The organism is Pseudomonas sp. PDM21 (genome assembly GCF_014852505.2).
In the GTDB taxonomy this organism is placed as follows: Bacteria; Pseudomonadota; Gammaproteobacteria; order Pseudomonadales; family Pseudomonadaceae; genus Pseudomonas.
The window spans coordinates 2,653,693-2,769,035 of sequence record NZ_CM181223.1 but is presented as its reverse complement, the minus strand read 5'-3'; the positions used below and the strand labels follow the sequence as shown (position 1 = coordinate 2,769,035).

General features: G+C 66.7%; 97 protein-coding genes (2 of these 97 only partly in view). 48 read left to right on the top strand and 49 right to left on the bottom strand.

The annotated features are described in order from the left end of the window. The 4 genes from IB275_RS13015 to IB275_RS13000 form a co-directional block, all read right to left on the bottom strand. Positions 1-997 carry the 5' portion of an aldehyde dehydrogenase gene (locus tag IB275_RS13015; RefSeq protein ID WP_081518401.1) on the bottom strand. The gene continues 455 nt to the left of window position 1, outside the view, so the window shows 997 of its 1,452 coding nt (coding positions 1-997); it begins with the start codon at positions 995-997; the stop codon falls past the left edge of the window. Positions 998-1,053: 56 nt separating this feature from the next. Continuing rightward, positions 1,054-1,884, bottom strand: coding sequence for a p-hydroxycinnamoyl CoA hydratase/lyase (locus IB275_RS13010; RefSeq protein ID WP_081518402.1), 831 nt, complete (start codon positions 1,882-1,884; stop codon positions 1,054-1,056). Positions 1,885-1,950: 66 nt separating this feature from the next. Beyond that, positions 1,951-2,382 (bottom strand): acyl-CoA thioesterase, encoded by a 432-nt coding sequence (locus IB275_RS13005; protein ID WP_081518403.1) that lies wholly within the window; start codon positions 2,380-2,382, stop codon positions 1,951-1,953. 78 nt (positions 2,383-2,460) lie between these two features. Further along, the gene (locus tag IB275_RS13000) at positions 2,461-3,063 is read right to left on the bottom strand and encodes a TetR/AcrR family transcriptional regulator (RefSeq protein ID WP_081518404.1); all 603 of its coding nucleotides are present in this window, start codon (positions 3,061-3,063) and stop codon (positions 2,461-2,463) included. A 153-nt stretch (positions 3,064-3,216) separates the two neighbouring features. Between IB275_RS13000 and IB275_RS12995 the strand changes: the two genes are divergently transcribed. The 9 genes from IB275_RS12995 to IB275_RS12955 all read left to right on the top strand — a co-directional run bounded on the left by IB275_RS12995 (position 3,217) and on the right by IB275_RS12955 (position 13,868). Further along, positions 3,217-4,449 (top strand): serine hydrolase domain-containing protein, encoded by a 1,233-nt coding sequence (locus tag IB275_RS12995; protein WP_192295312.1) that lies wholly within the window; start codon positions 3,217-3,219, stop codon positions 4,447-4,449. 44 nt (positions 4,450-4,493) lie between these two features. Beyond that, on the top strand, positions 4,494-5,609 hold the full coding sequence (locus tag IB275_RS12990) for an extracellular solute-binding protein (RefSeq protein WP_168190515.1): 1,116 nt from the start codon (positions 4,494-4,496) through the stop codon (positions 5,607-5,609). Continuing rightward, the gene (locus tag IB275_RS12985) at positions 5,602-6,078 is read left to right on the top strand and encodes a DUF3237 domain-containing protein (protein WP_081518407.1); all 477 of its coding nucleotides are present in this window, start codon (positions 5,602-5,604) and stop codon (positions 6,076-6,078) included. Before IB275_RS12990 ends, IB275_RS12985 begins: the two co-directional genes overlap by 8 nt. Before the next feature lie 242 nt (positions 6,079-6,320). After that, a complete protein-coding gene (locus IB275_RS12980; RefSeq protein WP_081518408.1) occupies positions 6,321-7,145 on the top strand; it encodes a TorF family putative porin in 825 nt (274 codons plus the stop codon). Between the two features lie 61 nt (positions 7,146-7,206). Further along, positions 7,207-9,078: a CocE/NonD family hydrolase gene (locus IB275_RS12975; protein WP_192295311.1), complete on the top strand. Its 1,872-nt coding sequence runs from the start codon at positions 7,207-7,209 to the stop codon at positions 9,076-9,078. A 58-nt stretch (positions 9,079-9,136) separates the two neighbouring features. Further along, positions 9,137-9,718, top strand: coding sequence for a DUF3237 domain-containing protein (locus IB275_RS12970; protein ID WP_081518410.1), 582 nt, complete (start codon positions 9,137-9,139; stop codon positions 9,716-9,718). A gap of 257 nt (positions 9,719-9,975) precedes the next feature. Continuing rightward, entirely contained in the window at positions 9,976-10,488 is a 513-nt protein-coding gene (locus IB275_RS12965; protein WP_081518411.1) for an RNA polymerase sigma factor, read from the top strand. Continuing rightward, a complete protein-coding gene (locus IB275_RS12960) occupies positions 10,485-11,399 on the top strand; it encodes a FecR family protein (protein WP_081518412.1) in 915 nt (304 codons plus the stop codon). Before IB275_RS12965 ends, IB275_RS12960 begins: the two co-directional genes overlap by 4 nt. 75 nt (positions 11,400-11,474) lie before the next feature. Continuing rightward, a complete protein-coding gene (locus IB275_RS12955) occupies positions 11,475-13,868 on the top strand; it encodes a TonB-dependent siderophore receptor (RefSeq protein ID WP_192295310.1) in 2,394 nt (797 codons plus the stop codon). Here IB275_RS12955 and IB275_RS12950 read toward each other — a convergent pair. The 3 genes from IB275_RS12950 to IB275_RS12940 form a co-directional block, all read right to left on the bottom strand. Further along, positions 13,862-14,995: a M14 family metallopeptidase gene (locus IB275_RS12950; protein WP_192295309.1), complete on the bottom strand. Its 1,134-nt coding sequence runs from the start codon at positions 14,993-14,995 to the stop codon at positions 13,862-13,864. The genes IB275_RS12955 and IB275_RS12950 overlap by 7 nt on opposite strands. Positions 14,996-15,093: 98 nt before the next feature. Next, positions 15,094-15,987 carry a LysR family transcriptional regulator gene (locus IB275_RS12945; RefSeq protein ID WP_192295308.1) on the bottom strand — a complete coding sequence of 298 codons (894 nt, stop codon included), beginning with the start codon at positions 15,985-15,987 and terminating at the stop codon, positions 15,094-15,096. Between the two features lie 99 nt (positions 15,988-16,086). Next, positions 16,087-17,466, bottom strand: coding sequence for an APC family permease (locus tag IB275_RS12940; protein ID WP_192295307.1), 1,380 nt, complete (start codon positions 17,464-17,466; stop codon positions 16,087-16,089). Positions 17,467-18,186: 720 nt separating this feature from the next. On the opposite strand from IB275_RS12940, the gene IB275_RS12935 reads away from it, so the two are divergent. Next, positions 18,187-19,164 carry an alpha/beta fold hydrolase gene (locus IB275_RS12935; RefSeq protein ID WP_192295306.1) on the top strand — a complete coding sequence of 326 codons (978 nt, stop codon included), beginning with the start codon at positions 18,187-18,189 and terminating at the stop codon, positions 19,162-19,164. Between the two features lie 51 nt (positions 19,165-19,215). On the opposite strand, the gene IB275_RS12930 is transcribed toward IB275_RS12935, so the two are convergent. The 4 genes from IB275_RS12930 to IB275_RS12915 all read right to left on the bottom strand — a co-directional run bounded on the left by IB275_RS12930 (position 19,216) and on the right by IB275_RS12915 (position 26,685). Beyond that, positions 19,216-19,965 carry an SDR family NAD(P)-dependent oxidoreductase gene (locus tag IB275_RS12930; RefSeq protein WP_192295305.1) on the bottom strand — a complete coding sequence of 250 codons (750 nt, stop codon included), beginning with the start codon at positions 19,963-19,965 and terminating at the stop codon, positions 19,216-19,218. Next, positions 19,965-20,387, bottom strand: a complete 423-nt coding sequence (locus IB275_RS12925; protein WP_192295304.1) for a MerR family transcriptional regulator — start codon at positions 20,385-20,387, stop codon at positions 19,965-19,967. The genes IB275_RS12930 and IB275_RS12925 overlap by 1 nt, the downstream gene beginning before the upstream one ends. Before the next feature lie 70 nt (positions 20,388-20,457). Beyond that, positions 20,458-25,953, bottom strand: a complete 5,496-nt coding sequence (locus tag IB275_RS12920; protein WP_192295303.1) for a trifunctional serine/threonine-protein kinase/ATP-binding protein/sensor histidine kinase — start codon at positions 25,951-25,953, stop codon at positions 20,458-20,460. A 69-nt stretch (positions 25,954-26,022) separates the two neighbouring features. Further along, the gene (locus IB275_RS12915) at positions 26,023-26,685 is read right to left on the bottom strand and encodes a response regulator transcription factor (RefSeq protein ID WP_151187517.1); all 663 of its coding nucleotides are present in this window, start codon (positions 26,683-26,685) and stop codon (positions 26,023-26,025) included. A 272-nt stretch (positions 26,686-26,957) separates the two neighbouring features. Here IB275_RS12915 and IB275_RS12910 point away from each other — a divergent pair, with 272 nt between their 5' ends. Next, positions 26,958-27,971: a GlxA family transcriptional regulator gene (locus IB275_RS12910; RefSeq protein WP_192295302.1), complete on the top strand. Its 1,014-nt coding sequence runs from the start codon at positions 26,958-26,960 to the stop codon at positions 27,969-27,971. A gap of 11 nt (positions 27,972-27,982) precedes the next feature. Here IB275_RS12910 and IB275_RS12905 read toward each other — a convergent pair whose 3' ends face one another. Next, a complete protein-coding gene (locus tag IB275_RS12905; protein WP_192295301.1) occupies positions 27,983-28,918 on the bottom strand; it encodes a LysR family transcriptional regulator in 936 nt (311 codons plus the stop codon). 327 nt (positions 28,919-29,245) lie between these two features. Here IB275_RS12905 and IB275_RS12900 point away from each other — a divergent pair, with 327 nt between their 5' ends. The 3 genes from IB275_RS12900 to IB275_RS12890 all read left to right on the top strand — a co-directional run bounded on the left by IB275_RS12900 (position 29,246) and on the right by IB275_RS12890 (position 32,145). Beyond that, positions 29,246-29,635: a response regulator transcription factor gene (locus IB275_RS12900; RefSeq protein WP_225607841.1), complete on the top strand. Its 390-nt coding sequence runs from the start codon at positions 29,246-29,248 to the stop codon at positions 29,633-29,635. Between the two features lie 299 nt (positions 29,636-29,934). Next, positions 29,935-31,137, top strand: coding sequence for an NAD(P)/FAD-dependent oxidoreductase (locus IB275_RS12895; protein WP_192295300.1), 1,203 nt, complete (start codon positions 29,935-29,937; stop codon positions 31,135-31,137). Positions 31,138-31,221: 84 nt separating this feature from the next. Continuing rightward, positions 31,222-32,145 carry an MBL fold metallo-hydrolase gene (locus tag IB275_RS12890; protein WP_192295299.1) on the top strand — a complete coding sequence of 308 codons (924 nt, stop codon included), beginning with the start codon at positions 31,222-31,224 and terminating at the stop codon, positions 32,143-32,145. 65 nt (positions 32,146-32,210) lie between these two features. Here the strand turns inward: IB275_RS12890 and IB275_RS12885 are convergent, their stop codons facing one another. After that, positions 32,211-33,239: an SDR family oxidoreductase gene (locus tag IB275_RS12885; RefSeq protein ID WP_192295298.1), complete on the bottom strand. Its 1,029-nt coding sequence runs from the start codon at positions 33,237-33,239 to the stop codon at positions 32,211-32,213. A gap of 193 nt (positions 33,240-33,432) precedes the next feature. On the opposite strand from IB275_RS12885, the gene IB275_RS12880 reads away from it, so the two are divergent. Further along, complete coding sequence (locus IB275_RS12880) at positions 33,433-34,380, top strand: AraC family transcriptional regulator (protein ID WP_192295297.1); 948 nt, start codon at positions 33,433-33,435, stop codon at positions 34,378-34,380. 96 nt (positions 34,381-34,476) lie between these two features. Further along, positions 34,477-35,220 carry a class I SAM-dependent DNA methyltransferase gene (locus IB275_RS12875; RefSeq protein WP_192295296.1) on the top strand — a complete coding sequence of 248 codons (744 nt, stop codon included), beginning with the start codon at positions 34,477-34,479 and terminating at the stop codon, positions 35,218-35,220. Positions 35,221-35,247: 27 nt separating this feature from the next. Here IB275_RS12875 and IB275_RS12870 read toward each other — a convergent pair whose 3' ends face one another. Continuing rightward, positions 35,248-36,300, bottom strand: coding sequence for a T6SS phospholipase effector Tle1-like catalytic domain-containing protein (locus IB275_RS12870; RefSeq protein ID WP_192295295.1), 1,053 nt, complete (start codon positions 36,298-36,300; stop codon positions 35,248-35,250). 300 nt (positions 36,301-36,600) lie between these two features. Between IB275_RS12870 and IB275_RS12865 the strand changes: the two genes are divergently transcribed. Continuing rightward, a complete protein-coding gene (locus IB275_RS12865; protein WP_192295294.1) occupies positions 36,601-37,761 on the top strand; it encodes a GGDEF domain-containing protein in 1,161 nt (386 codons plus the stop codon). Positions 37,762-37,773: 12 nt separating this feature from the next. Here the strand turns inward: IB275_RS12865 and IB275_RS12860 are convergent, their stop codons facing one another. From IB275_RS12860 to IB275_RS12830, 7 genes are all read right to left on the bottom strand, one after another. Beyond that, positions 37,774-38,259 carry a DUF2165 family protein gene (locus IB275_RS12860; RefSeq protein WP_192295293.1) on the bottom strand — a complete coding sequence of 162 codons (486 nt, stop codon included), beginning with the start codon at positions 38,257-38,259 and terminating at the stop codon, positions 37,774-37,776. 139 nt (positions 38,260-38,398) lie between these two features. After that, a complete protein-coding gene (locus IB275_RS12855; protein WP_192295292.1) occupies positions 38,399-40,897 on the bottom strand; it encodes a TonB-dependent siderophore receptor in 2,499 nt (832 codons plus the stop codon). A gap of 134 nt (positions 40,898-41,031) precedes the next feature. Then, positions 41,032-42,018 carry a FecR domain-containing protein gene (locus IB275_RS12850; protein ID WP_225610450.1) on the bottom strand — a complete coding sequence of 329 codons (987 nt, stop codon included), beginning with the start codon at positions 42,016-42,018 and terminating at the stop codon, positions 41,032-41,034. A gap of 5 nt (positions 42,019-42,023) precedes the next feature. Next, positions 42,024-42,533, bottom strand: coding sequence for a sigma-70 family RNA polymerase sigma factor (locus IB275_RS12845; protein WP_192295290.1), 510 nt, complete (start codon positions 42,531-42,533; stop codon positions 42,024-42,026). Positions 42,534-42,663: 130 nt separating this feature from the next. Next, a complete protein-coding gene (locus IB275_RS12840; protein WP_081518434.1) occupies positions 42,664-43,758 on the bottom strand; it encodes an NAD(P)-dependent alcohol dehydrogenase in 1,095 nt (364 codons plus the stop codon). A gap of 245 nt (positions 43,759-44,003) precedes the next feature. Beyond that, on the bottom strand, positions 44,004-44,672 hold the full coding sequence (locus tag IB275_RS12835) for a response regulator (protein ID WP_192295289.1): 669 nt from the start codon (positions 44,670-44,672) through the stop codon (positions 44,004-44,006). Then, the gene (locus tag IB275_RS12830) at positions 44,669-46,063 is read right to left on the bottom strand and encodes an ATP-binding protein (protein ID WP_192295288.1); all 1,395 of its coding nucleotides are present in this window, start codon (positions 46,061-46,063) and stop codon (positions 44,669-44,671) included. The genes IB275_RS12835 and IB275_RS12830 overlap by 4 nt, the downstream gene beginning before the upstream one ends. Before the next feature lie 154 nt (positions 46,064-46,217). Between IB275_RS12830 and IB275_RS12825 the strand changes: the two genes are divergently transcribed. The 9 genes from IB275_RS12825 (at position 46,218) to IB275_RS12785 (ending at position 57,088) form a co-directional block, all read left to right on the top strand. Continuing rightward, a complete protein-coding gene (locus IB275_RS12825; protein WP_192319072.1) occupies positions 46,218-47,414 on the top strand; it encodes an efflux RND transporter periplasmic adaptor subunit in 1,197 nt (398 codons plus the stop codon). Between the two features lie 10 nt (positions 47,415-47,424). Then, positions 47,425-50,559 carry an efflux RND transporter permease subunit gene (locus tag IB275_RS12820; protein ID WP_192295286.1) on the top strand — a complete coding sequence of 1,045 codons (3,135 nt, stop codon included), beginning with the start codon at positions 47,425-47,427 and terminating at the stop codon, positions 50,557-50,559. Then, positions 50,559-51,938 (top strand): efflux transporter outer membrane subunit, encoded by a 1,380-nt coding sequence (locus IB275_RS12815; protein ID WP_192295285.1) that lies wholly within the window; start codon positions 50,559-50,561, stop codon positions 51,936-51,938. The genes IB275_RS12820 and IB275_RS12815 overlap by 1 nt, the downstream gene beginning before the upstream one ends. 77 nt (positions 51,939-52,015) lie before the next feature. Next, positions 52,016-52,705, top strand: a complete 690-nt coding sequence (locus IB275_RS12810; RefSeq protein ID WP_192295284.1) for a GNAT family N-acetyltransferase — start codon at positions 52,016-52,018, stop codon at positions 52,703-52,705. A gap of 105 nt (positions 52,706-52,810) precedes the next feature. After that, complete coding sequence (locus tag IB275_RS12805) at positions 52,811-53,197, top strand: GFA family protein (protein ID WP_192295283.1); 387 nt, start codon at positions 52,811-52,813, stop codon at positions 53,195-53,197. A 125-nt stretch (positions 53,198-53,322) separates the two neighbouring features. Continuing rightward, the gene (locus IB275_RS12800) at positions 53,323-53,757 is read left to right on the top strand and encodes a hypothetical protein (protein WP_192295282.1); all 435 of its coding nucleotides are present in this window, start codon (positions 53,323-53,325) and stop codon (positions 53,755-53,757) included. Between the two features lie 683 nt (positions 53,758-54,440). After that, positions 54,441-54,926 carry a BRO-N domain-containing protein gene (locus IB275_RS12795; protein ID WP_192295281.1) on the top strand — a complete coding sequence of 162 codons (486 nt, stop codon included), beginning with the start codon at positions 54,441-54,443 and terminating at the stop codon, positions 54,924-54,926. 105 nt (positions 54,927-55,031) lie between these two features. Continuing rightward, entirely contained in the window at positions 55,032-56,021 is a 990-nt protein-coding gene (locus IB275_RS12790; protein WP_192295280.1) for a D-2-hydroxyacid dehydrogenase family protein, read from the top strand. A gap of 182 nt (positions 56,022-56,203) precedes the next feature. Continuing rightward, a complete protein-coding gene (locus IB275_RS12785) occupies positions 56,204-57,088 on the top strand; it encodes a DMT family transporter (protein WP_192295279.1) in 885 nt (294 codons plus the stop codon). On the opposite strand, the gene IB275_RS12780 is transcribed toward IB275_RS12785, so the two are convergent. The 3 genes from IB275_RS12780 to IB275_RS12770 all read right to left on the bottom strand — a co-directional run bounded on the left by IB275_RS12780 (position 57,085) and on the right by IB275_RS12770 (position 61,474). After that, the gene (locus IB275_RS12780; protein ID WP_192295278.1) at positions 57,085-58,419 is read right to left on the bottom strand and encodes an MFS transporter; all 1,335 of its coding nucleotides are present in this window, start codon (positions 58,417-58,419) and stop codon (positions 57,085-57,087) included. The genes IB275_RS12785 and IB275_RS12780 overlap by 4 nt on opposite strands. Before the next feature lie 180 nt (positions 58,420-58,599). Further along, positions 58,600-59,679, bottom strand: coding sequence for a C45 family autoproteolytic acyltransferase/hydrolase (locus IB275_RS12775; RefSeq protein WP_192295277.1), 1,080 nt, complete (start codon positions 59,677-59,679; stop codon positions 58,600-58,602). A gap of 58 nt (positions 59,680-59,737) precedes the next feature. After that, a complete protein-coding gene (locus IB275_RS12770) occupies positions 59,738-61,474 on the bottom strand; it encodes an amidohydrolase (RefSeq protein ID WP_192295276.1) in 1,737 nt (578 codons plus the stop codon). A gap of 119 nt (positions 61,475-61,593) precedes the next feature. Between IB275_RS12770 and IB275_RS12765 the strand changes: the two genes are divergently transcribed. Continuing rightward, positions 61,594-62,508, top strand: a complete 915-nt coding sequence (locus IB275_RS12765) for a LysR family transcriptional regulator (protein WP_192295275.1) — start codon at positions 61,594-61,596, stop codon at positions 62,506-62,508. Between the two features lie 169 nt (positions 62,509-62,677). Here IB275_RS12765 and IB275_RS12760 read toward each other — a convergent pair whose 3' ends face one another. Continuing rightward, a complete protein-coding gene (locus tag IB275_RS12760) occupies positions 62,678-64,150 on the bottom strand; it encodes an aldehyde dehydrogenase family protein (protein WP_192295274.1) in 1,473 nt (490 codons plus the stop codon). Positions 64,151-64,373: 223 nt separating this feature from the next. Continuing rightward, on the bottom strand, positions 64,374-65,114 hold the full coding sequence (locus IB275_RS12755; protein ID WP_225607850.1) for a nuclear transport factor 2 family protein: 741 nt from the start codon (positions 65,112-65,114) through the stop codon (positions 64,374-64,376). Positions 65,115-65,368: 254 nt separating this feature from the next. On the opposite strand from IB275_RS12755, the gene IB275_RS12750 reads away from it, so the two are divergent. From IB275_RS12750 to IB275_RS12740, 3 genes are all read left to right on the top strand, one after another. Then, positions 65,369-66,754: an NAD(P)/FAD-dependent oxidoreductase gene (locus tag IB275_RS12750; protein WP_192295272.1), complete on the top strand. Its 1,386-nt coding sequence runs from the start codon at positions 65,369-65,371 to the stop codon at positions 66,752-66,754. Between the two features lie 11 nt (positions 66,755-66,765). Then, positions 66,766-67,125, top strand: coding sequence for a cupin domain-containing protein (locus tag IB275_RS12745; RefSeq protein ID WP_192295271.1), 360 nt, complete (start codon positions 66,766-66,768; stop codon positions 67,123-67,125). 287 nt (positions 67,126-67,412) lie between these two features. Further along, a complete protein-coding gene (locus tag IB275_RS12740; protein ID WP_192295270.1) occupies positions 67,413-68,237 on the top strand; it encodes a lytic transglycosylase domain-containing protein in 825 nt (274 codons plus the stop codon). A 256-nt stretch (positions 68,238-68,493) separates the two neighbouring features. Here IB275_RS12740 and IB275_RS12735 read toward each other — a convergent pair whose 3' ends face one another. The 6 genes from IB275_RS12735 to IB275_RS12710 all read right to left on the bottom strand — a co-directional run bounded on the left by IB275_RS12735 (position 68,494) and on the right by IB275_RS12710 (position 74,951). Next, entirely contained in the window at positions 68,494-69,588 is a 1,095-nt protein-coding gene (locus IB275_RS12735; protein WP_192295269.1) for an arginase family protein, read from the bottom strand. A 175-nt stretch (positions 69,589-69,763) separates the two neighbouring features. Further along, positions 69,764-70,915: a M24 family metallopeptidase gene (locus IB275_RS12730; RefSeq protein ID WP_192295268.1), complete on the bottom strand. Its 1,152-nt coding sequence runs from the start codon at positions 70,913-70,915 to the stop codon at positions 69,764-69,766. 88 nt (positions 70,916-71,003) lie between these two features. Continuing rightward, positions 71,004-71,840 (bottom strand): ABC transporter permease, encoded by an 837-nt coding sequence (locus IB275_RS12725; protein WP_318652562.1) that lies wholly within the window; start codon positions 71,838-71,840, stop codon positions 71,004-71,006. Then, positions 71,837-72,688, bottom strand: a complete 852-nt coding sequence (locus IB275_RS12720; protein WP_192295267.1) for an ABC transporter permease — start codon at positions 72,686-72,688, stop codon at positions 71,837-71,839. The genes IB275_RS12725 and IB275_RS12720 overlap by 4 nt, the downstream gene beginning before the upstream one ends. Position 72,689: 1 nt before the next feature. Next, on the bottom strand, positions 72,690-73,823 hold the full coding sequence (locus IB275_RS12715) for an ABC transporter substrate-binding protein (RefSeq protein WP_192295266.1): 1,134 nt from the start codon (positions 73,821-73,823) through the stop codon (positions 72,690-72,692). 39 nt (positions 73,824-73,862) lie between these two features. After that, positions 73,863-74,951, bottom strand: coding sequence for an ABC transporter ATP-binding protein (locus tag IB275_RS12710; protein ID WP_192295265.1), 1,089 nt, complete (start codon positions 74,949-74,951; stop codon positions 73,863-73,865). A 153-nt stretch (positions 74,952-75,104) separates the two neighbouring features. On the opposite strand from IB275_RS12710, the gene IB275_RS12705 reads away from it, so the two are divergent. Then, positions 75,105-75,998: a LysR substrate-binding domain-containing protein gene (locus IB275_RS12705; protein WP_081516854.1), complete on the top strand. Its 894-nt coding sequence runs from the start codon at positions 75,105-75,107 to the stop codon at positions 75,996-75,998. A 270-nt stretch (positions 75,999-76,268) separates the two neighbouring features. On the opposite strand, the gene IB275_RS12700 is transcribed toward IB275_RS12705, so the two are convergent. The 5 genes from IB275_RS12700 to IB275_RS12680 all read right to left on the bottom strand — a co-directional run bounded on the left by IB275_RS12700 (position 76,269) and on the right by IB275_RS12680 (position 83,861). Continuing rightward, complete coding sequence (locus IB275_RS12700; RefSeq protein ID WP_192295264.1) at positions 76,269-78,704, bottom strand: efflux RND transporter permease subunit; 2,436 nt, start codon at positions 78,702-78,704, stop codon at positions 76,269-76,271. A 59-nt stretch (positions 78,705-78,763) separates the two neighbouring features. Then, entirely contained in the window at positions 78,764-79,840 is a 1,077-nt protein-coding gene (locus IB275_RS12695; protein ID WP_192295263.1) for a WD40/YVTN/BNR-like repeat-containing protein, read from the bottom strand. Positions 79,841-79,941: 101 nt separating this feature from the next. Further along, a complete protein-coding gene (locus IB275_RS12690; protein WP_151186768.1) occupies positions 79,942-81,300 on the bottom strand; it encodes a DUF1329 domain-containing protein in 1,359 nt (452 codons plus the stop codon). A gap of 41 nt (positions 81,301-81,341) precedes the next feature. Continuing rightward, entirely contained in the window at positions 81,342-83,180 is a 1,839-nt protein-coding gene (locus IB275_RS12685) for a DUF1302 domain-containing protein (protein ID WP_192295262.1), read from the bottom strand. A 147-nt stretch (positions 83,181-83,327) separates the two neighbouring features. Further along, positions 83,328-83,861, bottom strand: coding sequence for an RBBP9/YdeN family alpha/beta hydrolase (locus tag IB275_RS12680; RefSeq protein WP_225601687.1), 534 nt, complete (start codon positions 83,859-83,861; stop codon positions 83,328-83,330). A 375-nt stretch (positions 83,862-84,236) separates the two neighbouring features. Between IB275_RS12680 and IB275_RS12675 the strand changes: the two genes are divergently transcribed. Then, complete coding sequence (locus tag IB275_RS12675; protein WP_081516849.1) at positions 84,237-85,241, top strand: AraC family transcriptional regulator; 1,005 nt, start codon at positions 84,237-84,239, stop codon at positions 85,239-85,241. 329 nt (positions 85,242-85,570) lie between these two features. On the opposite strand, the gene IB275_RS12670 is transcribed toward IB275_RS12675, so the two are convergent. The 10 genes from IB275_RS12670 to IB275_RS12625 form a co-directional block, all read right to left on the bottom strand. After that, positions 85,571-86,581: a YeiH family protein gene (locus tag IB275_RS12670; RefSeq protein ID WP_192295261.1), complete on the bottom strand. Its 1,011-nt coding sequence runs from the start codon at positions 86,579-86,581 to the stop codon at positions 85,571-85,573. After that, a complete protein-coding gene (locus IB275_RS12665) occupies positions 86,578-86,904 on the bottom strand; it encodes a Rieske (2Fe-2S) protein (protein WP_192295260.1) in 327 nt (108 codons plus the stop codon). The genes IB275_RS12670 and IB275_RS12665 overlap by 4 nt, the downstream gene beginning before the upstream one ends. Further along, entirely contained in the window at positions 86,901-87,566 is a 666-nt protein-coding gene (locus IB275_RS12660) for a DsbA family protein (RefSeq protein WP_192295259.1), read from the bottom strand. Before IB275_RS12660 ends, IB275_RS12665 begins: the two co-directional genes overlap by 4 nt. Beyond that, positions 87,566-88,855, bottom strand: coding sequence for an MFS transporter (locus tag IB275_RS12655; RefSeq protein WP_192295258.1), 1,290 nt, complete (start codon positions 88,853-88,855; stop codon positions 87,566-87,568). The genes IB275_RS12660 and IB275_RS12655 overlap by 1 nt, the downstream gene beginning before the upstream one ends. A gap of 90 nt (positions 88,856-88,945) precedes the next feature. Further along, positions 88,946-89,998, bottom strand: a complete 1,053-nt coding sequence (locus tag IB275_RS12650; RefSeq protein WP_081516844.1) for a beta-keto acid cleavage family enzyme — start codon at positions 89,996-89,998, stop codon at positions 88,946-88,948. A gap of 45 nt (positions 89,999-90,043) precedes the next feature. Then, positions 90,044-90,892: a TauD/TfdA dioxygenase family protein gene (locus IB275_RS12645; RefSeq protein WP_192295257.1), complete on the bottom strand. Its 849-nt coding sequence runs from the start codon at positions 90,890-90,892 to the stop codon at positions 90,044-90,046. A 10-nt stretch (positions 90,893-90,902) separates the two neighbouring features. After that, complete coding sequence (locus IB275_RS12640) at positions 90,903-91,883, bottom strand: quinone oxidoreductase family protein (RefSeq protein ID WP_081516842.1); 981 nt, start codon at positions 91,881-91,883, stop codon at positions 90,903-90,905. Positions 91,884-92,114: 231 nt separating this feature from the next. Then, positions 92,115-92,786, bottom strand: coding sequence for a DUF3313 domain-containing protein (locus tag IB275_RS12635; protein WP_192295256.1), 672 nt, complete (start codon positions 92,784-92,786; stop codon positions 92,115-92,117). A gap of 135 nt (positions 92,787-92,921) precedes the next feature. Beyond that, on the bottom strand, positions 92,922-93,881 hold the full coding sequence (locus IB275_RS12630; protein WP_192295255.1) for an HlyD family secretion protein: 960 nt from the start codon (positions 93,879-93,881) through the stop codon (positions 92,922-92,924). Positions 93,882-93,884: 3 nt separating this feature from the next. Further along, positions 93,885-94,253, bottom strand: a complete 369-nt coding sequence (locus IB275_RS12625; protein WP_192295254.1) for a DUF3302 domain-containing protein — start codon at positions 94,251-94,253, stop codon at positions 93,885-93,887. A gap of 223 nt (positions 94,254-94,476) precedes the next feature. Here IB275_RS12625 and IB275_RS12620 point away from each other — a divergent pair, with 223 nt between their 5' ends. Further along, positions 94,477-94,662 carry a hypothetical protein gene (locus IB275_RS12620; protein WP_192223150.1) on the top strand — a complete coding sequence of 62 codons (186 nt, stop codon included), beginning with the start codon at positions 94,477-94,479 and terminating at the stop codon, positions 94,660-94,662. Between the two features lie 27 nt (positions 94,663-94,689). Here the strand turns inward: IB275_RS12620 and IB275_RS12615 are convergent, their stop codons facing one another. Continuing rightward, positions 94,690-94,920, bottom strand: a complete 231-nt coding sequence (locus IB275_RS12615; protein WP_192295253.1) for a hypothetical protein — start codon at positions 94,918-94,920, stop codon at positions 94,690-94,692. A gap of 168 nt (positions 94,921-95,088) precedes the next feature. On the opposite strand from IB275_RS12615, the gene IB275_RS12610 reads away from it, so the two are divergent. The 6 genes from IB275_RS12610 to IB275_RS12585 all read left to right on the top strand — a co-directional run bounded on the left by IB275_RS12610 (position 95,089) and on the right by IB275_RS12585 (position 102,071). Further along, positions 95,089-96,090, top strand: coding sequence for an HlyD family secretion protein (locus IB275_RS12610; protein WP_192295252.1), 1,002 nt, complete (start codon positions 95,089-95,091; stop codon positions 96,088-96,090). Continuing rightward, on the top strand, positions 96,090-97,907 hold the full coding sequence (locus tag IB275_RS12605; protein ID WP_192295251.1) for an ATP-binding cassette domain-containing protein: 1,818 nt from the start codon (positions 96,090-96,092) through the stop codon (positions 97,905-97,907). The genes IB275_RS12610 and IB275_RS12605 overlap by 1 nt, the downstream gene beginning before the upstream one ends. Next, the gene (locus tag IB275_RS12600) at positions 97,904-99,046 is read left to right on the top strand and encodes an ABC transporter permease (RefSeq protein WP_192295250.1); all 1,143 of its coding nucleotides are present in this window, start codon (positions 97,904-97,906) and stop codon (positions 99,044-99,046) included. Before IB275_RS12605 ends, IB275_RS12600 begins: the two co-directional genes overlap by 4 nt. A gap of 5 nt (positions 99,047-99,051) precedes the next feature. Further along, complete coding sequence (locus tag IB275_RS12595) at positions 99,052-100,155, top strand: ABC transporter permease (RefSeq protein WP_192295249.1); 1,104 nt, start codon at positions 99,052-99,054, stop codon at positions 100,153-100,155. 68 nt (positions 100,156-100,223) lie between these two features. Further along, positions 100,224-100,532, top strand: a complete 309-nt coding sequence (locus IB275_RS12590; protein ID WP_192295248.1) for a hypothetical protein — start codon at positions 100,224-100,226, stop codon at positions 100,530-100,532. Between the two features lie 45 nt (positions 100,533-100,577). After that, positions 100,578-102,071 carry an efflux transporter outer membrane subunit gene (locus tag IB275_RS12585; protein ID WP_192295247.1) on the top strand — a complete coding sequence of 498 codons (1,494 nt, stop codon included), beginning with the start codon at positions 100,578-100,580 and terminating at the stop codon, positions 102,069-102,071. Positions 102,072-102,073: 2 nt separating this feature from the next. Here IB275_RS12585 and IB275_RS12580 read toward each other — a convergent pair whose 3' ends face one another. Next, positions 102,074-102,694: an eCIS core domain-containing protein gene (locus IB275_RS12580; protein ID WP_192295246.1), complete on the bottom strand. Its 621-nt coding sequence runs from the start codon at positions 102,692-102,694 to the stop codon at positions 102,074-102,076. A 271-nt stretch (positions 102,695-102,965) separates the two neighbouring features. Between IB275_RS12580 and IB275_RS12575 the strand changes: the two genes are divergently transcribed. From IB275_RS12575 to IB275_RS12535, 9 genes are all read left to right on the top strand, one after another. Continuing rightward, entirely contained in the window at positions 102,966-103,382 is a 417-nt protein-coding gene (locus IB275_RS12575; RefSeq protein ID WP_192295245.1) for a YybH family protein, read from the top strand. Next, entirely contained in the window at positions 103,379-103,870 is a 492-nt protein-coding gene (locus IB275_RS12570) for a P-loop nucleotide/nucleoside kinase family protein (RefSeq protein ID WP_081516829.1), read from the top strand. The genes IB275_RS12575 and IB275_RS12570 overlap by 4 nt, the downstream gene beginning before the upstream one ends. Before the next feature lie 59 nt (positions 103,871-103,929). After that, the gene (locus IB275_RS12565) at positions 103,930-104,871 is read left to right on the top strand and encodes a class I SAM-dependent methyltransferase (protein WP_192295244.1); all 942 of its coding nucleotides are present in this window, start codon (positions 103,930-103,932) and stop codon (positions 104,869-104,871) included. 229 nt (positions 104,872-105,100) lie between these two features. After that, positions 105,101-106,750 carry a VRR-NUC domain-containing protein gene (locus IB275_RS12560; RefSeq protein ID WP_192295243.1) on the top strand — a complete coding sequence of 550 codons (1,650 nt, stop codon included), beginning with the start codon at positions 105,101-105,103 and terminating at the stop codon, positions 106,748-106,750. Next, positions 106,747-109,062: an ATP-dependent DNA helicase gene (locus tag IB275_RS12555; RefSeq protein ID WP_192295242.1), complete on the top strand. Its 2,316-nt coding sequence runs from the start codon at positions 106,747-106,749 to the stop codon at positions 109,060-109,062. The genes IB275_RS12560 and IB275_RS12555 overlap by 4 nt, the downstream gene beginning before the upstream one ends. Before the next feature lie 267 nt (positions 109,063-109,329). Further along, on the top strand, positions 109,330-109,944 hold the full coding sequence (imuA, locus tag IB275_RS12550; protein WP_192295241.1) for a translesion DNA synthesis-associated protein ImuA: 615 nt from the start codon (positions 109,330-109,332) through the stop codon (positions 109,942-109,944). 2 nt (positions 109,945-109,946) lie between these two features. Continuing rightward, complete coding sequence (locus IB275_RS12545) at positions 109,947-111,356, top strand: Y-family DNA polymerase (RefSeq protein WP_192295240.1); 1,410 nt, start codon at positions 109,947-109,949, stop codon at positions 111,354-111,356. After that, the gene (locus IB275_RS12540; protein ID WP_192295239.1) at positions 111,353-114,439 is read left to right on the top strand and encodes an error-prone DNA polymerase; all 3,087 of its coding nucleotides are present in this window, start codon (positions 111,353-111,355) and stop codon (positions 114,437-114,439) included. The genes IB275_RS12545 and IB275_RS12540 overlap by 4 nt, the downstream gene beginning before the upstream one ends. A gap of 322 nt (positions 114,440-114,761) precedes the next feature. Next, on the top strand, positions 114,762-115,343 hold the 5' portion of the coding sequence (locus IB275_RS12535; RefSeq protein ID WP_192295238.1) for a LysR family transcriptional regulator. 354 nt of this gene lie beyond the right edge of the window; the window shows 582 of its 936 coding nt (coding positions 1-582); the start codon lies at positions 114,762-114,764; its stop codon lies off the right edge, out of view.

Below are 115,343 nucleotides of genomic sequence, written 5' to 3'. Positions count from 1 at the left end.
CGGATGCGCCGTCCACCAGGCTGCCGAGCACCGAAGCCGGGTCGGCGGGATGGCCGGCGCGCAGGCTGGCGGCCTTCTTCGCCAGGCGCGCGACGAAGTCGTCGGCGACGCTCCGGTCGACGATCAGCCGCTCGGTGGACATGCAGATCTGCCCCTGGTTGAAGTAGCCGCCGAATGCCGCTGCCTCGACGGCTGCGTCCAGGTCGGCGTCGTCCAGCACCAGCAGCGGCGCCTTGCCGCCCAGCTCCAGCAGCGCCGGCTTGAGATGGCGCGCACACAGCTCGCCGATGACTCGGCCGACGCGGGTCGAGCCGGTGAAGTTGACGCGCTTCACCGCCGGGTTAGCGATCAGTCTTTCCACCAGCACGGCGGCGTCTGCCGGGGCGTTGCTCAGGACGTTGACCACGCCGTCGCCCAGTCCCGCGTCGTGCAGCACCTGGCCGATCAGCCGGTGTACCGCAGGGCACTGCTCGGAAGCCTTGAGCACCACGGTGTTGCCACAGGCCAGCGCCATTGCCAGGGCACGCGTGGCGAGGATCACCGGGGCGTTCCAGGGGGCGATGCCGAGCACCACGCCGGCCGGTTGGCGCATGGCCATGGACAGCGAGCCGGGCACATCGGACGGGATCACCTCGCCGAGAATCTGCGTGGTCATGCCAGCGGCCTCGCGCAGGATGCCAGCCGCCAGGTGCACATTGAAGCCATACCAGTTGGCCATGGCGCCGGTCTCCCGTGCGCCCGCGGCGATGAACTCGGCGCTGCGCGACTCCATCAGCCGCGCGGCTTCCAGTAGGCGCGTGCGGCGCTCGCCGGGGCCGAGCGCCGACCAGGCGGGGAAGGCCGCAGCGGCGGCCGCCACGGCGGCATCGGCGTCTTCGACGGTGGCAGCGGCAGCGACGCTGGCGGGAGTGCCGCTAAGCGGGTCGAGCCGGGTGAAGGTGCGACCATCGCTGGCCGGCAAGGCGCGGCCGCCGATCAACAGCGAGACTTGGTTCATGCAGCGTTCCTCTTGTCGTTGTTCTGGCCGCGGGGCACGGGCCCCGCGGCGGCTGCTCAGCGGCGGTAGGCTTGCAGGCCCGGCTTGATGCTCTTGTCATCGAGGAACTGCTTGAGCCCCTGCTCGCGGCCATGCTCCGGATCACGCAGCTGGGCCTGGTCGAGCTTGGCGTAAAGGTAGTCCTCGCTCTGCTCCCAGGTCAGCTCACGGCAACGCTTGAAGCCGTTCTTCGCCGCGCGCAGCACCACCGGGTTCTTGTCCAGCAGGTCGGCGGCCAGTTCCAGCACCGCGTCGCGCAATTCAGCCAGCGGCACGCTGCGGTTGACCAGGCCCATCTGCGCTGCCTTGCGGCCGTCGAAGGTCTTGCCGGTCATGATGTAGTACAGCGACTCGCGGTGGCCCACGGTGTCGGCCATGGCCTTGCTCACCAGGTTGCCCGGCGGGATGCCCCAGTTGATTTCCGACAGGCCGAACACCGCCTCGTCCGCGGCGATGGCCAGGTCGCACGCCACCAGCGGGCTGAAGCCACCGCCGAAGCACCAGCCGTTGACCATGGCGATGGTCGGCTTGGAGTACAGGCGCAGCAGCTTCCACTGCCATTCGGAGGCGTCGCGACGAATGCGTTCCTGGAGGATTTCCGGACCGGCGTCCACTTCGCGGAAGTACTCCTTGAGGTCCATCCCCGCAGTCCACGCGCTGCCGGCGCCGGTCAGCACCAGCACACGGGCATCGGCGTCCTGCTCGACGGTCTCCAGTACGTCGCGCATCTCGCGGTTGAGCGTGGGGCTCATGGCGTTGCGCTTCTCCGGACGGTTCAGGGTGACCCAGGCGATGCCGGCATCCACTTCAACGGTGACGGTCTGCCAGCGGCCTTCGTACTTGTTCATGTCTCACCTTTTGCTCTTGTTGTGCTTGGTGGAAAACAAGCTATGCGGGAAATATAGTTATGTCAATTAACTATTTTCACAAACCGCCAACACCGCCATGAGCCGTTCGCGGACGGCGGGAGCAATCGGTTCAGCGCGCAGTACGCCCGCTTCGTCCCGCGCCCAGACACGCTCGTCATGCCCTTCCACACGCAGTTCGCCATCGGCGCCGCGCAGCCGGTGGCGCAACGCGAAACTGCTGCGCCCGAGGCGCACCAGGTCGGTTTCGATGGACAGAAGATCAGCGAATCTACTGGGCTTGAGGAACTTCGAGCGGGTTTCCAGCATCGGCCAGCCGAGTATACCGTGGCGCTTCATGGCTTCGCCCAGGGGCACGCCGAGGCCGCCGAAGAAGGCATCGGTGGCACGGTTGAAGTAGGCGAAATAGTTCGGATAGAAGACGATGCCCGCCGGGTCGCAATCGCCCCAGCTGACTTCGAGGTGGATGACGCTGGCCATATGTTCAGTCTCGTTCCGCGTGATAGTTGATTAACACGATTAACGATATGGACGAGTCACGACAGCGTCAACGTCGAATCAGGGTGCCAGGCCGTCGAACAGGGTCTGGGTCAGCTGGCGCACCCGTGCGCTGTGGGCGGCGAGGTCGGGCTTCTCGTCCTGCACCAGGCGCATGAAGAGCATCGAGGAGTAGTCATTGAGGAACCAGGCGACGAACTCCACGTCCACCTTCGCACTGAGCAGGCCGCGCGCCTGCAAGTCACGCAGCAGCACGGCGATCTCGCCGGCGAGATGGGCGTTGAGCGTGGCCACCGCCTCCGGCCGCGTGGCCATCAGCCCCAGCGGCGGCAGTTCGCGCCAGATGGAGATCGGCAGCACCTGCAGCTCGTGGCGGACGATCAGCGACTCCAGGTGGCACATGGCGTCCACTGCATTGTCGAAGGCCGGCATCTGCAGCCGGGCCTCGGTCACTGCCTGGCGGTCGGCGCGCTCGACAACGGCCAGGAGGATGTCCTGCTTGCTGCCGAAGTAGTTGAACACCGTAGGCGTCGACACCCCGGCCTGACCGGCGATCTGCTCCACGGTAGTGGCCGCGAATCCCTGTGCCTCGAACAGCGCCAGCGCCGCTGCGGTGATCGCATCGCGCCGCTGTTCCTTCTGCCTTTCCCGCAATCCGCTCAACTGCCCTCCTCCCTCTGTCGGTGACCGTCACGCTGCAAGTGGCTGATTCTAAGATATTTTCAATTCCGATCAAATATTTTATTTGACTATAAGTTTTTACATCGATAAAAACTTGTACCACCACACCGCACCACGACAACAAGAGATCAGTCCATGACCGCCGAACTCGACCAGGCACTGGCCAGCGCCTACGCCGCCGCCGATCCTGCGCAACCCACGCTGATGCAGGGCTTTCCGCCGGCGCCGGAGCAACTCGTCACCTGGCACAACTTCATGCGCCCGCCGTACAACCGCTGGGCCTTCCACAACCTGGGGCGCATCCGCCCGAGCGTCAGTGTGGAGCGCGGGGATCAGGCACCCTCTGCGTTGCAGCGCGGCGCGGTACGCCTCGATGACTTCCACTTCGAAGGCGCCAGCGGCCGCCGTGTAAGCCTGGAGGAACATCTGCAGGCCACCTGCACCGATGGCTGGCTGGTGATGAAGGACGGCGAGGTCGTGCAGGAGCGCTATTTCAACGGCCACGAAGCGCACAAACGACACATCATGTTCTCGGTCACCAAGTCGCTGGTCGGCCTGCTGGCCCAGGAGTTGGTGGAAGACGGCCGCCTCGACGATCGTCGCCTGGCGCTGGACTACGTGCCCGAACTGCGCGGCAGCGCCTTCGGCGACGCGACCGTGCGCCAGCTGCTCGACATGGCCGTGGCCATCGATTACCAGGAGGTTTACGACGACCCCGCATCCGGCAGCTCGCAGTTCGGCTACGCCTGCGGCCTGACCCCGCCGCCGCTCGGCGTGCAGGCTTTCGGTTCGCTCTACGAATACCTCCCCGCCACCCGCAAGAGCGGCGAGCACGGCGGCTTCTTCCACTATGTGACCGCCACCACCGAGGCGCTGGCCTGGGTGATGGAGCGGGCCAACGGGAGCAGTTGCGCCGAGCAGTTGCGCGATGTGTGGCAGGGCCTGGGCTGCGAACGCGACGGTTTCTTCGTCGCCGACCCCTGGGGCCGCAACGTTGCCGGCGCTGGCTTCAACGCGACCCTGCGCGACATGGCGCGCTACGGCGAGATGGTGCTGCGCGGCGGCCGCGCCAACGGCCGCCAGCTGCTCTCCGGGAAGGCCATCGAGGCCGTGCTGGCCGGTGGCGACCCGGCCATCTACGCCGCCAACGAGGTGTTCTCGCAGTGGAGCCCCGGCGCCACCTACAAGAGCCAGTGGTACGTGTATCCGGGCGAAGCGCTGCTGGCGGTAGGCATCCACGGCCAGTCCCTGTATATCGACTTCGAGCGCCAGGTGGTAATCGTCAAGCAGTCCTCGCTTCCCGAAGCAGAGAGCGTGCTGGACCTCGACAGCCTGCGCCTGATCCGCGCCCTCGCCGCTGCTCTCTGAGGCCCGACGCCATGCGCCCAACCCAGCTCACACGGAAGACCACCATGCACCGCCTGCTGAAGAACTGCGCCGCCGCCCTGCTGCTCGGCAGCCTCGCCGCCGGGACCCATGCCCAGGAGACAGCCGAAAAACTGGGCGGCCAGCTACGCATCTACAACTGGATCGAATACCTGCCCAAGGACGTGCTGCAGCAGTTCAGGGACGAGACCGGCGTGGAGATCATCTACGACGTCTTCGACAGCCCGCAGACCCTCGAGGCGCGCCTGCTCACCGGCACCGCCGGCTACGACCTGGCCTTCCCCAGCAGCAGCCAGGTGCCGCAGCTGATCACCGCCGGCGCCCTGGAGCCGCTCAAGCGCCAGAGCCTGCCGCACTTTTCCGGCCTCGACGCCAGCTTCATGCGCCAGCGCGAACCCCTGGACCCGGGCAGCCGCTATTCGGTGCCCTACCTCTGGGGCACCACGCTGATCGGCTTCAACAAGGCGAAGGTGGACGCCGCCCTGGGCAGCGACAGTGACATGCGCGACTACGACCTGCTGTTCAAGCCGGAGAACATCGCCAGGCTGTCCAAGTGCGGCGTGGCCTTCCTCGACAGCGCCAACGAGGTCATCCCCATCGTCCTGCACTACCTGGGCCTGGACCCGAACAGCAGCAACCCCGAGGACTACGCCAGGGCCGAGAAGGTGCTGCAGTCGATCCGCCCCTACGTGCGCTACTTCAACTCCGCCAAGTACCCGCAGGACCTCGCCAACGGCGACATCTGCGTGGCCCTGGGCTGGTCCGGCGGCATGCTCGCGGCGCGCAACATGGCCCACGCGGCGGACAACGGCAACGACATCCGCCTGGCCCTGCCGCGCCAGGGCACGCTGATGTGGTCCGACGACATGGTGATCCCCAAGGGGGCGAAGAACGTTGCCCAGGCCCACGCCTTCATCGACTTCCTGCTGCGCCCGGAGGTGATCGCCCGGGTCACCAACCAGATCGGCTATCCCAACCCGACTCCGGCGAGCCTGCCGCTGGTGGACCCGAAGCTGCTCGGTGACCACGACCTGTTCGTGCCCGATGACCAGCGCCACCTGCTGTTCCAGGCCGAGCCGCCGCACAAGCAGGCGCTGCGCCAGCTGACGCGGATCTGGAACCGGATTCGCTCCAGTGTCTGAACCAGGACTGCACCCGACGCTGCATCTGGACGTGGAGATCGGCGACGAGCTGCTGCGCGGTGCGACCGCGCAGGGCCGGCGCATCGACTATCCGATACTGGGCGGCCGCTTCACCGGCAGCAATCCGGATGGCAAAGGCTTCGCCGGATGCATCCCGCCCGGCGGCGCCGATTACTACCTGGAGCGCCACGACGGCTGCGGCGAACTGGACGCCCGCTACAGCCTGCTGTGCAACGACGGCACGCTCATCGAGGTGCACAACACCGGCCTGCTGGTGCTGAGCGAAGCCGGCGTGCAACTGGCCGCGCAACACTGGCCGATCGACCCGCAGCACTACCGCTGTCATTGCGCGCCGCGCTTTCACAGCAAGGATGCGCGCTACGCCTGGATGAGTCGCCACCTGTTTGTCGGGCAGGTCAGCTACCCGGCGGCCAACCGCGTACAGATCGAGTGTTTCCGTATCCACTGACCCATTCCACACAAGGCACCCGAACAGGAGAACCGAAAACCCGAGCGTGACCCCGTAAAAAAGCGACGCCGAGTCACCCCCTCCCCAACCACGACGCTCCCGGGCCGAACCGTATCGTTCGCGCCAGCGGCTTCGTGCGGCCCGGAGAAAGCGCCACCGCGCGGGTGCTCCCCACAAGAACAACAAAGCAGAGCACCGCTTACTTCTGCCATTTCAATCACAACAACGGAGCAGAACCAGCCATGAACCACCCCGTCGTATCGGGCCTGTCCGGCATCGCCTTGCTGGCCCTGGCCCTGCAGGCCCAGGCGATCGACCTGACCCCGGAAACCTTCCTCGACGTCAACGTCGGCCTGGCCAGCGACTACCGCGTCGGCGGCCTGTCCCTGGATCAGGACGAAGGCCCCGTCCTGCTGACCTCCGCGACCCTGGTGCACAAGATCAGCGGCCTGTATGCCGGCGTCTTCACCACCAACGTCGAGATGGGCACCCAGAGCAACCGCGAGTGGGACTACTACGTCGGCATCGCCCGGCCGATCACTGAGAACACGCGTTTCTCGCTGACCTGGGTGAATTACGAATACCCCGGCGACAGCTGGATCAACTTCAGCGAGTGGATCGGCACCCTGGGTTACCGCAACGCCACCATCGGCATCAAATACGCCGACGACCTGCAGAACCCACCCGCCCGCGCCGCCGCTGCGAAGCAGGTGGACCAGCTGATCGACTGGGGCGTGCTGCCCAGGACCGCAGCCATCACCACGCGGCCGAAGGAGCGCACCATCGGCTGGGCCGAGTACGACTTCTACCTGCCCTGGCAGACCAAGCTCAACGTACGCTACGGCCACACCTGGACGTCGGACGAACAGGCCTGGCGCTCGGGCAGCGGCGACTACCGCAGTGGCTACAGCGACTGGGGCGTGGCACTGATCAAACGCGCCTACGGCCTGGAGTGGAAGGCCGCCTACATCGACACCGATCTCTCCGAAGCCGAGTGCAAGAACAACTTCGGCAAGGGCGGCGACTGCCAGGCCACCGTAGTCTTCTCCGCCAGCAAGCGCTTCTGAACCCGACTGAACCCGGCGTGCCACGGCACGCCCCGACGCGAACCACGATCCGAGGTTAGACATGTACAAGAAAGCCCTCGTACGCCCCCTGAGCCTGGGCGTCCTGAGCCTGGCCCTGCTGGTGGCCGGCTGCAGCACCCAGCCGCCCATGGGCGACGGCCCGCCACCGTCGGACCGCAGTTTCCAGCCCTTCTGGGGCAAACGCCTGACCGGCTACATCAAGACCGCCGACGGCACCGAACTGCGCTACTCCGTGCTGCTGCCCAAGGGCGACGGCAAGTTCCCGGTGCTGGTCCGCTACAGCGGCTACGACTCCGGCAGCATCGGCGGCTCGGCCTACCTGGCCGACAACGAGACCTTCTCGGTCGCCATGGACAAGGACCTGGTCGAGCGTGGCTACGCCGTGATGGGCGTACAGGCCCGCGGCACCGGATGCTCCCAGGGCACCTTCGATTTCCTCGGCCCGGAATACGGCACCGACGGCCGCAGCGCCGTGGAATTCGCCGCGCGGCAGAACTGGTCCAACGGCAGCGTCGGCATGTTCGGCTGGTCCTGGGCGGGCATGTCGCAACTGATGACCGCCTCGGAGCGCCCACAGGGCCTCAAGGCCATCGCCCCCGGCATGATCCTGGGTGACGCCTACACCGACAGCTGGTCCCTCGGCGGCGTCCCCAACCAGGGCTTCACCACGTCGTGGCACTGGTTCGTCGACATGCGCTGGGACGCGGTAAAGGCCAGCGCGCAGAGCGAAGGTGACCAGCGCTGCCTGGCGCAGGTCGAGGAAAACAAGGCCAAGGTGGTCAAGTCCTCGCTGATGTACAACCTGATCCGCCACCCCCAGCATGACGAGTGGATGAAGCAGCGCGCACCGCGCGACCGTGCGCAGCTGGTGCAGGTCCCGGTGCTGTCCATGCAGGCCTGGCAGGACGAGGCCGTACTGGCGCGCGAAGGCTTCTACCAGGAACGCCTGGACCCGAAGCAGCTGTGGATGCTGCAGACCAGCGGCGGGCACAACCTGTATGAGTCCGAGCGCTTCCGCCAGGAGAAGCTCTACCCCTTCCTCGACCACTTCGTGAAGGGCGAGCAGAACGGCTTCGAACAGAGCAAACACCTGGAAATCTGGCAGGAAACCGTCGCCGACGACCGCGAAGGTCGTCACCAGCCCAACGAGACCGCGCGTCCGGGCTGGAGCATCGCCCGTGACCACTACCCGCTGCCGGTGAAACCGGTGAGCTTCGCCCTGAGCGAAGACGGCAAGCTGATCGAGGGTGGCAAAGGAACCGGTGCGCCGGATGCGTATATCTACCCGATCCCCGGCCCGGAGGTGAACACCTACCTCAAGGACCACGCCTGGGGCTGGCAGCACCCGCTGTGGAAGCAAGGCAGCGTTGCCTATACCAGCGACGAGTTCGAGCGCGATTTCCTCAGCTATGGCAGCGCCAGCGCGGACATCTGGCTGTCCACCTTCCTCGCCCCGGATACCGACCTGCAGGTGACCATCACCGAGGTCCGCCCGGACGAGCAGGAAGTCTTCGTCCAGCGCGGCTGGCTGCGCATGTCCAACCGCCAGCTGGACGAGAGCAAGTCCAGCGAACTGCGCCCGCAGCAACTCAACGACCCGGACGGCATCCAGCCGATGCTGCCCAACGTGCCGGCGCTGGGCCGGGTGGAGATCCCACCGTTCTCCCACCCGTTCCGCAAGGGCTCGAAGCTGCGCATCTGGATCGACGCCCCGTCCAACACCGGCGGCTACGGCTTCGTCTACTACTCGCTGGCCAGCCGCAACAGCGTCTACCACGACGCCCAGCATCCCTCGCGCCTGGTCCTGGGCGAGCTGAGCGGCGTGAAGATCCCGGAAGACCTGCCCCAGTGCGGCACGCTGCTCAAGCAGCCCTGCCGACATGACCCGCTGTCGTCCTTCCCGCCCTTCTGATTGACACGCCGCCCCTGCCCGGCGGGGGCGGCACCACTCACGTAAAGGATTCGAATCGATGACCATTCGACACGCCGCTTCACGTCTGCAGAAAGCCCTCTTCCTGGCGGTGCTGACCGTCGCCCTGCCCCTCGCCCAGGCCGCCGAGCTCAAGGAAAAGATCCCCAATCGACTGACCCACGAACTGGTCATGCAGATCGACGTCCAGCTCGGCCCGCGCGAGGACATGGGCAAGGGTCCGGACGGCCAGCGCATCAACTACCCGATCATCGGCGGCACCTTCAACGGCCAGGGTATGCAGGGCAGCGTGGTGCCCGGCGGCGCCGACATGTCGGTGACCCGCGAGGACGGCGTAACGCTGATCAACGCGCTGTACCGCCTGAAGACCGACGACGGCCAGATCATCATCATCGACAACGGCGGCATCTGGCGCCTCAACGAATCGGGACTGGCGAAAAAGGCCAAGGGCCTGGAGTTGCGCGATATGAAGGAAAGCGACTTCTACTGCCGCACCTCGCCCAGGTTCAGGACCCAGCCCGGCGCCCACGCCTGGCTCAACGACTACGTGTTCGTCGGCACCATCGACGGCGTCAGCGAACATGAAGTGCTGATCAGCGTTTACAAGGTCGGCGGCGCCTGATGCCGCCAGGGCGCAAGCGTTCCCCAGCTCCTTTGGCTTGCGCCCGATTTTCCATCCCGACCTGCGCCAGGGGCGGGGTCGCTGTCACTGCGGACGCAGCCAACTCAGCCCTGCGCCTGCCAGAAGTAACCGGGTGCGAGACACAGACCGCTCGCCGCGATCACATCAAATGCTAATCAATTGCATTTACAGCCTCAGGATGAATCAGTAGACTCCGCCGCCAGACACTGGAAGCCACGGTTGATGAGGCCTGCAGCATGGAATGGAACGGAATCAATCTGCGCTGGGCCTATACCGACCTCCTGCTGGGCCTGAGCCGCAAGACCCAATGCATGCAGCTCGCCTATGACGTGCTGCACGACGCCTTCATCCGTTTCGTCCTTGCCAGCCAACGCACCGCCATCGACCAGCCCAATGCCTACCTGCGGCGAGTCGCACATTCCGTCCTGATCGATCACTACCGTGACGCCTCGCGCTTCTACCCCCTGCCGGAGGGGGACCTCGAGCCCTGGATGGATACCCGTGAGGATGCCGAGTTCGCGCCTTCCGCCGAACACCTGGCCGATCTGCAGCAGCGTCTGGTAGCCATCCAGCGCATTCTCGAGTGCCTGCCGTCGCGCTGCCGGGAAGTCTTCTGGCTGGTGCGGATCGAAGGTCACCGCCAGGTGGAAGTCGCCCGCATGCTGGGCATCAATATTTCCATGGTGGAGCGCCACCTCGTTCGTGCCTTGCTGAATCTGCGCGATGCCCGCGAGCAACTGGCCTCATGACCAGCAGCCGACACCAGGCTGCGCGCTGGTTCACCCGTCTGCTGGACCTGCCCGGCGACCATCCCGAGCGCCAGGCCTTCACCCGCTGGCTTGCCGCCGACCCGCAGAACGCCCGTGAGTACCAGGCCTTCAGCGAGCTCTGGGGCAACTTCTCGAGCACCCCGCAAACCCAGGCACTGGCCGGCGCCATGGAGAACCTGAGCCGCCGGCGCTTCGTGCGCAACGGTGCAATGGGCGGCCTGCTGCTGGCCGTCGCCGCCGGTTGGCTGGTGTCGATGCGCAGCCGCCAGGGTGAACAGATGCTGATGACCGGCATCGGCGAGCAACGCCACATCACGCTGGAGGATGGCAGCGACGTCTTCCTCGACGCCGACACCCGGCTACATGTCCTGTTCAGCGAATCGACCCGCCAGGTTTTCCTGCTGCGAGGCCGCGCGATATTCAGCGTGCAGCATGCCCCCTCGCGCCCCTTCGTGGTCGATGCCGGCGCCGCCCAGGTACGCGTACTCGGCACGCGATTCGTCGTCGAGCGGCTGGAGCCGCAGGTGCGCGTCAGCGTCGCCGAGGGACGGGTCGAGTTCTCCAGTGCCGGCCAGCGCATGGTGCTCGAGCGTGACCAGGTGGGTGAGCTCGATGCTGGGGGAAAACTGCATCCCCTGCAGCGTTCGGCCATCAGTGCCTTCAGCTTCGCCAAAGGCAATCTGCAGTTCGAGCGAGCCAGCCTGGGCGAGATCGCCATCACGCTGTCGCGCTACCGGGAAACACCGGTGAAGGCACTGCAGCCGGCCACGCAATCGATCACTGCGGTGGTCCAGTTGGCCGATGTGGAGAGCTTCCTCGCCTTGCTGCCCGAGCTGGCCGATATCCGCATCGAGCAAAGCGGCGGCGCCACGCTGCTACTTCCTCGCTGATTTTCATCCGCACCAGGTAGGGGTTTCTTCGCGCAGCTCCGTCATTGGTTATCCCAGTCCCTGACGAGCTTTTCCATGAAGCCCATTTCCCTCAAGTCCCTGGCGGTCTCCAGCGCCCTGGCAATCTCCCTCAATGCGTTCGCCGCGCCGGTAGCGCTGGACCTTCCCCGGCAGTCCCTGGCGACGTCGCTCAAGCAACTGGCGAACCTCGCCGGCGTGACCCTGGCGATGGATGACCAGTTGGTGGCGGAGCGCACCGCCCCCGCCATCAAGGGCGACTACGAATTCAGCAGCGCACTGGACGAATTGCTCGCTGGCTCAGGCCTGGGCGTCCGTCAGCAGGGCGGTGCATGGCTGATCGTCCGCCGCGGTTCCTCCGACGTACTGGACCTCTCCTCCACTACCGTCAGCGGTCGCAGCCTGGGCTCAACCACCGAAGGCTCGCACTCCTATGCCACCCGGGCCATCACCATCGGCAAGGGCGAGCAGTCGCTGCTGGAAACCCCGCAGTCGGTCACCGTCATCACGCGCCAGCGCATGGATGACCAGAACATGAACAACCTGCAGGACGCGATGCGTCAGGTCACCGGCGCCACGGTGAAGACCTACAACACCGGCTCCAGCCTCAACGACGTGTACATGCGCGGCTTCCTGGTCGATCAGGTGCAGGTCGACGGGGTGTCGCAGATCACCGGCCAGGGCGACATGGCAACCAGCTTCGACCTGGCCATGTACGACCGCGTCGAAGTGCTGCGTGGTCCGGGTGGCCTGTACGCCGGGTCCGGCGAGCCGGCCGGCACCATCAACCTGGTGCGCAAGCGCGCGCTGGGAACGTTCGGCCTGAGCGGGGAAATGGCCGCCGGCTCCTGGGACCGCTACCGCAGCATGGTCGACGTCACCGGTCCGCTGAACGACGAAGGCACGATCCGTGGTCGCTCGGTCATGGCCTATGAGCACAACAAGTCCTTCGTCGACTACGTGCAGAACGAACGCCCGATGTTCTACGGGCGCCTGGAAATGGACCTGGACCCAAGCACCACCCTGTCGCTGGGCGGTGCCTACCAGAAGAACAATTCCACTCCGGCCTTCGGCCTGCCGGCCTATGCCGACGGCACCCTGCTCGACGTGCCGCGCTCCACCTACGTCGATGCGAAGTGGAACCGCATGAAGGAAGAGACCTGGGAGGCCTTCTCCGAGCTCGACCACACCCTTGACAACGGTGGCCAGTGGAAGACCTCACTGACCTATCGCGACGCACGCCTGCCCCAGCGCGAATTCAGCTGGACCACCTGGGTGGTCAATCCCGATACCCAGACCGCCGACGCGGCACGTTATTCGTACTACGAGCGGATCAAGACGCTGGGCCTGGACAGCTTCGTCACCACGCCCTTCAGCCTGGCCGGCCGCACCCACGAACTCACCCTCGGCGGCGAGTACCAGCACCTGGACAAGGCCTTCACCTATGGCTCGGTGGACCTGGACAACGATGGCTATGCCGACGAGGTACCGATCGGCATCGACGGCGCCAACGACCTGCCGCGCCTGGACATGCCGCACACCAACTTCAACTACACCAAGAGCCGCCAATACGGCCTCTACGGCCGCACCAAGCTCAGCGTGACCGACGAGCTGGACGTGATCCTCGGCTCCCGCGTGACCTGGTACGACGCCGATGCGAAGAACGCCAACACCTTCTTCAACAACTTCGGTTCGCCCTCGACCCAGACCAACGCCAAGGTCATTCCCTACGGCGCGCTGATCTACAAGCTCACCCCGACCCTGGCCGCCTACGCCAGCTACACCAGCGTGTTCAAGCCGCAGAGCGAGACGGACGCCAGCGGCGAGAAGATGATCGCGCCGCACAAGGGCAAGCAGTACGAAGTCGGCCTGAAACAGGAGCTGATGGACGGCCGCCTGAATGCCTCGGTCGCCCTGTTCCGCATCTACGACGAGAACCGCGCCCAGTGGTCCGGCAGCCCGGTGAACGCCTACGAGGCGCAGGGCAAGGTGCGCAGCCAGGGCTGGGAAGCCGAGCTGACCGGCAACCTGACCGACAACTGGAGCATCGTCACCGGCTATGCCTTCACCATGACCCGCCTGCTGGACGACGATCCGAACAACGGCCTGAGCTCCGGCGACACCTTCAGCACCATCACGCCGAAGCACAACTTCAACCTGTGGTCGAAGTACGAATTCCTCGACGGCACGCTGAAGGGCTTCCATGTGGCCGGCGGCACCCGCGTGGTCAGCGAGACGCTCTACACCCGCAACAACACCGACTTCGTGCAGCCCGGCTATGCGGTCTCCACCGCCCAGCTCGGTTACCGGTTCAACGAGCACCTGAGCTCTACGCTCACCGCCAACAACCTCTTCGACCGCAAGTACTACGAGCGAGTAGACAGTGCCTGGGGTTCGAACTTCTACGGCGAGCCGCGCAACCTGATGCTGACCCTGCGCGGCACCTATTGAGCGCTGGCGTTCCCACCTTCAGGGTGGGAACGCAACTCCGCCGGAACTTCACTGCGCAACCCTTCCACCGCGCGCCAGGCCGTGTCCCGAGCGCGCCTCAGCACCGCGCTCTTCCATTGGTCCGTGTCGATGTAGAAGGCATCGCGCAGCTGCTGCTTGATCCGCCGCACCTTGGCCGCCGGCGCATCGGGCGTGCGGTGCAGCCACTGGTCCGCGCGCAGCGCTTCGAGCACCTGCGGGCCGGGCACGGTGCCGAACTCCAGGCTCATGGAAATCAGCAGCGCCTGCGGGCATTCCTCGAACGCCGCATGCACCAGCTTGCCGCTGAGCTTCACCGAGACGCTGTTGCCCTCCTCCGTCGAGCGCACCTCGTCGCCCCACCAGGCGCGGGCACGGACCAGCGCTTCCGGGCGCGGATCTCCCGAGTAGATGTACTCGCCGTAGCCGCTCGGGCCGAGGCCGGTGTGCACATCGATCCAGGCCATCTCGCGGCATTGCCGGCCATGCTGGCGCAGCACTTCGCGCACGGTGCGGTTGCTCCACGTCGGCTGCGAGCCGGAGAAGAACAGCCCATCGGGATGGCTGGCCTGGCCGGATGAGATAGCCTTCTGCAACTCCCAGCGGCCATGGCGCAGCGCGTAGCCGAGCAGACGCAGGCGCCCGAGCGGGCTGGGCCAGCGACGCGGCGCGAGCACCGGGTCCAGCTGCGCGTAGCCGGGGTTCTGCGGCGCCGCCTGGGTGAAGTCACGGAAGTTGCGATTGAGGTCGACGTTCTCCTGGGTCCAGCGGCGCCACCAGGAAAACCCGTAGGGGTTGGCGGCATGCAGGTAGAGCACCGCGCAGTCGTTGCGGCGCGCGTGCTCGCGCCATGCCGCATCGGCGAGCAGGGCGCTCTGCACGCCCGAGCCGCAGAAGCCTTCGACGCCATGGCAACCGCTGCTGATGATCAGCAGGCGTTTGGCATCCAGCGGTCCTTCACGGGCGACGTCCACCGCCAGCGTCTCGCCGTCGCGCCCGGTGAGCGGGTGGACGTGGGACTCCACCAGCAGGCTGGCGGCCGCGCAGGCGTCGAGGAACTTGCCGCGCGCCTGGGCGTAGCTCTGGGAGAAATACGACGATGCATTCATGGGAACTCCGGCCGTTTCCTGGGGCAGATGGCGGCCGGCAGGATGCATCAGCGCGAAAGCGCGGAGTAATGATCTCTACACATGAGCATTGAGGCTGGTTATGCCTGCTCCGCGCGGAAAGCGGCGACCATTTCCTCGGCCAGCAACTGGGCTTCGCGGGTCATCAGCTCCTGCGGCCGGGTGACCAACGAGATGCTCGCCACCGGCGTAGCCTCGGCGATCCGCAAGGGCTCCAGCACCTGGGCCACCATCGGCAGGCCGAGCATGCGCTGCGACCAGAAACTTACCGCATCGGTGTTGGCCGCCAGCTCCAGGTAGAGCAGCGACGAGGAGCATTCGGTGATGCGCTTGGGTGGCGCCACCTGCCGTTCACGGAAGAACTGCCCGGCCAGGGCGACTTCCAGCGGGTCGGAGAGCAGCCATTCGAGGTCGAGCAGCTCGTGCAGCGATTGCGCCCCCGCCAGCGGATGGCCCTTGCGCACCGCCAGCGCCGAGGGTTGCGGCGCCAGCTCGCACCAGACCTGCCCGTCGGCCTGCTCCGCCACTGGCTGGGTGGTCAGCACCAGGTCCAGCCGGCCCTCCTTCAGCCCTTCGAACAACTGCAGCGAACGCAGCTCGAAGATCTGCAGCTGCACGTTGGGGTACAGCTCGCGGTAGCGCCGGAAGCAGTTGGCGAAGGCGCGATTGGGCGTCACCGGCGACACGCCGATGGCCACGCGGCCGGCCATCTCGCCCTTCAGGGTATCGATCTCGTCACGCGCGCGGCGCACTTCCTCGGTGACCAGTCGGGCCATGCTCACCAGCCGCTCGCCATAAGGCGTGACCGTCACCCCACGATTGGAGCGGACCAGTAGCGGCACACCCAGCTCACCTTCCAGCTCCTTCACCGCCTTGGACAGCGACGGCTGGGTGACGTCGAGCAGCCGCGAGGCTTCCTGGATGCTGCCGCTCTCGGCGATGGTGCGCAGGGCGCGCAATTGATGCAGTTTCATGGCGAGATCCGACCAGTTCCTCGAAGTCGCGCCACCTTAACCAGTATCGGGCCTGCATGAAAGAAGCCGGGCAACGCCCGGCTTCGTGCAGACCGTCGATCACTCCGCCATGTTCAGGTCCGGCAGCGGCTGCTGGAACATCCGCGTGGCGCTGGCCAGACAGACGAGGCCCAGGCCCATCCAGGCAAAACCGATCATGAAGGACATCCCCGACAGGCTCGACCAGAGCCAGATGGTGCTGAGGAAGCCCACCGCCGGCAGCGCGCCGTAGCGCAGGTAGTTGCCCTTGCCGGTGAGGCGCTGGTCGACCAGATAGTGCTTGATCACGGCCAGGTTCACTGCAGAGAAGGCGAACAGCGCGCCGAAGCTGATCATGTTGGCGACCGTATCCAGGGTGACGAACAGGGCGATCAGCGACAGCAGGCTGATCAGCAGGATCGCCGTGGCCGGCACGCGCTTCTTCGTCACCAGCTTGCCGAACACGCGGGGCAGCGCACCGTCCCGGCCCATGGCGAACAGCACGCGGGAAACGCTGGCCTGGGACACCATCGCCGAGGCGAAGCAGCCGGCCACGTAGGTAGCGGTGAAGAAGGTCACCAGCCACTCGCCGCCGATGCGGCGCAGCACGTCCAGCGAAGCCGAGTCGGCATCGGTGAGCGCCTGCCACTCGGGGAATACCAGCTGGCCGAAGTAGGCCATGACGATGAACAGCACGCCGCCGATCAGGGTCACCAGCATGATCGCCGCGGGAATCTGCCGGCGCGGTTCGGGGGTCTCCTCGGCCATGGTCGACACGGCGTCGAAGCCGAGGAACGACAGGCACAGCACCGCCGCGCCGGACATCACCAGCGGCCGGCTGAAGTGCTCGTCATAGAAGGGCTGGACCAGCGGCACGGGTTCTGCCTGGGCCCCCAGATGGCTCAGCGACAGCGCGATGAATACCACCACGAAGACCATCTGCGCGACGATCAGCACCCAGTTGACGCGGGTGATGGATTCGATGCCGACGAGGTTGAGCAGGGTCACCAGCACGATGGATCCGAGAATCCATACCGACAGCGGCACCGAGGGGAAATAGTCGGTCATGTAGATGCCGATCAGCAGGTAGCTCAAGAGCGGCAGGAAGATGTAGTCCAGCAGCAGCGTCCACCCGGCGAGGAAGCCGAACGCTGCGCCGAAGGTCTTGCGCGTGTAGCTGTAGACCGAGCCCGAATAAGGGTGCGCCTGCACCATGCGCCCGTAGCTGTAGGCGGTCAGCAGCATCGCGGCGAGCGTGAAGAGATAGGCCGTCGGCAGGTGGCCCTGGCTCATGCGGGTGACCAGGCCGTAGGTGGTGAACACCGCCAGCGGCACCATGTAGGCCAGGCCGAAAAGCACCAGCGCCGGGATGCCCAGCGATTTGCGGAAGGACCGTGCAGACGGTTCGTGGGTTTTATGGGCAGGCAAGGAAGTAGCGGACGTGCTTGTTGTTTTTTTCATGGCTGACTCATGGACGGCGAGCGACGGGCGCTCGTTGGACTGGAACGGCGTGATGCCGGTCGAGGCTTCCTGGGCAGCGGACGGGCGCCCGGCGATTCAGCCGGAGCGAAGCTTCGGGCAGCCGCTGCGGGAGGAATTCAGCGGAGGTCGTTCGGAGCGCCCCGGCAGGTTTGCGGGGCCGGGAAAACCGGGAGGCATTGCGCCGAACGCACGCCCTCCCGCGTGGCAGAACCAGAGTCGCCGTTCACTGCGTCGTCGATGAAAGTCTGCGCTGCAAAACACTGCCGCCACTCGTTGAACGCTTGCACCTGGGCACTCCTGCTGGCCGCCTCGAAGGACGTTGTTGTTCGAATGGGGGCGCATGGTGCTTCAGCTCGTCGCCGAGGAAAATTAGTAAAAATATCTTCGAGCCCAATGAAAAAAATGGCCGTGCGGAGCGCACCCGACGACCCGGCCGGCTGTCGCGCGAGATTGCCTCAACCCCTATCGCCACCTCTCGAAACAGGCGCTCGAATCGGCTCCGACACACTCCGGTGCAGTCCCGCGAAACCTAAGTATGGTGGTGCGATACCCATGGACGATGGTGAGAGTCCCCGGCCAGCGAATAGGGTTTGTCTACCGGCAATCCGGTCTTCGAAACGACCGCCAGGTCGCTTCGAGCGCCGCATCGGACCGGTCCCCATTCGCCGCGCTAGCGGTCCCCTGACGAGAGCTTTCACCATGACCGACGAGACCCAAGGAACCACCCGCCGCGCCCTGATGAGCGCCGGTGTAGCTGCCGCCACCCTGGCAGTGGCCGTCCCCCTGCTGGCGGGCCAGGCGAGCGTTGCCCAGGCCCCGGCCGCAACGGGTGCGCGCCGCAAGGAGCAAGGGTCGGGCTACCTCACCCTGCGCGACGGCACCGAGCTGTTCTACAAGGACTGGGGCAGCGGGCAGCCCATCGTGTTCCACCACGGCTGGCCGCTCTCGGGGGATGACTGGGACAACCAGATGCTGTTCTTCCTCGCCAGGGGCTATCGCGTGATTGCCCATGACCGCCGTGGCCACGGTCGCTCCACGCAGACCGACAAAGGCAACGACATGGACACCTACGCCGCCGACCTTGCGGAACTGGCGGCGCACCTGGACCTGAAGAACGCCGTGCACATCGGCCACTCCACCGGCGGTGGCGAGGTCGCCCGCTACGTCGCGCGCCATGGTGCCGGCCGCGTCGCCAAGGCGGTGCTGATCGGCGCGGTGCCGCCGATGATGCTGCAAACCGAGAAGAACCCCGGCGGCCTGCCGCTGAAGGTGTTCGACGGCTTTCGCGAGGCGCTCGCCGCCAGCCGCTCGAACTTCTACCGCGACGTCGCGGCGGGCCCCTTCTACGGCTTCAACAGGCCGGGCGCCAAGGTCTCCGAAGCGGTAATCGACAACTGGTGGCGCCAGGGCATGAACGGCGGCGCCAAGGCCCAATACGACTGCATTGCGGCCTTCTCGGAAACCGACTTCACCGATGATCTGAAGCAGATCGCCGTGCCGACCCTGGTGCTGCACGGTGAAGACGACCAGATCGTCCCCATCGACGACTCCGCGCGCCTCTCGATCAAGCTGCTGCGCCACGGCACGTTGAAGACCTATCCCGGCCTGCCCCATGGCATGTGCACGACCCACGCCGACACCATCAACGCGGACCTGCTGGCCTTCATCAAGGGCTGAAACCGCTGGAAGACAAAGGCCCGGCGCATGACGCGCCGGGCCTTTTTCCGTTCAGAGCTGTGACAGCCCGCCATCGACACACAGGTCGACGCCGGTGATGAAGCTGCTGTCGTCCGAAGCGAGGAACAGCGCAGCGTTCGCCAGCTCTTCCGGGCGGCCGAGGCGGCCCAGAGGAATCAACCCCGCCAACTGCTGTTCGAACGCGCCGAACTGCGCCTCGCCGATGCCCATCTTGCCAATGATCGGGGTCAGCACCGGGCCGGGGCTCAGGCAGTTGACGCGGATGTTGCGGCCCTTGAGTTCCGCCGCCCAGCTGCGGGCGAAGGAACGCACCGCCGCCTTGGTCGCCGCGTAGACTACATGAGCCTCCAGCGCCTTCAGGTGGGCGATGGACGACACCAGCACGATGGCGCCGCCGTCACGCAGCAACGGCAGCGCTTTCTGGATGGTGTAGAAGACGCCCTTGACGTTGATGTCGAACTGCTCGTCGAACTGTTCTTCATCGACCTGATCGCCCGGTGCCGGGCGGATCACGCCGGCATTGGCGACCAGCACATCGAGGTGGCCGAAGCGTTCGCCGATCTGCCGGTACAGGGCGTCCAAATCCTCCAGCCGGCTGGCGTCGGCACGGATGCCCACGGCGTTGTCACCGATCAGCCCGACCGCCTCCTCCAGCGCGTCCCGGCGGCGCCCGGTGATGACCACCTCGGCGCCTTCCAGGGCGAATCGTTGCGCGGTGGCCAGACCGATACCGCTGTTGCCGCCCGTGACCAGGGCGACCTTGTTGCTTAGCTTTCCCATCATCTCTCCAACGTGGCTTGTGAATCGGCTCGTTTGGGAGGTCGCAAATCGGGAGCACGCAGCAGGTCCTGTTGCAGCGGCAGATAGCGCTCGATCTTTTCCGCCAGGCGTTCGCGGCGCTCGGCCAGCTGGGCCTGCAGCGCGTCCAGGGCCACCAGTTTTTCCAGGTGCTGCTGCAGGCAGGCGAGGAAGCCTTCGCTGTCCTCTTCCTCCTCCAGGTACTGCAGCAGGCCGTGGATCTGCCGGGTGCTGAAGCCGCACTCGAGCAGCTCGCGCACCCAGAGCACGCGTTGCACCATGGACGCGGCGTAGTCGCGATAGCCATTATCCAGCCGCGACGACTCGATCAGCTGCTTCGACTCGTAATGGCGCAGCGCGCGTGTACTGACGCCGGCGCGCAGGGCCAGCTCTCCGATTTGCATGTCGACCTCCGATGGGGAGCACTCTGGGGGCTTGACGCTAGTGTCAAGGTCAAGCCCCCCTTTGGCTTTTTCAGGCGTCCGTTGCGGGATGCGCCGGCAGGGTGAACTGCACCACCGCGCCACGGGGCTGGTTGGCGCTGGCCCAGAGACGGCCGCCATGGGTGTCGATGATCGAGCGGCAGATCGACAGACCCATGCCCATGCCGGTGGCCTTGGTGGTGTAGAACGGCGCGAAGATCAAGTCCGCGTTGTTCTCGGCGAATCCCGGTCCGTTGTCGCAGACTCTCACCCGCACGCCACCCTCGTCGTACTCGGAGCTGACCAGCACGTGGCGCTCACCGACAGGCACAGCGCCCATGGCCTCCAGGGCATTGACGATCAGGTTGAGCATCACCTGCTGCAATTCGACCCGGTCGCCCTCCACCTCCGGCAGACCGTCGGCGAGTTCGACGCGCACCACCGTGCCGGATTTCGCCGCCTCGCCGCGGGTGAACTCGACCATCTCGCGTAGCGCCGCACTGACGTCCACCGGCTGCTTCTGCGGCGGGGTCTTGCGGATCAGCTGGCGGATGCGCCCGAGCACCTCGGCGGCACGGTTGGCGTCCTTGATGATGCGTCCCAGCACCTGGCTGACCTCACCCAATTCCGGCGGCTGCGCACCCAGCCAGCGCAGCGCGGCATTGGCATTGGTCACGGTAGCGGCAATCGGCTGGTTCACCTCGTGGGCGATGGACGCAGCCAACTGCCCCATGGTCGCCACACGATTGGCGTGGGCCAGTTCCGTCTGCACCTCGCGATAGCGCCGTTCGCCCTCGCGCACCCGCTCCTCGGCCTGCTTGCGCTCGGTGAGATCGAGCACGAAAGCCACCCCTTCCTGCAGGCTGGCCTCGAAGGCCGCCAGGCCGACGATCACCGGCACGCGGCTGCCGTCCTTGCGGATGTATTCCTTCTCGAAAGGCTGCGCATGCCCGGTCCGAATGGCCGTGGCGAGATGCGCCTGACTCATGGCCAGGGACTCCGGCGGCGTCATGTCGTGCCAGCGCACGCGGCCGGAAAGCAGGTCGTCGCGCTCGTAGCCGACCATCCGCAGGAAGGCGTCGTTGGCTTCGGCTATCTCGCCGCCCGCACTCCAGACGATGATGCCAATGATGTTGGCGTCCACCAGCCGGCGAATCTTCGCCTCTCGCTCGGCGGCATCGCGATACAGGCGCGCATTCTCCAGCGAGATCGCCGCCTGTGAGGCCAGCAGCCGCAACACGGCTATCCGCGCCGGGCTGAACACGCCGGCCGAGAGGTTGTTCTCCAGGTACAACGCGCCGGTGAGCTTGCCCTGATTCATCAGCGGCATGCAGAGGATCGAACGCGCGCCGTGCTGGCGGACATAGGGATCGGTGGTGAATCCCGGATCGGCCATGGCGTCTTCCAGGCACAGGCTCTCGCCGGTGCGCAGCACCTGGTAGAGCACCGTTTCGGCCAGCGCCGCGGCGCTGATCGGTTCGTTGCACAACAGCATCGCGCCGTCGCCGACGGTCGCCAGCGCCGCGATGCGCGGCTCGCCCGCTTCGGCGAGGACCAGCACGCCGCGCTCGGCACCAGCCTGCTCGATGGCGGTGCGCATCACCATGTCGATCAGCTTCTCCAGGACGATCTCCCCCGAGGCGGCCTGGGACACCTTGAGCACCGTGGCCAGGTCCAGGTGCTCCACCGGGGTGGCGATGGTCGCGGTCGGGCCGGGCGCAGGCTCCTCGTTGCGCAGGTAGCGATGGCGCCCCTCCAGTTGCCGCACCTTGCCGTCGGCGCCCCAGCGCAGGTAGCCATAACGCGCATCCTGCAGGTAGACGCGGGCGATCTTGGCGAGGCCGCGCGCGCCGTAGAAGCGCCCCGCCAGCTCGTTGGCCAGCGCCTCGATCTGCACGAAGCCGTTGTCCTGCGCCTGGCGGATGGCCTCTTCGTAAAGCAGCTCGGCATCGACCAGCCGCCCTTCGACCCGCGCGATTTCCGCTCCCACCAGCGCCACCCGACAGGCGAAGGATTCGCCGCACTGCCGGGCCCACTCCTGCAACTGCGCGTGATGCACGGCCAGTTCTCGCAGGCGCTCAGGTTGCTCATCGACAGCCATGGAATCGAAAGTGGCGGCCAGGGTCAGCGCTGCGTGGAAGTGGTACTCGGACTCCTCCGTGAAGGACTCCACCACCCACAGCAGCCCTTTCGCCCGCGTTACGCAGTGCATGGCTGCGGCATGATCGCCCGCCATGCAGCGCGCCTGCAGCTTGCGTATCCAGTACTTGGCCGCCGCCAGCGCCAGGCCCGGCGTACTGTCCAGGTGCGCTTCGAAACGCGCCTCGTCGAACAGCTCATCGTCGAAACTGCCGAAGGTCGGGGTCTGCCCGCGCAGTGTGCGGATCAGCGCCAGCTGCGTGCTGATGAAATCCACCACCAGGCCGAAGCGTACCTTCTGCGCATAGGCCAGGCCCTGCCCGGCCTCCTCGTGCACCTGCGCCAGTGGCTCGCCGAGGAACAGCACATCAGCGATATGGCCGTTGCCGGCATAGGCGGCGTAGGCCAGGTCGCCGACGCGATTGGCCGCGACGAACGCCCGGCGCAGCAGCTCCCGGCACTCGCGCACCGGGCGCATCCAGCGCGCTACGAACATCGAGAAGCACAGGTAGGTTCGCGCTTCATGGCGATTCAGCCCGCGCCGGTCAACGAGGTCGCAGCCCAGGCGACCGAAGCGATAGCCGGCTTCGTAGTCACCGAAGCGGCGGCCGGCGACGCGCCCGACATTCGCATAGAGCATGCAGGAAGCATCGCAGTTGCCCCGCTCCAGGCTCAGGCTCACGGCCTTGCAGATGGTCAGGCTGGCCAGGTTGGCATCGCTCTGCAGCGCCGGGGCGAACAGCTTGCCAAGGGCGTCGAGGGTCGCCAGGGAGGCGGCGTCTTCCATCAGCGGCAGGTCGATCAGCTGTTCGATGCTGCGCTCGCCCAGCTGCGTCCAGATCTGCTGGTATTCCTCGCGCACCTGCTCGTCGTCCGGGTGCGCCGACCAGTGAATGCCAACCGCCCGCAGGTAGGCCAGGCACACCGCGACCGCCCGGTCGCTGCGGTCCTGCAACAGGCACACGTCCATCTGCAGGCAGGCCACCGCCGCCTGCTCCACCGTGGTGGCGGCGCGTGGCGTCAGCGCGGTGAGGCGCTCGTCGGCCTGCGCCAGCTGGCCGGTGAGGAATTCGCACTCGGCGCGGTTGAGTTCCAGGGCGAAGCACAGGTCGTGGCGGCGTTGCCAGCAATCACCGTCGAGCAACTCCATCCCGGCGTGCAGATAGGCCAGCGCCGAGCTGTAGGCGCTGGAAGCCTTGGCGCGCTGCCCGGCCAGCAGGTTGTACTCGGCCAGCTGTTCGCGCTCGGCGCGGGCCTCGATCAGCCCGGCGCCGCGGTTGAGCTGGCCGACGATCTCGAAGATCGCTTCTTCGCGCCGCTCCGTCGGCGTCTGCTCGGCCAGCAGACGACCAATGCGCAGATGCGCCTCGGCACGGGCCGTTTCGGCGATCAGCGAATAGGCCGCCTCGTGGATGCGGTCGTGGGCGAACGCGCAGGCGCCTTCCAGGCGCTCCACCAATTCCTGGCGCACCGCCGACCAGAGTATCGAATGGACCTTCGCCGGCGGCAGGTCGAGGACGGTCGCCAGGGTATCGATCTGCGCCATGTTGCCCAGGCAGGCCAGCTGCTGCAGGGCCTGGCGTGTTTCCAGCGGCAGGCGCGCGAGCTTGCCGACCATCAGGTCGACGACATTGTCGGTGAAGCCCTTGGCGTGGATGCGCTCCGGCTCCCAACGCCAGCGCCGGGCCTCGTGGTCGTAGGTCAGCAGCTCTTCCTCGGCCAGCGCCTGGAGGAACTGGATGACGAAGAACGGGTTGCCGGCGGTCTTGTCCTGCACCAGCCGGGCCAGCGCCACGATGCTCGGCGGCGGACAGCGCAGCGCCTCGGCAATCAGTTGCTCGATGTGCGCGCGGGCCAGCGGCGCCAGGCGTATCTCGTCGATGCGTACACCGGCCTGGCGGATGGCCTGCAGCTTGCGAGTCAGCGGATGGCTGGCGTCCACTTCGTTGTCGCGGTAGGCGCCCACCAGCATCAGGTGGCGCAGTTCCGAATGGGTAAGCAGGTCTTCCAGCAGGTCGAGGGTTGCCGCATCCAGCCATTGCAGGTCGTCGAGGAACAGCGCCAGAGGGTGATCGGCGCGGGCGAACACGCCGATGAAGCGGCGGAACACCAGCAGGAAGCGACGCTGCGCCTGTTGCGGCTCCAGCTCGGGCACCGGCGGCGGGTCGCCGATGATCAGCCGCAGCTCGGGAATCAGGTCAGTAATCAGCCGGGCATTGGGCTCCAGCGCTTCCAGCAGCGCGCTGCGCCAGCCCTCCAGCACGTCACCGCTCTTGCCCAGCAGCGTGCGCACCAGCCCCTGGAAGGCCTGCACCAGCGTCGAGTAGGGAATGTCGCGCTTGTACTGGTCGAACTTGCCTGAAGCGAACAACCCGCGTGGCGGCACCAGCACCTTGTGCAGCTCGTTGACCACCGAGGACTTGCCGATCCCGGAATAGCCCGACACCAGCACCAGCTCCGGCGTGCTGCTGGCAACGATGCGCGAGAAGGCCTCGACCAGCACCTCCACCTCGCGCTCGCGACCGTAGAGCTTCTCAGGGACCAGCAGGCGGTCGGGCGTGCCCTGCTCGTCCAGGCTGAAGGCTTCGATGCGCCCGCTCCGTTGCCAGTCTTCCAGGCAACGGCGCAGGTCGTGCTCGACGCCGGCAGCGCTCTGGTAGCGTTCCTCGGCGGTCTTGGCCAGCAACTTGAGAACGATCTGCGAGAGCATCGGCGGCACGCCGGCGACCCGTTCGCCGGGCGACAGCGGCTTGCGCGCGATGTGACAGTGCACCCATTCCATCGGGTCGCTGGCGGTAAACGGCAGCGTACCGGTGAGCATCTGGTAGAGCACCACGCCAAAGGCATAGAGGTCGCTGCGCGAGTCGATGGAGCGGTTCATCCGCCCGGTCTGTTCCGGCGCCATGTAGGCCAGGGTGCCGGCGATGGTCTCCGGCGGTTCGGGCGCCTGACGTTCGCGCGGCAACCGCGAGGCCAGACCGAAGCCGGTCAGGCGTGCCTGGCCATCAGTGCAGTTGACCTGGATGTGGTTGGGCTTGAGGTCCTTGTGTACCAAACCGCGCTGGTGCAGGTGGCGTAGCGCCACGGCGATGTCCACGGCCAGGCGCAGGCAGGTTGCGGTGTCCAGCGGCTGGCGCAGCAGGCGCGACAGCGGCTCGCCGCCGGGGTCATCGAGCAGCAGGCGGGTCTTGCCGCCTTCGCGGTGCAGCGCCTGCGGGCGCAGTGCCCAGGCGCTGTGCAGTTCGTCGCGCAGGCTGTACTCGTGGGCCAGCCGTTCCAGCGTGGCGGGCAACGGATGTTCGGCGGCCGGGCGTACCAGCAGCACGCTGGCGCCGTCGTCACCGGATGGGCGCGCGCGGCAGAACACCCGCTCGCCATCGTCCCACAGGATCTTCTGTTTGCTGGCCATCGGCTCGGCAACCTCTCAGGGATTCTGCTGCCCCCGAGTGGCGGTCAGCGACTGTATTGCGGACGGCCTTCAGGTCGTCCGCTGCAACGGCTCGACGCCCAGGGCCTCGGCCATGCGCACCAGATCGGCGACCGAACGCGCGGCCAGCTTCTTCATCACCTGGCCACGGTGCACCTTGACGGTCACTTCGCTGAGGTTGAGCTCGGCGGCGATCTGTTTGTTCATCAACCCCGCGACGACGAAGCGCAGCACTTCGCGCTCGCGCAGGGTCAGCGCCTCGAACGCCTGGCGCAGCGCCGCGCCGGACTGCTCGGCCTGCAACCGCTCGCCATCTCGGGCCAAAGCGCTGGCCACTGCGTCGAGCATGTCCTGGTCGCGGAAGGGCTTGGCGAGGAAGTCCACGGCGCCGGCCTTCATGGCCTTGACTGTCATGGCGATATCGCCGTGGCCGGTCATGAACACGATGGGCATGCGCACCCCGCTCTTCTCCATCTGCTCCTGGAACGCCAGGCCGCTCTCGCCGCGCAGGCGCACATCGAGAACCAGGCAGCTGGGAACGTCACGCCGGGCAAAGGACAGAAAGGCCTGGGTGGAATCGAAGGTCTGCACCTGCAGGCCGATGGAGCGCAACAGGCCATCGAGGGCGAGGCGCATGGACTCGTCGTCATCGACCACATAGACCACCGGCTCCTTCGGGCCTTGCGGCGGATTGGAATGCGCCGACGAGCTCATCTTGCCTCCTTGGGGGACCGCGACACTCGCGGTGTGCAGGTCAAAAAATCTAGTCCATGATGGGGCCCGCGGCAAAATGCCAGCCCAATGGTCATGGGGCCGGAACAGTACCTTCGGGATATTGGCCATAACGCGCACCATGGCGCACGCCATGACGCTGCTGCGAGCAAGGCTAGCCTGGCCAAGCGAAGCGCCGCCAGGCCAGAAACCCCTGAATATCGGCCATACCTTCGGCCCACTTTCGACCAGCTCCCCGAACAGGCAGAACCCCGATGGCAAGCGCCTTTGCTCCCCCTTACCCGCTCCCCGCGACGACGCCGATCACCGTCGCCTTCGTCGCCTACCCGCAGATGGGCCTGCTCGACCTGAGCGGCGCCCAGACCGTGTTCTGGGCCGCCAGCAAGGCCCTGGCCCAGCGTGGCCTGCCCGGCTATCAGTTGCTGACGTCAAGCCTGCGCGGCGGGCTGGTGAGCACCGTCGAAGGGCTGTCGGTGGACACCAGCGCGCTGGCTGAACTCGACCTCGCCGCGGTCGACACCCTGGTCGTCCCCGGCGCCCCGGACATCGGCGAAACCCTCGACAGCCACGGCGAGCTGGCGGCCTGGCTGAACCACGCGGCCCCCAGAGTGCGTCGGGTGGCTTCCGTGTGCAGCGGCGCCTTCCTGCTGGCCAAGGCCGGGCTGCTCGACGGCTGCCGCGCCGCGACCCACTGGGCCCTGTGCGACACCCTGCAACAGCGTTTCCCGGCCCTGGAAGTTGACGCCGATGCGATCTTCATCCAGCAGGGCTCGGTCTGGACTTCGGCAGGGGTCACCGCCGGCATCGACCTCGCACTGGCGCTGGTGGAAGCCGACTGCGGCCGCGAGGTCAGCATGCAGGCGGCGCGCGAGCTGGTGGTCTACCTCAAGCGCCCCGGCGGGCAGGCGCAGTACAGCACCCTGCTGCAATTGCAGACCCAGGACAACCCGGCCTTCGACGAGCTGCACCTGTGGCTGGCGGAGAATCTGGGGGATCCGGAACTGACCGTGGAACGCCTGGCGGAACAGGCGAAGATGAGCCTGCGCAACTTCTCCCGCGTGTACAAGGATCGCACTGGGCGCACGCCGGCCAAGGCCATCGAACTGTTCCGTCTGGAAGCAGCGAAACGCCTGCTGGAAAACTCTTCGCGCAACATCGGGCAGATCGCCAGCGCCTGCGGTTTCAGCGACGAGGAGCGGCTGCGCAGCACCTTCCAGCGCCACCTGTCGATCTCCCCGCGCGACTACCGCAGCCGCTTCAGCCGCTGAGTCTGATTCGCTCAGGCCACAGCCAGCGCCAGCGCACGCTCCGGCTGCTGCTCCAGGTGGCGGGCGAAGAACGTCCGCAGCCAGCGCTCGCGCGGGTCGGCATGGCTGGTGCCGCGCCAGGCCATGGCCAGGTCCGGGCTCGACAGCGGCAGCGGTGCGTATTCGGCGCGCAGGCCATCCACCCGCGCCATCGCCTGGGCCACGTAGTCGGGCACGATGGCGAGCATGTCGCTTCCGGCCAGCAGCGCCGGCAAGGCGCTGAACTGCGGCACCGCGAGCACCACCCGGCGCTGCCGGTCGTGGCGCGCCAGGGCGCGGTCGACGTCGTCGGTCACCTTGCCCAGCGCGGACACCGCCACATGGGGCCGCCGGCAGAATTCGTCGAGGCTCACCGGCGCCGCCGCCGAATCGGCGCGCAGCAGCATCGGCTGCACCGGGCGCAGGCTGCGGCAGTGGGCGCTGGCCGGCAGCTCCTGCGCGTGACCAATGCCCAGGGAGATGTCCCCGGCGACCAGCAGCTGCGGAAGTTGCAGCGCATCGACTCGCCGTACGACGAGCGTGATGTTCGGCGCCTCGGCGCGCAGCTGCTGCATCAGCCGCGGCAGCAGCGCGTATTCGACTTCGTCGCACAGACCGACGTGGAAGGTCTCCTCGCTGGTGCGCGGGTCAAACTCCCTTGCGCAGCTCAGGGCCAGGGCGATGCCTTCCAGGGCTGGGCCCAGGCGCACGTGGATTTCCTCGGCCCGCGCGGTGGGCTCCATCGCCCGCCCGCTGCGGATGAACAGCGGGTCGTCGAACATCGTCCGCAAGCGGTTCAGCGCGCTGCTGACGGTGGTCTGGCAGAGGAACAGGCGTTCGCCCGCCCGGGTCACGTTGCGCTCGCGCATCATGGTTTCGAAGACAACCAGCAAGTTGATGTCGGCATGTCGCAGGTCATTTCTGTTCATGGTTTCGCCCGCCTGGTGAAAGTTGCATCCGAACTGCCTTTCGCTGGGCCCGTTCACTTCTCCAGGCTTGCGATGTGATTGCAGATTATTCAGGCGTAACCGCTGAGTCAGTTGTACATGGGTGCAATATCGCCACCCGTTGGTTATCCGAACTAATACCTGGGTATTGTTCCGCTCAACTTCCTGCCGCGAATATCACCCACATCAGACTGCCCGCCGGAATATCCATACCCAGGTGTTGCCCGACTATACCTAGGTATACTTCTCCGACTTGTTCGACGGCGTATCTTGCAAGTACGGCAGGCGCCGCCACGAGCGCCCCAGAGGATGCAAAAGACGCAAATGCGCAACAAGGCTGTCATTGCAGTAGTCGACGACGATGAATCCCTTCGCACCGCGCTGGAAGGCCTGCTGCGCGCCACCGGCTACCTGGCGCGCACCTACGGCGGGGCGCGCGAGTTCCTCGGCTCCGACGGCCCGGAACTGGCCAGCTGCCTGATCTCCGATATCCAGATGCCGGGCATGTGCGGCGTGGAGCTCTATGAAACGCTGCGCAGCCGTGGCCTGGACCTTCCGGTGATTTTCATGACCGCCTACCCCGGCGAGCGGCCGCGCATCAGCACGGACATGCCCGGCGTGATCGCCTGCCTGCCCAAGCCGTTCGAAGCCGAACAATTGCTGCACTGCATCGAGACTGCCCTGCTGCTGAAATCCTGAACGCGAAAATCCCCCGCAAGTTATTCCCGACCCTGTTCACTGCACTGCACTGCACTGCCCTGAAAAATACTTCACACGGTTCCCCGTCGATACCTTCGTATAGTTCTCTTCCACACATGCGTAATTCCCGCACACCGATGTAGAAGTGCGCCCGGAAGTTCTCCTCCCTAGCATGGATTCACAGCGGACGACTGCAGACGGAACAACGCAAACCAAGGTTTGCAACTACCCGTCAGCGTCACGCCGAACTTGAAGCAGTGACTTCAAGGCAATTCATCCATTCGAGTCAGGAGCACATGATGAAACAGCAACTTCTGGTTATTGGCGCGGGCTTCGGTGGACTGTGGAGCGCTCTGAGCGCCGCCCGCCTGCTGGACATGCACGGCAACAACGATGTGGAGATCACCCTGCTCGCGCCGCAGGCCGAACTGCGCATCCGCCCGCGCTTCTACGAGCCCGATGTGCACAGCATGTTCGCTCCGCTGACCGAGCTGTTCGAGGCCGTGGGCGTGCGCTTCGTCAAGGGCACCGCCGAGAGCATCGACGAGCAGGCCCGCAAGGTCGGCTACCGCGACCAAACCGGCCGCACTGGCGAGCTGAGCTACGACCGCCTGGTACTGGCCAGCGGCAGCCAGCTGTCCCGCCCGCCGGTGCCGGGCCTGAAGGAACATGCCTTCGACGTTGACCAGATCGAATCGGCGGCGCACCTGGAAAGCCACCTGATGTCGCTGCGCAACCAGCCGGCCAGCCGCGCACGCAACACCGTGGTGATCGCCGGCGGCGGCTTCACCGGTATCGAGACCGGCACTGAAATGCCGGCCCGCCTGCGTGCCGTACTGGGTGAGGACCAGGACGTCCGCGTGGTCATCGTCGACCGTGGCGAGCGCATCGGCGCGGTGATGGGCGAAGGCATCCGCCCGTCGATCATCGAGGCCTCCGACAGCCTGGGCATCGAATGGATCACCGGCGCCACGGTCGCCGCCGTGGACGCCAACGGCGTGACCCTCGCCGACGGCCGCCACATCGAGAGCCACACGGTGATCTGGACGGTGGGTTTCCGCGCCAGCCCGTTGACCGAACAGCTGACTGCCCAACGTGACGGCCAGGGCCGCCTGCACGTGGACGGCAACCTCAAGGTGCGCGGACTGCAGAACGTCTTCGCCGCCGGTGACGTCGCCTACGCCGCCACCGACGACATCGGCAACTTCGCCGCGATGTCCTGCCAGCACGCCATCAGCCTCGGACGCCACGCCGGCAACAACGCCGCCGCCGACCTGCTGGGCGTCGCCCCGACCCAGTACCGCCAGCCCAAGTACGTCACCTGCCTCGACCTCGGCGCCTGGGGCGCCGTGTACACCGAAGGCTGGGACCGCCAGCTGAAGCTGGTGAAGGCCGAGGCCAAGGAACTCAAGACGCAGATCAACACCGTCTGGATCTACCCGCCGGCCGCCGACCGCCGCGCCGCCCTGGCCGCCGCCGACCCGCTGATCCCGGTGGCCTGATCGCTGCTCTGCCCGCACTCCCTCGCTCCGAGGGAGTGCCACTCGCCTGATGGACTCGACCTAACAAGCAACAGGAGAACCACCATGACCATGCACCTGAATACCTTCGCCCAGCCCGATGCCACCACCCCGGCCCAGGAACTGGTGCCTTCGCGTTACGCCCTGCGCGTGGGCGAGATCGACGTGCTGGTGGTCAGCGACGGCGTGCTGCCGCTGCCGACCGAAACCATGTCGACCAACGCCACCCCGGAAGAGCGCGCGGCGTGGTTCAAGGAAATGTACCTGGGCCCGGACATGTTCGACTGGGCACTGAACGTGCTGGTGGTGCGCAGCGGTGAGCAGACCATCCTGGTCGACGCCGGCCTGGGCAACCAGTTCCCCGGCTTCCCCCGCGCCGGGCAGTTCCCCAAGCGCCTGAAGGATGCCGGCATCGAGCTGTCGTCGATCACCGATATCGTGATCACCCACATGCACATGGACCACATCGGCGGGCTGCTCACCGACACCGTGAAGAACGGCCTGAGCCCCGAGGTGCGTATCCACGTCACGGCCACCGAAGTCGATTTCTGGAAGATCCCCGACTTCAGCCTGACCGAGATGCCGCAGCCGGTACCGGACGTCCTGCGGCGCACCGCCAACGAGTTCATGGCTCACTACGAGAGCCGCCTGCACATCTTCGAGGACGAGTTCCAGGTAGCGCCGGGTGTGGTGGCGAAGCTCACCGGCGGCCACACCCCCGGCCACTGCATCGTCTACGTCGACTCCGCCGGCGAGCGCCTGACCTTTGCCGGTGATGCACTGTTCCCGGTGGCCTTCGACCATCCGGAATGGCACAACGGCTTCGAACACGACCCGGAAGAGTCGGTCCACGTGCGGGTCCGCCTGCTGCGCGAGGCGGCGGCCAGTGGCGAACTGTTCGTCGCCACCCACCTGCCCTTCCCCTCGGTGGGGCGCGTGGCCATCGACGGCGATGCCTTCCGCTGGATCGCCGGCTTCTGGGATTACTGACAGCCAGCGCCAGACCGCCCCGCCCTGCTCACGCGGGACGGGGCTTTTGCGTTATCCGGGCCTGCTCAATCGAGCAGACCGAGCTTGTCCAGGCTGCGCGCGGTCGCCACGATGGCCTCCTCGGCCGGGCGCGGCGACCAGCCCAGCAGCCTGCGCGCCTTGGCGTTGCTGGAGTTCATTCGCAGCCCGAGAAGCGGCACGGAGCCCTTGAGCGCCGGGTCCTTCAGCGCGCCCAGGCGCACCACCCAGTTGGGCAGCACACGCGTCGAGACCTTCGCCGCCACGGCACCCATGCGCTCCTTGAGAACCCGCGCGACATCGCCCAGCCACAGGCTGTCACCGGCGGTGGCGATGAAGCGCTCGCCGCGAGCGGCATGGTGGGTCATGGCCAGCACGTGCAGGTCCGCCACGTCGCGCGCATCGACGAATCCGCAGTTGATCTTCGGGCTGCCCGGCTGGCCGGCGAGCAGGCTTTTCACCAGGCGGATGGAGTGCGAGTAGTCGGCGCCGAGCACCGGGCCGAGCACGGCCACCGGGTTGACTGCCGACAGTTCCAGGCCCTGCCCCTCACGGGCGATGAAGTCCCAGGCGGCGCGCTCGGAGAGGGTCTTGGATTTCTGGTAGAGCCAGACGTTGCGGCTGCTCAGGTCGCTCCAGTCAGTCTCGTCGAAGGGCCGCGTCATCTGCCCGTGTCCGGCGCAGATGGCACCAAAGGCCGAGGTCAGCACGACCCGCTTCACCCCTGCATCGCGTGCGGCGCGCAGCACCCGCAGGTTGCCGTCGACCGCCGGGCGCACCCATTCCTCCTCGCTGGTCTGCGCACCCGTGGGCGTCGGCGAGGCCCCGTGGATCACGTAGCGGCAGCCGGCGACGGCTTCCGCCCAGCCGCGATCCTGGCTCAGGTCGGCGACCACGAAGCTCAGGCGTTCTCCTGCGTCGATGCCACCTTCGCGCAGCTGCTCGCGCACTTCGGCTTCCCGCGCCAGCGAACGCACCGTGGTACGCACCTGATAGCCGTCGCGCAGCAGGGCGAGGATGCAATGCTGGGCAATGAAACCGGTCCCGCCGGTCACCAATACCAATTCGTCTTTCATGGATTTTCTCGGGCAAGGCTGTAGTCGGACGCCGGGAAAATTACGCCTGCTCCGTCGAACCGTGAATGCGCTGGAGTGCGCTTTACTTGCGCGAGAGTTCGAATCTGCCGGTTGCGCGGTTGGCCGTTGCCCCGGCGGGAGCCCGGTGCGATTCTGGGCCGCATCCGCTTTCGGCACCCCAGGGCCCCTCGCCATGACCCAGTACTCGGCTACCCGCTCCGACCCGCTGTCCGACTTCCTGCGCGTGGCCGATGCGCAACTGACCGTGGCCGGCGGCTTCAGCGCCGGTGGCGACTGGAGTCTGCGCTTCCCGCCGCCGCAGCACCTTAAGTTCTTCGCGCTGATCAAGGGCAGTTGCTGGCTGCAGATCGAAGGTGACGAGGAACCGGTGTGGATCAAGGAGGGCGACGTGTTCATCCTCTGCTCGCGCCGCGCCTTCGTCCTGGCCAGCGACCTGGCGCTGAAACCGCTGGAGGCCATGGACGTGTTCAGCGGCGATGCCAACGAGCGCACAGCCACCCTGGGCAGCGGCGAGGACTGCATCCAGCTGGGTGGACATGTGCGCCTGGATCCGACCAGCGAGGAACTGGCGTTCCGCCTGATGCCGGCGGTGATGCAGGTGCATGCCGGCACGCAGCAGGCCGAGCGGCTGAAATGGCTGCTCGACCAGATCGTCGAAGAGCGCAACCAGTGGCGCCCGGGAGTCGGCGCGGTATCCGCGCAGCTCACGCAGCTGCTGTTCGTGCAGACGGTGCGCGCCTACCTGGAGTCCTCCGATTCAGTTTCCTGCGGCTGGCTCCGCGCAGCCGGCGACAAGCGCCTGGCCCCGGTGCTGGGCCTGATGCACGGCGAGCCCGGCCGCGCCTGGCAACTGGGCGAACTGGCCAGGGCGGCGGGCATGTCGCGCACCAGCTTCGCCGTGCACTTCAAGAGCATCACCGGCATCCCGGCGCTGACCTACCTGAGCGAGTGGCGCATGCTGCTGGCCCAGCAGGCGCTGCGCGGCAGCGACGTGACCATGGCGGAGCTGGCCACCGAGCTGGGCTACAGCTCCGAAAGCGCCTTCAGCAATGCCTTCAAGCGCATCACCGGCACGGCGCCACGGCATTACCGCAACCAGTGGCGCCAGATCGGGGAATGAGCAGGCCTGCGGGACGTCCGATTTCAGCGGAGAAGACCCACGGCTGATGTACCATGCCGCGCCGAAACCTCCGGCAAACTCCCTGTCTGGCTGCCTATGTCCTCCAACGCGCTGTACACCGACCTGTCCTCCTACTACGACCTGATGTGCGCCGACATCGACTACCAGGCGCAGAGCCACTGCGTGCGCCGCCTGCACCAGTTGTTCGGCAACCAGGGGCGCCGGCACCTGGACCTCGCCTGCGGGACCGGGCCGCACGTGCGCTACTTCCTCGACTTCGGCTACGCGAGCGCCGGCCTGGACCTCAACCAGCCGATGCTGGACATCGCCCAGCAGCGCTGCCCCGAGGCAAGCTTCAGCTGCCACGACATGGCGAGTTTCCGCGTCGACGAGCCGCTGGACCTGATCACCTGCTTCCTCTACTCGATCCACTACAACCCCGGTGTGATACAGCTGCAGGCGTGCCTGGCGAGCGTGCACCAGGCACTGGCGGACGGCGGCGTGTTCTGCTTCAACAGCGTGGACAAGGCGCTGATCGACAACAGCTCCTTCGTGCGCCACTCGGTCGAACACGAGGGTAGCCAGTTCACCTTCGGCTCGGGCTGGTACTACGGCGGCGCGGGCGAGCGCCAGGCGCTGCGCCTGAGCATCGAGAAGACCAGCGCCGGCGAGACCCAGGCCTGGCAGGACGAACACGCCATGGTCGCCCTGACCTTCGCCGAGCTGCAGCGCTTGCTGGAGCCGCTCTTCGAGGTGCAGGTCTTCGAGCACGACTACGAGCGCATCACGCCCTGGGAGGGCACCTCGGGCAACGCATTGTTCGTCTGCGTAAAGCGTTGAGGCGACCTTCCCGGTACGCCCTCCCCCTCAGCGAATCTTGCCCACCGGCGTGAAATTGCCGGTGAGATGCCCACCCACGGTGTTCTTCGGCTTGTACTGGGCATCGTGCTTGAGGCGTTCCTCCACGCTCGGGTCGATCGCCTCCTGGCCGAACGAGGTGTTGCCGATATCCCGGTAATGCGGCTGTGTGAACTGGCTGTAGGCGCCGCCAAGGAACTCCTTGTAGGAGTTGGTGATGGGGAGGGTCGTGGTGGGCAGGCTCGGGGTCTTGCGGGTGTCCACCGCCAGCCCGCACTCGATGGCCTTGTTGATCATCCACACCAGCGCGATATCCGACAGACTGTTGTCCGCATAACCGCCGCCGACGTTGGCGTGGGCGCCGGAGAACCACACCTGTTCCACCCGCTGGTTGGGCTTGCTCTTGGGGTCCCACAGCGTGCACTGGTAATTCTTGCGCCACTCGTCGATGGCCAGCGCATGGAAGGCGTTGTGCACGATCGAGCTGAGCTCGGTGTCATGGAATTCGTAGTAGGCCTTGTTGAACCAGTCGAACGACTCCAGCGGCACGCCCAGCGCGCCCACGGTGTCCCAGATGCCGAGCATGTGGATGGTGATCTCCCGCGAGAAGCTGCCCCTGAACAGCCTGGCGCGCTCGGAGTCGGCGCCCTCGTCGCGGGTGCGGTAGAGCCCGTAGGCCTCGTTCGTCAGGTTGATGTGCTCGGGCTTGAGCAGCCCGGCGTTGCGGATCAGCCCCACCAGGCTGCGGGCGGTATAGGCCCCGCGACTGAAGCCGAACACGTAGACCTGATCGCCCGCCTCGTAGGTACTGACCAGTTGCCGGTAGCCGTCGAGGATATTCTCCGAAAGCCCGACGCCGAATGCCCCACCCGCAAGGCGGTCGTACCACGCGGTGCCGACTCCCTTGTCGTACCACTTGGCCTGCGAGGTGCCGTTGCTGTCTGCGGGAAGGATGGAAGCATGCAGCTTCCAGACGTTGGTACTTTTACTGCCCTTGATCTCGGACTTCGCGTCCGGGGTATTCCAGGTCCCGTCAAAGGAAATGATGATTTTCTTGGGCATGCCCTTTCTCCAGGGTCAGTGGCTCTGACTGCTCGGAACGTCCCGGTTCCTGGCCCATCCCCCGGTATCGCCCTCGACAGTGAACTGTAGCCCCCGGTCCGGGCTGTCGACAGACTCGTGAGAACCACCTCCATTGGCGTGCTGTGCTGGCGGATTGCCTTCCCGCTACACATATGGTTAGGTGCCCTGGCCCCGAACGACTCCGCCGAGTACGCCAGAGGCGGCCTGGAGTGCCGGGTCCGCGCCCGCCACAGCTCCACTGCCCGGCTCCCTTTGCTACGCCTTCACTGACGCGAACCCATGGTCACCACTGTCATCCTCAGCATGCTCTGCGTGCACCTGCTTTGTTTCAGCGTCATGTTCCTGCTGATCAGCACCCGGCTGAACGGCAAGAAAATGGGCATGGAAGTCTTCGCCCTGGGCAATTTCCTGCTGGGGCTCGCCTACATCCTGCAGTTACTCGGCGGCCCGGCGCACTGGGGGGCGATGAGTGTCGTCAACCACACGATGACCCTCTGCGCCCCTGTCGCCTACGTTCTTGGCGCTCTGCGCTTCTTCGATCGACCGACCGCCGTGTGGCGGCCATTGCTCACACTGGCTGTCCTCTACACGGCGTTGCAGCTCACGGTGCAATCCGCCCTCGGAAGTGAAGCGCGCCATGCGCTGCTGGCGGGCTCGTGTGCCCTGCTGTTCCTGGGCATGGCCGTGGCAGTGCTCTATGCCCGGCAGAACGTCGCCCAGGACCTGCGCGTCGAGATGATCGTGTTCGCCGTGCTGATTGGCGGCATCTGCGCGCTGAACGCCGCGAAGTTCGCGATGATCATCCAGGGCGGGCTGGCGGCGCTGGACATGAACAGCAGCTTCCAGAAAGTCTTCTACCTCTACATGTCATTCCTCGGCACCGTGCTGCCGCCCTGCGCCGTCTGGCTGGTGCTGCGGCGCCTGACGGATGAGCTGCGCACCATGGCCGCCCATGACCCGCTGACGCAATTACTGAACCGCCGCGGGCTGGTCGAGGGGCTGGAAGCGCACTTCCGTTCCCGTAAAGCCGGGCCTGCCTACCTGCTGATCGTGGACATCGACCACTTCAAGCAGATCAACGACAACCACGGCCACAAGGTCGGCGATCTCGTGCTGTCTCATGTGGCCCAGGTACTCAAGGCCACCGCTCGCAAAGGCGACCTGACGTGCCGGCTGGGCGGCGAGGAGTTCGTCCTCGTTGGCCTGGACATGGACAGGACAGGCGCTCTGCAACTGGCCGAACGCGCCCGCGTGGCCATCGAACAAAGCGAAGTACCGGGCGCGATACCGGACCAGCCGATCCGCTGCACCGCCACCATCGGCGTCTCGGAGGCCTTCACTGGCACGCAGGCGCTCGACGAGTACCTGCAGCAGGCCGACCGCGCGCTCTACCGTGGCAAGACCGCCGGGCGCAATCGCGTCGAGGGGGCTTTCGCGTAGCAGGCGTCCCGGCTAGTTCCAGCGAAGGTTGAGGACGAGGAAGTTCAGCAGCACCCAGACGACCAGCATCAGGTGCGTCAGCTGCAGCCCCTCCTGGCGGATCCAGTAGCCGAACCAGAGGCCGCCCAGCAGCATGGCGAAGAGGAAGGCCAGCGCCGCGCTGAGGCCGAGGTTCAGCCAGGGCCTGGCGGCGTCGAGGCCGTCGCCCAGCAACAGCTCGTAGCAGCCGGTCCAGGCAGCCAGCACCGCGACGATCTGCAGCAGAATGACAACGATCAGTGCCAGGCGATGCAGGGCCGGCGAGGCCAGTGCGCGCGCGAGCAAGGGGAAGTCGATGGCGGGAGGCTGGCGCAGCGGCGCCATCGCCATGGTCGCGCCGACCGCTGCGACCGAGCTGGAGAAGGCGTGCAGGTTGTTGATCAGCGCGATGCTCAGCCAGAGGCTGAAACCCAGGAAGCAGGTAGCCTGGAAAATCATCAGTGAAGTGTGGGTGTCCATACCGGGTCCTTGTGCGGTCATGTTCCGAGTGCGCCGGCCCGCCGCCGGAAACGGCGGCGGCAGGCAGGCCCGGACGGACTCTAGGACCTCAACCTAGGTTGAGGTCAACACCGCACAGAACAGTTGCTCGGACTCCGTGTCAAAACGCACCCTGCAGGGTGACCATGAAGTTACGCGGTTCGCCGTAGAAGTTGCCCCAGGAAACGGCCCCCACGCTCTGGTAGTACTTCTTGTCGAACAGGTTGTTGCCGTTGAGCGCGACGGTCCAGTGGTCGTCGATGCGATAGCCCAGGCGGCCATTCCAGATGGCGTAGTCCGACTGCACCGAGGTGACGCTCCCACTGCGCACGGAGACGTCGCTCTGGGCCGTCACACCCGCGCCCAGGTTCCAGCGATCCAGTTCTCCGGCCAGTTGGTAATCCGCCCAGGCGCGGAACAGGTGGCGCGGGAAATAGGTGGTGGTGAAGGTCGGTTCCTGCGGGTTCTCCTCAGCGCTGTTGAGGTACTTGGTCTGGGTATAGGTGTAGCCGGCCAGCAGTTGCAGCCGGTCGATGACCTCGCCACTGACTTCCGCCTCGAAGCCCTGCGCCCGGACCTTGCCGACGTCGGTGTAGCAGTAGCCGTCGGAGGAACCGAGGCAGGTGGTGTCATAGTTGCCTTCCGCGCGATGTTCCTCGACCGTGCGGAAGAGGTTGAAAGCCGTGTTGACGCGGCCTTCCAGCAACTCACCCTTGATGCCAAGTTCGTAGCTGGCCCCGGTCTTGGGTTGCAGCGGACTGCCTGACTCGTCGGTGTAGGTGCTCTGCGGCTGGAAGATGTCCGCGTAGCTGGTGTAGACGGACCACTGGTCGTTGAGGTCGTAGATCAGCGCCGCAAACGGCGTGACCTGGCCGTTTTCCTGGCTGCGGTCGTGCTGCCAGTAGTCCCAGGCCTGGGTGTAGGAATCGCGGCTGTTGCGATACCAGCTGACACGGGAGCCAAGGACGAAGGTCAACGGCTCGGCGAGCTTCAGGCGCAGGGTGGCGTAGGTGCCGAACTGCCTCGTGTCCGACTCGGTGGGAATCGGGCCGCCACGGTAGGAGTTGGAGGCATAGAAATCATCCGCCGGCTCGGGAATGTGCGAGTTGGGGTGAAACGGGTCCTGGGTAGCGCCCAGCAGGCTCGACATGTTGATCAATGCCCAGCGGTCGTGGGTCTTGGCGCGGCTGGCGTTGGCGCCGACTGTCAGTTCATGCTGCAGGCCGAAGGCATCGAATTTGCCATCCAGGTAGGCATCGAAGCCATAGTCGGTCTGGTCGTAGTCGAACAGCCCGGAATACACCGAGGATGGCGCCGAGGTGGTGCCCGGCGTCACGCCGCCGGAGGTCTCGGACAGCGCGTATTTCATGTTCTGGTCGTTATGGGTCCAGACGCCGGCGAACTTGAAGGCCCAGTCCCCGTTCAACTGGTGGGACAGATCGGCGAACAGCGTGGTGCGCTCGCTCTCCCAGTTGTTCCAGGAGGCGCCCAGGCAGGTCGAGCGGCTGAGCTTCAGGTCCTTGCCATTGCTGTAGCGCGGCAGGCCGTGCCAGCAGGGCGTCGCGTCGAGCTTTTCGTAGGCGACGCCCAGGCCCAGCGTCGTGTCGGGGCTGACGTCGTAATCCAGCGCGCCATAGAGAATCTGGTCGTTGCGCTTGCCGACATCGTAGAAATACTGGCGATCCTGCAACGCCACCACGGTGCGGCCACGCAAGGTGCCGGACTCGTTGAGCGGCCCGCCCACGTCGACCTGACCCCGGTAGTTGTCCCAGCTGCCGGCCGACAGCGACAACTTGGTCTCCGGCACGGCCTGGCCACGCTTGCGGACGAAGTTCACTCCACCGGTGGAGCTTCCCGAACCCTTCATCATGCCCGCCGCGCCCTTGAGCACTTCAACGCGATCATAAAAGGCCATGTCGCCGGAAAAGCTGTTGGCCTGCACGTACTCGCCACCGACATCCAGCGGCACGCCGTCGTACTGGTACTGCCCCTGCATCATGAAGCCGCGGGAATAGAAATACTTGCCGCCCATGGGCGACTCATACACGGCGATGCCCGGCGTCTTCTCCATCGCCTGCTCGATGGTGGTGATGTTCTGGTCATCCATGTAGCGGCGAGTCAGGACGGTGACCGACTGCGGCGTCTCACGCAGGCTGTGCGCGCCCTTGCCGATGGTCACCGCGCGGGCACTGTAGGAGTTGGTGCCCTCGCTGGTCGGGTCCAGCAGCTGGCTGGAGATGGTGGTGGCATCCATCTCCAGCACCGCATCCGACGGCGCCGGCACCAGGCCGTAGCCGCCGTTGTCCAGGCGCCGCACCGTCAGCTTCGTCCCCGACAGGATGCGGGCGAAGCCGTCCTCAATGCCGTACTCGCCGTTCAGCCCGCCACTGCGCTTGCCTTCGGTCAGGCCCGCATTCACGGAGATGGGGATGCCGGCGCGGCGGCCGAACTCGCCGAGCACCTGGTCCAGCGGGCCGGCGGGGATGGCGTACTGCTGGGTGCGGGTGGCGGTGGATTCGGCCTGCACCGGCATGGCCGGCAGCAGGGTGAGCGTGGAGCAGGACAACAGAGCCAGGCCAAGCGACTGGCGCAGGGCGCGGGTGATGGGGTGAAGCGTCATGGGCAGAGGGTCCGTTTCTCGTTGTTGGCCCGCAGGTGCGAGCAGGGATTTCTCCCTAGGCCAAGCGAGAAACGAAAACCTGCCGACTTTTCGAGAATTATTTTCATTGGCACGATCTGGAGGCCTTTACCGCCTCAGCGCCGGCCCACCGTGACCCAGTAGCGGGTGCGTCGCTGGATGGTGACCGGCAGGCTGTCCTGCAGCATGGCCAGCACCTGGTCGGTGTCGCCCAGCGGGTAGGAGCCGCTCAGGCGAATACCTGCAACAGCAGGGTCGCAACGCAGCAGGCCGGGGCGATAGCGATCCAGCTCGGCGAGAAAGTCCGCCAGACGCATGCGCTCGGCCACCAGATAGCCATCGACCCAGGCGCCGTCGTTCACGTCCAGCGCCTGCGGAGCGCTGACGCCGGCCGCGCCGATACGGGCCTGCGAGCCGGCTTCGATCACCCTCGCCTCGCCGCCGGCCAGCGAACTGGCGGCGACGCGGCCCTGGGTCACCGCCAGCAAGGTGCCGCGTCCGTCGTGCTCGCGGCGGACACGGAAGCGCGTGCCCAGCGGTTGCAGCACGGCGTCGCCGCTGACGACCCGCAACGGCCGCCCGGCGCTGTCGCGGGCGGTGAGAATCTCGATCTCGCCGTAACGCAGGCGCAGCTCGCGAACGTTGTCGGTGTAATGCAGGTCGACCGCCGTGGCCGTGTTGAGCCACAGCTGGGTGCCATCGGGCAGCGTGCGCTGCGTACGCTCGCCGGTTGCGGTGTGGTAATCCGCCATGGCGCCCTGCACCCAGGGCGTATCGCGTCCCTGCCAGGCCAGGCCACCGAGCAGGCCGAAACCGACCAGCACCTTGAGCGCCTTGCGCCGGTCCATTTCGTCGTAGTGCCGGCGCCCGGCCAGTTGCCGCAGCAGCGGGTCAGCCAGCCGCCCGGCGTGGCGCTGCAGGCCCAGCGGGATGCTGCTCAGGCGCTGCCAGGCACGCTCGTGCTCGCTGTCGGCCTCGCGCCAGAGCAGCAACTGGCGCTGCTCGGCCTCGCTCATGCAGCCCGACTGGGCCAGGGTGAACCAGGCAATCGCCTGGTCGCGGATGACATTGGAAATCGGCCGGGAATCGCCGTCGCGGGACATGGCGCTCATTCGAACCGGCACGCGTAGCAGGCGGTGAAGGCCTTGCTCATCGCCTTCTGCACCTGGTTGACGCTCAGCTCCAGGCGCAGGGCGATCTGCGGGTAGGTCAAGCCGTCCAGCTGCGACATCAGGAAGATTTCCCGCACTTGCGGCGCGAGGCCGTGCAGGAGTTCGTCGATTTCCATCAGCGCTTCGATCAGCAGCAGGCGCTCTTCCTCCGAAGGCGCCACCGCCTCAGGCCGTGCGGCCAGCGCTTCCAGGTAGGCACGCTCGACCGCCTGGCGGCGCCAGCGGTTGATCAGCAGGCTGTTGGCGATGGTGGCGAGATAGGCCAGCGGCTGGCGCAGTTCGGCGATGGCGCTGCGCGAGCGCATCACGCGCACGAAGGTGTCCTGCGCCAGGTCCTCGGCATCGGCGTGCTCGCCCAGGCGGCGGCGCAGCCAGCCCTTCAGCCAGCCGTGGTGGGCAATGTAAAGCCGCTCAACATCCCTTTCGAATGCCCGCTCGCTGTCCATGAACGTCCAGTTTTGTTAAACATGATAATCGTTCTCAACAATACTGGATTTGCCCTGCCCTGCGCAATTCGGCCGAACGCTGCAGGGAATGATCACCGCCTACAGGCGGAAGATCATTCCCTGCCCCGCCTCAGGGCTTGATGGCGATCTTCAGCACGCCGTCACGCTGATGGGCGAACAGGTCGTAGGCCTCGACGATGTTGTCGAGCGCGTAGTGGTGCGTCACCAGCGAGCCGAAGTCGGCGCGGTTCGACTCGATGATGCTCATCAGCCGGCGCATGCGCTCCTTGCCGCCGGGACACAGCGCGGTGTTGATGCGGTGGTCGCCCAGGCCGGCGGCGAAGGCGGACAGCGGAATCTGCACGTCCTTGGAATAAACGCCCAGGCTCGACAGGGTCCCGCCCGGCTTGAGCACTTTCATCGCCTGTTCGAAGGTACTCGGCAGGCCCAGGCACTCGATGGATGAATCGGCGCCGCGCCCTCCGGTAAGCTTCATCACCTCCTCCACCACGTCGCACTGCGTGAAGTCCAGGGTGACGTCGGCGCCCATGTTGCGGGAGATGTCCAGCCGGTGCGCGTTACCATCCACCGCAATGATGGTCGAGGCTCCCAGCAGGCGCGCACCCGCCGTCGCGCACAGGCCGATCGGCCCCTGGGCGAAGATGACCACGGTGTCACCGATGCGGATGTTGGCGTTTTCGGCGCCCTTGAAGCCGGTGGACATGATGTCGGGACACATCAGCACCTGTTCGTCGGTGAGGCTGTCCGGAATCGGCGCAAGGTTGCCTTCGGCATCCGGTACGAGAACATACTCGGCCTGAGTGCCATCAATCAGATTGCCGAAGCGCCAGCCGGCGGTGGCCTTGTAGCCATGGCAGGCGCAGCGGCCGCTCTCGATCAGGTAGCTGCCGTCCTGCGAGGGCACGCCGTCCTGTGCGGCATAGGAGTTGAAGTTCGGGCAGATCGCGCCGGCGATGACCCGCTGGCCTTCGCGGTAGCCCTTCACGGCGCTGCCGAGCTTCTCGATGATGCCGACCGGTTCGTGGCCGACGGTCAGCCCCTTCGCCACCGGGTATTCACCCTTGAGGATGTGCACGTCAGTGCCGCAGATGGTGGTCGTGGTGATGCGGATCAGCGCGTCGTTGGGACCGATCTCCGGGATGGGTTTGTCCGCCAATTCGATGCGGCCCGGCTCCACAAAGATCGCCGCTTTCATCATTGCCATCGCTCTTTCTCCTTGCTCGGAATGCGCCATGGGTGCCCATGGCCGGAGACGGCGCGGACCGCTGGATCACCGCGAGCCGGCCGACCGGACCAGTGTGCGCGGCCGGGGCGAAGTCCGGTTGATGCATATCAAGAGCGGGGGAAGCTCGCCCATCGGCCTGTCTGCCGCCAGGCGATTGGCCACTGGCGACCCGATGGAGCATTGACCCGGATGGCCGGAAAACAAATCGCGATCTGCCCGCCGGTCTACTCGCACTCCAGGCTGTAGCCGACGCCGTACACCGAGCGGATCGGATCGACCGCCGGGGTGATGGCGGTCAGCTTGCGCCGCAGGTTCTTCACGTGGCTGTCCACGGTGCGGTCGGCGACCACCCGGTGGTCCTGGTAGATGTGGTTCATCAGTTGGTCGCGCGACAGCACCTGCCCCGGCCGCGCCGCCAGCGCGGCAAGCATGCGGAACTCCACCGGCGTGAGGTCCAGCGCGATGCCCTGGTAGCGCGCGTGAAAGGTGCGCGCATCCAGCTCCAGCCCGAAGCTCGACGCGTGGGTGCCAGTACGCCGCAGCACGGCCTTGACCCGCGCCACCAGCTCGCGTGGCGAGAAGGGTTTGCAGATGTAGTCGTCGGCGCCCAGTTCCAGGCCGAGCAGGCGGTCGATCTCGTCGACGCGGGCGGTCATCATGATGATCGGCAGGCGGCTGAAGCCACGCAGCTCGCGGCAGATATCCAGGCCGTCGCGGCCCGGCAGCATCAGGTCGAGCAGCATCAGGTCGTAGTGTTTCTGGCGAATCGCCGGGACCACTTCCAGGCCGTCGGCGATGTGCTCCACCTCGAAGCCCGCGGCGCGCAGGTAGTCGCCCACCAGCGCGGCCAGCTTGGGTTCGTCTTCCACCAGCAGGATCTGTCCTTGGCTCATGCTTCAGCTCCGGCGACCGGCAGTTCCAGTGTCAGCAGCAAACCGCCCAGCGCCGAGGCTCTGGCGCTCAGCTTGCCGCCATGCACCTCGGCGATGCCCCGGCAGATCGCCAGCCCGAGCCCGGTGCCGCCACTGGCGCGGTTGCGCGAACGCTCGGCACGGTAGAAGCGTTCGAACAGGCGCTCCAGCGAAGCGGCATCCACCCCCGGCGCGCTGTCCTCGCATTGCACCAGCACGCGCTCGCCGTCGCGCAGCGCACGCAGCACCGTCTGCCCGCCGCTGTCAGTGTAGCGGCGGCTGTTTTCCAGCAGGTTGTGCAGCAGCTGGCCCAGACGCGATTCGTCGCCGAGCACCCACAACGGCTGCTCCGGCAACTCCACGCGCAGGGTCAGGCCGCGCTCGGCGAAGCTCGCCTGGAAGGCCTCGGCCACCACCGGCAGCAGCACGCGCAGGTCGATGCGCTCGCGGCGGTAGGTCGGTCCGCCGACTTCGGCCAGTGACAGGTCGAACAGGTCGTCCACCAGCTTGGTCAGCGCGCCTACCTCGCCCTGCAGCGAGCGCAACGCGGTGGCGTCCAGCGGGCGAATGCCGTCCTCCATGGCCTCCAGCTCGGCGCGCATCACCGCCAGCGGCGTGCGCAGTTCGTGGGAGATGTCGGCCATGAAGTCACGGCGCATGCGCTCGTTGCCGGCCAGGGTCGTGGCCATGCGGTTGAAGTCGCCGGCCAGTTGCCCGGCTTCGTCCTGCGAGCGCACCGGCACCTGGATCGCATAGTCGCCGGCCGCCAACTCATGGGTGGCACGCGCCACCTCGCGGATCGGCCGCAACAGCGCGCGGCTCAGCCACCAGGCGATCACCGCGGTGCCCAGCAGGCAGGCCAGGCCCACCAGCAGGCTGGAGCGCAGCTGGTTGAGCTGGAAGCGCCGGTCACCAACGCTGGTCACCGATTGCAGCGGTGCCAGGGCCATCCAGCCGACCACGTGCCCTTGATGGTTGATCGGTCGCAGCAGCATGTCGCCGGCGGCGGCGCGGTAGCCGATGATCGGCTTGCGCTGCTCGTCCAGCAGGGCGAAGCGGACGAAGGCACCGGTGAGGTCGGAGACGGTGAGCAGGCTGGGATCGAAGGTCTTGTCGTCCTTGATGTCGTCCGGGCGCAGCAGTTCGAACCACTGGTCCTGGTCGCGGCGGATGAAGTCCCAGCTGCCGTTCTGCGCGTAGGCCTGCTCGATGCGCGGGACGATGCGTTCCATGCGTTCCTCGGCCTGCTGGTTGAGGTAGCCGAGGAAACCGTACTTCAGGCTCAGGTAGGCGGCGAACACCATGCCCAGCACGGCGAAGGCGCACACCGCGAGCATAGCCAGGAAGAACTTGCTGGAAAGACTGACTTTCATGGCACCGCCGGGGCAATCGAAACTGCCGTCATTGAAGCGCGGCACCCCGCATGGGGCAAGGCGGCACGGGCAATCTCCCACTTTTCTGCACAATGACTGCACATTTGCCGAGCAGCCTGGATCGTGAAAATCATTCCGGTCCGGAGTCCCACGGATGTCCTCCTTCTTCCCCTCGTTTTCCCCCTTGTCGCGTGCCCTGTTGCTGGGCACCGGTCTGTTCGTCCTCGGCGGTTGCCGCGATGAGAGCGCCGCCCCCACCCTGCCCGTGCAGGAAGTCGCGGTGTACCACGTCGCCAGCGCGCCCCAGGCCCTGAGCACCACCCTGCCCGGCCGCGCCAGCGCGCACCTGGTCGCCGAGATTCGCCCGCAGGTGGGCGGCATCCTGCTCAAGCGCCTGTTCGAGGAAGGCGCGACGGTGAAGGCCGGCCAGGCGCTCTACCAGATCGACCCGCAGACCTACGAGGCCGCCCTCGCCCAGGCCGAGGCCAGCGTTACTTCGGCGCGCGCCACGCTCAAGGCGGCCGAGCTGAAAGCCAAGCGCGATGCGCAGCTGGTGAAGATCGACGCCATCAGCGCCGAGGACAACGAAAGCGCCCAGGCCTCGCTGCTCGAAGCCCGCGCCAGCCTGCAATCGGCGCAAGCCGCGCTGCGCACCGCGCGGATCAACCTCGGCTACACGAAGATCAACGCGCCCATCGCCGGCCGCACGTCCACCTCGTCGGTCACCGCCGGCGCGCTGGTCACCGCCGAGCAGACCACCGCGCTGACCACCGTGCAGCAGCTCGACCCGATCTACGTCGACTTCACCCAGCCCAGCACCACCCTGCTGCGCCTCAAGCGCGAGCTGGCCGAAGGCAAGCTCACCCGCGCCGAGGAGAAAGACGCCGCGCGCATCAACCTGCAGCTGGAGGACGGCAGCACCTATGCCCACGACGGCACCCTCACCTTCAACGGCGTGAGCGTGGATGAGAGCACCGGCAGCGTGACCCTGCGCGCCCTGGTGCCCAACCCCGACGGCCTGCTGCTGCCGGGCATGTACATCAAGGCGACGCTGCAGGAAGGCGTGCAACAGGACGCCATCCTCGTACCGCAGCAAGGCGTCAGCCGGGACGAACGCGGCGGCGCCACCGCGCTGGTGGTGGTGGACGGCAAGGTCGAGCAGCGCGAGCTGACCCTGGACCGAGCCGTGGGCAATCGCTGGTGGGTGAGCAAGGGCCTGGAGGATGGCGACCAACTGATCGTCCAGGGGCTGCAGAAGGTCCGCGTCGGCCAGCCGGTGCAGGCCATCGACTGGAAGAGCGGCAACGCCGGCGACACCAGCCTGACCGCCCGCAACGACAGCACCGACTGAGGCCCACGCCATGGCACGCTTCTTCATTGACCGGCCGATCTTCGCCTGGGTCATCGCCATCCTGGTGATGCTCGGCGGCATCCTTGCCATCTACCAGCTGCCGCTGGCGCAGTATCCCAACATCGCGCCGCCGCAGATCAGCCTCAACGCCACCTACACCGGCGCCTCGGCCAAGACCATGGAAGACTCGGTGACCCAGGTCATCGAGCAGCAGATGACCGGGCTCAACGGCCTGACCTACATGTCATCCAGCAGCAGCTCGGCGGGCAGCGCCAGCATCACCCTGACCTTCGAGGCCGGTACCGACGTCAACACCGCGCAGATGCTGGTGCAGACCAAGCTGGAGCAGGCCAAGGCGCGCCTGCCGGAAACCGTGCAGCAACAGGGCATCGAGATCCGCAACTCGGCCAGCGACTTCCTGATCATCGTCTCGCTGGTCTCGGACAATCCCGAGGTCAGCGCCACCGACATCAGCGACTTCATCTCCAGCACACTCTACGACCAGATCAGCCGGGTCAACGGCGTGGGTGAGGTCACCACCCTGGGCTCCAGCTACGCCATGCGCATCTGGCTCGACCCGGACAAGCTCAAGCAATACTCGCTGATGCCCTCGGACGTCAGCAGCGCACTCACCGCGCAGAACGTCGACACCTCCGCCGGCCAGCTCGGTGCCCTGCCCGCCCGCCCCGGCCAGCAACTCAACGCCACCCTCAGCGCGCGCAGCAAGTTGCAGACCGCCGCGCAGTTCCGCGACCTGGTGCTCAAGTACTCCAGCAATGGCGCGGTGGTGACTCTGGCCGACGTGGCCCGCGTGGAACTGGGCAGCGAAAGCTACGACGTGGTCGCCGAACACAACGGCCGGCCCTCCGGCGGACTGGCCGTGAGCCTGGCCACCGGCGCCAATGCGCTGGACGTGTCCGAAGCCGTGCAGGCCAAGCTCGCCGAGCTGGAAAAATTCTTCCCCAGCAAGCTGCAACTGCGCAGCGAGGTCGCTTACAACACCGCACCCTTCGTGAAGATTTCCATCGAGGAAGTGGTCAAGACGCTGTTCGAAGCCATCGCCCTCGTCGTGCTCATCATGTACCTGTTCCTGCAGAACATCCGCGCCACCCTGATCCCGGCCATTGCCGTGCCGGTGGTGCTGCTGGGCACCTTCGGCGTGCTCGCGCTGATGGGCTACTCGATCAACACCCTGACCATGTTCGGCATGGTCCTGGCCATCGGCTTGCTGGTGGACGACGCCATCGTGGTGGTGGAGAACGTCGAGCGGATCATCGCCGAGCAGGGCCTGTCGCCCCGCGAAGCGACACGCGAGTCCATGGGCGAGATCAGCGGTGCGCTGATCGGCATCGCCGTGGTGCTCTCGGCGGTGTTCGTGCCGATGGCGTTCTTCGGCGGCTCCACCGGCGTGATCTACCGGCAGTTCTCGGTGACCATGGTCGCCGCCATGGCGCTCTCGGTGCTGGTCGCGATGACCCTCACCCCGGCGCTGTGCGCCACCCTGCTCAAGCCGAACGCGAAGCACGGCGAACCACGCCGTGGCTTCTTCGGCTGGTTCAACCGCACCTTCGAGCGCGGCTCGCGTGACTACCAGCGCGGCGTTGGCGCCGTGCTGGCGCGCCCGCTGCGCGCGCTGCTGATCTATGCGCTGGTGCTGGGCGGCGTGGGTGTGATGTTCCACAAGCTGCCCACCGCGTTCCTCCCCGACGAGGACCAGGGCATGCTCATGATGATGATGACCTTGCCGGTGGGCGGCACCGACGAGCGCCTGCAGGACGTCACCCGCGAGGTGCAGCAGTACATGCTGCAGCAGCCGGAAGTCGCGTCGGTGCTCACCGTGCGTGGCCTGGGCAACGGCGGCAACGCGCAGAACTCCGGGCGCGGCTTCATCAAGCTCAAGGACTGGAGCGAGCGCCAGGGCGACGAACACACCGCCGCTGCCGTGGCCCGCCGCGCCAACATGGCGCTGTCGAAGATCCTCGACGCCAACGTCTTCGTCATCTCGCCGCCGGCGATCCAGGGCCTGGGCGAAAGCTCCGGCTTCGACATCCAGCTGCAGGACCTCGCCGGCCTCGGTCACGCCGAGCTGCTCAAGGCCCGAGATACCTTCCTGCAACTGGCGGCCAAGGACCCGCGCCTGGCCAACGTGCGCGCCCAGGGCCTGGAGGACACCCCGCAGCTCAACGTCGACATAGACGACCGCAAGGCCGGCGCCATGGGCGTGGCCTCCAGTGACATCAACGACACCCTCAGCGCAGCCATGGGCGGCAGCTACGTCAACGACTTCCTCGACGCCGGCCGGGTGAAGAAGGTCTACCTCCAGGGCGATGCCGACAAGCGCATGCAGGCCGAGGACATCGGCGACTGGTACGTGCGCAATTCCAGCAGCGCCATGGTGCCGCTGTCGGCCTTCACCAGCACCCGCTGGAGCACCGCCTCGCCGCTGCTGGAGCGCTACAACGGCTTCGGCTCCTACGAGCTGGTGGGCGAACCGGCGGCCGGCGTCAGCTCCGGCGACGCCATGGCGGCGGTGGAGCAGATAATGACCCAGCTGCCCGAAGGCATCGGCTACGCCTGGACCGGCCAGTCCTACCAGGAACGCCTCGCCGGCAACCAGGCGCCGCTGCTCTACGCCATCTCCATCCTCTTTGTGTTCCTCTGCCTGGCAGCGCTGTACGAGAGCTGGTCGGTGCCCTTCGCAGTGATGCTGGTGGTGCCGCTGGGCATCCTCGGCGCGCTCCTGCTGACCGGTGTTCGCGGGCTGTCCAACGATGTCTACTTCCAGGTCGGCCTGCTGACCACGGTGGGCCTGGCGGCGAAGAACGCCATCCTCATCGTCGAGTTCGCCAAGGAGAACCACGAGCGTGGCCAGGACCTGCTGGCGGCCACACTGGAGGCCGTCCGGGTGCGCCTGCGCCCGGTACTGATGACCTCCCTGGCCTTCATCCTCGGCGTGCTGCCGCTGGCGCTTTCCAGCGGTGCCGGCGCTGGCGGGCGCCAGGCCATCGGCACCGGTGTGCTTGGAGGGATGCTCGCCGCGACCCTGCTCGGCCTGTTCTTCATCCCCCTGTTCTATGTGCTGGTGCAGCGCCTGGCCTCGCGCCGCAAAGCCACCCGCGACGTCACCGCTGCAGGAGAAGCCTGATGCGTCTTTCCCCGATTCCCCTGGTCCTGGCGATGTTGCTCGGCGGCTGCGTGAACCTCGCGCCCGACTATCAACGCCCGGACGCCCCGGTGGCCAGCCAGTGGTCCACCGCTACCCCGACCGGCCAGGCCAGCGCCGATATCGCCTGGCGCGAGCTGTTCGTCGATGCCCGCCTGCGCGACACCGTCGCCCGCGCCCTGGCCAACAACCGCGACCTGCGCGTGGCGGCGCTGAACGTCGAGTACCAGCAGGCGCAGTACCGCATCCAGCGTTCGGCGCTGTTCCCGGCGGTCTCCGCCACCGCCGACGGCACCCGCCAGCGCTCGGTCTCCGATGGCAGCAACGCGGTCAGCAGCCAGTACAGCGTCGGCCTCGGCGTGAGCAGCTACGAGCTGGACCTGTTCGGTCGCCTGGGCAACCTGAAGGACGCCGCGCTGGAGGACTACCTGTCCCTGGAGCAAACCCGGCGCAGCACGCAGATCAGCCTGGTGGCCGAAGTCGCCAGCGCCTGGATGACCCTGGCCGCCGACCAGCAACTGCTGACCCTGGCGAAAGAAACCTACGCCAGCCAGCAGAAGACGTACGAGCTGACGCAAAAGAGCCATGGCCTGGGCGGCCAGTCCGGGCTGAGCCTGGCGCAGTCGCTGAGCACCGTGGAGTCGGCCCGCGCCGACGTGGCCAACTACGCAAGCCAGGTCGAGCAGGACCGCAACGCACTGGAGCTGCTGGTGGGCGAACGCCTGGACGACAGTCTGCTGCCGGGCGATGCGAAACTCGACGCCGCGCTGCTGGTCAATGTTCCCGCCGGCCTGCCCTCGACATTGCTGCAACGCCGCCCCGACGTACTGGCCGCCGAGCACACGCTCAAGGCCGCCAACGCAGACATCGGCGCCGCGCGTGCGGCGTTCTTCCCCAGCGTGACCCTGACCGCCAGCGGCGGCAGTGCCAGCAGCGAGCTGTCCGGGCTATTCAAGTCCGGCAGCCGCGCCTGGAGCTTCGCCCCGTCGATCAACCTGCCGATCTTCAACGCCGGCAGTAACCGCGCCAGCCTCGACGCGGCAAAGATCACCCGCGACATCGACGTGGCCAAGTACGAGAAGACCCTGCAGACCGCCTTCAGCGAAGTCGCCGACGCCCTCTCGGTACGCGGCCACATCAGCGAACGCCTCGACGCCCAGCGCAGCCTGACCCAGGCCACCAGGAAGAGCTACGACCTGTCGCTGGCGCTGTACAAGCAGGGCTCGCAGAGCTTCCTCGAGGTGCTCGATGCGCAACGCTCGCTGTACTCGGCACAGCAGACGCAGATCACTCTGGAGCTGTCCGAGCAGGTCAACCGGGTGACCCTGTACAAGACCCTCGGTGGCGGCTGGCAGGGCTGAATGCCGGGCGGATGAATCGGTCGGCGCCTGCGGAGGTTACAATGGCGCCAACACCGATTTCCCGGAGCCCGCTGCAGATGTTCACCCTCGCCATCCTCGACACCTCTCCTCCCGAATCCCTGAAGAGCCAGGTGCTGCAGATGGTGGTGGACTATTTCAGCGACATCAGTCCGGTGCCGCTGACACCGAGCAACCCGCTGTTCCAGCTGTACCAGTACGTGATCGGCTTCGAGGTACACCTGTACCTGCAGGCCATGGACGGTTCCCCGGAAAGTCCCGCACGCCTGATCCTCGCCCTCGACGACGAAGACCCGTCGCAGGTGCTCGGCTTCGCCCTCTACCTGCCGAGCCAGGACGACGCCGAGGCCTGCACCCTGGCCTACCTCGCCGTCCAGGCCAGCCACCGCCGCCGGGGCATGGCCCGCGCCATGCTGCAGAAGATGACAGCACACCGCCCCCACGCCGAACTGGCCTGCGCGGCGGGCAAGGTGCCGGTCTTCGAGGCGATGGGCTTCCAGGTCCTCGCCGCCCAGGGGCCGCATGTGCTGATGAACACCCGCGACCACCGCTCCGACGGCATGGTCGCCGTGCAGGACCTGGCGCCGATCTACCAGTCCAAGGAAGTGCGGCAGATCCACACCTACCTGGTAAAGCAGAACGGCAGCAAGGCCATGCGCGAGGCCGAGAAGAAACGCGACCGCCTGCTCGACCAGATGACCTGGCAGGCGCAGGAACTGGTGAAGGCGCGCTTCCCCACCCTCCACTGAGTGCCTTCTGCTGCCCGTCTGGCCGCCCCTCGACAGACCGGCACTCCATCTGTTGCACCCATGGCGCAGTCCAGCTGCCGCCTTCATCAAGGAACGACGAATAACATGGATGAAACTTTCCAGGGGAGCTGCCTGTGCGGCTCGGTCAGGTATGCAGCGACCACAGCACCCAAGGCTGTCAGCCATTGCCATTGCAGCCAATGCCGAAAAAGCCACGGAGCGGCCTTTGCCAGCTACGGCAGCGTGCCGCGCGGGGATCTTCGAATTCTGGCTGGTGCGGGGGGCATCCGATCCTATTCGTCGTCGGTCGGTGTGCTGCGTCAGTTCTGTTCCAACTGTGGTTCTTCGCTGTTCTGGTCAACGAGCCAAGGGGAGTTTTCCGATTGGATTTCCATAGCCCTTGGCACGCTGGACAGCGCCTTCGAACCGGCCAGACAGAAGCATGTCCATGTCAGTAACCGAGCTTCATGGCTGCGGTTTCAAGAGTCCTGATCTGACAATACATATCCGGTTCAGCAGGCAGCTAACGGCCAGGAGCGGACACTGAACACAGCACATTTATAGCGCTTGTGCTTCACTCGCCAACTGGTCACCGCTTCTCGCCTGTCGGTAAAGAGATGTCCAACTTAACCCGAGTCACCTTGCTGCTGCTCGCGTGCGTCATTGGAGGCTCTTTCGCACTCCTCGGCGTAACGTTCACTTTTGCTGTCGAGCCACAATCCTCACGAATCGCCATTGCTGCCTGGGTGGCGATAGGCGTCGCGTTCAGCTTTCCTGCTTGGCTTCCGGCCGTTGTCCCAGCTCGTTTGAACCGGCTGCATGTCTCGGTGCGGCGTGTTTGTGCGATCTTGCTGTGTTTCCCCGCTCAGTTGTTTGCATCCACCGTCGTCAACCAGCTCGGTCGAATGCATAGTCACCAGGAAAGCAATCCAGCCATTCTCGCTGAGGGGATGTCTCTGACGTTGGCCTGCCTGCTGGCACTGGCCTTACTTTTGAAAAGTGATGTTTTGCGCTTCATTTCCTGGTGGCGAAAGCCAAAGCTAGCGCGCTGACTGTCGTCGATAGGTGGGGCTGCTATGGGTCGGTAACCGCCCCACATCAAAGGCACCAATCGGCCGGAAGCGGGCGTATGACCAGATGCCCCCACGGCTGTTCCCGCCACTGAATCGCAGTACTGGCAAGTGAGGTTGGTATCAAGAGTCACCCGTTCGAGGCGGAGCATGCGCAGAGTCGATCAGGGCTGAGCGGCTTTCTGTAATGGTCTAACTCTTCCGTAGGACGAATAACCCGCCGTGTTTTCCGCATTCCTTCCAGTCGAGGCGAGTCATCCTGCATACGCGCACCGCTTGGACTGTCACCCTCTCCCACCTTTCCTGAGCCTGGCTCCTACGTCGCGAAGCATCCTTCCGGCGCGGCGCTGGCCTCCGGGAAGTTCCTGACTCGCCATCGGCATTGCGGTCCTACAAAGCCTCTGCTTAGCGTTTCCTCCGCCACGGAACAGCCGTGGCCAGGTGTGGAAACCTGTTTGGATACCGCTTTGCCGTAGCAGGAACGGCCCAGTCTTTTACCAGGCTGGGTCACCCCTGGCTGTCTATGGCGGACCGTGTGAGGCGGGCTTCGGCCCGGCCGGTCTTTGGCGGTAATCCACCGGTTTCCACCCTTGCACGGTCCGCCTCCCTTCCCTTTCGGAGGCGGTTTTCTCGCTGTACTTCCTGCCCTGCGCACGGAGAACGCCATGACCCCAAGGATCGATTTCCCGGCCAATTCCGGCCTGATTGCCCAGACCTTTCACCGTTTCGACCGTACCCTGCGCGCGCTGATGATCGACCACCAGGCCTGGTTCGTCGCCCGCGACCTGGCGCGCCTGACCAACACCCACTTCAGCGCCCGCGTGCCGCGCAAGCTCGACCCGGACCAGTACCGCTGGGAGCCGTTGGCCGGCTGCCGCGAGGACGAATTGCTGGTCAGCGAAAGCGGCCTGTATACGCTGCTGTTGCTCTACTTTTTCCACCCGGAAAACCGCAACCTGCGGCAGTGGCTGAGTAACGAGGTGGTGCCGGTGCTGCGGGATTCGCGGCTGCAGCAAGGCAACGGCCCGCGCTATTTCCAGCGCAGGGTGCAGGACCATCCGCTGGCCTTGCTCGAATGGCAGGGCGGCGTATGGATGCGTGTAGGTGATGCGGCGAGACTGCTGGAGGCGGAAGCCCGGGCGTCACGCTGAGGCCCTGCGCGGATCTGCCACAGTTTCAGCCCGCCTCTGTGCGGGCTTTTTGAAGATCGGATATCGTCCTGCGGTAACCCAAACGACCGCAGAGGCGGACTCCCCATGAACATCGTCATCCCCGATGACTACCAGGACGTGATCCGAACGCTGGACTGCTACAGCCAACTGACCGGGCACGACGTGCGCGTGCTGCATGACCTGGGCCCCGCTTCGGCGGACGAGTTGGCCGCGCGCTTCGCCGATGCCGACGCGCTGGTGCTCACCCGCGAGCGCACCCGTATCGACGCCGCGCTGCTCGACAGGCTGCCCAGGCTCAAGCTGATCAGCCAGACCGGCAAGGTGTCCGGCCACCTCGACCTGGACGCCTGCACCGAGCGCGGCATCGTGGTGACCGAGGGACGAGGCTCGCCCGTGGCGCCCGCCGAACTGGCCTGGGCGCTCATCCTCACCGCGCGCCGGCAACTCGTTCCGGCTATCGAAGCGTTCAAGGCCGGGCAATGGCAGGTCAACCTGGGCCACGCGCTGGCCGGGCAGACGCTGGGCATCTGGGGCTACGGCAAGATCGGCCAGCGTCTGGCGCGCTATGCGCAGGCGTTCGACATGCCTGTGCTGGTCTGGGGCAGCGACAACAGCCGGGCCGCCGCCATCGCCGATGGTCATCAGGCGGCTGCTTCGCGCGCGGCCTTCTTTGCCGAGGCGGATATCCTCAGCCTCAACCTGCGCCTGTCCGAGAGCACCCGTCATGGGGTCACCTTCGCGGACCTGGCAGGCATGAAGCCCAGCGCCCTGCTGGTGAACATCAGCCGCGCCGAGCTCATCGCTCCTGGCGCGCTATTGCAGGCCCTGAACGCCGGACGGCCTGGCTACGCGGCCGTGGACGTCTTCGAACAGGAGCCGCTGCTCGCCGCCGACAACGACCTGCTGAAGCATCCCCGCGCGCTCTGCACCCCACACCTGGGGTACGTGGAAAAGAACGGCTACGAGCTGTACTTCGGCGATGCCTTCGACAACGTGGTGGCGTTCTTCGGCGGAGCACCGAAGAACATGGCGAACCCACAGGCCCTGGCGAACAGGCGGGCGGAAAACTCCTAGCGGAAACCGCTTCGCCCCCGCACTGCCGTGCCAGGATGCAATACAGGCAGCTGAAAGGCGCCGCCGGCAGACAGCAAAACGTCGGTGCGCCGCCTTCCCAAGCGCCAGGGGCGCCCGGCAAGATGGACGCATTCGCCGCCGCTTTTCGGTGGCCCTCTTCTGCCTTGTGCCACCGGAGTCGTATGCAACCGCGCGACCTTGCCGCCTATCTGTTCCTTGCGATCGGCTGGGGGCTGTCCTTTCTCGTGCTGCTCAAGGCCATCGCCGGGTTCGGCTGGGTTGGCGCAGTCAGCTTCCGCGCGCTGATCGCCAGCTTCACGTTGTTCGCGGTGGCCAAACTATCCGGGCGCCGGCTGAATTTCGAAGGGTTGTGGAAGCCGCTGTGCGTGGTCGGCGCGACCACGGTGGCCGGCCAACTGATCGGCATGACCTACGCCACACCGCGCATCGGCACCGCCATGGCGGCGATCTTCGTCGCCGGCATTCCGCTGTTCTCCATGCTCATCGGCCGCCTCTGGGGCCTGGAGCGCATCACCTGGAGCGGCCTGGGCGGGTTGGTGCTGGGCTTCTGCGGGATGGTGCTGCTGGTGGGCTTCCCGGCGGTGCCGATCACCCACGAGTTCATCCTCGGCAGCGCGGCCTCGGTGTTCGGCGCGGTGTGCGCGGCCTTCGGCAGCAACTACGCCAGCCTCAAACTGCGTACCGCCGGGCCCTGGGAAGTGACCTGCGGCGCATTCGGGATCGGCGGGTTGCTGACGCTGCCCCTGCTGATCTGGGTGCCGGTGCCGGGCACGCCGCAGCCGGTCGACTTCCTCTTCTTGCTGCTCTGCGGCTGCGTGCTCAGCGCGGTGAACTACGTCGTCTACTTCCAGCTCGTCGCGCGCATAGGCGCCACGAGAACCATCAGCGTGGAGTTCGTCGTCACCGTGGTCGCCGTGCTGGTGGGTGCGCTGGTGCTGGGCGAAAGCCTGTCGCTGATGCAGGGCGTGGGCGCGCTGATCATCCTGCTCGGCTGCGCCCTGGTGCTTGGGATACTGCCCGGCACCAAGGCGCGCGCCGTCACTTAGCCGGCCTGCACCTGGGCGACGCCGGTTGCGGCGTCGTCGCGGTCGATCACTTCCATCGACAGGCGCGAGGTTTCGCGCAGCAGCCAGGAGCACACTGCCACCAGCAAGAGTGCCCCCGCGCCGTAGAGTGCCACGCCGAACGGGTTGCGCCCGGTGGCGATGAGGATGGCGGTGGCGATGCTCGACGCCGTGCCGCCGCCCAGCGCCGCGCCGATCTGGTAGCTGAAGGAAATCCCCGAGTAGCGCATTTCCCGCGGGAACTGCTCGGCGAGGAAGGCCGGGATCGGCCCCTGGGTCGCACCCATGAAGAAGCCCACGGCGACATAGGCCAGCAGCGCCAGCGGCAGATTGTGCAGGCCAATCAGCGGGAAGAAGGCGAACAGCCCGAGGGCCATGATGGCCGCGCCGAAGATCATCACCGCGCGGCGGCCGAAGCGATCCGACAGGTGCCCGAAGAACGGCGCGGAGGCGACTATGGCCACCGACAGCGAGAAGTCGAACAGCAAGGCATGGCTGCTGCTGTAGCCGATGTCCGTCGCGTAGGCGAGGAAGAAGGTGCTGCCGATATAGGCAATGGTGACGTAGCCGAAGGCGATGCCGATGCACAGCAGCAGCTCGCGCGGGCGACGGCGGAAGGCTTCCATCAACGGCATGCGCGCCTCGGCTTGCGGCGTGGCCTTGGGCTGCGGCGCGGTGTTCTGCAGGCGCGCGTAGAGACCGACCAGCACCAGCAGGCCGCCGAGCCAGAACGGGATGCGCCAGGCGATGCCGCTGAGGTCGTCGTCGAAGGCGAAGCTGACGATGGCGAACACCGCCGAACCGAAGATCCCGCCAATGCCGATGCCCATGCTCGTGAAGCTGCCCCACAGGCCACGACGCCCCTTGGGCGCGACCTCGATGCCGAACAGCGCTGCCCCGCCCCACTCGCCGCCGGCGGCGAAACCCTGCACCAGGCGCAGCAGCACCAGCAGAACGGGCGCGGCCGCGCCGATGCTGGCGTGGGTCGGCAGGAAGCCGATCAGCAGGGTGCTCAGGCCCATCAGCACGAGGGTGGCAACCAGCGCCTTCTGCCGACCGTAGCGGTCCCCCAGGTGGCCGAACACCACGCCGCCCAGCGGGCGGGCGAAGAAGCCGGCGCCGAACGCCGCGAAGGCGACCAGCACGGCGGTCAGGCGATCCATGCCGGGGAAGAACAGCTGCGGGAAGATCAGTGCGGCGGCGTAGCCGTAGATGACGAAATCGTAGAACTCCAGCGCGGTGCCCATGCCGGAGACGCAGAAGGTGCGAAAGGCCGAGCGCGAGCCGGGAGCTGCGGGCGTGTGGTCGATCATGGCGGTTCACTCTTGTTTTTGTGGCAACACGAAACCCGCGCGGCGGCCGGCGGGCCGTTACGGGGCGTTGGTTTGGCAAGTGGTGATACGTAGGGCGCACAATCCAAAACGGGTTATCCGCCGTAGCTTGGCGGCGGATAACGCTGGCGCGTTATGCGCCCTACGACGGGAGTAGGAGCGTCAGAACCGCAGGAACCCCTCATCCGCCAGCTTCTTCGGCGTGCCGGCCACGTACTCCAGCGCGCAGCCAGTGGTATCCAGGCCGATGCTCAGCAGGGTTTCCCAGCGATCGGTGTCCGGCTCGGACATGTCCGGGTGGAAGCACACCACCGCCTGGTCGCCGTCTGCGCCGCAGAAGGCGTCGGCGCGCTCGCGCAGGGCCTTGCCAGTCATACCGGAGGTGGCGGCCTTGAGGTGCTCCAGGCGCGCATAGGTGGTGGACACGTCCGCCGTGCGCTCACCCCAGCTCAGTTCGCCGTCGAGGAAGTGGTTGGTGTGCAGCAGCCAGCCATCCTCGCGCGGCACCACCACGGCGGTGTGCGCCGGGCTCATCTCGATGCTGGCGGCACGGGCACGGACGTCATTGCGGGTGAAGACGGTCAGCACGGTGGACGCACTGACCCGCGCCGAGCGCGCCATGTCGATGGCCTCGGTAACGCTGGTGGCTTCTTCCAGCACGCGGCGGGCGATGGCATGCACCGGCACACCGGCGCTGCCGTCGTCACTGGCGTGGTGCAGGATGTTGAAGTGCACGCCAAGCCCTGCGCTGTTCACGCCGATCTTGCCGAGCATGCCGAACTCGGTGAACAGCTTGGCGGTCAGGCCGGTGCTACCGGTGAAGCCCAGCAGCAGGCCGTGGGGCACCAGGCTGTCGTGCCAGTCCCAGGTCTGCAGGCTGCGCGGGGCAGCCGCGCCCGCCGGGGCATAGACGGAGGTGGAGCACTCGCCTTCCACCGGTTGCTCGGGCATCACCGCGAGAATTTCGGTCCTCGCATTCAGCGCCGCCAGCTGCCACAGCGGCAGTCCGACGCCCAGGGCCAGGCCTTCGACTTCCCTGGCCAGGGCCGGGCACCAGTCGGCCAGCGCCGCGAGGCTGGCTTCGCCGATGGCGCGCGCCTTGTCCAACTCCACGCCGACGCGCGGGAAGAAGTCCAGGTACAGCGCCACGGTCTGGCGGATCTGCTCGGCGAAGGTTTCGCCGATCTGCCGGCCACGATGCAGCGGGTCGCGGATGTCGGTGGTGAAGGTATGAAGAATCACGGCAAGGCTCCTGCAATTGCTTTTTAAACGGGCCGGAGCGCGGAGCGCTCCGGTTGGATCAGAGTTTGTCGCCTGGACGACTATAGACTTCGCGGCCGGCGAACCAGGTCTTGAGCACCCGCGTGTCGCGCAGTGCTTCGGGCTTGACCGTGAACACGTCGCGGTCGAGCAGGATCAGGTCGGCCTGCTTGCCCGGCTTGAGCGAACCGATGCTCTGTTCCAGGCGCATGGTGCGCGCGGCATTGAGGGTGTAGGCCTGGAACATGGTCTGCCGGTCGATGTCCTCGGCGGCGTTGAGCACGCCCTTAGGGCCGACGCGCTGGATCGCCTGGTAGATGGCCTTCCAGGGATCAGGCGTGGTAATCGGCCAGTCGCTGGCGCCGGAAAGGGTCGCGCCGTTCTTCAGCAGCGAGCGCGCCGGGTACATGTGCAGGAAGGCCATGGCGCTGACGTAGGGCTTGACCAGATCGACGCTGTTTTCGTCGGCCGCGGCCCAGTACAGCTGCATGGCGGCGATCACGTCGAGCGCCTTGAAGCGCGGGAAGTCCTTGGGGTTGACCATCTGCAGGTGGGTGATCGAATGCGGGATGCCGCTGTGGCGGTCCTTGCGTGCCTGCTCGATGCCGTTGAGCGACTCACGCACTGCGCGGTCACCGATGGCGTGGATGTGCACCAGCCAGCCACGGGCGTCGGCTGCGCTGACCAGCTCGCCGAAATGTTTGGGGTCGATCAGCAGTTCGCCGTATTTTTTCGAGTTGCTGTAGGGCTCGAGCATCGCCGCGCTCTGCGCCGGCACCTCGGCCACACCGTCGGCGAATACCTTGATGCCCGGCAGCGTCAGGTTGGGAACATCGATGAATTGCTGGCGCACCTTGTCCAGCTCGTCGAGGTCGGCGGGGGTCGCCCTGGAGTCGGCCATCAGTAGGGCGGCGACGTGCGCGGTCAGCCCGCCCTCTTGCGCCAGCATCCTGTAAGCCGGCAGCACGCCGACGGAATCGTTGTGGATGTCGCCGCCGGGGTTCTCGTTCGCCAGGGGTTCCATCCAGGCGGTGATGCCCAGTTCGTGGTAATAGCTCTGGGCGCCCTTCAGGGCCTTGAGCAACTCGTCGTTGCTGGCCAGCGGCAGCAGCGCCTGCACCGGGTAGAGGCCGGCATCCACCAGGAAGCCGTTGGGCTTGCCATCGGCGCCGTGGCCGATAGTGGCCTGCTCCTCACCCTTGAGCGCCTTGACCTTGGCCGCGTCGATGCCGGCGAGGTCGAGCAACGCCTGATTGGCCCAGCCGGTGTGGTAATCGCCGCCGGCCAGGAGGATCGGCTGTTTCGCCCATTCACCCTGGTTGAAGCGCTGCTGCAACTCGCCGAGCTCGTCCCAGTAGGCCGTCGGCACACCGCCGACAGAGAGGAACTGGCCACGCCGCGCACGGCCGTCGTCGCGCCACTGGCGCAGCTTGCTCTCGAACTCGGCGAGCGGCAGGTCCTGGTTGTCCAGGTTGGCCTGGAGCATCTGCAGGCCGCCCTTGACCAGGTGGGTGTGGGCGTCGATGAAACCGGGCATCAGCACCTGGCCGTGCAGATTGATGACCTCGGTCGCCGATTGCTGCAGCTTGAGGATCTGCGCGTCGGAGCCGACGGCGAGGATGCGACCGTTCTCCACCGCCACCGCCTGTTGCAGCGACTGGCCAGGTTCGGCGGTGTAGACCTTGCCTCCGTGGAAGATAAGGTCGGCGGCGGCCATAGTTTCCATCGAGGAAAAAGCACAAGCCGCCGACACCAGCGCCGGAATCAGTAGTTTCATCGCAGAGCCTTCGTTATTGTTGATCTGTGACGAAGGTTAAGCAAAAGCCCCGGCGGCTTTAACACTGACTTCCCGCACAACTTCTGTTCCTGTCAGGAAGCAATACCAGGAAGCAATCCATGGACAAGATGACCGCCCTCACCATGTTCGTCGCCACCGCCGACCACGGCGGCTTCAGCCGCGCCGCCGAGCAGCTGGGCAAGACGCCATCAGCGATCACCAAAGGCGTGGCGCAGCTGGAAGCCGAACTGGGTCAGCGCCTGTTCGAGCGTACGACTAGACGTATGGCGCTGACCGAGGCTGGGCACATCTACCTGGACGGCGCGCGCTCGGCGCTGATGCAACTGCAACGCGCCAGCGAGGAAGTCGAGCAATTGCAGACCGAACTGCGCGGCAGCCTGCGCATCGTCTCACCGCCCTCCTTCGCCCCGGCCTTCTTCAACGCGGTGTGCTGCCGCTTCCTCCGCGAGCACCCGCAGGTGCGGCTGGAAGTGGACCTGCTGGACGAGTTCGTCGACCTGGTGGAAGGCGGCTACGACATCGCCCTGCGCGACGGCCCCATCGACCTGCCGGACGTGATCGCCCAGCCGCTGCTGGAGAACCGCCTGATGCTCTGCGCCAGCCCGAAGTACCTCGCGGAAAAGGGCCTGGACGTGACGCTGGAGAACTACGAGGAGCACGACTGGCTGATCTTCCGGCACCCGCTGCTGAACCGGAATTTCTGGTGGGTGCAGAGGGACGGCGAACGCATCCGCATCCGCCAGCCGGTGCCGCGCATCGCCAGCGACAACTACGACTTCCTGCTCTCGTGCCTGCTCGATGGCCAGGGGCTGCAGTTCCTCCCGCAATGGAGCGCACTGCCCTACCTGGAAAGCGGCGAACTGGTGGAACAGCTCCCCGACTGCTGGCGCGACCAGAGCGCCTTCGGGCCCTGGGTGCATGTGCTCTACCTGCCGCACCGCCGCAGCACGCGCAAGGTGCGGGTGTTCATCGACTACCTGCGCGAGCATCTGCAGGGGAAGGGGTTGGTCTGACAGCGCCTTGGTTTCACCGTATGAGCGCAACGTAGGATGGCGTGGAGCGCAGCGATACCCATCAATGCCTCACACCGGCAGCATGGGTATCGCTGCGCTCTACGCATCCTGCAGGAACTCAGTACGCGGAACGGGTTATCCGCTGCCTCATCACATCACCTGACTTGCCTTACTTGATGTACCAGCCCCACGGTTGGTCGCTGAGGTACTCGGTGACCTGCTTGGTCTCCAGGTAGTTGTCCAGCCCCCATACGCCCAGCTCGCGGCCGATGCCGCTCTGCTTGTAGCCACCCCACGGCGCCTGGGTGAAGGTCGGCTGCGAACAGTTGACCCAGACGATGCCAGCGCGCAGACCGCGGCTCACGCGCTGGCAACGCGCCGGGTCGGCGGACATCACCGCCGCTGCCAGGCCGAACTGGCTGTCGTTGGCCAGGCGCAGCGCCTCGGCTTCGTCCTTGAAGCGGCGCACGGCGAGGACCGGGCCGAAGATTTCCTCGCGCCAGACGGCGCTTTCCAGCGGTGCGTCGATGAACACTGTCGGTTCGACGAACCAGCCTTTCTCGCGATGGGCCGGACGCTTGCCGCCAGTGACCAGCTTCGCCCCATCGCGCACGCCAGCTTCGATGGCCTGCAACACCTTGGCGTGCTGGCCGGCGCTGACCAGCGGGCCGAGCAGCACGCCCGGCTCCAGGCCATTGCCGATGGTGATGCGGCGGGTCTCTTCCACCAGGCGCTCGATCAGCCGGTCGTGCAGGCCGTCCTGCACCAGCAGGCGCGATGTGGCGCTGCAGACCTGGCCCTGGTTCCAGAAAATGCCGAACAGGATCCACTCCACGGCTGCCTCGACATCCGCGTCATCGAAGACGATGAATGCCGACTTGCCGCCCAGCTCCAGGCTGACGTTCTTGATGTCCTGGGCCGCCGCCTGCATGATCGCGCGCCCGGTCGGCACGCTGCCGGTGAAGGCCAGCTTGTCCACGCCCGGATGCGCCGAGAGCGGCGAGCCGGCGTCACGGCCCAGGCCGGTGACCACGTTGAGCACGCCCTTGGGCAAGCCCACGGCATCAGCGGCAGCGGCCAGTTCCAGAGAAGTCAGCGGGGTCAGCTCAGAAGGCTTGAGCACGGCGGTACAACCAGCTGCCAGCGCCGGCGCGACCTTCCACGAAGCCATCAGCAGCGGGTAGTTCCACGGGATGATCTGCCCCGCCACGCCGACCGGCTCGCGCAGCACGCGGCAGGCGAAACGCTCGTCGGGCAACGCGACCACTTCCCCCTCGTCATTCAGCCCTTCGGCCAGCTCGGCGTAGTAGTCGAAGCAGCCGATAGCGTCGTCGATATCCCACTGCGCCTCGGGCAGCGGCTTGCCGTTGTCCTGCACCTCCAGGCGGGCCAGGTCTTCGCGGCGGCCACGCAGGTTGTCGGCGATGGCGCGCAGGTAGCCGGCGCGTTCCTTGCCGCTGCTGCGACCCCACTCGCCCTCATCGAAAGCCCGACGCGCGGACTGCACGGCGCGATCCACGTCCTCGCCGGTGGCAGCGGCGACTTCGGTCAGCACGGTTTCGCTGGAGGGTTCGTACACCTCGAAGCGGCCGCCTTGCGCGGGTGCCTGCCATTGGCCATCGATATAGAGCTGGTCGCGCATGCGAAGGTCTCCTGAGCTTGTTGGAATGCTTGTGGGCCGAGCATAGGGAAATGGGCACGGGGTTGATAACGCGGGCGCCGTGCATGCGGGCACGCGCGGAGCGCGCCATGCGGGTACACGGCACCCCGTAGGATGGGTGGAGCGAAGCGATACCCATCGCCGGGGTCGCCTGCCTATTGATGGGTATCGCTTCGCTCCGCGCCATCCTATAAAAGCGATCCGCTCACGAAGCCGCCTTCTGTTCCAGGTACGCCTTGGGCGACAACCCCGTCTCCTCGCGGAAGCAGCGGTAGAAGGTCGACAACGAGCGGAACCCCGCTGCCCGCGCCAGCTCATCGATGCGCGTGACGCTGGTAGCGCCGTCGAGCTGGCCGAGCAGGTGGCGCAGCCGCAGCTGGTTCAGGTACTGGTAGAAGCTCAGCCCCAGTACCTGGTTGAGGAAGTAGGAAATCTGGTTGCGCGTGTAGCCGGTGGCCGCCGCGACCTGGGGCATGTCCAGGTCGGGGTTGAGGAACGGCCGGGTCTGCTGGAAGTACTGCTGGATGTCGCCGCCGAGCAGGCTCAATTGCCGCGCGGAGAGCCCGAGGCGGCTGTCGGCCATGCGCGGCTGCGGCTCGCTGGCGGTTTTCTGCGGCTGGCCGACCAGGGCTGCGTGCTCGTTGACGCGGATGATCCGCCCGTCACGCACGGTGTAGGCCTCGGTGGCGCGGAAGGACACCAGCCCCTGGGTGCCACGCAGGGTCACCTGGTACTGCAGGAAGGCGGTGTCACCATCGACCCGCAGGCGGTCGGCGTAGACCTGCGACTCATCCCCTGCTGCGGGCATGCTGGTCTGCAGGTACTCGCGCAGTTCGTTCGGCGCGATCCGACGACCCTGGAAGAAATCGTTGTACTCCACTTGCGGGTCGAACAGCGCCATCAGCGCCTCGATGTCATGGCGGCGCCAGGCCTGGTGATACCGCATCACCACCGCATGGGTAACAGCGCTCGCCGGATCGGGCTGGTAGGTCGAGCCTTCGAGCGTGGCGCTCCAGCCCTGTTCTTCGCTCATGCTTCTGCGCTCATGGTTTTCCCCTGCCGGTCTTGGCCGGCTTTTGCTGCTCCGGGCGTGCCCGCAAAGAGCGGCAAGCCGTATGCCTGGGCACCCCGGAGCGATTACAAAACTCGGACGCGGCCCGAAGACCGCTTTTTCTTCCGACATTCTGCCGGAGTTTTCCGATGACATCCGCCCTTCTTGCGCACGCCACTCCCCGACCTTTCTGGCTCGACACTCTCGATCCCGCTCCCGCCGCACCGGCTCTGGAAGCGGATCGCCGCTTCGACCTGGTGGTGGTCGGCGGCGGCTTCACCGGTCTCTGGACCGCCCTGCACGCGCGCCTGCGCTGGCCCGGCGCAAGCATCGCAGTGGTCGAGGCGCGTCGCTGCGGTGGCGAGGCCAGCGGGCGCAATGGTGGCTTCTGCGCGCCGAGTATTTCCCACGGCGTAGGCAATGCCCTTCGCCGCTGGCCGGAAGAAGCCGAAACCCTGGTACGCCTGGGCCGTCAGAACCTCGACGAGTTCGAGGCGGACCTGAAGCGCTTCGGCATGAACGTGGAGTTCGAGCGCCGCGGCAAGCTCAGCGTCGCCATGCAGCCCTGGCAGGTCGAAGGCCTGCGCGGCATGCAGAGCAACTACCAGCGCTTCGGCATCGACTGCGAGTGGCTCGAAGGCGCGGAACTGGCGCAGAAGCTCGACTCGCCGATGTACAAGGCCGGCGTTTTCGAGCCCAACTACGCGCTGCTCAACCCGGCGAAGATGGCCGCCGAGCTGCGCCGGGTATGCCTGGAGCAAGGTATCGAGCTGTTCGAGAACACTCCCGTGCACGAGCTGCACCAGCGCGGCGATCGCCTGATGCTGCGCTGCGATCGTGGCGAGCTGGAGGCCGGGCAGATCGCCCTGGCGACCAACATCGCACCACCGCTGCTCGACCACCTGAACTCCAGCGTGATCCCGGTGTACGACTACTCGCTGGTCACCCAGCCGCTCACCGACGACCAGCTGCGCGCCATCGGCTGGGTCGACCGCTACGGCATCGCCGATGCCGGCAACCAGTTCCACTACCTGCGCAAGACTGCCGACAACCGCATCCTCTGGGCCGGCTTCGACGCCATCTATCACTTTGGCAGCCGCCGCGACGAGGCCCTGACCCAGCGCCCGGAAAGCTTCCAGCGCCTGGCCGGACAGTTCCGCGAGGCCTTCCCGCAGCTCGGCCCGGTTGAGTTCAGCCATGCCTGGGGCGGCATCATCGACACCTCGGCGCGCACCACGCTGTTCACCGGCTGCGTGCTCGGCGGGCGCGTCGCCTATGCGCTGGGCTTCACCGGCCAGGGCGTGGCGGCCAGCCGCTTCGCTGCGCTGAACATGCTCGACCAGCTGGGCGGAGAAAGCACTGAACGCACTCGACTGCGCATGACCTCGCAGAAGCCCTTCCCCTTCCCGCCTGAGCCGCTGCGCTACCTCGGCGTGCGCCTGGCCCAGCGTTCGCTGGCCAAGGAAGACCGCACCGGCCGCCGCGACCTGCTGCTCAAGACCTTCGATGCCTTCGGCGTCGGTTTCGATTCCTGATGGAGAACCTCATGTCCACCCTGCCCCGCCACGTCATCGATTTCGCCAACCCCGACCTCGCCCCGCAGGAGCGCGAGATCAACGACCCGGCGATCGTCGATGCGCCGTACCAGAGCCGCAGCTGGCGGCACTTCAGCGCCTCGGAAAAGAACGCCATCGCCGGTATCTGGGAAGCCGGCGTGCACCTGGAACGCTGCGAGTGCGACTACGACGAGCTGTGCCACATCCTCGAAGGCAGCGTGCGCCTGACCGACGCCGATGGCGTGGCGAAGACCTTCGGGCCGGGGGATTCCTTCGTGGTCGCGGCGGGATTCAAGGGCACCTGGGAAAACCTCACGCCGGTGCGCAAGGTGTATTTCATTCTCGGTTGAGTTCGGCGTTGCAGGTGTTCGCGAGCAGGCTCGCTCCTACAAGGGGTGCCACACGCACTGCGTAGAAGCGAACTTGCTCGCGAATCTGCGGACCTGCACCGTAACCTGGTACGGCAGCCAGCCGTACGTCCCCCCAAGCTCCACAGCCGTTTGAAAGGGCTATAACTAGCGAAACGAAACGGCAGGTCGGCAGGTTCAACCCTACCAAGACCACCCCTGATGGCTCTTCCCTTTACCCGGATCAGGCTTCTCCGGCCTGATCGGCGCCTGCAGCGCGGAGCGGTTTGATGAGTTCCAGAACCTGGCGATGGGCTCGCAGGAGCCTTCCTGGCTGCATCGGACTGGCGCTGCTGGCCGCTCCGTTCTACGCCAACGCCCTGTTCAAATGCCAGGCCCGCGACGGGACCGTCAGCCATACCAGCCACGCCGTTGCCGGCGCGCGCTGCACGCCTCAGAACGGTAAGACAAGCCAGACCAGCAAGTCGGGCGCGACTGCCGGTGCCAGGTCGAAAGCCTCGCCAGCGACCGAGCGCGGGGACGAGCCGGGCGCAGGGCGGGTTCGGGTGTACACCTTCGTCCACAAGGGCGTTCGCCAGTACGTGAGCCGTCGCCCGGTCGGGATCTCGGCGCGGGTCGATGTGATCGATGTGTATTACATCAAGGGCTGCTACCTGTGCATGGCGCCGAAGGATTTCAACGTCGCCAACCTGCGCCTGGACACTCGCTCCTACCGGAGGGAAATCGAGTCGGCCTCGACGCGCTACGGCGTCGACCAGGCATTGGTCCGTGCGGTGATCCATGCCGAATCGGCGTTCCAGCCCAACGCGATTTCCATCGCCGGCGCCCAGGGTCTGATGCAGTTGATGCCCGACACCGCTGAGCGTTTCAATGTCAGCAACCCCTTCGATGCGCGGCAGAACATCCGTGGCGGCGTGCGCTACCTGGCCTGGCTGCTCAAGCGCTTCAACGGCAATCAGCGGCTGGCGCTGGCCAGCTACAACGCCGGTGAAATGACCGTCGACAAGTACAACGGAATACCGCCCTACGCCGAGACGCAAACCTACGTCGCCCGCGTGCAGTCCCTGACCGAGCGCTATCGCAATCATCGCTAGCCAGTTGAATGTCGAGGTCAGAGAGAGTTCGTAGGATGGCGTGGAGCGCAGCGATACCCATCAGTTTCCTGCGCCATCCGCATGGGTATCGCTGCGCTCCACCCATCCTACAAAGAGCGCAGCGGCATGCCGGCCCGACTCGTAGGGCGCATGACCTGGAACAGGTTATCCGCCGGGCCTTCTGCGGCGGATAACGCTGGCGCGTTATCCGCCGCAGAAGGCGGTCAGCCCGGCGCGAACTGGGCGCGCCGGAGGCTCAGGCGAACTTCCATCCCGCCGTCGCCAGCCGCGTGTCCAGCGCGGCGAGGTCGGCTTCCACCCGCGCGGCCGGTTCCGGCATGTACGCCAGCGGGTCGGGCAGCGTGGACGGCTGGCCAAGGAAGCCTTCTGTCGCGGCATGCAGGCAATAGGCGCTGTAGGCCGGGTTGTAGCCGCCCTCCTGCACCACCAGCAGGCGCCCCTGGCAGAGCTCGTCGGCCAGCGCACGCGCGCGGCGGGCCAGGCGGTTGAAGCCCTGCATGGTCACCAGCTGGCGACCGTTGGGGTCGAACTGCGAGGCGTCCAGGCCGTTGGCGATGATCAGCAGGTCCGGCTTGAAGGCGCGCAGCGCCGGCTCGACGAAGCGGCTGAAAACCATCTCGTAGAGCTGGTCGCCCGAGCCCATGGGCAGCGGCAGGTTGAGGTTGCTGCCCAGCCCCGCGCCGTAGCCGCGCTCATCGGCCGCACCGCTCTGCGGGTGGCTTGGCCCCCAGGCGCCGTGGTCCATGTGCAGGGACACGGTGAATACCGAAGGATCGTCGTAGAAACCTTCCTGGGTGCCGTTGCCGTGGTGCACGTCCCAGTCGACGATGGCCACCCGCTCCAGCCCCGCCGCCTGCGCGGCGCGCGCGGCAACCCCGACGTTGTTGAAGAAGCAGTAGCCGTCGGCCATGGCCGGCGCAGCGTGGTGGCCCGGCGGGCGCACCAGGGCCATGGCCGGGTTGCCGGTCGCCAGCACGCTTTCCAGCGCCAGCAGGCTGGTGCCGGCGGCGGCCAGCAGGCCGGCGAGACTGCCGGCGGACATCAGCGTGGTGCTGCTGAAACGCTTGCCCTGGGCGTCCGCCGCGAAGATGCCGCGCAGGTAATCGGCATCGTGGAAGCGCAGCAGTTCCTCTTCGCTGGCATGTCGGCCTTCGTGCCAGTTCAACGAGCCGGCGACCGGCCCGCGCTGGAGGATGGCGCGCATGTTGAGCAGCCGGGGGTTGCTCTCCGGGTGCAGCAACTGCTCGGCCAGCAGGTCGCTGGGCGGCGCCTCGAACACGCCAGCGGCGGTGTCGTGGCGCAGCACGTCGTCGTGCCAGAAAATATCCATCGTGTGACTCATCAGAAACCCTCGGACTTCATCACTGCGCCCGCAGGCGCATACACGCTTCAATCAGGTTCATACGGGTTTGCATTCAGCTGGAGAACCAGGCGGGCGGCCGAAGACAGTGCTTTAGCACGGCAAGGCCGCCCAACGACGTTATACGGCTGAAGGCGAGCCCGTATCAGTCGATGATGGTGAGTTCCGGCGGTATCTCCGACAGGCTCGCCGAACCCTTCTCGCCGCACAGCACGGTGTCGCCGAGCTTGATGCCGAAGCCTTCGTTGTACAAGGACAGATTGGGCTCGATGGAGAACGACATGTTCGGCTGGAACACGTGGTCGTCGGCCTCGTCCACCATCATCGCTTCCAGCCAGGTCGGCGGGTAGGCCAGGCCCAGGCTGTAGCCGATGCGGTGTACGCGGGTACGCGACAGGTCGATGCGGGCGAGGATCTGGTTGCACACGCGGTTGGCCTCGCCCACCGGGGTGCCCGGCTTGGCGATGTCGATGGCGGCGTTGAAGGCCTCGGTGAGCAGGGTCGCCACTTCCTTCACCCGCGGGCTGGGTTTGCCGATCACCGCGGTGCGCATGAGGATCGCGTGGTAGCGGTTGCACACGCCGGCGTGTTCAAGAATCACCACGTCGCCATGGCTGATGGTCTGACGGTGCGGCATCGCGTGGGTCATGGTGCTGCGACGGCCGGTGGCGCACATCGGGCTGATCGCCGAGTACTCGCTGCCGGCGCGGCCCAGGGCGTTGGCGACGATGCCCGCAACTTCCACCTCGGAGATGCCCGGACGCAGCGCTTCGAAGGCGGCCAGCATGCCCTGGTCGGCCATGCGTGCGGCGCTGCGCTGGTACTCGATTTCCTCGGCTGTCTTGATCAGGCGGTTCTCGGCGACCAGCGGGCCGGCGTCTTCGAAACGGGCTTCGGGCATGTAGCCCAGCAGCGCGTTGTACTGCGCCGGGGAGAAGGTCGAGGCGGTCATTTCCAGGCCGATGCGCGCCTGGGACAGGCCGGCCTGGGCGAGCACGTCGGCGACGATCTTCAGCGGGTCCTGCTTGGCGATGTCATAGAAGATCGCCTCGTTGATGCACGACAGCTCCCAGGTGCAGGGCTCCTCGCTGGTGCGGGTGAGGAACACAGGCTCCGCCAGCTTCGGCGAGATGATCAGCGCCTGGTACCAGAGGAAGCCCAGGCTGTCGAAGCCGGTCAGGTAGTTGATGTTGTCCGGGTAGTTGACCACCAGGGCATCCAGGCCACGATCGGCCATGCGGCGTTTGACGGCTTCGACGCGTTGACGGTAGGTGCGCGCGGGGAAAGCGGTAAGCATGGGGATTCCCTCCTCAGGGACAGGCAGGTGCTTTGCTACAGAGTGGTTGGGGTCGCCAGCGCGGCGACCGGATGTGAGTCGGGGTGGATCAGGACGGCGGTCGCTGTCGCTCCAGGTACATGCGTAGCAGCATCACCGCCAGGGTGAGGACGATCATCAGCGTGGACACGGCGGCGATCGCCGGGTCGAGGTTGTAGCGCAGGCCGTCCCAGATGCGCTTGGGCAGCGTCACCACGTTCAGGCCGCTGGTGAACAGGGTCACCACGACTTCTTCCCAGCTCATCACGAAGCCCATGAAGAAGCCGCCGAGAATGCCGCCGCGCACGTTGGGCAGCAGCACGTGCCAGAGCGTCGGCCAGAGCCCGGCTCCGAGCGAGCGCGAGGCCTTGTACAGGCTCAGGTCGAGCCGCGCGTAGGCCACCAGCATGGCGATCACCGAGTACGGCAGCGCCATCAGCAGGTGGCCGAAGCCGACGCCCAGCAGGTTGTCGAGGATGCCCAGGCGCGCGTCGAGGTAATAGATCGACATCGCCGAGACCACCTGCGGGACGATCATCGGCAGCAGCACGATCAGCGTCAGCGCGGTGCGGAAGCGCCGCTGCAGCCAGATGCCGGTGGCAAACAGGAAGGCCAGCGCCGTGGACAGCGCACCGACCACCAGCGCCAGGCCCAGGCTCTGCAGGATCGACAGCAGCCACGCGCCGTCGAACAGCGTTGCGTAGTGGCGCAGCGACCAGCCGCCGTCCGGGAAGGCCAGGTAGCGCTGGTTGCCGAACGACAGCGGCACGATCACCAGGATCGGCAGCAGCAGGAACAGCGCGGACAGCACCAGCGCGGTCCAGGACAGCCAGCGCCCCAGCGCCGGGCTTGGCAGCTGCGGCTTTTTCACCGGCATGGCGGAGAGATAGGTTCCCTGCGGAGTCACAGCTCAGTCCTCCCGAGCAGGCGGCGGTAGCCGATGAGTTGTCCGAACAGCAACGCGCAGCCCACCACCAGCAGCATCAGCACAATGCTCAGCGCCGCACCCAGGCCCCAGTTGGAGAGCTGGAACATCTGCACGTAGATGTACTCGGCGAGCATCGCGGCCTTGCCGCCGCCCAGCAGCGCCGGGGTGACGAAGCAGCCGAGGCTGAACACGAAGACGATGGCGGACGCGGCGACCACGCCCGGCAAGGTCAGCGGGATGAAGACGTCCTTGAGCGTCTGCCAGTGGCTCGCACCCAGGCTGCTGGAAGCGCGCAGCAGGCTGTCGTCCACCTGCTTCAGCGAAGACAGCAGCGGCAGCACCGCATACGGCACCATGAAGTGCACCATGCCGATCAGCGCGCCCAGTTCGTTGCGCACCAGCGGCGGCGGCGCGTCGAACCAGCCGGTGGCCATCAGGCCCTGGCTGACCAGCCCACCGTTGCGCAGCAGCACCAGCCAGGCGAAGGCACGGATCAGCATCGACAGCCAGAACGGCAGCAGCACGAACAGCTCGATCAGCTGCCGGCCGCGCGGCGTCGCGAAGCGCCAGCGGTAGGCGATCAGGTAGGCGATGGCGACGCTGATCGCGGTGGTCAGCAGGCAGATGCGCAGGGTGCGCCAGATCACTGCCTGCAGGTTGGCGTTGTCGGCGATGGCCGCATAGTTCTGCGTGCCCCACTCCGGCAGGCTGAAGCTCCAGCCGAGCACGCCGAGGGTCGGCAACAGGTAGCCGACTACGACGAGCACAGGCAGGGGCAGGATCAGCAGGCCGTAGACCGGCAGCACGCCCGGTGCGAAACGTCGCATCTCAGCCACCGATCAGCGCGAGGTAGCGCTCCAGGGTTTCGCCGTAGTGCTCGGCGTGCCACTTGTTGTTCAGCGACACCTGCTTCTTCAGGTTGTCCGGTGCAGTGGGGTTGATCGCCTGCAGCTGGGCGCTGAGCAGGTCGTTGGCCGCAAGGTTCACCGGGCCCATGTTGTAGACCTCCATGAGCTTGGCCTGCACCTCGGGGCGCAGCGCGTAGGCGATGAAGTCCATGGCCGCCTTGGCGCCGGCCGGGTTGCCCTTGGGCACCATCCATACCGAGGGCGAGACGATGCCGCCGTCGAAGCTCCAGTCGATCTTGCCGGCGGTGTCGTTCTTCACCAGTTCGGCGCGGGTGTGCCACATCTGCGCCATGCTCACCTCGCCATCGCGGATCAGCTGCTGCGACTCGGCGCCGGTGGACCAGTGGGTGGCGATGTGCGGCAGCAGCTCCTCGATCTTGCGCAGCGCGCGGTCCACGTCCAGCGGGTAGAGCTGTTCCGGCGGCACGCCATCGGCCAGCAGCGCGCATTCGAGGTTGGCGCTCATCCACTTGTAGAGGGTGCGCTTGCCCGGGTACTTCTTCACGTCCCAGAAGTCGGCCCAGGACTTGGGCGGGTTCTTGCCGAACTGCTCGTGGTCGTAGCCGATCACGTAGCTGTAGGTGTAGTTGGCGAGGCCGAAGTCATGCACGTCGCCGTAGCCGATCAGTGATCTGTCGACGATGCCGAAGTCGATGGGGGTGAGGAACTTGTCCTTGCCCAGCCGGTAGGACGAATACATCTCGCCGTCGCACACGTCCCAGCGCACCGCGCCGCTGCTCACCTGGGTCTTCAGCGCGCCCTCGGTGGGGCCGCTGCCGTCGACTTTGAGGGTCAGCCCGGAAGCCTGGTCGAAGCCGCCGAAGCTCTTCTCGAAGGCCGGCACCGCATCACCGCCCCAGTTGGCCAGCACCAGGTTGCCGCCGGCTGCGAAGGCCCGGCCGCCGGCGCCGAACGGCAGCGCACTGGCGGCGGCGAGCAGCAGCAGGCTGCGGTTGAAATCGCGGCGGCTGATGCCGGCGCGCTCGCCCTTCTGGGCGGCGATTTCGATGGCGTCTTCGATGAAGCCTTGGCCTGCTTTTACAGAGTCGCTCATGTGATTGCTCCCCGATCGTTTGTTTTCGTTATGGGTTTGTCAGGCGGACAACAGGTGGCAGTGCTGCGGCGACCAGCTGCACCAGTAGCGCTGGCCGCCGCGCAGGCTGCCCAGCAGCGGGTGCGACACCGGCAGGCGCAGGTCGAGGCGATCGCCCTGCTCCAGGGTCAGTTCGAGATTGACGTGGGCGCCCTGGTAGGTCGCAGGACCCGCGGTGGCGCATAGCCCGTTGTCGCGGCCGGCGTCCTGCAGCGGGCGCAGGTCGATGTGTTCCGGGCGCACCGCCAGCCAGCTCTTGCCGCTCTTTCCGCCCTGGCCGGCATTGGGCGTATTGGCCACGCGCAGGTGCTGGCCACGGAAATCGCAGAGCGTGGCTCCGGCCTCGTGCCGCACCACGCCGACCTCCAGCAGGTTGGTGTCGCCGAGGAAGTTGGCGACGAAACGGCTGGCCGGGCGCTCGTAGACCTCGCGCGGGGTGCCGACCTGTTCCAGGCGGCCCTTGTTGAACACGGCGATGCGGTCGGACAGAGCCAGGGCTTCTTCCTGGTCGTGGGTGACGAAGACGAACGTCGTGCCGAAGTCCTTGTGCATGCGCGCCAGCTCGCCTTGCATCTCCTGGCGCAGGCGGCGGTCGAGGGCAGACAGCGGCTCGTCGAGCAGCAGCAATTTCGGCTTGAACACCAGCGCCCGCGCCAGCGCCACGCGCTGCTGCTGGCCGCCAGAGAGCTGGCTGATGCCGCGCTCGCCCATGCCGGCGAGGCCAACGCGTTCCAGCACCTCGGCGACCCGGCGCTCGATCTCCGCACCCGGCACCTTGCGGATACGCAGCGGGTAAGCGACGTTCTGCGCCACGCTCATGTGCGGGAACAGCGCGTAGCCCTGGAACACCACGCCGAATTCGCGCTGGTCGGGGGACAGGTGGGTGATGTCGCGGCCGTCCTGCTCGATGCGCCCTTCGCTGGGTTCGACGAAGCCGGCGAGCATCATCAGCGTGGTGCTCTTGCCCGAGCCGGATGGGCCCAGCAGCGTGAGGAATTCGCCCTGGCGGATGCTCAGGCTGAGGTCGCTCAGGACCTGCAGGTTGCCGTAGCGCTTGCCCAGGCCGAGCAAGTCGACGAAATGCTGCATGGCGGATCTCCAGCCGTTTTTTCTTGTTGATCGGTGTTGGCTTGGGGCCGTTTGGGTATTGGCTTGAGGCCATCTTCTGTGCAAATTTAACTAACGACAATTCAATAGATTTCCGTCTGAATCGTTAGTCAAATTCACGAAAGAAGGTCCTTCATGCGTCAGAACAGTGCGTTTCGCATGCCCTCGCTCATCGCCCTGCGCGCTTTCGAGGCGCTGGTCCGCCAGGGCAGCATCAGCCGTGCGGCGCTGGAGTTGCACGTCACCCACGGGGCGGTCAGCCACCAGGTGAAGAAGCTCGAGGAAGAACTGGGCATGGCGCTGGTGGAGCGCCAGGGCAAGGGCGTCAAGCTGACCCCGGCGGGGCGCCAGCTGAGCCAGCAGATCAGCAGTGCGTTCGACCAGCTGCGCGACATCCGCCGCGCGCTGCCCACCGAAGAGCCCGCCGGCGAACTGCGCATCGCCTGCGCCCCGGCACTCTTGGCACGGGTGTCATCGCTGCTGGAGAAATTCCTGCGCAACTACCAGGAGGTCGCCCTGCACCTGCTGCCAATGAGCAGCGACCTGGGCCAGGTAGACATGGTGATTTCCTTTGGCGAGACGCACATCGAAGGCCAGCGCTTCGCCGCACTGGGAGATATCCGCTACTTCCCGGTGTGCAGCCCGCGCCTGCTCAACACCCAGGAACACCTGCGCAAACCCCGCGACCTGGCGCGCCAGGTGCTGCTGCATGAGGACGACGGCTTCGACTGGAGCCGCTACTTCCTCGCTGCTGGCGTGCCCGGCCTGCAGGCACGGCAGAACGTCTTCCTGCCCGACGCCTACCTGACCATCCGCGCCGCCCTGGCCGGCGGCGGCGTGACCATCAGCGACCACATCCTCGCCGGCGAGGAGCTGCATCAGGGACGGTTGGTGCGCCTGTTCGACATCGACTTCCCGGCGCCCCACCCCTACTTCCTGATCATCCCTCCCCATGGCAACCAGGCGCTGGCGCGGGAGTTCGCCGACTGGCTGCTGCATGAGCTGGAGGCGATTCCGGCTTTTGACTGAGGGATCTCGTCTTTCACAGAAGCGTCCGGAGGAACACCTCGTAGGATGGCGTGGAGCGCAGCGATACCCATCGATTCCGTACGGCGACAGCATGGGTATCGCTGCGCTCCACCCATCCTACGTTCGAGGCTTGCCTGTTGCTTCTTTAGGACCGTAGGGCGGATAACGCGCCAGCGTTATCCGCCGTCGTGGGAGCGGCGGATAACCCGTTCCGGGTTATGCACCCTACGGGGGCACCTGAGCGCGACGGTGGGCGCGCCCAGGGCTGGCTCAGAGCTTCTTCCCGCCCAGCAGGAAGTGTGACAACGCCGGAATCAGGATCAGCGCTCCGAGCATGTTCCACAGGAACATGAAGGTCAGCAGAATCCCCATGTCGGCCTGGAACTTGATCGGCGACCAGGCCCAGGTGATGACGCCCGCCGCCAGGGTCACGCCGACCAGCGCGACGACCTTGCCGGTGAAAGCCACGGCCTGCTTGTAAGCCACCGACAACGGCAACCCGGCGCGTTGCATCTGTAGCTGCACGCTGAGCAGGTACAACGCGTAGTCCACCCCGATCCCCACGCCCAGCGCGATCACCGGCAGCGTGGCGACCTTCACGCCAATGCCCATCATCACCATCAGCGCCTCGCAGAGGATCGAGGTGAGCACCAGCGGCAGCAGCGCCACCAGGGTCGCGCGCCAGCTGCGGAAGGTGATCAGGCAGAAGATGCCCACCGCTGCGTAGACGTAGAACAGCATGCGGTGGTTGGCCTCGCGCACCACGCGGTTGGTCGCCGCCTCGATCCCGGCGCTGCCGGCGGCCAGCAGGAACTGGCGGTCCGGCGTGCTGTTGGCGCGGGCGAAGCTCTCGGCGATGCCGGCCACTTCATCGAGGGTCTGCGCCTTGTGGTCCTTGAGGAAGGCGATCACCGGCATCAGCGAGCATTCGGTGTTGAACAGCTCCGGGGTGTTCACCGAGGCCTGCTGGGCGGCGTAGTTGAGCACGTCCTGGTTGCGCTGCAGGCTGGCGAACTTGGGGTTTCCCTCGTAGGTGCCGGCGGTGATCTGCCGTACCGCGGTGACCAGCGAAGTGGTCGCCTGCACGCCTTCGTGCTGTTGCAGCGCCCAGCCCAGGCGGTCGGCGAGGATCAGCGTGCGGTAGTTCAGGCAGCCTTCCGGCGCGGTCTTCACCATCACCGCGAAGAGGTCGCTGGAGAGTGCGTAGTGGCTGGTGATGTAGGCGTTGTCACGGTTGTAGCGCGAGTCGGCGCGCAGCTCCGGAGCGCCGGCGTCGAGGTCGCCGATCTGCAGGTGCTGGCTGACCATCAGCCCACCGGCACCCAGCAGCGCGGCGATGATCAGGGTGATGCTGGCCCAGCGGCGCTCGGTGAAGCGGTCCAGCAGGTCCCACAGCTTGCCCAGGCCGGCATGCTGGTCCACCTGGCGATCCTCGCGCAGGGCACGCGCTGCGGCCTTCGGGCTGACGCCGACGTAGGACAGCGCCACCGGCATCATCAGCAGCGAGGTGAAGATCAGCACCGCCACGCCGATGCTGGCGGCGATGGCCAGGTCCTGGATCACCGGGATGTCGATCAGCATCAGCACGGCGAAACCCACGGCGTCCGACAGCAGCGCGGTGACGCCGGCCAGGAACAGGCGGCGGAAGGTGTTACGCGCGGCCACCTGCTTGTGGGTGCCACGGCCGATGTCCTGCATGATGCCGTTCATCTTCTGGGTGGCGTGGGACACGCCGATGGCGAAGATCAGGAACGGCACCAGGATCGAATACGGATCCAGCGCGTAGCCCAGCCAGGCCACCAGCCCGAGCTGCCAGACCACCGCCAGCAGCGAGCAGCCGATCACCAGCAGACTGCTGCGCAGGCAGCGGGTGTAGAAGAAGATGATGACGAAGGCGGTGACCACCGCCAGGCCGAAGAACAACATCACCCGCACCAGGCCGTCGATCAGGTCGCCCACCAGCTTGGCGAAGCCGATCACGTGCAGGCGCACCGGGCCCTTGCCCTCCTCGCCGGCGGCGAAGGCGCGGGCGTCACCCAGGTACTCGTACTTCAGGCGCAGGTCGTCGAGGGCGCGGGAGAATTCGCGGTAGTCGATGCCCTTGCCGGTGGCCGAGTCGCGGTCCAGCAGCGGCACCACCAGCATGCTCGAACGGAAGTCGTTGCCCACCAGGCTGCCGACGATGCCGGCGCGGGCGATGTTCTGGCGCAGCTGAGCAATGGACTCGGGTTTGCCGTCGTAGCCGTCGGGCATCACCGGGCCGCCCTGGAAGCCTTCCTCGGTGACCTCGGTCCAGCGCACCGCCGGCGACCACAGCGATTTCATCCAGGCACGGTCGACGCCGTGGCTGAGGAACAGCTGGTCGCTGATCTGCCGCAGGCTGTCGATATAGGCCGGGTCGAAGATGTCGCCGTTGGGGTTCTCCACCACCACCCGCACCGAGTTGCCCAGGCCGCGCAGCGCGGCGCGGTTGTCCAGGTAATTGCGGATATAGGGATCGCTGTGCGGGATCATCTTCTCGAAGGCCGGACGCATCTCCAGACGCGTCACGGCCATGTAGCCCAGCACCAGGGTGACCAGCGCGATCAGGGCGATGAACAGCGCGCGGTGGTTGAACACCAGGCGCTCCAGCAGGTTGCCGCTGTGGGTGTCAAAGTCCCGCAGTTCGCGGACTACAGGCATCTCGCCTTGCTTCAGGTCGACCATGAGGCTGTCTCTCTATCTCTTGTTCTTATGGTTCTTGAACGGGTGAAACACCGGTGCGCTCAGCGCACCGGCATCGCGTTCTCGCGTACGCCGCGAGCGCCGACCAGCAGCAGGCGGCCGGGGCCGGCCACGGCGCCGCTGACAGGCAGTCGCTCGGCCAGGTCCAGGGCTTTGAAGCTCGCGCCGCTGTCATCGCTGACCAGGCCCTGGCCGGCCTGGCTGAACAGGTACAGCCGGCCGTTGGCGTCGAAGCTGGCGGCGGTCAGGCTGACCGGCAGGCCCGTGTCCACGGTTTTCCAGCTTTCGCCGCCGTCGAGGCTGCGGATCGCGTGGCCGCGCAGGCCGTAGGCGAACACCAGGCCCGGCCGCGCGACCACACCGAAGAAGCTGCCGGCGTAGGGCGACTGCAGGGCGACGAAGCGCTGCTGTTGGCCCTCCTGTTGATGGGAAAGGCGCAACAGCAGGCCCTGCTCGCCGACGACGAACAGGTCATCACCGCTGGCCGCCATGGCGGTCAGGTGCAGTGCCTGCGGGTTGTCGATGCGGTGGTTCCAGGGCTCCCACGTACGCCCGCCGTCACTGGTGTGCAGGATCAGGTTGAAGGCGCCGACCACGAAGCCTTCCTTCGCGTCGCGGAACCACAGGTCGAGGAACGGCTTGTCGGCGCCCTCCTCCTGGTACCGGCGCGCCTGGTCCAGCCAGGTGGCGTTGTCCGGCTGCGGGTGGGCGGCGTAGTAGTCGAGCATCAGCTGGCCGATCTGCCGGCCGTCGAGCTGGCGCTCCCAGTGCTTGCCGCCGTCGGCGCTGTGCAGCACCACCCCGTCGTGGCCCACCGCCCAACCGTCCTGCGGCGTGGGGAAGCGCACGGCGGTGAGGTCGGAGCTGACCGGCACCTCGGCCTGCAGCCAGCTGGTGCCGCCGTCATCGGAATAGAGGATGTGGCCGCGCTGGCCAACGCTCACCAGGCGCTTGTCGACGCGGGTGACGGCCAGCAGCGGCGCGCGGCAGGGAACGGCGCTGTGGGGCGCCGGCTGGTCGAGCACGTCGACGAACGTGTCGGCCTTCTCGCCGGCTTGAGCGCCGCCCGCCAGAAGCAAGGCGCCAAGGAGCATCAGGCGCTTGAAGGGGATCTGCATGGTGCTTTCCTCGCAACTCTCTTCGCATCTTTTCCGGCAGCATTCGCTGCAGGAGCCGCGGCGACCCCGCCTGGCATCAAGCCGGGCCGCCGCGTCCCGGGTCAGCGAATGCCGCTACCGGCCAGCGCCTCGGGGGACCACTGGGTCTTGGCCAGCGGGTCGATGTAGCTGATGCCGCCGTACGGGCCGACGACGCCGTTGATGTTGTAGGAGCCGGCAGTCAGGTCGTAGATCATGAACGGCGTGGCGTCCGGGATGCGCTTGTCGTAGCTCTGGCTGAGGAAGGCGAAGGAGCCGCGATAGAGTTGGCCACGGGCGTCGTACTGGTCAGAGGCCACGGCCACCCAGCTGTCTTCATCGAGGTAGAAGCGACGCTTGGCGTAGATGTGCCGCGCGCCGGACTTCAGGGTGCCTTCGACGACCCACACGCGGTGCTTCTCCCAGCGCACATAGTCCGGCGACAGGTGGTTGGGCGTGACCACCGGCTTGATGTCGCTGGCGTAGGTCAGGCGGTAGGTGTTGTAGGGCACGATCATTTCCTGCTTGCCCACCAGCTTCCAGTCATAGCGGTCCAGCGCACCGTTGAAGACGAACACGTCGTCGTAGGTGCCGGCGCCGGCCATGCCGGGGTTCGGGGTGTCATAGGCCAGGTTCGGTGCCAGCTTCACGCGGCGCTGGCCGGGCAGGTACTGCCAGGCGCGGCGCGGCTGCTGCAGCGGGTTGGCGGCGTCCTTGAGCATCATCGCCTCGCCGGCGCGGCGGGCCGGGCCGCTGTAGTACAGCTTCATCTGGTAGTAGACCTCGGAGCCCTTCACCGGCTGGGTGAGGTCTTCGTACACCGGGTAGTTGATGAAGGCCTGGCCGGTAGTGGCGAGGTTGGCGCTGCCGGAGGCATCGACGTTCCAGGAGTCGTACTTGGCCTTGATGTTCACGCCCTGGTAGCGCAGCAGGAAGTTCCACATCGCCTCGGCGCCGGTCTTCGGAATCGGGAACGGCACGCCCGGCAAGGCGTTGTCGATGGCGGTGCCGCCTTCCAGGGACTGCGCGGTGACGGCGTTCTTTTTGCTGTTCTCCAGCACGGTGTCCGGCAGCGCGGCGCTGCGGTGGGTCGGGTAGACGTCGACGCGGAAGGTCGGATAACGCTTGGCCAGCTCGACGGTGGTGGCCGACAACTGGTTCTTGTACTGGTCGACGTTCTTGCCGTCGATCACCAGCACCGGCTTGTCGCTGGCGAACGGGTCCGGACGCATGCTGTCGCCGGCCTTGAAGCTGGCCGGGGCAGTGGTCAGGCCACCGGCATAGGCGGGAATCGCGCCATCGCTGCTGGCGGCTTTCTCGGCGCCGACCAGGGTCAGGGTGCTGCCCAGCTGGGCGGCGTCCTGCGGGGAAACGGCGGCCTGGGCCAGACCGCAGAGGGTCAGGCCGAGGGCGGTGGCGATCAGGGTGGGCTTGAAGTTCATGCTGTTTTTCTCCTGCTTCGGGAGCGAAGCCTGGGGTGAAATCAGAAGGTAGCCTTCAGGGAAGCGGTAACCATGCCGCGGTCCTTCAGCAGGGGCGCGAGGCCGCCTTGCGAGGTGATCTGGCCGGGGATGCACTGGTACTGACCGTTGGCGCCGGGGGTGTTGTTGTCGCGGCCGCTCTCACAGGTATCGAAGGGGCCGAAGGCGTCGACGTATTTCAGGTCCAGGCGGTATTTCTGGTGGAAGTCCGCGGCCACGCCGACCGAGTAGCTGCCGGCGTCTTCGTTGCCGCCCAGCTGCACCGCCGAGTTGCCGTGCAGGCCGACGTTGTAGGCCATGGGCATGGACAGATCGACGCCCGGGAAGGCCTGGTACCAGGTCGGGGTGAAGTTGGCGGACATGGCGTAGGCGTTGGTGGTGACCTTGTCGACACCGCGGTAGCTGGAGTCGCCCTTGAAGGTCTGCTCGCCTTCGGTGACGTCGATCAGGTGCGTCAGGGTGCCTTCCACGGCCAGCGACGAGGCGTCCCACAGCGGGGTGGCGCCGAAGGTCACCAGGCCGTTGAGCACGACGTGGAAGGTCTTGCCGCGGGCAAGGCCAGTGTCGCCATCGCTGGGCATCTCGCCGATCAGGTTGGCGCCGTTGACCGCGCCGCGCTTGGAGGCTGCATAGAGCGTGGAGTTGACCGTGGTGAAGTTGCTCGCCAGCGGCATGTTCTCGCGGTAGTTGAGGTCCATGCCGACGCTCACACCGCCGATTTCCTTGGACAGGCTGATGCCATAGATGTCGATGTCGTCGGCGTAGGCGGTGACGTAGTTCATCCCCTGCAGGCCGGCCAGGCCGGGCTTGTGCAGGTTCGGCGCATTCACCAGTACCGCCGGCAGGGTGTCGGAGGTATTGCGGTAGTAGAAGCCCAGGGTTCCGTCGAGCCATTCCGGGCTCCACTTGGCCATCAGGCCAAAGTCGCCGGTGTTGTCCGGCTCGCGGTCATGGCCGCGCGGCGCGCCGTAGAAGGCGTTCTGTGCAGGCAGTGGCAGCCAGAAGACGTTGCCGCCGTCGTTGAGCATGTCGTAGGGGCCCATGTAGGTGCCGCCTTCGGGGAAGCGCGAGTTTTCGAACTCGAGGAAGTACTGTGCGGCCAGGGTCAGCTCGGGATTGACGGTCAGCGAGGCGGACAGCTGGTTGCGCGGCATGAACAGCTCTTTCGCCTCGGTGCCCGGCACGTTGTACAGCTTGCCCAGGTCCAGGGCCGACTGGCCGTAGTTGATGCCGTTGGCGGCGCTGAACAGGGTCTCGCCCCAGTAGATGGTGTGGCGACCGAGCTTGCCGCTGAGCTGCATGTCGTCGCCGACCTGGTGGCTGGCGAAGACGAAGGCATCAAGCAGTTCACCGGACGGGCCGTTGTAGTAGCGGTCGGCGAAGTTGCTCAGGCCGTGGGTGGCCGGCTGCGCGCCACGCGGGGCGATCACCGTGCCGTTGCGGCTGACCAGATGGCCGGCGTTGCCCTTCTGGCCGGGGAACGGGTTGTCGGAGCCGACATCATCGTAGGCGTGGTCGTACCAGCCGGCGGCGGACAGGCGGAAGCCCATGCTGTCGCGGTAGACGAAGTCCAGTTCGCTGAGCAGGTCGAAACGCTGGGTCACCGGGGTGCCGGAGGAGAAGTTGCGGTCGCCGTCGTTGGTGTTGGCGGTGCCGGCGATCTTGCTGTTGGGCGACTCGACGCGCTGCCCGTAGCTGAGCTTGACGGTATTGTCGAAGCGGATCGAAAAGTCCGGGTTGCCGGTGTCCAGCTCGAAGGCCTGCAGCGGTTGGCCGGCCATGGCGGCGAGGACTGCGGTCGCCAGCAGGCAGCGTTGCAGGGGGTTGCTCTGATGATGCATTCGTGTGCTCCGTTTCTTGTTGTGGTCGGGACGCTTTCCGGGCCCGTCCCGCAGCCCCTTTTTTCCCGCGCCAGGGCGCAGGAGGGCCTGCCCCGGCGCGAGCGCCGGAACCGGGGGTTGCTTGGTTGAGTGAGTTGCCTGGGTGAATCAGCTATCCAGCATCTGGATCAGCGCCTCGGCCTCTGGCCAGTCGCCGAATCCCGAAGCGGGGTTGAGGTGGCCGACCCGCCCCAGTTCCACCAGGCTGGCGCGCCAGTGGCGGGCCATGCGCTGGACTGCCTCTGGGCTCGCCAGCGGGTCGTTGTCGCTGCAGGCCACCAGCGTGGGGAACGGCAGCGGCTCCAGCGGCAGCGGCGACCAGCCCATCTCGGCCAGGACTGCAGGCTTGGGGTAGTGCGCCGGCCAGTCACCGTCCAGATCCGGCGGAGTAGCCAGCAGCGCGCCCTTGATCGGCCGGCTGTAGCGTGCCGCCCAGTGAGCGACCATCAGTACACCGGCACTGTGGGCGACCAGGATCACCTCGCCGTCGATGCTTTCCAGCTCGCGCTGGATGGCTTCGATGCGGGCATTCAGGTCCAGCTTGTTCTCGGTCAGCGGCGGTACGCTGCGCACATTGGGCAGGCGCTGCTCAAGCAGGGTCTGCCAGTGCTCGGCGACGTGGTCGCGCAAGCCGGGGACCATGAGGACGGTGGTGGAAGTCTTGTTGTTGCTCACCGGTTCACCTTTGGGTGATTTCGAACTTGTTGGACAGACAGTAGAGGTGCACCGGTGAAGGTGCTTTGCATTGAGCGTCAGGCACTTCGCATTTGATGACAGGCCCCGGCCAGCCTGCTGTCCCGCCGACTCCACGCGTGGCGGGCGTACCGGGACGTACGGTGCATTCCAGAGCGCCGCAGGCACTGGCCGAAGTGAGAACTTTCGTACACGATTGGTAACAGCTGTCGCTAGAATCTGACGTCATCGACCCAGCCAGCGTGCACTCCGGCCACAGGGCGTCCACGGACCCCTTCGGCACGGAGCAACCACAAGAACAAGAAGGCGATCGGCATGACCCCAATGGTTCGCATTGCGGCCCTCACCAACTACCTGGAAGTGGCCCGCCACCTGGGCCTCAACCCCCATCAGCAGTTGAGCGCGGTGGGCCTGTCCCAGTCCATGCTCGAGCACCCGGAGCAGCGCATCCCCGTTGCCACGGCGGTGACCCTGCTGGAGGAATCGGCGCGCATCAGCGGCTGCGAGACCTTCGGCCTGCGCATGGCCGAATCGCGCCAGCTCGCCGACTTCGGCGTGATCAGCCTGCTGCTGTCACACCAGGCGACACTGCGCGAGGCCATCGACACCATCATTCGCTACCGCCACCTGCTCAACGAATCCCTGGCCCTGTACATCGACCAGGAAGGCAAGCTGGCGATCCTGCGCGAAGAGCTCCTCACCGTGCCGCCGATGCCCATGCGCCAGGGCCTGGAGCTGGCCCTTGGCACGCTCTACCGCCTCTGCGCCGCCCTCCTCGGCCCGCACTGGCGACCGGTGAGCGTGAACTTCAGCCACGACGCCCCGGCGGACATGCAGGTGCATCGCCGGGTGTTCGGTTGCAAGATCGAATTCGGCAGCGAGTTCAACGGCATCGTCATCCCCGCCGCCGACCTCGACGCCGCCAACCCCATGGCCGATCCGGCCATGGCGCGGCATGCACGCAGCTTCGTCGACTCCCTGCCCGGCGCGACCGACGGCAGCACCCTGAACGAGGTGCGCAAGTCCATCTACCTGCTGCTGCCCATGGGGCGCGCGACCATCGAACAGATCGCCCAGTCGCTGGGGCTGAACGTGCGTACGCTGCAACGCCGACTGGAGGACAACGGCGTGACCTTCTCCGACCTGATCAACGAGGTCCGCCGTGAGCTGGTGTTGCGCTACATGGAGAACCCGCGCTATTCGCTGGGGCGCATCGCCGACCTGCTGGGGTACTCGATGCCCAGTTCCTTCACCCGCTGGTTCGCGGTGCAGTTCGGCGTGTCGCCGGCGGCGTGGCGCAAGGAGCATCTGGGGCGGGAGACGGAGTGATCATTTCCGGATGCGCCGGCCCTGCCGGCGGATCGCGGGCGTGGCCCACTCCTACAGGTCAGCCACGCTCCTGCTCTTGGCGCTGAAGACTTCCACTGAAACCGCCGCACGCACCGAACGCCCCGTTCAGGAGGCCTCGTTGAAGCGCAGTTTCAGGGGCTCGCTGCGAAGGGGGACTCCGGAGCGGGCGGATGTTTCTCTGTAAGACATCAAAATCCAGAGCCAGAGCCGATGCCTGTACGTAGGGTGCATAACCCGGAACGGGTTATCCGCCGATACCACGTCGGTGGATAGCGCTGACGCGTAATGCGTCCTACGACCCGGTCGGCTCAACCCGCGAACTTCAACATCCCCAGCACCAGCACTGCAAGGAACGCGGTCTCCCCCAGCATCAGCAGGATCGGCTTGATCCCCACCGTCGCTAGTGCCCGCAACTGGGTCTTCATGCCCAGCGCCGCGATGGCGATCACCAGGCACCACTGCGACAGCTTGCCACCCGCCTGCTGCACCAAGGGCGGCAGCCAGCCGGTGCTGTTCACCGCCGCCAGCAGCACGAAGCCCACGGCGAACCACGGCAGCAGCGGCGGACGCTGCTCGCCCGGTTCCACACCGCGGGCGCGGGTGATCATCGCCGCGCAGAGGATCACCGGCAGCAGCATCGCCACGCGCATCAGCTTGACCACCGTGGCGCTGTCACCGACTTCCTTGGAGATGCTGTAGCCGGCGCCGACCACCTGGGCCACGTCGTGGATGGTGCCGCCGAGGAAGATCCCCGCCTGCAACGGCGGCAGGCCCAGCGACTTGACGATCATCGGGTAGAGGATCATCGCCAGGGTCGACAGCGCCGAGACGCCAAGCACGGTGAACAGCGTGGCTTTTTCCTTCTGCGTGTGTGCCGGCAACGCCGCCGCCAGCGCCAGCGCCGCCGAAGCCCCGCAGATGGCTGTGGCGCCGCCGGTGAGCAGGCCGAAGAGGAAGTTGAAGCCCATGGCGCGGGCTGCGGCGATGGAGACCAGGATGGTCACCGTCACCAGCACGACTACCATGATCACCGGCTGCCAACCCAGCTCGGCGATCTGCCCGAAAGTGATGCGGATGCCCAGCAGCGCCACGCCCAGGCGGAGGATTTCGCGGGCAGTGAACTCGATGCCGGCCTTGCACACGCTGTCGGCCGAAAGGAAGTTCATCGCCAGGCCGAGCAGCAGCGCGAAGAGCATCACCGGCGCGCCGTAATGCTCGGAGAGGAAGGTCGCGGCGGCCGCCACCATGGCGCTGACCAGCAGGCCCGGCAGCAGGGTGCGGCTGCGGGTGCCGAGGGCGGAAAGGGTCAGCGTGGTCATGCCGGCACCTCCTGCCGGGCCAGCACCACGTAGCACTCGCTGGCGCGCCATTCGATCTCGTAGCGCTGCAGGCCGAAGCCCTTGATGCCCGCCGGGCAGCCTGTAGCCAGGTCGAAGCGCAGGCCGTGGGCCGGGCACTGCAGCCAGCGGCCGTCCAGGCGGCCGCTGAACAGCGAGGCGCCGGCATGGGGGCAGCGGTCGTCGATGGCATGCAGTTCGCCGTCGATATCGAACAGCAGGATGATGCCCTTCTCGTGATGCACCAGGCTGCGGCTGCCGCGCGCCGGCAGGCGGTCGGCGGGAATACGGATCGAGCAGCTCATGCCGGGATCGCCTCGGGGTGCTGTCGATCAATCGCTCGATGGAGGGCCGCCAGCAGCTGCTCGGGGCTCTGCCCGCCGAGGGCGAAGGCGCGGCCTTCGAGGAGGAACATCGGCACGCTGGAATCGGCCAGGGCCACGCGGCGGCCGATGAACTGGCGCGCACCGTCGGCCAGGGCGTCGTCGAAGTCGGCCACGTTGAAATCGCAGGCACGCAGCAGGCGGCAGAGGGTATCGCGGTTGCCGATGTCCTGGCCCAGCTGGAAGTGCGCGCGGAAGATCATCTCCAGGAGCTGTTCCTTCTGGTTTTCACTGCCCACGTGTACCGCACGCTGGAACACCCGGTGGGCATAGGTGGTGTTGGGCATGGTGAGGATGCGTTCGAGGTCCAGGTCGACCCTGGCGCCCTCGGCCGCACGGCGCACTTCACCCATCCGCGCACGCACGGCGCGCTTGCCGCCCAGGCGGCGCTGGTAGAACTCGGCGAAGGGTTCGCCTTCCATGGAAATCTGCGGCAGCAGCTGCAGGCCGAGCCAGTTCACCCGCACGTCCAGTTCCGGACGCTGGCGCGCCAGCAGGCGCAACGCGACGTCGAGGTTGCGCTTGCCGATCAGGCACCAGGGGCAGATGAAGTCGAAGGTCATGTCCAGGTTGAGAGTCGGCATCAGGCGCCCTCCTCTTCACCGCGCAGGCGGCGGATATCGCTGTGGTAGTGGCGCCGGGCGTAGAGGAAGACCAGCGCGGCGAGAATGCTCAGCAAGGGGATGAGCTGGAAGGCACGGTCCAGGCCGATGCGGTCGGCCAGCACACCGGTGAGCAGCGGGCCGGGCGCCAGGCCCAGCAGGTTGTTGGCCAGGGTCAGGGTGGCGAAGGCGGTGCCATGCACGGCCGGTGCAGTGAGGTTGGCGACCATGGCGCCGGACGGCCCGGAGGTACCGGCCGCGACCAGCATGCCGAGGGCGATCAGGCTCAGCTGCGCAGTGCCCGGCGGCAGGTGGAAGGCCACCGACAGCAGCAGGCAGCTGGCCAGGCAAAAGCCGATGGCGAGGATGATCTTGCGCGGCGGGTTGCTGCGGCCCAGGCGGTCGCAGAGGATGCCGCAGAGCACCATGCCGCTGCCGCCGACCAGTACGATCACCGCGGAGATCATCCCGGCCTTGCCGGTGTCCAGGTGGTAGTAGCGGTTCAGGTAGCTGGGAATCCACACCATCACCGCGGCGGCGACGAACAGCTGCAGGCCGCTGCCCAGGTAGGCGGCGATCACCGAGCGGCTGCCGAACAGGCTGCGCAGCGAGCGCCCGCCGGTCTGGCGTGGCGCCTCGGCGGCGGCCACCGGGGCGATGCGTTTCTCGCTCACCACCAGCGGGTATAGCAGCGCCAGCAGCAGGCCGAACAGCGCCATGCCGGCGAAGGCCCAGCGCCAGCCCAGGTGCGCGGCGAGCACGCCGCCCAGGCCCATGCCGAGCACCGAGCCGAACATGCCGCCGGCCATGAAGGCGCCGGTCAGGGTGGCGCGCAGGTGCGCCGGGAATACCGAGATGACCACGGCGATACCGACGCTGCCGTAGGCGGCCTCGCCGACGCCGACGAAGAAGCGCGCGGCGAACATCTGCGGGAAGGTCTCAGCCACGGCGCAGCCAAGCGTTGCGAGGCTCCACAGCATGGCCATCAGCGCCAGGCTGCGTACGCGCCCCCAGCGGTCGGCGAGCAGCGAGAGCGGGAAAGTCAGCAGGCCGACCATCACCGCGACGATGCCGCTGAGCAGGCCCAGCTGCGCATCGCTCAGGGCCCATTCGACCTTGAGCAGCGGGAAGACGGCATTGAGCACCTGACGCGACATGTAATCGGAGATCAGCAGGCCGAAGGTCAGAGCGAACACCACCCAGGCATAGCGGCGCGGCACGCTGTGCACGGTGGCAGGGATGTCGCCCAGGGCGACGGAGTGGATGGCCATGGTGCTAGCTCTCCAGGTGGGTCAATGGATTCTTGTTGTTCTGGGATAAAAGCCGTGGCGCGGTACTGGCAGACCGCGCCACGGAGCCTGTCACGCGCGAAGCGGAACGGACTTCTGGCCCGGCTGGCGGTTGGGCGCCATGCCGTTCATGCGCAGGGTTTCTTCCACGCTGTCGTACTGCACGCCGATCTTGTAGATGGCGCGTGCTTCCTTGCCACTGGCGACCTCGCGGCCCAGCTCATGGGCGACGCGGACGCACTGCTGGATCTGCTCCACCGAGGTCATGCGCTGGCCGTGCTGGCCAATGATGGTGTCCTCGATGCCGCAACGCGGGTGCAGCCCCATGGCCATCGCCATCATGTTGAACGGCAGGACGTTCTTGAGCAGCGACTCGGCGGTGACGGTGGCGCCGTCCGGTGCGCGGTGCACGAAGTTCATGAAGTTGAACGGGTTGGGGCCGTCGAAGCCGCCGCCGATGCCAATCCAGGTCAGGTTCAGCGGGCCCTTGTAGACGCCCTTGCGCACCAGGCGCTCGAGGGTTTCCAGGGCATGCATGCCGGTCAGCTGAAAGTGCGGCTGGATGCCGGCAGCCTGCAGGCGCTTCAGGTGCTCCTCGACCCAGGCCGGACCGGCCGGCACGGTCATCTCGCTGTAGGCCGCCTGGTAGAGCGGGTTCTCCAGGGAGGTACCTTTCAGGTACTCCGGATAGAGCAGCTCCATGATGTTCATCTGGGTGGTGTTGATCGCCACCGTCACCTGGTCGGGCTTGGGGGTCAGCTCGGCGAGCATGTGACGGGTGTCGTCGGACAGCCACTTGGCCGCTTCGCCGTCGCTTTCCGGGGCGAAGGAAATCGAGCCGCCGACCTGGATGATCATGTCCGGCACGGCTTCGCGCACGCCGGCGATCAGCTCGTTGAACTTGGACAGGCGCTTGGAGCCCTTGCCATCCAGCTCGCGCACATGCAGGTGCAGCACGGTGGCGCCGGCCTCGTAGCAGTCAACGGCCTTCTGGACCTGCTCGTCCATGGTCACCGGGATGTCTTCGGGGAAGTCCTCGGGCATCCATTCGGGGCCGTAGGGAGCCGTGGTGATGACCACCTTGTCCTGGTTCTCGGGGTGCAGCGAATCGTCGAAGAATTGCATGTCGGTCTCCGTAATTGTTCTTGTCAGAAGTCTTTCTTCAGGGGATCAGAACGGCTTGTCGCCGATGATTCCGGCGCGTTCCATGCGGCGCACGCAGGGCGGGTAGTCCATCACCGCGTAGTGCTGGGTACAGCGGTTGTCCCAGATCGCCACATCGTTCTTCTTCCAGCGCCAGCGCACCTGGAATTCGGGGATGTACACCTGGCTCACCAGGTAGCGCAGCAGGTCGGCCGCGCCGGGGTTGGCGTCCTGGCCGAAGCGCACGTTCTGCGGCGTGTGGTAGTTGCTGAAGTGGGTGGTGAAGGCATTGACGAACAGCACCTTCTCGCCGGTTTCCGGGTGGGTGCGCACCACCGGATGCTCGGCGTCGGGGTACATGGCCTTGAGCGCCAGGCGCTTTTCGATGGGCATGGCCGCGCCGAAGCTGGCCTCGATGCTGTGGCGCGCACGCAGTTTGGCGATGCGCTCCTTGATCTCGGCCGGGAGCATGTCGTAGGCCAGGGCCATGTTCGCCCACATGGTGTCGCCGCCCACCGGTGGGCACTCCACGCAGCGCAGGACGCAGCCCAGGGGCGGCACCTCGCGCCAGGTAGCGTCTGTGTGCCAGGCGTTCTCGTAGCGGTCGTTGGGCAGGTCCGGGGTCTTGTAGATGCGCACCAGGCCCGGGTGCTCCGGGTCACTGCCGGCCACCGGGTGGTCTTCCAGTTCGCCGAAGCGGCGGGCAAAAGCCACGTGCTCGGCACGGGTGATGTCCTGGTCGCGCAGGAACAGCACCTTGTGCTTGAGCAGCAGCTCGCGCAGCTCGGCGAACAGGCCTTCATCGCGGGAGGCGTCGCCCAGGTTCACCCCGGAGATTTCGGCGCCGAGGCTGCAGGTCAGACGTTCTACGTGCATGGCGGCGCCCTCAGATGACGAAGATCGACGAGCCGGTGGTCTTGCGCGACTCGAGGTCGCGGTGGGCCTGCACGGCATCTTCCAGCGCATAGTGCTGGTTGATCTCGATGCGGATGTCGCCGTTGCCCACGTGGGTGAACAGCTCGTCCAGCAGCGCCGCCTTTTCCGCCGGGTCGGCGATGTAGTCGGCCAGGGCCGGGCGAGTGAGGAAGAGCGAGCCCTTCATCGCCAGCAGCACCGGATCGAACGGCGGGATCGGGCCCGACGCGGTGCCGACGCAGACCATCAGGCCACGACGCTTGAGCGACTCCAGGGAGGTCATGAAGGTGTCCTTGCCGACGCTGTCGAAGACCACGTCCACACCACGGCCATCGGTCAGTTCGCGCACGCGCTCGGCGACGCCTTCCTGGCTGTAGTTGATGACGTGCTCGCAACCGTGGGCGAAGGCGATTTCGGCCTTGGCGTCGCTGGAGACGGTGCCGATCACCCGCAGGCCGAGCAGCTTGGCCCACTGCGAGACGATCAGACCGACACCGCCGGCGGCGGCGTGCAGCAGGATGCTCTGGCCCGGCTTGAAGTCGTGTATGCGACGCAGCAGGTAGGCCGAGGTCAGGCCGCGCATGGTCATGGCGGCGGCGGTCTCGAAGGCGATGTTCTCTGGCAGGCGGATCAGCGGCGCCGCCGGTACCAGGCGCTCGGTGCTGTAGGCGCCGAGGGTGTTGATGAAGCCGGTGTAGGTCACACGATCACCGGGCACGACGTTGGTCACGCCCTCGCCCACCGCCACCACCACGCCGGCGGCTTCCACGCCCATGCCGCTGGGTAGCGGAACGGCGTAGGTGCCATTGCGGAAATAGGTGTCCGCGTAGTTCAGGCCCACCGCCACATGGCGAATGCGCACTTGCCCCGGGCCGGGCTCGCCGACCTCCACGTCCTCGTAACGCAGGACTTCGGGTCCCCCTGTTTCATAGAAACGAACGGCTTTGGCCATGGCCGGAATCTCCAGTTGTCTTGTTGTCTTGGGCGCCCCGTTTGGAGCAGGCAAGCGCCCTTTGAGCGGACAATAGGCAGGGGCCGGGCGGGAAGCTTCACATCGTGCGACAGGGGCTTTTCATTTCATGACAGGCCGATGCGGCGCCACGCTGGGCGCCGCATGGAGAGCAGGTTTGTCGGTGCTGGTGCAGGTCCTGGCGGACGAGCGGGATTGCTTGAATGACGTGAACTACTTGAGTTCGCGCAATTTGCTGTAGGTCAGGCGCATGTCGCGGGCCCAGCCGTCGAGCACACCTTTGAAGTCGCTGGCAGCCATGGCCTGGCTGTCGTTCTCCAGCGCATGCCCGGTGCCTTTGCGCACTACCTGGGCGACCACACGGCTGGAGGGGCCGTCGAGAATCGCCGCTTCGGTGGCGATCTGGGTGTCCTGGTCGCGGATGCCGGTGGCAGTGCTGACGCCGGCGGCGATCAGGGCGATCGGGATGACTTCATAGGGCTTGAGTGATTGGGTGTGGCTGCTCACCGCGGTGATCGCCGGACGCAGCACCAGGGTGCCCGGGCCGGGCTTGTCGACGACCTGCAGCACCTGGCCCAGCTCGCGGCGCAGCGCCTTGTCGTAGTAGTCGGTGATCTGCGTCATGGTTGCTCGCGAGAGCTGATCGGTGGCCTTGGGCGCCGGGTAGAACTGCGAGCGCTCGATGACGATGCTGCGGTAGTTCATCAGGTTCAGCTTGGGGTCGATCCAGGCCAGGACCTTGGTGCCCGCGGCGTTTTCCTGTTCGGTGAGACGGGAGTAGTCATACAGGAAGCCGGAGTACTCCTCCGGCTGGACCTGCTTTTCCGCGCAGCCTTGCAAAAACGGCAACAGCAGCAGGGACAACAACGCGACATAGGACTTCATAGGGTTCTCCGGTTGAGCTATCGATGTCGCCAGGTTGTACGGCAGGAGACTGCGCTACCCCCTCCCCCGTGTTGTTCGCGCGCAGACGGACGCCCACGCGCAGGCGCCCCCGTGGGGGCGCCGCAATGCCGCGAATCAGTGGAACGGGAAGATGTAGTTCATCCAGGCCGCCATGCGCAGGAGGATCTTGCGCATGATCGCCACATGGTGGAAATGCTCGCTGTAGAGCGCCGCCTGGCCGTAGGAGCCGCCGGGCATGATGCTCGCGTACTGGGCGAAATCCGGGTCGGTGATCTTGATCAACACCGGTACCCGCCCCGGCGGCGGGGAGCCGGTATAGCTGATCAGGGTGCCGGAGGGCTGCACCTGGCCCTCGCCGATCACCGGCAGGACCTTGTCCACGGTGCCGGCGAAGACCCTGCCGGGTATGCCGTCGAAGGCGACTTCGGCCTCATCGCCGACGGTCAGGCGCAGCTGGCTGTTCTGGCGCATCCAGGCGGTGAAATACGGGCCTTCATCGGGCACGAAGACCATCGAGGGTCGCAGCGGCAAACGGCTGGCCATCATCCCGGGGCGCAGCGACACGTGGCTGACGAAGCCCCGCGAGGGCGCGCGCACCACGGTGTTCTCCAGGTTGAACTGGGCCAGCGCCGCCTGCGCATTGAGGTCATCGACGCGGGCGGTGGTCAAGTCCACGTCGCGCTTGTTGCCGACGTTGCGCAGCGCCAGCTCACGGGCGCGGGCCTGGTCGGCACGCGCCGAGACCAGTTGCGCCTTGAGCGAATCCAGCTTGAGCTGGAAGGGTTTGGGATCGATGCGGAACAGCACGGTTCCCTTCTCGATGATCTCGTTCCCTTTGACCGGCACCTCCACCACTTGCCCGGTAACCACCGGGATCACCGGCGTGGTGACGAAGTAGGTACGCGCCACCTCGGAATACGGGTGGTTGTAGTTCATCAGGAAGATCAGCGTACCGATCAGCACGATGCCGCCGAGCGCGGCGGTAGGTACCGTCCACTTGTTCAGCGGGATGCGGAAGATCTTGAAAATGGCGACGCAGAAGGCGGTGTAGGTGAGGATCAGCAACAGGTCCATGGCTCAGCCCTCCCCGCCCGGTTGAGTGGTTGCCGGTGCGGCGGGGGCGTTCTGGCGGCCTTCCAGCACCTCCAGGCGCTGGCGCAGCTCGGCCAGTTGCTGTTCGAGGTACTCCGCCTCCTGCGCCGGCGTCTTGCCGTGGTGGAAGCCCCACCCCCGGTCCTCGCGGTACAACATGGCCCAGATCCACAGGAACGGCCACAGCGCATGCAGCGTGAAAAGGCTTACCCAGCCGGCCGCGTGGATCGCGTCCTGGTGGGGATGGTTGCGGTGTACCGCAATCTCATAAGGAATGTCGTGCAGCACGATGATCCCGTAGAACAGTACCAATCCGACAAAGATCAGTACCCCCAGCGCAAAATAGTCGAGCATCCCGCCCTCCTTGTTCCCCCGAGCACAACGCCGGAGCGAGTCGCCTGAGTATGGTTGATCCATGGCAATCTGCACGATCGTAACCGCGCGAAAACAGCGGGATTTCAAGCGATTGCCAGGGAAATCGGCGGGCCGGTTGCGGCGCCGCCCATTCGTCCGACTGGCCGGCTCACCGGCGGGTTTTCGTTTTCACTGGAAGGACGGCTCACCAGGAGCAACCACCATGGGAAAAACCACCGTTCTACTCATGATCGGCGCGCTGGCCGTGCTGCTGGGCGGCTCGTCCTGCGGCAGCCACAATGACCACGACGCACCGCGCCCGCCGCCCATGGAAGAAGGCCAGATGGGCTATCGGAACATCCCGCAGCAGCAGATGCAGCCGCAGGTGCAGTCCATTCCCCGGCGCTGAGCCGAATAGGCCCTGCACCGATGGCTCCTACACAGGCTTCAGCCGCAACAGGATCAACCGCGCCACCACCAGCGCCAACGCACCGACCCCAGTGAAGGCGACAATGGTTGCCACACCGCCATCGCGCTGCAGGAAGTCGGTCAACGCCGCAAGCCCCACGGCCAGGAACAGCAGCACCAGACCGAACCATTGAATCCGCTGGGCGCGCAGGTACAAGGACGCCCGGTGCGCGCTCGTGGTGTTTTCGTCTTTGCCCATGGCGGCATCTCCATTGGGATGTCTCTCCACGCTAACAGGCGACGCCCGTCGCGGCACGGCAGCTGACGAAGGGCAGGCTCTGCGACGCGGGGTAGCGGCCCGCGTCAGGGTCCTGGGGCGAATAACTGTCTATCCTTCACCGGGCTGTCATGAATCAGGGATGGGCCGATGCCTAAGAAGCTGGTGCTGGTGGCGCTCGTTGCGCTGCTGCTGGGGGGCGGACTGTGGTGGTACCTGCAGTCCCGCGAAAGTGATGACAAACGCCTGGTGCTCTACGGCAACGTGGACATTCGTCAGGTGTCGCTGGCCTTCACCGGCAGCGAGCGCATCGCGAAGATGAATGTCGAGGAAGGCGACGTGGTCAAAGCCGGCGACGTGCTGGCGAGCCTGGACACCCGCGCCCTGCGCCTGCAGATCGACAAGGCCCGGGCACAGATTTCCGCCCAGGAGCAGAACCTGCTGCGCCTGAAGAACGGCTCGCGCCCCGAGGACATTGACCGGGCGAAAGCCCAGGACAAGGCCGCCCGCGCCCAGCTCGACCTCGCCAACACCCAGCTGCGCCGGCTGGAAAGTATCCGCGCCAACAGCCCCGGTGGTCGCGCCGTCAGCCAGCAGGACATCGACAGCGCCACCTCGCAGCAGAAGGTCGCCCAGGCCGAGCTGGAAGACCGGCAGAAGTCCCTGCACCTGGCGCAGATCGGCCCGCGCGCGGAAGACATCGCCCAGGCCGAGGCGCAGCTTGCCGCCGCCCGCGCCGACGTGGCGCTGCTGCAGCACAACCTCGACGAAGCCGACCTCAAGGCGCCGCAGAATGCCACCGTGCGCTCGCGCCTGCTGGAACCCGGCGACATGGCCTCGCCGCAGCGCCCGGTGTACTCCCTGGCGCTGACCGATCCGAAATGGATTCGCGCCTACGTCAGCGAAACCAACCTGGGCCGCATCAAGCCCGGCATGAAAGCCCAGGTGTTCACCGACAGCCACCCGGACCAGGCCATCGACGGCCATATCGGCTTCATTTCCTCGGTGGCCGAGTTCACCCCGAAATCGGTGCAGACCGAGGAGCTGCGCACCAGCCTCGTCTACGAGGTGCGCGTGCTGGTAGCCGACCCGGACAACCGCCTGCGCCTGGGCATGCCAGCCACGGTGCGCTTCGCCGACGAGCCGCACTGATGGCCCTGGATCAGGGAGCACGCAACGAAGGCCCGGTAATCCGCGCCGAGGGCCTGTCCAAGCAGTTCCTCGTGAAGGAGTCGGGAAAAACCGTGCAGGCGCTCAAGGACATCAGCCTGGACATCCCGCGCGGCCAGCTCACCGCGCTGGTCGGCCCGGACGGCGCCGGCAAGACCACCTTCCTGCGTCTGGTCGCCGGGTTGCTGCAGGCCGATGCCGGCACGCTCACGGTGCTGGACGTGGACGTCCACGCCCACCCGCAGCAGGTGCAGGACCGTATCAGCTACATGCCGCAGCGCTTCGGCCTCTACGAGGACCTGAGCGTGCAGGAGAACCTCGACCTCTACGCCGACCTCCACGGCGTGCCGCACAAGGAGCGCCAGGAGCGCTACCAGCGCCTGCTGGAGATGACCGACCTGGCACGTTTCACCGATCGCCCGGCGGGCAAGCTCTCCGGCGGCATGAAACAGAAGCTGGGCCTGGCCTGCACCCTGGTGCGCTCGCCGGACCTGCTGCTGCTCGACGAGCCCACCGTTGGCGTCGATCCGCTGTCGCGCCGCGAGCTGTGGGAGATCATCCAGCAGCTGATCGAGCAGGAGCAGCTCAGCGTGCTGGTCTCCACCTCCTACATGGACGAAGCCGAGCGCTGCGCTGAAGTCTTCCTGCTGCACCAGGGCCAACTGATGGCCAAGGGCGACCCGGCGTCGATCCGCGAACACGCCGACAACCTCTGTTTCATCGCCACCCCGCCCGCCGACGAGCCCGCGCGCACCCTGCAGGCGCGGCTGCTGGACGACCACCAGAACATCGTCGACGCGGTGCCGCAGTCCGGCGAGGTGCGCTTCATCCGCCAGCCGGACGCCGACCAGGGCAAGCTTGAGCAGATGCTCGACGGCGCACCGGTACGCCAGGTGGACGCGCGCCTGGAAGACGGCTTCATGTTCCTCCTGCGAGCCCGCAGCGATGCCGAAGCCGTCGACATGGAATCGCTCAAGGCCGGCACACGCCGTCACGACGACAGCAACGAAGCAGTGATCGAAGTGAAGGACCTGGTGCGCAAATTCGGCGACTTCACCGCGGTCGCCAGCACCAGCTTCAGCGTACGCCGGGGGGAAATCTTCGGCCTGCTCGGGCCCAACGGCGCCGGCAAGACCACCACCTTCCGCATGCTCTGCGGGCTGCTGCCGGCCACCAGCGGTACGCTGCAGGTCGCCGGGGTCAACCTGCGCCACGCGCGGGCCCAGGCGCGGCGCAAGGTCGGCTACGTGTCGCAGAAGTTCTCCCTCTACGGCAACCTCTCGGTCGCCGAGAACCTGCGCTTCTTCGGCGGCGCCTATGGCCTGGGCGGCAAGCGCCTGAGCCAGCGTATGGACGCGGTGTCCCGGCAGTTCGACCTCAGCGGCCAGGAGGACTCGCCCAGCGGCCAGCTGCCCGGCGGCTTCAAGCAGCGCCTGGCAATGGCGGTCGGCCTGCTCCACGAACCGGAAATCCTCTTTCTCGACGAACCCACCAGCGGCGCCGACCCCCTCGCCCGCCGGGGCTTCTGGCAGCGCATCACGGCGCTGGCGGCGTCGGGCACCACCATCATCATCACCACCCACTTCATGGAAGAAGCCGAGTACTGCGACCGCATCGTCATCCAGGATGCCGGCAAGCTGCTGGCCATGGGCACCCCGCAGGAAGTCCGCGAACAGGCCGGGGGCAAGGGCAGCACGCTGAACATGGAGCAGGCTTTTATCCAGATCGTTGAAAGCAATCGCCTTGAGAGCAATCGCGTCGAAAGCAACCGCCATCCGGCCAAGGGGGGCGCGGCATGAGCGCCGGCGGCTTCTGGCGGCGCCTCGCCTCGCTGACCCGCAAAGAGGTGCGGCAACTGGTGCGCGACCGCAGCAACCTGCTGATCGGCATCGGCCTGCCCATCGCGCTGATCCTGATCTTCGGCTACGGCCTGTCGCTGGACGTGAAGCGCGCCATCGTCGCCATCGTCCTCGACGACCCGTCCCCCGTGGCCCGCGACGTGGCCGCCGGGATCAGCCGCACCGAGTACCTGGAGCCTCACCTGGTGCGCTCCTTCGCCGAAGGCGAGGCGCTGATGAAGGCGCGCGAGGTGGACGCGCTGGTGCAGTTCCCTGCCGATTTCACCCGCCGCCTGAACGACGGCAACGCGCAGGTCCAGGTACTGGTGCAGGGCTCGGATGCCACCCGCGCCGCCAGCGTCTCCACCTACGTCAGCAGCGCCCTGGCCGGCTATGGCGAGAAGCAGGCCGACCGCAGCGCCGGCGGCACGGCCCAATCCACGGAGCAGCGCGGCGCGGTCACCATCGTCCAGCGCATGTGGTTCAACGCCGCCAACACCAGCACCTGGTACCTGGTGCCGGGGCTGATCGTGCTGATCATGACCCTGGTCGGCGCCTTCCTCACCGCTCTGGTGATGGCTCGCGAATGGGAGCGCGGCACGCTGGAGGCGCTGTTCGTCACGCCGGTGCGGCCGGTGGAAATCCTCCTGGCGAAGATCATCCCCTGCTTCGGCATCGGCATGATCGGCCTCGCCCTGTGCCTGCTCGCCGCGCGCTTCCTGTTCGACGTGCCGATCTACGGCTCCTTCGTCGTGCTGGTGATCGCCTCGATGCTCTACATGCTGGTAGCGCTGGGTATCGGCCTGCTGATCTCGGCGGTGACCAAGAACCAGTTCCTCGCCAGCCAGATCGCCCTGCTCGCCAGCTTCCTGCCGGCGATGATGCTGTCGGGCTTCATCTTCGACCTGCGCAACGTGCCCACCGCCATTCGGGTGATCGGCAACCTGCTGCCGGCGACCTACTTCATGGAGCTGGTGAAGTCCCTGTTCCTGGCCGGCGACTTCTGGCCGATGATCTTCAAGAACTGCGCCATCCTCGCCGCCTACGCCGTCGCCCTGCTGGGCCTGGCGCGGATGGTGACGCGCAAGCGGCTGGACTGAATCCCATGGAATTTCTCTGGCGCATCCTCAACCTGTGGCGCAAGGAACTGCTGGTGATCCTCAAGGACCCGGCCAACCGCATCGTGCTGGTGGCGCCGGTGCTGATGCAGAGCGTGCTGTTCGGCTACGCGGTGACCTTCGACCTCAACGATGCGCCCTACGCCATCCTCGACCTGAGCCACAGCGAATCCTCCACCCGCCTCGCCACGCGCCTGGACGGCAGCGGTATCTTCCACCGGGTGGCGACGCTGACCCGCGCGGAGGAAATCCAGACGGTGATCGACGAGCAGAAGGCCCTGCTGGTGATCCATATCCCGTCGGACTTCCAGACCCGCCTGGCGCAGGGCGACCCGGCTCCGATCCAGGTCATACTCGACGGGCGCAACTCCAACACCGCCGGCTCCGCCGCTGCCGGACTGGCCGTGGTGGTCGGGCAGTTCAACCAGGAACAGGGCCTGGCCTCGGCGCCCATCAGCGTGGTCAGCCGCTCCTGGTACAACCCCAACCTGGAGACCCGCTGGCCGCTGATCCCGGCGCTGATCGCCACCCTGAGCATGATGCAGACGCTGATGCTCACCGCGCTCTCGGTAGCCCGCGAACGCGAACAGGGCACCTTCGACCAGTTGCTGGTGACGCCCTACACGCCGCTGGAGATCATGCTCGGCAAGGCCATTCCGCCTCTGCTGATCGGTATGCTGCAGGCCACATTGGTGCTGCTGATGGCGCTGTTCTGGTTCCGAATACCCATGGCCGGTTCGCTGCTCAACCTCTACGGAGGGCTGACGGTGTTCACCATCGCCTGCGTCGGGCTGGGCATGTCGATCAGCGCGGTGTCGCTGAACATGCAGCAGGCAATGCTCTACACCTTCGTGCTGATCATGCCGCTGACGCTGCTCTCCGGCCTCGCCACGCCGGTGCGCAACATGCCCGAATTCCTGCAGGTGGTGACCTACGCCAACCCGCTGCGCTTCGGCATCGACCTGATCCAGCGGGTCTACCTCGAAGGCGCGACCCTGGCCGATGTCTGGCACAACCTGATTCCCATGCTGGTGGTGGCCGCCGTCACCCTGCCGCTCGCCTCGTGGCTGTTCCGCCACCGGCTTGCGTAGTCGATCACTGGAGATGGCCCCGCGATGCAATACCCTCACCCGGAACCCCACTTCAGAAGCCGCCGCCCATGAACGAAACCAGCCAGTTCGTCATCTTCGCCGTCACCCAACTCGCCCTGCCGTTCGGGCTGGGCTACCTGTACTGCCGCCGCAAGGGCATCCCGACCGACACCTGGAGAGCCGGCGGCATCTACCTGACCGCCCTGTCGCTGGCGATGCTGTTCTTCATCGGCCTGCTTGGCCTGCCGACCCATGTGAAAAACGTCGGCATGGTCAGCAACCGCTCCATGGGCCTGACGCTGGGCGTCGTCGGCATTGCCGCAGGCCTGCTGCTGGGCTACGTCGCACGGCGTTTCGAGGGCTCGTCCGATGACTAGCGCCCAGCGAATCTGAAAAGGTGCAATTCTGAAAAGGTGCCATCGATGAACCGCACGTATCGCCTCGTCTCCTTCGCCCTGCTCGGCACCGGCCTCGCCGGCTGTGCCGTCGGCCCCGACTACGAAGCGCCGCGAACCCAGGCGCCGGCCAGCTGGCAGGCCGCGCACTCGGGCGATGCGCAGTTGCACCCCGCCCAGGGCGATGTCCACCTCAGCGAAGACTGGTGGACGCTGTTCAACGACCCGGTGCTGAACAACCTGCAACGCCGCGCCGACAAGGCCAGCCCCGACCTCAACAGCGCTGTCTTGCGATTCGCCCAGAGCCGCATGCAGCGGCAGATGGTGGCGGCGCAGCGTGGCGTGGACGTCAACGCCTCAGGCGGCGTGACCCGCCAGCGCATGAGCGAGAACGGCGCCAACGCGCTGATGATCCAGCGCATCGCCCCCGGCGCCAGCAGCGACGAGATCAGCAAGGTGCTGGCGCAGCCCTTCACCCTCTACCAGGCCGGTTTCGACGCCTCCTGGGAGCCCGACCTGTGGGGACGAGTGAGCCGCTCCATCGAAGCCGCCGATGCCAGCGTGGCGGCGCAGCTGGCTATGTTCGAGGAGACCCGACTGGGCGTCTCGGCCGAACTGGCCCGCGCCTACTTCGAGCTGCGCGGCGTGCAGCAGCAGATCGCCGTGGCCAATCAGGACATTGTCGCTACCGAGCAATCCCTGCAGCTGATCCAGGTGCGCGCCGACGGCGGCCTGGTGGACGACTTCGACGTCGAACGCCAGCGCGGCCAGCTCGCCGACCTGCGCTCCAGCCTGCCGCAGCTGCACGCCAGCGAGAGCGCGGCGATCAACCAGATCGGCGTGCTGATCGGCGCCGAGCCCGGCAGCCTGCGCGATGACCTGAAACCCGTTGCGCAGACCACTGCGCAAACGCCCGACCTGAGCCTCGGCCTGCCGTCGGAAGTGGCCCGCCGTCGCCCGGATATCCGCGCCGCCGAGGCCCAGCTGCACGCCGCCACCGCCAACATCGGCGTGGCCGTGGCAGACCTCTACCCGTCCATTCGTCTGGGCGCGAGCTTCGGCTACGAGTCCGCCGACGACGGCAAGTTCAGCGACTGGGGCAGCCGCACCTGGAGCGTCGGGCCGAGCCTGTCGCTGCCGATCTTCGACAACGGCCGGCGGCGCTCGCAGATCAACCTGCGCAAGCTGGAGCAGCAGGAAGCGGCGGTGTCCTACCAGCAGACCGTGCTCAAGGCCTGGCAGGAAGTGGACGACGCGCTGACCCACTACGGAGCCGAACGCCAGCGCAACCAGCGCCTGCAGGAAAAACTGCACAGCAGCGACGTCGCCTATGGCATGGCCAAGGCGCGCTATGCCGGCGGCATGACCGACTTCCTGGTGGAGCTGGACGCCCAGCGCGCGTTCCTGCAGTCGCGCCGCGACATGGTGGACAGCGATACCCAGCTGCGCCTGACGCTGATCGCCCTGTGCAAGGCGCTCGGCGGTGGCACGCCGGCGCCGGAGGCCAGCGCCAGCCGCTGAGGTCAGTTCTGCTGTGCGGTGACCTTGCCATCGCGCAGGTCCTTGGCGACCCGGCGCTGCATCTCGTAGGCCGGGGCCTCTACGGCGTCAAAGTCCTCGGAATAGCGCGTGGCGAAGCCCTGCACGCCCCACTCCTGGTACTGCTTCACGTGCCACAGCTCGTGGGCCCAGAGGGCGACGTCCTTCTGCGCGTCGTCCTCGCTGCGGAAGACGATCACGTCCACCAGGGTGACCGCCTCGGTATCAGGGTTCTGCATGATCGCCTGGGCAGCGTTCAGCTCGTCCAGCGCACCGGTGGAATAGCGCGCGGCCATCAGCACGTCGTCGGAGAAATACGGCTGCAACTGGGCGCGGATCTCCAGCGGGATCGGCTCGGTGCCGCCCTGCGCCGCCTGCTCGCGGGACTGCTGTAGCCACACGCCCAGCGCCTGGGCGGCCATCTTGCGGGTATCCGACAGCACCGGGCCGAGCACCGCGCCCAGGTCCGGCAGGCAGGTGCAGGTGTCCAGGCAGACCTGGCGCTGCCCCGGCGGGCAGGTCGCGGCAAGGGCATCGACGGACGCGGCCAACCCGGCGAGCAGCGCCAGAGCGTGCAGGAAGCGGGTTGCGAGGGGGGATGGCATGAAAAGACTCCGCTACAGCGTGGAGAAAGGCATGGTGCTCAGACCATGGCGCGGCGCGATCATGCCATGCCGCCAGCAAAAAAGAGCGCTGGCGCGACGTATGAAACTTCTGATAGCTTCTGAGCCATGAATGCCGCCAATCTCACCTTCCAGCAGATTATTACCACCATCGCTCCGATGGTGGGTTAGCGCATTCCGCGAACAACCAAACCCGCCTCCCGGCGGGTTTTTTAATGCCCGCCGTCCGAGGCTCCCGATCGAGGAGACACTGATGGACCAGGCACCTTCCCCTACTCTTTCTGCGGCACTGCATCCCCTGCAAGCGCTCATCCAGGCCGCCGACGAGGCCATCGGTCGCGAGGACTTCGACGCGCTGCTCGGGTTCTACACCGAAGACGCCCTGCTGGTGGTCAAGCCCGGCCTGCTGGCACGCGGCAAGGCGCAGATCCGCCAGGCCTTCGTCGCCATCGCCGAGCACTTCGGGCACAACCTGCGGGTACGCCAGGGCCGCCTGGACATCCTCGAAACCGGCGACACCGCCCTGGTGGTCGCGCAGACCCTCCTCGACACCAGCCACGGCAAGCTGAGCCGCCGCGCCACCTACGTGTTCCGCCGCGAAACCGACGGCGCCTGGCGTTGCGCGGTCGACAACTCCTACGGCACCGACCTGCTGGAGGCCACCACATGAATACACAGACAGGCACGCTGCACCTGCTGTGCGGCAAGGCGGCGTCGGGCAAATCCTGCCTCGCCCGCGAACTGGCCGAGGCACCGGGCACCGTGATGCTGGCCGAGGAGCAGTGGCTGGCCGAGCTATTCCCCTGGGGCATCAGCAACCCCGACGACTACCAGCTCTACGCCCGCCGCGTGCGCAAGGTCATGGGCCCGCACGTGGTCGGCCTGCTCCGCGCCGGCACCAGCGTGGTGCTGGACATCCCCGCCAACACCCTGGCCGACCGCCGCTGGCTGATCGACCTGGCGCAGCAGGCCGGTGCGGCGCACTGCCTGCATTTTCTCGACGTCGACCCGGCCACCTGCCGCAGCCGCCTGCTGGCGCGCCATGCCATCGCCCCACTGGCCGCGCCGCTGGACCCGGCCGGCTACGAGGCGCTCAACCGCTACTTCGTCGCCCCGCGCCCGGAGGAAAAACTGCAGGTGCAGCGCCACGGCGCCTGAGCGCGTAGAATCGCCGCCCCGAATTGCTCCCATCGCCTGAATTCAGAAAGACCGGATAGATGAACACCGAAGCCATCGCCACCCTTCGCGAGCAACTGCTCACCGCCCTGAACCCCGTCCCTGCGGAAACCCGCCGCCTGTTCCATGGCCGTGGCCGCCGCTGGCCGGGGCTGGAGCAGGTCACCGCCGACTGGCTGGAAGGCGTGCTGCTGGTGTCGCTGTTCCGCGAGCCGGGCGAAGACGAGCTGAGCGCGCTGCGGGCGATGCTGTTGGAACTGGCACAGGGCGACATCTGGCGCGCCACCGGCGCCCGCAGCCTGATGCTGCAGCACCGCTACACCCTGGAAAGCACCATGGAAGTGCTCCACGGCGAAGCCTTCGACGGCTGGCTGATCAGCGAACACGGCCTGCGCTACCAGCTGGACCTGGGCCGCAAGCAGAACAACGGCCTGTTCCTCGACATGCGCTACGGCCGCCAGTGGGTGCAGGCCAACTCCGCCGGGTTGCGCGTGCTCAATCTGTTCGCCTACACCTGCGGCTTCTCCGTGGCGGCGATGGCCGGCGGTGCGCAGAAGGTGGTCAACCTCGACATGGCCCGTGCCGCCCTCAGTCGTGGCCGCGACAACCACCGCCTGAACGGCCACGACCTGTCGAAGGTGAGCTTCCTCGACCATGACCTGTTCAAGTCCTGGGGCAAGGTGAAGAAATCCGGCCCGTACGACCTGATCATCATCGACCCGCCGAGCTTCCAGAAAGGCAGCTTCGTCCTCGACAAGGACTACGCCCGCGTCCTGCGCCGCCTGCCGGAACTGCTGGATGGCGCCGGCACCACCGTGCTGGCCTGCGTGAACGACCCAGGCATCGGCGTGGACTTCCTGCTCCGTGGCATGGCCGCCGAGGCGCCTCAGCTGCGCTTCATCGAACGCCTGGAAAACCCGCCGGAGTTTGCCGACATCGAGGAAGACAGCGGCCTCAAGGCGCTGGTGTTCCGCCTGGACTGATCCGGTGAAACAACGTGGGGCGTGAAGAGCTTCCGTAGGATGGCGTGGAGCGAAGCGATACCCATCGATCCTGCGCACCCCACCGCATGGGTATCGCAAGCTCCACCCATCCTACAAAAGCGTCCCTCGGCCGATGTCGGACATATCCCGATGAAAGGCCGTGCCAACCCTTGCGGCCAGGCCCCCATCACGCCATCCTTGCCACTGTATGTAAAACCAGTGCCAACCGATGTCCGCGCCGCTCGACCCCAGCCTCTACTACCTGACCAACTTCCACCGCGCCCTCGACTGGATCGACGAACGCTACGCCGACCTGCTTGACGCCGAGGAAGCCCGGTTCATCGCCGATTTCCGCGCGCTGCCGCTGCCGTCGCGGGCGCTGCTGGTGCGGCTGGTGATGCGCAAGGGGCCGCACTTTCGCGCCGGCAAGCTGAGCTACGCGGAGATCGGCGACATCCCCAGCGCCGCCGCGCCGCTGCTGGAACTGGGCTGGCTGGACGATGCCTACCCTCTCGCGCTGGAAGAGTTGCTGCCACTGCTGCTCAAGGACGAACTGCTCGCGCGCTTCCGCGCTGACCTGCCGCGCGGCGCGCTGAAGAAGGCCGAGCTCTACGAGCACCTGCACGCCTACCACGAGCAGGTACAACCCTTCGCCGGCTGGTACCCGGAGCTCGACCACCTCTACACGCTGATGGCAACGCCGTTGTGCGATCGCCTGCGTCTGCTGTTCTTCGGCAACCTGCAGCAGGACTGGTCCGAATTCGTCCTTGCCGACCTCGGCATCTTCCGTTACGAAACCGTCCCTTTCACTGCCGACTCCCGAGCCTTCCGCCGCCGCGATGACCTTGAGGCCTACATCCACCTGTGGAACGGCGCGGTGCGCTTCGAAACCGGCGAACCCATCGCCGAGCTGCTGGCCGAACTGGGTGACTTCCACAGCGACAACAGCTATCTGCAAGCCCGCCACGACCGCCTGCTGTACCGCATGGCCTACCAGCTGGAGCGCGAAGGTGAGCTGGACGCCGCCCTGGCGCTTTACCAACGCACCGCCGCCGGGGGCTCGCGACAGCGGCAGATTCGCGTGCTGGAACGTCTGCAACGCTTCGAGGAAGCCCACGCGCTGGTGCAAACCGCCCTGGCCGTGCCGGAAAGCGACGGCGAGCTGCAGTTGGTCGAGCGTGCGCTGACCCGGCTGGTCCGCCAGCTCGGGCTGCCAAAGGAAAAAACCGCCAAGGCCGCGCCGCCGCTGCGCATCGACCTGGAGCTGCCGCGCCCGGACGTCAACGTCGAATTCGCCGTGCAGGCCGTGCTTCACGAGGACGAAGCGCCGGTGTACTACGTGGAGAACGCGCTGATCTGCAGCCTGTTCGGCCTGCTCTGCTGGGACGTGATCTTCGCCCCGCTGCCCGGCGCCTTCTTCCACCCCTTCCAGGTCGGGCCCAGCGATCTCAACCGCAGCGACTTCGTCAGCCGCCGCGCGGAAGCCTTCGCCACACGCCTGGCATTGCTGGATAGCGACGCCTATCTCGCAGCCGTCCGCGAAACCTATGTTGCCAAGTCCGGCATCCTCTCGCCCTTCGTACACTGGGAGCTGCTCGACGAAAACCTGCTGGAGCAGGCCCTGCACTGCCTGCCGGCGGCGCACCTGAAGCTGTGGTTCGAGCGCCTGCTGGCCGACCCGAAGGCCAACCGCGCCGGCATGCCCGACCTGATCCAGTTCTGGCCCGCCCAGGCGCGCTACCGGATGATCGAGGTGAAAGGCCCCGGTGACCGCCTGCAGGACAACCAGAAGCGCTGGCTGGCCTTCTGCGCCGAGCACGGCATGCCGGTGGAGGTCTGCTACGTGCGCTGGCAGGGCGAGGCGGGCGAGGTCGAATGAGCTACGCCATCGCCGTACGCGCGCTCTGCGAATTCACCGCCAAGGAAGGTGACCTCGACCTGCGCTTCACCCCCGCCCCCACCGCCCAGGAAGGCATGGCCGGCCACGCCACGGTGGTCTCTCGGCGTGGCCTGGGCTACATCGCCGAACTGCCGCTGCGCGGCGAATACCCGGGGCTGGTGGTCAGCGGCCGCGCCGACGGCTACGACCCGAACGAAAACCTGCTGGAAGAGATCAAGACCCACCGCGGCGACGTCACGCGCATCCCGCAGAACCACCGGCTGCTGCACTGGGCGCAGGTGAAGGTATATGGCTGGCTGCTGTGCCAGACCCTGGAGATCGACGCCATCGATCTCGCCGTCGTCTACTTCAACGTCGTCACCCAGAAGGAAACCGAGTTCCGCGAGCGTTTCGCCGCCGCCGAGCTGCGCGCCTTCTTCGAGCTGCAATGCCAGCGCTTCGTGCAATGGGCCGAGCAGGAAAGTGCCCACCGCGTCGAGCGCGACCAGGGGTTGGAGACGCTGCGCTTCCCCTACGCCGATTTCCGCCAGGGCCAGCGCATGCTTGCCGAGTCGGTGTACCGCGCCGCCCGCGACGGCCAGACGCTGATGGCGCAGGCAACCACCGGCATCGGCAAGACCCTCGGCACGCTGTTCCCGCAGCTCAAGGCCTTCCCCGGCCAGCAGCTGGACCGCCTGTTCTTCCTCACCGCCAAGACCCCCGGCCGGCGCCTGGCGCTGGACGCCCTGGCGACTCTGCGTCAGCAGGAGGCCGCCCAGCCGCTGCGAGTGCTCGAACACGTCGCCCGCGACAAGGCCTGCGAGCACCCGGACAAGGCCTGCCACGGCGAATCCTGCCCGCTGGCCAAGGGGTTCTACGACCGCCTGCCCGCCGCCCGTGAGGCCGCGCTCAAGCAGTGCTGGCTGACCCAGGAGGCGGTGCGCACGGTGGCACTGGAGCACCAGGTCTGCCCGTACTACCTGAGCCAGGAGCTGTGCCGCTGGTCCGACGTGGTGGTGGGCGACTACAACTACTACTTCGACATGACCGCCCTGCTCTACGGCCTCACCGTGCTCAACGACTGGAAGGTCACCCTGCTGGTGGACGAGGCGCACAACCTCATCGAACGCGGGCGAGGCATGTACAGCGCCGAGCTGGATCAGGGCGAGTTCAACGCCCTGCGCAAGGTCGCCCCGGCCAAGCTGAAAAGTGCGCTGGAGCGCGTCGGCCGGCACTGGAACCAGCTGCACCAGGACCAGGACGTCGATTACCAGATCTACCCGACCATCCCCGACCTGTTCATCGCCGCGTTGCAGAAGGCCGTCAGCGCCATCACGGACCACCTCACCGACCAGCCCACCGGCAACGAGGCCGAGCTGTTGAGCTTCTATCTCAACGCCATGCTGTTCTGCCGGCTGGCCGAGGCCTACGGACCGCACTCGCTGTTCGACATCACCCGCCACGACGTCAGCGCGCGCCGCGCACTCTCGACCCTGTGCCTGCGCAACGTGGTGCCGGCGCCCTTCCTCGCCGAGCGCTTCAAGGTGGCCCACAGCACCACGCTGTTCTCCGCCACCCTGACCCCGGCCCACTACTACGCCGACCTGCTCGGCCTGCCCGAAGACACCGGCTGGCGCGAAGTGGAGTCACCCTTCCACGCCGAACAGCTGGAAGTCCACGCGCTGAGCAACCTGTCCACCCGCTACCAGCACCGCGAGGCCAGCCTCACGCCGATCAGCACCCTGATGGCGCGGCAGTTCCGTGCCCGTCCCGGCAATTACCTGGCCTTCTTCAGCAGCTACGCCTACCTGCAACAGGCGCTGGACCGCTTCACCGCCGAGCACCCGGACATCCCGCACTGGGCACAGTCGCGCAGCATGAACGAACTGGAGCGCCAGGCCTTCCTCGACCGCTTCACCACTGGCTCGCGCGGCATCGGTTTCGCCGTGCTCGGCGGCGCTTTCGGCGAGGGTATCGACCTGCCGGGCGAGCGCCTGATCGGCGCCTTCATCGCCACGCTGGGGCTGCCGCAGGTCAACGAGGTCAACGAAGAGATCAAGCAGCGCATGCAGGGGATGTTCGGCGACGGCTACGACTACACCTACCTGTTCCCCGGCTTGCAGAAGGTCGTCCAGGCGGCGGGCCGGGTAATCCGCACGCCGACGGATTCGGGGGTGATCTACCTGCTCGACGACCGCTTCAACCAGCCAGCGGTGCGGCGGTTGCTGCCGGGGTGGTGGAAGCCGGAGCGGCTGAAGTTCATCGCCGATCCGCCGCGATTCAAGGCGCCGCAGGGGTATCTGCTGCTGTAAGCCGTTGGGTGGTGCTCCTCCCTTCCTACGTCCGTGCTCCGCCGTGATGCAGGTGCGAGCGGAAACTCTGGTCGCGGTCAGGGCCCGCTCCTACAGTGAGTCCCAACGTCCGTCAGTCCAACCGCCATTGACGGCGCCTTCCCACCGGATAAACTGTATATACATACAGTATTATTCGAGTCATCCCATGCCCCTTCACCTCATCTCCCTCCCCCGGTCCTGCCGCCGGGCGCATGACCGTCGCCGTTCGCCGGCTGGGAGGCCGTGATGGGTAGCGTCGTCGCACTCGATACCCTGTTCCACCAGCGGCAGGTCTGGAAGGGCCAACCGCAAGGCCTGCCGCCCAGCCAGCAGCCCACCGGCCATGCGGAGCTGGACGCCGCCCTGCCCAGCGGTGGCTGGCCGGAAGCGGCGCTCAGCGAAATCCTCCTGGCTGCCGAAGGCACTGGCGAACTGCAACTGGTCTGGCCGACGCTCGCGCGACTCAGTGCAGCAGGCGAGCGCATCGTGCTGGTCGCACCACCCCACATCCCCTACCCGGCCGCCTGGCAGGCCGCCGGCGTCGCGCTGGAGCAGCTCGCCATCATCCAGGCGAGCGGTCGCGATGCGCTCTGGGCCGCCGAACAGTGCCTGCGCTCGGGAAGCTGTGGTGCTGTGCTGTGCTGGCCGCAGCAGGCCGATGACCGTGCCCTGCGCCGCCTGCAGGTGGCCGCCGAAACCGGGCAGACCCTGGCCATCGCCTACCGCCCGCAGCGCGAAGCGGTCAATCCGTCGCCCGCCGCGTTGCGCCTGGCGCTGGACGCCAATCCGACGCAGCTGCGCGTGCTCAAGTGCCGGGGTGGCCTGGCGCCGGCGCGGCCCATCCCGCTGCCCTGGCACTGACCATGCTCTGGGCCTGCATTCTCCTGCCTCAGCTGGCAATGGACGGCGTGCTGCGCGGCCGTCCCGAGCCGGACGCCGCCCTGGCGCTGCTCGCCGGGCCGACCCAGCGCCGCGTGCTGCAGGCGGTGAATCCAGCCGCGCTGGCGCTGGGGCTCAAGCCCGGCCAATCGCTCACCGCCGCCCAGGCCTTGAGCCGCGACTTCGCCACCGCCGAGTACGACCTGGGCGAGGTGCAGCGCTGGCAGAACCTGCTGGCCGCCTGGGCCTATGGCTTCAGCTCGCAGGTCAGCCAGCACTACCCGCGCGCACTGCTGCTGGAGGTGCAGTCCAGCCTGCAATTGTTCGGCCCCTGGCCGCGCTTCGAGGCACGCCTGCGCGAGGAGTTGAACGGGCTGGGCTTCCGCCACCGCATCACCGCCGCGCCCAACCCGGCCGCTGCGCGCATCCTCGCCAACGGCCACGACGGCCTGGCGATCCACGACAACCAGCAGCTGCGCCAGTACCTGGGCAGGATGCCGCTGGAGCGCCTGGGCCTGGGGCGCGACGCCGCCACCTCGCTGGGGCGCATGGGCCTGCGCAGCCTGCAGCAACTGCTCGCCCTGCCGCGCGAAAGCCTGGCCCGGCGCTTCCCGCCACAGCTGCTGCGACAGGTCGACACCCTGCTCGGCCAGCGCCCGCTGGCCCTGGAGTTCTACCGGCCGCCGGACTGTTTTGAGTCGCGTATCGAGCTGAACTTCGACGTGGAGTCCACCCAGGCGCTGCTGTTCCCGCTGCGCCGCCTGACCGCCGATCTCGCCGCCTTCCTCGCCGGACGCGACAGCGGCGTGCAGCGTTTCGTCCTCCATCTGGAGCACCACGAAGGCAGCGACACGCTGATGCCGGTCGGACTGCTCAGCGCCGAACGCGAGGCGACGATGCTCTTCGAGCTGACCCGTGGCCGCCTGGAGCAACTGCAACTGCGCGCCCCGGTGCACAGCGTGCGGCTGCTGGCCGACGACCTGCCGGCCTTCGTGCCGCAGCACCGCGAGCTGTTCGACGACCGCCCGCAACAATCGCTGCCCTGGGAACAGCTGCGCGAACGCCTGCGCGCACGCCTGGGCGACGACTCTGTGCATAGCCTCGGTGGCCGCGCCGACCATCGCCCGGAGCGCGCCTGGCATGGCAGCCCGACGCCGCTGCAAGCCATCATCGAGGCCCCGCGCCCCGGCTGGCTCCTGGCCGAGCCCCAGCCGCTGCGCGAGTTCGCCCCGGCCCTGCTGGCCGGCCCCGAGCGCATCGAATCCGGCTGGTGGGACGGCGAGGACATCCGCCGCGACTACTACCAGGTGCGCACCCGCAGCGGTCAGCACGCCTGGGTGTTCCGCCCGGTGGGCGACGACGGCCCGCTGCTGCTGCACGGCTGGTTCGCATGAGTGCGGAAAGTGAAAGCATCGGCTACGCCGAGCTGCACTGCCTGTCCAACTTCAGCTTCCAGCGCGGCGCCTCCAGCGCCGCCGAGCTCTTCGAGCGGGCGAAGAAGCTCGGCTACCGGGCACTGGCGATCACCGACGAATGCAGCCTGGCCGGCATCGTCCGCGCCTGGCAGGCGGCGAAGAAACACGAGATCGCGCTGATCACCGGCAGCGAACTGAGCATCGAGCAAGGCCCGAAGCTGGTGCTGCTGGCGGAGAACCTGGCCGGCTACGAGAACCTCTGCCGCCTGCTCACCCACGCCCGCCGCCGCGCCGAGAAAGGCAGTTACCGCCTGGTACGCACGGACTTCGACGGCAACCTCGACCACCTGCTGGCGATCTGGCTGCCGCGAGACGAGCAGGACGACGACGGCCGCTGGCTGCGCGGGCTTTTCCCCGAGCGCCTGTGGCTGGGCGTCGAGCTGCACAAGGGCCCGGACGACGCCGGCAAGCTGCGGCGCCTGCAGGAACAGGCCGCACGCCTGGAGATTCCCGCCGTGGCCTGCGGTGACGTGCACATGCACGCCCGTGGCCGCCGCGCCCTGCAGGACTGCATGACCGCCATCCGCCAGCACCTGCCGGTGCACGAGGCCGGCCAGCACCTCTATCCCAATGGCGAACGCCATCTGCGGCCGAGGGAGACGCTGGCGTCGATCTACCCGGCCGAACTGCTGGCGGAGACATTGAAGATCGCCGGGCGCTGCACCTTCGACTTGAGCGATCTGAAGTACCAGTACCCGCGCGAACTGGTACCCGAAGGCCATACGCCCACCTCCTGGCTGCGCGAGAAGACCGAGGAAGGCATCCGGCGCCGCTGGCCGGACGGCGAGACCGAGAAGGCGCGCGCGCAGGTGGAATACGAGCTGGAGCTGATCGCCGAGCTGGGCTACGACAGCTACTTCCTCACCGTCCACGACATAGTCGCCTTCGCCCGTCGCCAGAGCATCCTCTGCCAGGGGCGCGGCTCGGCGGCCAACTCGGTGGTCTGCTTCGCCCTCGGTATCACCGAGCTGGACCCGTCCAAGGCCAGGCTGCTGTTCGAACGCTTCATCTCCCGCGAGCGCAACGAGCCGCCAGACATCGACGTCGACTTCGAACACGACCGCCGCGAGGAAGTCATCCAGTACGTGTTCCAGCGCTACGGCCGCAGCCGTGCCGCGCTCACCGCCGTGGCCAGTACCTACCGCGGCGCCGGCGCGGTGCGCGACGTGGCCAAGGCGCTGGGCCTGCCACCGGACCAGGTCGGCGCGCTGGCCGACTGCTGTGGCGCCTGGAGCCGCGAGGCGCCGCCGCCCGAACGCCTGCTGGAGGCTGGCTTCGACCCGGAAAGCCCGATCCTGCGCCGCGTGCTGGCCCTGACCGGGCAACTGATCGGCTTCCCCCGGCACCTGTCGCAGCACCCCGGCGGCTTCGTCATTTCCCAGCAGCCACTGGAAACCCTGGTGCCGGTGGAGAATGCGGCGATGCCCGAGCGCACCCTGATCCAGTGGGACAAGGACGACCTCGACGCCGTCGGCCTGCTCAAGGTCGACGTCCTCGCCCTCGGCATGCTCAGCGCCCTGCGCCGCTGCTTCAACCTGGTCGCCGGCTATCGTGGCCAGCAGTGGACCCTGGCGACGCTGCCGCAGGAGTGCGCGAAGACCTACGAAATGATCAGCCGCGCTGACACCGTGGGCGTGTTCCAGATCGAGTCCCGCGCGCAGATGGCCATGCTGCCGCGGCTGCGGCCCGAAACCTTCTACGACCTGGTGATCGAAGTGGCCATCGTCCGTCCCGGCCCGATCCAGGGCGACATGGTCCATCCCTACCTGCGCCGGCGGAACAAGGAGGAAAAGGTCGAGTACCCGCACGAAGAGCTGATCCCGATCTTCGAACGCACCCTGGGCGTGCCGCTGTTCCAGGAACAGGTGATGGAGCTGGCGGTGGTTGCTGCCGAATACACGCCCGGAGAAGCCGACCAACTGCGTCGTTCCATGGCTGCCTGGAAACGCCATGGCGGGCTGGAGCCGCACCGCCAGAGATTGTCCGAACGCATGGGCGCGAAGGGCTACAAGCAGGAATACATCGACCGCATCTTCGAGCAGATCAAGGGCTTCGGCAGCTACGGCTTCCCCGAATCCCACGCCGCCAGCTTCGCCCTGCTCACCTACGCCAGCTGCTGGTTGAAATGCCACGAGCCGGCGGCCTTCACCTGCGCGCTGATCAACAGCTGGCCCATGGGTTTCTACAGCCCCGACCAGTTGCTGCAGGACGCCCGCCGCCACGGCCTGGAGATTCGCCCGGTGGACGTGCGCCACAGCCACTGGGACTGCATCCTGGAACCTATCGCCGAACGCCAGCCGGCGATCCGCCTCGGCCTGCGCATGGTGCGCGGGCTGCGTGAGGACGTCGCCAACGCCGTGGCCCGGGCGCGCGAGCAACGCCCCTTCGCCGATGTCGCCGACCTCTGCCTGCGTGCCCATCTCGACGGCCGCGCCCGTGAACAGCTGGCCGACGCCGGCGCCCTGCGCGGCCTCGCCGGCCACCGGCACAAGGCGCGCTGGGCGATCGCCGGGGTCGAGCCGCAGCTGCCGCTGTTCGCCGGCCAGGCTACCGAGGAAGCGCCGGTCAGCCTGCCGTTGCCCAGCCGCGGCGAAGACCTGCTCACCGACTACGCGACCCTTGGCACCACCCTCGGCCCGCACCCCATGACCCTGCTGCGCGGTGCCCTCAAGGCCCGTCGCTGCCGCAGTTCAAGGGAACTGGCCAGCCTGGAAGCCGACCGCCCGGTGCGCGTCGCCGGCCTGGTCGTCGGCCGCCAGCGCCCCGGCACGGCCAGCGGCGTCACCTTCGTCACCCTGGAAGACGAGTTCGGCATGATCAACGTGATCGTCTGGCGCGACCTCGCCGAACAGCAGCGCCGCCCCTTCCTCAGTGCCCGCCTGATGCAGGTGGACGGCACCCTGGAAGCCAAGGACGGCGTGCGCCATGTGATCGCCGGGAGGCTGACGGACCTGAGTGAGCTACTGGAGGGGCTGGATGTGCGGAGTCGGGATTTCCATTGAGCCAGCACAGGAGTTCAGCCTACGAAGAGCGCTCAGCAACGTAGGGCGCATAACCCGGAACGGGTTATGCGCCAGTGCCGGCGGATAACGCCTCAGGCGTTATTCGCCCTACATGACTCCATCCTGATGCTTATGTGCTGGGCCTGTCGCAGGCATGGCCAGCTCCTGCAAGTCGACCGCGCACAACCCCTGTAGGACCGGGGGCGCCTAGTCCATACCCGCGAAAAGCGGACAAAGTCCGCACTGACATGCCACGCCAGCCCCACTGGTGCCCTACCCCGAACAACGCCACAATGACCCGCACTCCAGCATCGGACCCAGCATGATCACCCTCCGCCACATCGAAGTCTTCCGCGCGGTCATGACCACCGGCAGCGTCACCCGCGCGGCGGCGTTCCTGCATACCAGCCAGCCCACCGTCAGCCGCGAGTTGGCGAGACTGGAGCAACTGGTCGGCTTCGAGCTGTTCCTGCGCGAGCGTGGGCGGCTTGCGCCGACGGCGCGGGCGCTGATGCTGTTCGAGGAGGTGGAGCGTTCCTTCACCGGGCTGGACCGCATCGTCGCCTTCGCCGACAGCCTCGGGCAGTTCGCCGAGGGCAAGTTCTCCATCGGCTGCCTGCCGGCGCTGACCCAGGCGCTGCTGCCCGAAGCCTGCAAGCGCTTCAGCCGGGAGAACCCGGCCATCAGCCTGGAGGTGGCGGCGCTGGAGTCGCCGCACCTGGAAGAGGCACTCAGCGCCCAGCACCACGACATCGGCCTGATCGAGAACGACGACACCCCGCGCGGCACCGAGCTGCAACCGCTACTGGCAGTGGACGAGGTGTGCATCCTCCCGGACGGGCATCCGCTGCTGACCCGCGAGCGCCTGGAGGCGGAGGATTTCGCCGGCCAGCCCTTCGTCAGC

Coding starts and splice junctions, on each gene's coding strand:
- IB275_RS12690 (WP_151186768.1), bottom strand. CDS start 81,300: ATGAACTTCAAGCCCACCCTGATCGCCACCGCCCTCGGCCTGACCCTC.
- IB275_RS12920 (WP_192295303.1), bottom strand. CDS start 25,953: ATGGCCAGCAAACAGAAGATCCTGTGGGACGATGGCGAGCGGGTGTTC.
- IB275_RS12685 (WP_192295262.1), bottom strand. CDS start 83,180: ATGCATCATCAGAGCAACCCCCTGCAACGCTGCCTGCTGGCGACCGCA.
- IB275_RS12625 (WP_192295254.1), bottom strand. CDS start 94,253: ATGCTCGACTATTTTGCGCTGGGGGTACTGATCTTTGTCGGATTGGTA.
- IB275_RS12580 (WP_192295246.1), bottom strand. CDS start 102,694: ATGCCATCCCCCCTCGCAACCCGCTTCCTGCACGCTCTGGCGCTGCTC.
- IB275_RS12790 (WP_192295280.1), top strand. CDS start 55,032: ATGAACATCGTCATCCCCGATGACTACCAGGACGTGATCCGAACGCTG.
- IB275_RS12780 (WP_192295278.1), bottom strand. CDS start 58,419: ATGATCGACCACACGCCCGCAGCTCCCGGCTCGCGCTCGGCCTTTCGC.
- IB275_RS12940 (WP_192295307.1), bottom strand. CDS start 17,466: ATGAAAAAAACAACAAGCACGTCCGCTACTTCCTTGCCTGCCCATAAA.
- IB275_RS12910 (WP_192295302.1), top strand. CDS start 26,958: ATGGCAAGCGCCTTTGCTCCCCCTTACCCGCTCCCCGCGACGACGCCG.
- IB275_RS12735 (WP_192295269.1), bottom strand. CDS start 69,588: ATGGATATTTTCTGGCACGACGACGTGCTGCGCCACGACACCGCCGCT.
- IB275_RS12885 (WP_192295298.1), bottom strand. CDS start 33,239: ATGAAAGACGAATTGGTATTGGTGACCGGCGGGACCGGTTTCATTGCC.
- IB275_RS12950 (WP_192295309.1), bottom strand. CDS start 14,995: ATGAATGCATCGTCGTATTTCTCCCAGAGCTACGCCCAGGCGCGCGGC.
- IB275_RS12900 (WP_225607841.1), top strand. CDS start 29,246: ATGCAAAAGACGCAAATGCGCAACAAGGCTGTCATTGCAGTAGTCGAC.
- IB275_RS12605 (WP_192295251.1), top strand. CDS start 96,090: ATGGCCCTGGATCAGGGAGCACGCAACGAAGGCCCGGTAATCCGCGCC.
- IB275_RS12710 (WP_192295265.1), bottom strand. CDS start 74,951: ATGCAGCATTTCGTCGACTTGCTCGGCCTGGGCAAGCGCTACGGCAAC.
- IB275_RS12975 (WP_192295311.1), top strand. CDS start 7,207: ATGTACAAGAAAGCCCTCGTACGCCCCCTGAGCCTGGGCGTCCTGAGC.
- IB275_RS12905 (WP_192295301.1), bottom strand. CDS start 28,918: ATGAACAGAAATGACCTGCGACATGCCGACATCAACTTGCTGGTTGTC.
- IB275_RS12630 (WP_192295255.1), bottom strand. CDS start 93,881: ATGGACCTGTTGCTGATCCTCACCTACACCGCCTTCTGCGTCGCCATT.
- IB275_RS12680 (WP_225601687.1), bottom strand. CDS start 83,861: ATGGTCCCCGGCTTGCGCGACCACGTCGCCGAGCACTGGCAGACCCTG.
- IB275_RS12675 (WP_081516849.1), top strand. CDS start 84,237: ATGGTTCGCATTGCGGCCCTCACCAACTACCTGGAAGTGGCCCGCCAC.
- IB275_RS12645 (WP_192295257.1), bottom strand. CDS start 90,892: ATGCACGTAGAACGTCTGACCTGCAGCCTCGGCGCCGAAATCTCCGGG.
- IB275_RS12770 (WP_192295276.1), bottom strand. CDS start 61,474: ATGAAACTACTGATTCCGGCGCTGGTGTCGGCGGCTTGTGCTTTTTCC.
- IB275_RS12835 (WP_192295289.1), bottom strand. CDS start 44,672: ATGAGCCAAGGACAGATCCTGCTGGTGGAAGACGAACCCAAGCTGGCC.
- IB275_RS12660 (WP_192295259.1), bottom strand. CDS start 87,566: ATGCCGACTCTCAACCTGGACATGACCTTCGACTTCATCTGCCCCTGG.
- IB275_RS12890 (WP_192295299.1), top strand. CDS start 31,222: ATGACCATGCACCTGAATACCTTCGCCCAGCCCGATGCCACCACCCCG.
- IB275_RS12955 (WP_192295310.1), top strand. CDS start 11,475: ATGAAGCCCATTTCCCTCAAGTCCCTGGCGGTCTCCAGCGCCCTGGCA.
- IB275_RS12700 (WP_192295264.1), bottom strand. CDS start 78,704: ATGGTCGACCTGAAGCAAGGCGAGATGCCTGTAGTCCGCGAACTGCGG.
- IB275_RS12865 (WP_192295294.1), top strand. CDS start 36,601: ATGGTCACCACTGTCATCCTCAGCATGCTCTGCGTGCACCTGCTTTGT.
- IB275_RS12805 (WP_192295283.1), top strand. CDS start 52,811: ATGGATGAAACTTTCCAGGGGAGCTGCCTGTGCGGCTCGGTCAGGTAT.
- IB275_RS12555 (WP_192295242.1), top strand. CDS start 106,747: ATGAGCTACGCCATCGCCGTACGCGCGCTCTGCGAATTCACCGCCAAG.
- IB275_RS12855 (WP_192295292.1), bottom strand. CDS start 40,897: ATGACGCTTCACCCCATCACCCGCGCCCTGCGCCAGTCGCTTGGCCTG.
- IB275_RS12595 (WP_192295249.1), top strand. CDS start 99,052: ATGGAATTTCTCTGGCGCATCCTCAACCTGTGGCGCAAGGAACTGCTG.
- IB275_RS12670 (WP_192295261.1), bottom strand. CDS start 86,581: ATGACCACGCTGACCCTTTCCGCCCTCGGCACCCGCAGCCGCACCCTG.
- IB275_RS12575 (WP_192295245.1), top strand. CDS start 102,966: ATGGACCAGGCACCTTCCCCTACTCTTTCTGCGGCACTGCATCCCCTG.
- IB275_RS12830 (WP_192295288.1), bottom strand. CDS start 46,063: ATGAAAGTCAGTCTTTCCAGCAAGTTCTTCCTGGCTATGCTCGCGGTG.
- IB275_RS12695 (WP_192295263.1), bottom strand. CDS start 79,840: ATGCAGATCCCCTTCAAGCGCCTGATGCTCCTTGGCGCCTTGCTTCTG.
- IB275_RS12965 (WP_081518411.1), top strand. CDS start 9,976: ATGGAATGGAACGGAATCAATCTGCGCTGGGCCTATACCGACCTCCTG.
- IB275_RS12880 (WP_192295297.1), top strand. CDS start 33,433: ATGACCCAGTACTCGGCTACCCGCTCCGACCCGCTGTCCGACTTCCTG.
- IB275_RS12620 (WP_192223150.1), top strand. CDS start 94,477: ATGGGAAAAACCACCGTTCTACTCATGATCGGCGCGCTGGCCGTGCTG.
- IB275_RS12610 (WP_192295252.1), top strand. CDS start 95,089: ATGCCTAAGAAGCTGGTGCTGGTGGCGCTCGTTGCGCTGCTGCTGGGG.
- IB275_RS12860 (WP_192295293.1), bottom strand. CDS start 38,259: ATGGACACCCACACTTCACTGATGATTTTCCAGGCTACCTGCTTCCTG.
- IB275_RS12795 (WP_192295281.1), top strand. CDS start 54,441: ATGACCCCAAGGATCGATTTCCCGGCCAATTCCGGCCTGATTGCCCAG.
- IB275_RS12655 (WP_192295258.1), bottom strand. CDS start 88,855: ATGGCCATCCACTCCGTCGCCCTGGGCGACATCCCTGCCACCGTGCAC.
- IB275_RS12640 (WP_081516842.1), bottom strand. CDS start 91,883: ATGGCCAAAGCCGTTCGTTTCTATGAAACAGGGGGACCCGAAGTCCTG.
- IB275_RS12960 (WP_081518412.1), top strand. CDS start 10,485: ATGACCAGCAGCCGACACCAGGCTGCGCGCTGGTTCACCCGTCTGCTG.
- IB275_RS12715 (WP_192295266.1), bottom strand. CDS start 73,823: ATGAGCGACTCTGTAAAAGCAGGCCAAGGCTTCATCGAAGACGCCATC.
- IB275_RS12980 (WP_081518408.1), top strand. CDS start 6,321: ATGAACCACCCCGTCGTATCGGGCCTGTCCGGCATCGCCTTGCTGGCC.
- IB275_RS12765 (WP_192295275.1), top strand. CDS start 61,594: ATGGACAAGATGACCGCCCTCACCATGTTCGTCGCCACCGCCGACCAC.
- IB275_RS12720 (WP_192295267.1), bottom strand. CDS start 72,688: ATGCGACGTTTCGCACCGGGCGTGCTGCCGGTCTACGGCCTGCTGATC.
- IB275_RS12665 (WP_192295260.1), bottom strand. CDS start 86,904: ATGAGCTGCTCGATCCGTATTCCCGCCGACCGCCTGCCGGCGCGCGGC.
- IB275_RS12545 (WP_192295240.1), top strand. CDS start 109,947: ATGCTCTGGGCCTGCATTCTCCTGCCTCAGCTGGCAATGGACGGCGTG.
- IB275_RS12750 (WP_192295272.1), top strand. CDS start 65,369: ATGACATCCGCCCTTCTTGCGCACGCCACTCCCCGACCTTTCTGGCTC.
- IB275_RS12730 (WP_192295268.1), bottom strand. CDS start 70,915: ATGCTTACCGCTTTCCCCGCGCGCACCTACCGTCAACGCGTCGAAGCC.
- IB275_RS12990 (WP_168190515.1), top strand. CDS start 4,494: ATGCACCGCCTGCTGAAGAACTGCGCCGCCGCCCTGCTGCTCGGCAGC.
- IB275_RS12995 (WP_192295312.1), top strand. CDS start 3,217: ATGACCGCCGAACTCGACCAGGCACTGGCCAGCGCCTACGCCGCCGCC.
- IB275_RS12755 (WP_225607850.1), bottom strand. CDS start 65,114: ATGCGGTATCACCAGGCCTGGCGCCGCCATGACATCGAGGCGCTGATG.
- IB275_RS12875 (WP_192295296.1), top strand. CDS start 34,477: ATGTCCTCCAACGCGCTGTACACCGACCTGTCCTCCTACTACGACCTG.
- IB275_RS12870 (WP_192295295.1), bottom strand. CDS start 36,300: ATGCCCAAGAAAATCATCATTTCCTTTGACGGGACCTGGAATACCCCG.
- IB275_RS12565 (WP_192295244.1), top strand. CDS start 103,930: ATGAACACCGAAGCCATCGCCACCCTTCGCGAGCAACTGCTCACCGCC.
- IB275_RS12845 (WP_192295290.1), bottom strand. CDS start 42,533: ATGGACAGCGAGCGGGCATTCGAAAGGGATGTTGAGCGGCTTTACATT.
- IB275_RS12590 (WP_192295248.1), top strand. CDS start 100,224: ATGAACGAAACCAGCCAGTTCGTCATCTTCGCCGTCACCCAACTCGCC.
- imuA (WP_192295241.1), top strand. CDS start 109,330: ATGGGTAGCGTCGTCGCACTCGATACCCTGTTCCACCAGCGGCAGGTC.
- IB275_RS12705 (WP_081516854.1), top strand. CDS start 75,105: ATGCGTCAGAACAGTGCGTTTCGCATGCCCTCGCTCATCGCCCTGCGC.
- IB275_RS12740 (WP_192295270.1), top strand. CDS start 67,413: ATGAGTTCCAGAACCTGGCGATGGGCTCGCAGGAGCCTTCCTGGCTGC.
- IB275_RS12815 (WP_192295285.1), top strand. CDS start 50,559: ATGCGTCTTTCCCCGATTCCCCTGGTCCTGGCGATGTTGCTCGGCGGC.
- IB275_RS12925 (WP_192295304.1), bottom strand. CDS start 20,387: ATGCAAATCGGAGAGCTGGCCCTGCGCGCCGGCGTCAGTACACGCGCG.
- IB275_RS12600 (WP_192295250.1), top strand. CDS start 97,904: ATGAGCGCCGGCGGCTTCTGGCGGCGCCTCGCCTCGCTGACCCGCAAA.
- IB275_RS13005 (WP_081518403.1), bottom strand. CDS start 2,382: ATGGCCAGCGTCATCCACCTCGAAGTCAGCTGGGGCGATTGCGACCCG.
- IB275_RS12930 (WP_192295305.1), bottom strand. CDS start 19,965: ATGGGAAAGCTAAGCAACAAGGTCGCCCTGGTCACGGGCGGCAACAGC.
- IB275_RS12810 (WP_192295284.1), top strand. CDS start 52,016: ATGTTCACCCTCGCCATCCTCGACACCTCTCCTCCCGAATCCCTGAAG.
- IB275_RS12820 (WP_192295286.1), top strand. CDS start 47,425: ATGGCACGCTTCTTCATTGACCGGCCGATCTTCGCCTGGGTCATCGCC.
- IB275_RS12635 (WP_192295256.1), bottom strand. CDS start 92,786: ATGAAGTCCTATGTCGCGTTGTTGTCCCTGCTGCTGTTGCCGTTTTTG.
- IB275_RS12540 (WP_192295239.1), top strand. CDS start 111,353: ATGAGTGCGGAAAGTGAAAGCATCGGCTACGCCGAGCTGCACTGCCTG.
- IB275_RS12560 (WP_192295243.1), top strand. CDS start 105,101: ATGTCCGCGCCGCTCGACCCCAGCCTCTACTACCTGACCAACTTCCAC.
- IB275_RS12915 (WP_151187517.1), bottom strand. CDS start 26,685: ATGAGCTCGTCGGCGCATTCCAATCCGCCGCAAGGCCCGAAGGAGCCG.
- IB275_RS12785 (WP_192295279.1), top strand. CDS start 56,204: ATGCAACCGCGCGACCTTGCCGCCTATCTGTTCCTTGCGATCGGCTGG.
- IB275_RS12935 (WP_192295306.1), top strand. CDS start 18,187: ATGACCGACGAGACCCAAGGAACCACCCGCCGCGCCCTGATGAGCGCC.
- IB275_RS12585 (WP_192295247.1), top strand. CDS start 100,578: ATGAACCGCACGTATCGCCTCGTCTCCTTCGCCCTGCTCGGCACCGGC.
- IB275_RS12650 (WP_081516844.1), bottom strand. CDS start 89,998: ATGCAATTCTTCGACGATTCGCTGCACCCCGAGAACCAGGACAAGGTG.
- IB275_RS12615 (WP_192295253.1), bottom strand. CDS start 94,920: ATGGGCAAAGACGAAAACACCACGAGCGCGCACCGGGCGTCCTTGTAC.
- IB275_RS12825 (WP_192319072.1), top strand. CDS start 46,218: ATGTCCTCCTTCTTCCCCTCGTTTTCCCCCTTGTCGCGTGCCCTGTTG.
- IB275_RS12760 (WP_192295274.1), bottom strand. CDS start 64,150: ATGCGCGACCAGCTCTATATCGATGGCCAATGGCAGGCACCCGCGCAA.
- IB275_RS12570 (WP_081516829.1), top strand. CDS start 103,379: ATGAATACACAGACAGGCACGCTGCACCTGCTGTGCGGCAAGGCGGCG.
- IB275_RS12840 (WP_081518434.1), bottom strand. CDS start 43,758: ATGGCAATGATGAAAGCGGCGATCTTTGTGGAGCCGGGCCGCATCGAA.
- IB275_RS12850 (WP_225610450.1), bottom strand. CDS start 42,018: ATGTCCCGCGACGGCGATTCCCGGCCGATTTCCAATGTCATCCGCGAC.
- IB275_RS12800 (WP_192295282.1), top strand. CDS start 53,323: ATGTCCAACTTAACCCGAGTCACCTTGCTGCTGCTCGCGTGCGTCATT.
- IB275_RS13010 (WP_081518402.1), bottom strand. CDS start 1,884: ATGAACAAGTACGAAGGCCGCTGGCAGACCGTCACCGTTGAAGTGGAT.
- IB275_RS12970 (WP_081518410.1), top strand. CDS start 9,137: ATGACCATTCGACACGCCGCTTCACGTCTGCAGAAAGCCCTCTTCCTG.
- IB275_RS12945 (WP_192295308.1), bottom strand. CDS start 15,987: ATGAAACTGCATCAATTGCGCGCCCTGCGCACCATCGCCGAGAGCGGC.
- IB275_RS12895 (WP_192295300.1), top strand. CDS start 29,935: ATGAAACAGCAACTTCTGGTTATTGGCGCGGGCTTCGGTGGACTGTGG.
- IB275_RS12745 (WP_192295271.1), top strand. CDS start 66,766: ATGTCCACCCTGCCCCGCCACGTCATCGATTTCGCCAACCCCGACCTC.